The sequence below is a fragment of the Kutzneria chonburiensis genome (assembly GCF_028622115.1).
GTDB lineage: Bacteria > Actinomycetota > Actinomycetes > Mycobacteriales > Pseudonocardiaceae > Kutzneria > Kutzneria chonburiensis.
The window spans coordinates 3365371-3480713 of record NZ_CP097263.1; the positions used below are offsets into that span (position 1 = coordinate 3365371).

Sequence of the window (115343 nt, forward strand, 5' to 3'; positions counted from 1 at the left end):
GGTGATCGTGATCGGGTAGGTGCCGGCCGGCGTCGACGCCGAGGTGCTGATCGACAGGCTCGACGAGTTGCCGGCGGTAACCGAGGTCGGCGTGAACGTCGCGGTGGCGCCGGCCGGAAGTCCGGTAGCCGCCAGGGAAACGCTGCCGGCGGAGCCGGACGTCACCGTGGTGCCGACGGTCGTGCTGGCCGATGCGCCGGCCGCGACCGTGCCGGCCGTCGGGCTGGCCGAGATCGTGAAGTCGTTGCCGGTGCTGGTCGCGCAGCCGGGCAGGGTGAAGGAGGCGTTGCGCGTCTTCCACACGCGGGCGCCGGTCGTGCCCAGATACTCATGGGTGTACCAGAACGTGCAGCCGTCGGTCGGGTCCACGCTCATCGACGAGTAGTCGCCCCACCGGGAATAGGTGGTCTGCGACCCGGTGCCGGCCACGATGGTGGACTCGCCCTGCGTCATCTGCCCAGCGCTGTCGCCGGCCAGGCGGCCGGTCAGCCGGATCTGCGGGTTGATCGAGGAGCTGGAGGCGGTGTAGCCCAGGGCCATGTTGCCGGCCTTGTCCATCGCCACCGAGCCGAGCCACCGGTAGGTCGAGTCCGGCGCGTACGTGCCCTGCTGGTACACGGACGGGTTGCCACTGCTGCTCAACCGGAATTCGTACCAGCGCTCGCCGACCGAGGAGCCGACCGTGACCGAATGGCTGGTCACCAGCGACTGGTGGTCACCGAAGTTGCGGTACACGAGCCGGAACATCAGCCGGTCCGACAGCGAGTCCAGGGTCTGCGTGGTGCCCTTCTGCGGCACGCAGGTCCCGCTGCTGCCGCAGGCCGGCGTGTAGGCGGCCACGGTCAGGTTGGTCGGGCCGCTGAACGTCGTGTTGGCGGTGTTGGCCCAGTCCACATGGAACTTCCAGTACGCCAGTGTGGTGCTGGTGGTGCCCAGCGCGAACTGCACGTTGTCCGCGCCGGACGGCGGCGGAGTTGTTCCGTCCACATCGGACGCGAGGATGCCGCCGTACGAGCTGGAGGTGGTGAAGCACTGCTGCGTCGCGGTGGTGCCGGCCAGCATGCTGGCCCGGTCCATCGCGCAGCTCTCCGCGCCGACGAACGTGTTGCCGCCGCCCGAGAACATGTTGTACGTGACGTAGTAGGCGTCCGGCCACACCGACAGCTTCGGGTAGTCCGGGAAGTTGGCGTACTGGAAGGAGTACCGGTTGTACGCGCCGGTCGCGTCCGAGGTCTGCGACACCGCGATGCACTCGTAGTACGGGCCGGAAGCCGAGTTCACGTTGGCGAACTGGGTGATCACCCAGCGGTTGGCCAGGCTGTCGTAGCGGGCCACCGCGTCACCGTCGTCGGTGGACTCGCAGTAGCCGCCGAAGCCCGTGAACAGGGTGTTGGTGCTGGCCGGTCCGTACTGCGTGCTGCCGGACTTGGAGAACACGGCGAAGCCGGAGTTGACGATCTCGACCACCTGGGTGGCGCCGACCGCGGAGTTCGGGTCCGGCGGGACGCCGCCGAGGTTGAACGAGCCGGCCGGGCCGGAGAAGCCGGTGCCGAGGCCGTCGAAGTTGGCGCCGATCGTCGGCGCGAGGGTGCCCGCCGTGTGCTGGACGACGGGGTCGTGCGGCGAGGCCTTGGGGTGCGGGAGTTTGCCGACGGGTTCGCTTTCCGCGTCATCGCCCGACGGCACCTTGGCGGCGATCGTGCGCAGCGCGGGCGATGAGTCGTGGTGCTCCTCGTGGACGATTTTCGGCGCGGTGTGCGGCGCTGTCGCCGACGGCGGCGCCGTGGTGGTTCCGATGGCACTGGGCACGACCGTCGAGGTGGCGACAGCCAGCGCCACTCCGACAAATGTGGCTCTGGCCAACCAGAAACGAGATCTCATGCGTGGCTCCTCGCCGCTACCGGCTACAGGGATGTAGAAGGCCACGCGAATTCTCAAGCCCGCCCGTCAGCGGGACAACCTACGAACGATCCATTTTCGACGGTGCCGAACAGTCCGGTTTCGGCGGGTTCACGACCATCGTCGTGAACCCTTCAGCCGGTATCGGCGCTCCCGTGCCACCGGCCGCGGGCCGGTGGCACGTTTCCACGGCACGAACCGGCCGCCGGCCGGGATGACCCCCTGCCGGCGGCCAGCCGCTACCGCAGCGGTATCCCGGTCGTGTACGCGTCCTCGTCGTTGGCCACCGAGGCGTTGGGCGCCCCGCCCTCGCACACCGCCGGCGGCGTGGTCGGGGTTCCCGTGCCCGGACACAGGAACTGGTCGGTCGGCCGGGTGTCCGACCAGATCGGATAGACGGTCCGGCCGGTGACCGCGATGCCGGCGTAGTCACCGATGAACGTGCCGCTGAACTGGGTCGGCGGCGGCATGCTGCTCGACGTCGCCCGCACGTGCCGGAAGGCGCTCAGGTTCGAACTGGTGGAGGCGGTGATGTCGGAGAAGCCGAGGTTCTCGTCGGAGCCGTACTGCCGGTCGTAGTAGCTGACGGCGAGAGTTCCGTTGGGAGAGAACGCCGCCGCCTGCCAGAACTGGTCGGTCCTGGCTTGTCCCCCGGCCGTGGTGACGACGGCGAGGGCACGCGGATCGGTGCTGCCACCGGTGAAACTGGTGCCGGAGTTGGTGGAGGTGGACAGCACGATGTCGTTGTTGCAGGTGCCGGTCTTCACGCCGGTGTAGAGGTTGCCGCCAGTGGCGGCGGAAATGCCGGCAGGCGTGCAACCGGTGGCCTCGTTGGAGTTCCGGTTGATGTACGAGCCGTAGGTCACCACGACGCGGTTGGCGTGCGTGGGATCGACCGCGCCGATCGGGTAGTTGCTGGCCCGGAAGATCGAGTTGGTCGACGGGCCCTTCTCCGGCACACACGCGCGTCCGGGATCAAGGCCGTTCTGGTACGCGGCGCAGTCGGGCAGCTCGTAGAAGTAGCCGACCCGGACCGGCGCGGAGAAGCTCGCGCCGCCGTCGGTGGAGCGGGCCAGCAGCACCTGGCTGCGGTTCTCGGTGCCGGCGACCGCGTTGTTGAAGTTGTTGAAGGCGACGTAGAGCGCGCCGTCGGGGCCGGTGAACGGCTGCGAGTCCTGGTTCTCGTTGCAGGTCCCGCCCGGCGTCGGCAGGCCGAAGGTGTTGTCACACAGGGCACTTGTGGTGCTCACCAGGACCGGCGCGGAGAACGACTCACCGTAGTCGGCCGAATGCGACTCGTAGATGTAGCCGGTGCCGTCGGCGGCGAACGTGGTCCACGTCAGATAGACGCGGTCGGCGAACGGACTGCCGGCGTGGTTGTCGACCGTGATCAACTGCTTGTCCAGCAGGAAGTCCCCGGCACCGGCGGTGTCGTCGTGCTCCGCAACGGGACGGCCGGTGAAGTTGAACGACGCGCCGTTGGTTCCGGTGGAGCGGTACACGTAGAAGGCGCTGGACTGGTCGGGGTTGGCCGAGGTGCCCGCGCCACGGTTGAACACCTGGCAGGACAGGTAGGCGTTGCCCTTGGTGTCCCATGCCGTCGAGGTGTCGCCGCCGGCCTGCCAGTACTGGCGCGGGGCGCCGCCGAACGCGGTGCCGCGGGTGAAACCGTTGGGCACGGTCGAATCGGCCCAGGTGCCGCCGCCGTCCAGCGAGTACGACACGCCGCAGGTTCCGTCACCGCGGCGGTAGTCGTTGTAGCTGGCCAGCAAATGGCTGGCATTGTTCGGATCCGCGGACAGCCAGGTCTCGTTCTGCGCCTGGCCCCGGCCCTGCAGATCGGGGTCGCTGATGTTGAGGCAGTTCTGGTTGACCTTCACGTCGTCGCCGAAGCGGTTCGTGCAGGGCGCCGGCGCCGCCCGGCGCACATCACGGGGCGCCAGGCTCTGACCGTGGATCGCCGGGTCCTCACCGTTGAGGACCGTCGCGAGCAGGCCGGACACGTGGTGCTGCTGGATCGCCTTCAGGCTCGCGTAACCGAATGGGGCCGCGCCGGCCGGCGCCGCCACGACGCCCAGTCCCGCGGCGGCGAGCGCGACGGTCGCTAACAGTGACAGAGTGGGTCTGGTTCGGTACATGCGGACTCCTTGTCCGGAGGTACGCACGATTCCTCGCCGGATCGGCGGAAATCACCCGAAGCTAGATCCGCGTCCGACACCCCGGCAATCATCCATCCGGCCCACACCCTCATACTGTCAACTGTGGATTCACGCGAGCCGATGGTGGGCGGCGTCGAAGAACACCGGCGAACCGGTCGCCGCCGGAAGCCGCGAACCGGGTGGCCAGCCAGCGTTCGGCGAAGCCGATCACGTTGACACCGAACGACTCCCGGCGCGTGATGGCCGCGAGGGTCCCGCTGTGCCGCCCCAGTTCGACCACATAGGACAGATCGGCGATCGCGCCGGCCACGTCGTCCAGGTCGGCCCGGCGCTTGTCCATGTCCAGTTCGGCGTCGAGCCGCCGCACCCCCTCGTTCACCAGGGCCAGCGATCCCGGCAGGTTGCGGTGACTGCTACGAACGCCCTCGAGGGCCTCGGCCACCTGCGCGATGAAGCCGCCTTGTGGCGGGAGGCGCTGGCCGTCTACGACGACATCGGCGTACCCGAGGCCGAGCGGCTCCGAACCCTGCTCGCCACCGTCGAAGTTGACGCTTACTCGGGTCGTGACCAGCCAACTTTCCGAAGTGCCCTGCGAGGGGCGGGTCACCGGCCGCAGCACTGATACCGTGCCCTGAAACAGGAAACTTTGTTTACTGGCAGGCCGGTGACACAGGGGGGACCGCGTGTCGGACACGCCTCTGTACTTCAGGCTTCTCGGCCCGCTGCACGTCCTCGTCGGGGACGAGCCGATCATGCTGACCAGCAGCCGTGAGCGCAAGCTGCTGGCCCTGCTGCTGTTCTCCCGCGGGCAGGTGGTGCCGGTCGAGCGGATCATCGAGGCGCTGTGGGACGACGAGCCGCCGGCCACGGCCAAAGGCCAGATTCAGACCTGCGTGTTCACGCTGCGCCAGCAGTTCCGCGAACGCGGCAGCGGTGAGCTGCTGCGGACCCAGGCGGCCGGCTACGCCATCGAAGTGCCGGGCGAGTGCTTCGACGTCGCCGAGTTCGAGCGGCTGCTCGGCGAGGCGGCCACCAACAGCGCCGACGGCCGTCCCGAACAGGCCATCGAGCACTACCGGGCCGCGCTGGGCCTGTGGCGCGGGCCGACCGCGGCCACTGTGGACGGCCGGCTGCTCCAGGCGATCGCCGGCCGTCTCAACGAGGATCGGATCCGCGCCCAGGAGGAGTGCATCGACCTGGAGCTGTCGCTGGGCCGGCACAGCCGGCTGGTCGGCGAGCTCAGCGAGCTGGTCGAGTACCACCCGCTGCGGGAACACCTGCGGGCCCAGCACATGCTGGCGCTCTACCGCTCGGCCCGGCAGGCCGAGGCGCTGGAGTCGTTCCACGAAGTCCGTCGCATCCTCCAGGACGACCTGGGCATCCAGCCCGGCGACGAGCTCACCGCTTTACACCAGGCGATCCTGGCCCAGGACCCGGCCCTGGACACGCCACGTGAGCCGCGTGGTTCGACCCGCCAGACAGCTGCGCCCCGGCAGCTGCCGGCGGCCATCTCCGACTTCACCGGGCGGCAGGACCTGCTCGAGGAGCTCACCACGCTGCTGACCGTGCCGCCGGCCGACGACGCCGGCCGGCCGCTGCCCATCGCCTGCCTCACCGGCGGCGGCGGAGTCGGCAAGACGGTGCTGGCCGTGCAGGCCGCGCACGCGGTGCGGCACGCCTACCCCGACGGCCAGCTGTTCGTGCAGAGCCAGGGCCCGGACGGGCGACCGGCCGACCCGATGGACCTGCTGGCCCGGCTGATCAGCTCGCTCGGCGGCCCGGCCAAGTCGCTGCCGGAGAACCTGACCGACCGGACCGCGGTCTACCGCAGCTGGCTGAGCGACCGGCGGATGATCATCGTGCTGGACGACCTTGCCGGCGTCCGGCACGCCACCGCGCTGCTGCCCGGCACCCCGGCCTGCGCCGTGATCATCACCAGCCGCCGTCCGCTGACCAGCCTGCCCGGCGCCCGGCACATCAAGGTCGGCAGCCTGGACGAGGACGCCTGCGTCGACCTGCTGACCAAGGTCGTCGGGGCGGACCGGGTGGCCGCCGAGCCGGACGCGGTGCGGGACCTGGTCCGGCTCTGCGCCCACCTGCCGCTGGCCGTGCGCATCGCTGCGGCCAAGCTGGCCACCCGGCCGTACTGGATGATCGGGCAGCTGGTGCACCGCATGCGGGACGAGATGCGCCGGCTCGACGAGCTGGCCATCGACGGCCTCGGCATCCGGGCGACGCTGACCGAGTCGTTCACCGGCCTCGGCGCGTGTGCGCAGCAGCTGTTGGTGCGGCTGAGCCTGCTGGGGACCGCCGACTTCGGCTGCTGGGTGAGCGCGCCGCTGCTGGACGTGGACTTCGACGAGGCCAGCGACGCGCTGGACGAACTGGTCGGGGCCAGCCTGGTCGAGGTGCGGGTCGACGACACCGGCCCGCCCCGGTTCCGGCTGCACGACCTGGTCCGGATATACGCGCAGGAGCGTTTGGCCAGCACGGAGGGCACGCTCGGCCGCACCAGCACGCTGCGGCGGCTGCTGTCCTGTTGGCTGTCCCTGACCGTCGAGGCCCACCGCCGGGCCTGTGGCGCCGACTACGGCGTGCATGGCACGACGGAGTCGTGGGATCTGCCGGAGTACGCCCGCGATCTGATGCTGGGCCAGCCGATGGACTGGCTGCGTCAGGAGCGGGCGGGGTTGTTGCGGGCGGTCGGTCTGGCGGCCCGGATCGGGCTGGACGAGCTGTGCTGGGACCTGGCGGTGACGCTGGTGCCCCTGTTCGAGGCGGACTACCTGGTCGAGGACTGGCGCAAGACGCACCGGACCGCGCTGTTGGCCACCCGTCAGGCCGGCAACGCCCGTGGCGAGGCCGCTGTGCTGTGCTCCCTCGGCAATCTGGCGCTGGTTGAACGACATCAGGACGCGCCGCAGCACTTCGAGCCGGCGCGCGACGCCTTCGCCGCCCTCGGCGACACCCACGGCCACGCCCTGGCGTTGAGCGGCCTGGCCTTCTGCGACCTGGTCGAAGGCCGCTACGAGCAGTCACTACGCCGATTCGACGAAGCACTGGCCGGGTTCCGTGCGGTCGGCGCGGAGATCGGCGCCATCGACGCGTTGTGCAACATGGCGCAGATCAAGATGGACTGGGAGGACTACGCGCACGCCGGCCGGCTCCTCGACGATGCGCTGTCGCGGTGCGGGCAGCTGCGCAGCACCCGGATCTACGCCCAGTTGCAGTACCGGGTCGCCGACCTACGCCTGCGTACCGGCGACCTGGCCGGGGCCGAACAGACCCTCGGCGCGGTGCTGGACGTGGTCATGGACACCGGCGACCTGCTCGGGCAGGCCAGCACGCTGGCCGGCCTGGGCGCGGTCAAGGTGCGGCAGGGCCGGTACGGCTCGGCTGAGCAGGACCTGGCCACCTCGCTGGCCATCTCCCGGCGTATGGAGAGCAACCCGATCCGCGGCCGGGCGCTGCTGGCGCTGGCCGAGCTGAGCGTCGCCCAGTGCGACTGGAACCGGGCGAACGCGCTGGTCAGCGAAGGTTTGGTGGTGTTCAGCGAGACCGGGTCGGCCGGCGTGACGCGGGCCCGGTTCCTGGCCGTCAAGGCCCGTATCGACGACCAGTTCGGCAATCCCATGACCGCCGCCGCGGCGCGCCGCGAGGCGTTGCAGCTGGTCGGCGACGCCGACACCGCGCTGTCCCGCGCCTTGGCCGAGGCGATCGAAGCGCGGTAGCTGCTTCCGTGTGCGGTATCAGCCTTCTCCTGTGCCGGTATCGCCGTCGGTGGTGGTTGGGTTTTGTGCGCGTGCTGCGTAGTTTTCCGGGGTTCTTCGGTTTATGGGTCGATTTGGTGTGGAGCCTCTGCGCGATGGCCCAAGGGCTAAAAGCGGGCAGGACGAGCCTGCCCTTGGCCTGTCAATTGTACGCCATCGCGCCCCTCCACACAAAATCGACCCAATTCGGGAGTTGGCGGTGGGTGTGTGAAGGAATGGCGGTGGCTGGGTTTTGACTCCCGCTGTGCACCCTTTTGGTGATGGCTGTGGGAAGTCCTTTTCCCGGTTAGTGCTGCAGGGGGTGGGTGGTGTGGTGGCGGCCGGCTGGTGTGATCCAGTGGGTGGTGCCGTCTGAATCCTGGGTCACTGTGTAGTTGTCGTGTTTGCGGTGGTGGTGCCAGGTGCAGAGCCCCTGGAGGTTGGTCGCTTGGGTGCGGCCTGTGGGCCAGGGAGTGATGTGGTCGTGTTCCTGGATGGGCAGGGTGCAGCCGGGGGCGGTGCAGGTCCCACCGGCCCGAGCAACGGACGTCTCTTTCATCAGGGCCGTGGGCCGGTAGGTGTCGGTGCTGATTGCGGAGATCTGCTGGTACTCATCCAGCAGCAGCCCTCGGAACGGGCCGTGCATCGCCAACTCCCGCGCCGCCTCGGCCGCGATCGGCCCATAACCGGCAAGCTGGCCGGGGTCATTGGTCAGGCCCAGCAGGGTCTCCATCGAGATGGTGACGAAGGTCCGCACGTTCCAGTTGGTGTGCTTACCCCGCAGGCGGTCCCAGAGCACGTCCGAGCGTTTCTGGTCGGTGGTGCGCTCGTCCTTGGGTAGGGACTTGGCGTCGGCGCAGATCTGCTGGAACAGCTGGTGGGCCTCGGTCGCGGGGAGGATCCAGGTCAGTTTGGCCATACCGTCGGGCAAGGCAGAGAGCCCGACCTGCCGGTCGTCCTTAGCCTTGTGGCAGCGCTGCTCATAACCATCCGGATCGGCCTTCGCGACCAGCGCGGTGGCCTTGCGACACACCTGAGTCCGGGTCATACCGGCGGCCTGCTCGGCCAAGGCCTGGTCGACTTCGGCGACCTGCGCAGGATCGGACAGGTGGCGGGTCCGCTCGTGGACCGCCGCGAACCGGGCGAGGTCGATCTCGCCCCGGCGGAACCGCTCCGCCAGCGCGGGATGGGTCTCCAGGGCGGCGGCGATCTCTTGTGAGCGGGCCAGGGCCGGCTCCGAGACCTTCGTGGCCATTGCCAGTTCGGTGAGGTCGTCGATGTGGTTGAGGGCCTCATGTTCGGCCCATTCACACACCGCCCGCACCTTCCGGGCCGCCCCCACAAAATTGACCAACTGTTCTTGCGTCAGGCTCGCGGGATCCACACCCAGCACCAGATCGAACAGGGCCCCGGTGGGTTCCCTGTTCTCGATGTCGCGGGTGAGTTCCATACTTCTGAGAATACTCGAACACAAGATCGAACACGAATCCCTAACGGGTGAATCCCGCCCGACAGAAAGGCTTTTCTTTCTTCCCCGCCACACCACAACACGGCAACTCGTACCAGTCGCGTGGATTTTGTGTGGAGGGGCGCGATGGCGTACAATTGACAGGCCAAGGGCAGGCTCGTCCTGCCCGCTTTTAGCCCTTGGGCCATCGCGCAGAGGCTCCACACCAAATCCATGCGACCACACCGAATTAATCCCCCCGACCGTACCGAACACATCCCCATCAGCCGACCATCAGGCAACACCCCCGCTCTCGCATCACTCCTGCCGACAAGGGACCGCCCCGAAAGCACCAGAGAAGCCTCTAGCCCCAGCCTGATGACCGTGGAGACATCCGACCCGACAGCCCCGCACGTGACCGCCAGCAACAGCAGCGTCGCCGTCGTCCGCAAGGAGATCACCCGACTGCCGGCCAAGGGCTGCCATCCCGACTGGTTCCGGCTCCCCGCCCATTTCACCGTTGCCGCCCGCTGAGAAGGAGGCGATTCCCTTGCGGATACTGGCGATCTCGCCGCATCTGGACGACGCCGTGCTGTCGGCCGGCGCGCGGCTGCACGACCTGGCTGCGGCCGGGCACGAGGTGGTGGTGCTGACCTTGTTCGCCGGCTTCCCGCCGCCGCCGTACTCGCCGCTGGCCCTTGAGCTGCACGCACTCTGGGGCCTCGGTGAGGATCCGATCGGCGCGCGGCGGCGTGAGGACGAAGCCGCGCTGGCCCAGCTCGGCGCGACGGCGCGGCACGCCGGTTTCCTCGACGCGGTCTACCGGCCGGGCCGCAGCCGCTGGCAGGCGGCCGACGAATCCGCCGACGCCGCGTTTCGGCCGAAGTTGGCGCTCGCGATCCGCGACGCCTTGGCCCCGGCACCTGATCTCGTGCTGACGGCGGCCGGGATCGGCGGCCACATCGATCACGTGCTGACCCGGGATACGGTGCTGATCGAGTGTCGGGACGCCGCGGTGCCGGTCGAGCTCTGGCAGGACCTGCCCTACGCCGGCACGACCAGCGCGGTGCCACGGCTCGCGCCCGGGGTGCGCCTGGCCGCCGGCCGCCCGGTCGTCGCGAGCGAACCGGCCTGGCGGGCCAAAACCGCCGCCGTCCGCTGCTACACCTCGCAGCTGGGGATGCTGTGGCCGGAGCACCCGGACATCGCGCGGCCGCTCGCCGCCCACGCGCGGGCGGCCGGCGGGGTCGGCCGCCCAGCGGAACTGTTCTGGTCGGCGCACTGGGTGGCGGCCGCCAGCTACTCCTGAGGTTCTCCACGCCGCCCTCGGGCCGATCCTCCGGATGGTCGATGCCGCCGCGCCGGCGTACCGTCGGCCCGTGACCAGCGAGCACGACGTCTGGGCCGTCGGCGACGCGTACGAGGCATACATCGGCCGGTGGAGCCGGCCGGTCGCGGCGGAGTTCGTCCGCTGGCTGGCCGCGCCGGCAGGCGGCCGCTGGGTCGATGTCGGCTGCGGCACGGGCGCGCTCACGGCAACCGTGTTGGCCGCGGCCGATCCCGCCCACCTCCTCGGCGTCGACCCGTCCGCCGGGTTCCTGGCCGGGGCCCGGTCTCGCGTCACGGACCCTCGTGTGTCATTCCAGGTCGGCGACGCCAGGGCATTGCCGCTGCCGGACCGGAGCGTCGATGTCGTGGTCAGCGGCTTGGCGCTGAACTTCGTCCCCGATCCGGTCCTGGCCGCGACCGAGATCGCCCGGATCCTCACACCGGGCGGCGTGGCCGGCGCGTACGTGTGGGACTACGCCGACGGCATGGGGATGCTGCGCCACTTCTGGGACGCCGCGGCAGCGCTCGATCCCGCCGCGGTCGAGTTGGACGAGGGCAATCGCTTTCCGTTGTGCCGCAACGACGCGTTGGGGCGGTTGTGGTCGGACGCCGGTCTCGGCGACGTGCGGGTTCAGGCCGTCGAGGTGCCGACCGTCTTCGCCGACTTCGACGACTACTGGGGCCCGTTCCTCGGCGGTCAGGGCCTGCCCCCGGGTATGCGATGTCGTTGTCCGACAAGCAACGCGGTGCGTTGCGGGACCTGCTGCACGACCGGCTGCCGATCGCCGCCGACGGCACCATCCCGTTGACCGCCCGGGCCTGGGCGGTGCGCGGAACGGCCGTGGCCTAAGCTCGTAGGGCCATGGACTACGTCCCCCACTTCCGCCGCGAGATCGCGGCCTTCGAGGACGCGGTCCGCCGGTCCGCCGACGCCGCTCCCCGGTCCCGTCCTGCCCCGGCTGGTCGATGTCGGACCTGGTGGCGCACCTGGGCAACGTGCACCGGTACCTGATCCACCTCGTGGAACACCGGCTGGCCGCCCCGCCGGACCGCGTCGACCTCAACGTGCCGACGGACACGCGCGGCTGGCCCGTGGCGGGACGAACACCGACTCACGGGCCGGTGCCGACCAGTCTGATCGACTGGTTCGTCGACGGAGCCGCGAGGCTGGCCGAGCTGTTCGACAGCCGCGACCCCGCCGAGCCCGTATGGACGTGGTCGCAGGACCAAACGGTCGGGTTCTGGGCACGGATGCAGACGATCGAAGCGGCGGTGCACCGCTGGGACGCCGAAAACGCGATCGACGCCCCCCAACCGGTCGACAGCGACCTGGCAGCGGACGCCATAGAGCAGAACTTCACCGTCATGGCCCCGTTTCGGCGCGCCCGGACCCAAGCGCCACCCGGACTCGGTGAGCGGATCCGGTTGCGCCGTACCGACGGCGACGATGTCTGGACGGTGGCCTTCGACGGCGACACGATCGAGCTCATCGATCCCACCGAGCCTCGGCACGTCGAACTGAGGGGCACGGCCTCGGACCTGATGTTGTTCCTGTGGCACCGGATTCCCGCGGACGAACTGCTCGGCGTGGTGGGGCCCCGCGCCGTGCTCGACCGCTACTTCACCCTCGTGCCCCCGATGTGACCGCCTCGCACGGCCGCTGAGCGCTACCGTTGACGTCATGGGGGGACCATTGACGGATCAGCAGGGCTCGACGCTCAGACAGTTCCGGCTCCGGGCGCGCCTGACCCAGGAGGCGCTGGCCGAGGCGTCGGGGGTGTCGGTACGGACCATCCGGGGGCTGGAGTCCGGCGCCCGGCGCAATCCACAGCGCTCATCGCTGCAACAACTGGCCGACGCGATGGGCCTGTCCCCGGGCGATCGAGAGTTGCTCATGGCCGCGGTTCTCGGGACCCCGGCCGCTCCTGGTCCGAGGCAGCTGCCCGCGCCGCCGACGCTGTTCGCCGGACGGCGGCCGGACGTCGCCGAACTCACCGAGATGCTGGACCAGACCTCCACGGTGGTGATCTCCGGCACCGGCGGCGTCGGCAAGACGTGGTTGGCGTTGCACTGGGCCAACCAGGAGTCCGATCGCTTTCCCGACGGCCAGCTCTACGTCAACCTGCGCGGCTTCGACCCGTCCGGCCGGCCGATGAACGTGGAGGCGGCGCTGCGCGGCTTCCTCGAAGGCATCGGGGTGCCACCCTCGGAGCAACCGACCGACCTGCACGCACAGTCGGCGCTGTACCGGAGTCTGCTGGCCGACCGCCGGATGCTGGTGCTCATCGACAACGCCGTCGACTCCGCCCAGGTCGTGCCGCTGCTGCCGGGTAGCGGCAGCACGGTCATCGTGACCAGCCGAAACCAGCTGACCGGTCTCGTCACGTCGCGCGGCGCCCGCCGGCTGACGCTCGACGCACTGCCGGACGAAGACTCCACGGCGCTGCTGGCCGCTCGTCTCGGCGCGGACCGCCTTGCCGCCGAGCCGGACGCCGCCGCGCAGCTCGTACGCAGCTGCGCTGGCATGCCGCTGGCCCTGGGTATCGTCGCCGGCCGTGCGCAGGCCCACCCCGAGTTCCCGCTGGCCGAACTGGCCGACGAGCTGCGGGAGATGCGGCTCAACGCCCTCGACGAGGACGACGAGCTGGCCAGTGTGCGCGCCGTGCTGTCGTGGTCGACCACGCCGTTGAAGCCACCGATGTCCCGCTTGTTCACGCTGCTCGGGATCGTGCCGGGACCGGACATCGGGGTTCAGGCGGCGGCCGCCCTCAATGGACAGTCTGTTATGGACACACGACGACTGCTGCGGGCGTTGGAACAGGTTTCACTTGTGCAGCACCATGTTCCCGGCCGCTATCGGATGCACGACCTGGTTCGCCTGTACGCCGCCGAGCAGACGTTGCCGCAGGCCGAACGCGAAGCGGCCCTGCACGGCCTCGTCACCTACTACACCGCCGGCGCCCGGGCGGTGAACCAGTCGCTCTTTCCGCACCGAGCCCCATCCGTGGTCGTCCACGATGCGGCGGTGTCGCACGAATTCGTGCCGTCGGACGCCGACGCCGCATGGGCGTGGTTCCACGCGGAGAACGCCTGTCTGGTGGCCAGCGCCCGGCTGGCGATGACCATGGGTTGGTACGCCCCTGTCTGGGAACAGGCCTATTGCCTCGCCCCGATGCGTACCCGCCAGGGGTATCTGCACGACGATCACGAGACGTGGCGAATGGCGCTCGCCGCCGCCGAGCACCTCGGCGACACCGTCGCCCGTGGGCTTGCTCTCTGCGGCCTGGGCTTCGCGGACCACCATCTCAACGACAACGAGAACGCCGCGCTGCACCAGCAGGAGGCCGTGGATCTGTTGGCCACCACCGATCGCACCATGGAGCAGGCCATCGCCCACAGCGCCCTGTCCAACGCGCTGCGGCCGCTCGACCGCGTCCAGGAGGGGCTGCGGCACGCCCGTCGGTCCCTGGAGTTGTTGGAGCCGCTCGGTCACCCGGTGCTCACCGCCCAGGCGTTGAGTCAGGTCGGTGAGCACCAGCTCGACTTGGGCGACTACGCCGTCGGGCGGGCGACACTGGAGCGGGCGCTGGCCGTGTTCCGCGAGCACGGCGACACCGACAGCGCGGCCATCACGCTGAGCAACATCGCGCGGAGCTTGCGCCGGGAAGGCGAGTTCGCCGCGGCATTGCCGCTGTACCACGAGGTTCTCGCCCTGTACACCGCCGTCGGCAACCTCGCCAATATCGGCGCCGTCCACGCCTCGATCGGCGACATCCAGCTGGCGCAGGGCGATCGCGACGGGGCCGCCCAGAGCTGGCGGACGGCCCTCGAGGTGCACATCGCCCACCACCAGCTCAGCCTGGCCGAGGAGACCGAGCGCAAACTGGCCAAGCTCACCCCGCGAGTCCCGCCTAGCGTCACACCGAATGTTTGAATCCGTTTCACACATTCGGTGTGACGCTGAGCGGGACTCGCGGGGGTTTGGGGAGGTCAGGTGTGCAGGCCGGGCAGCGCCTGGGTGTGTTCGATCCGCACGGCTTGCAGCGCATTCGGGTTGAGCCGCAGCAGCGTCAGTATGCTCGGCGCGATCTGGACGGTCGACACCGGCGCGTCCACGACCCGATGACCGTGCACGCCCGCGCCGGCGACAACCAGCGCCACGTCGCGGTCGTCAGGGGCGGCTCCGCCGTGCTCGGCGATCTTGGACTTCTTGCCGGTGTAGACCACGCCGTACTGGGCGACGCCCACCACGTCGGGCACACGGGGATCGGCAGCCGAAGTGTGGAAATAGGACGGTCCACTGTAGACGGCCTGGAGACCGGAAGCGGTGAACTGCTTGGGCGCGCCGGCGATGTCGTTGCCGGTGCCGTTCTGGGCCAGCAGGTAGTGCCGGGCGAAGTCGACGGCCGCGGCGGAACGGTCGTTGAGCCACAACAACATCGCGTCGTCATCAGTGGACGCCGCCACGAGGTCGCCGCTGCCCGGGTGGACTGCCCGCCACGCCGCGTTGAGGCCGTCCAGCAGCGGTCCGTCGGCGATGCGGGTCAACGCGGCCGGGTCGGTCGGCGACTGGCCGTGCTTGGCCGACAGCACAATCGTCGTCCGATCGGCCAGATGCTGCTTGCCCAGCTCGGCGGTCAGCGCGCCGATCTCGCCGTCGACCGAATCGAGGGCGCTGGCCAGCAGCGGTCCCGGCGTGCCGTTGGCCAGGTAGCCGCCGGCCGGCAGTTTCTGCGCGGTCGACACGGTCTGGAAGTTGAGACCGAAGACCGCCGGCGTGCCGACCCGGGTGGTGCCGGCGTGGTCGTAGCCGTCGATCTCGTTGCGCACGGCCAGAACCTTGTAGTGGTCGTACTGGCGGGTGGCGGTGTTGTCGGTGGTCCAGTCGCCGGCGCCGACGCTGCTGTTGATCTCCGGCGTGAACAGGTCCTGCACGCCGGTGCCGGACGGCCCGTTCAGGATCGAGTAGGCCGGGTGCTTGTCCGACCAGGCCGTGCGCAGGCCGGCGGCGCGGGCGACCTCGAAGACCGTGTTGACCTTGAGGTACTGGTTGGGCTGAACCGGCTTGCAGGTCCTGGGGTCGACCGGCAGCCCGGACGGCTGGATGAGCGTCTGCGGCGCGCCGGTCATGCCGAGGATCGAGTTCGGCAGGCCGGCCAGGCCCTGGCCGGCGTCCAGCGCAGCCGGGTTCTTGTCCAGGTCCTCGGTGAGATCCACGACCGCCCCGGCTTCGCGCCGGCGCAGTCGGTGGTGCCGGCGGGCAGCAGGGCGTGGTTGTACGTGGCGTCGTAGTAGATGCCCGTGGTGGCCGGATTGCCGCCGGTGAGCTGCCCGACCAGGCCCGGGAAGGAGTCGGACGGGACCGGGGTCTTCGCGTGCGCGTAGTCGATGCCCTCGCGGGTAAGGCCGGCCAGCGCCGAATGCGGGTGCTGCCGCACGTACCAGGCCAGATCGGCGGCGTGCAGGCCGTCGATGGAGATCAGCAGCACGTGCCGGTCCGGCGCGGCCGCGGCCACCGGTGCCGCGGTGGTCGCGACCAGGCCGACCGCGACCGCGGCCACCAGGGTTGTTCTGCGCATGCCGGTGCTCCTCGCTGACTCCTACAGTGGTGTAGGAGTTCTAGGCGACGAGGGTGTACTCGACCTGAACGCGGCGTGAACCGCCCTCATCAGTCTGTGGGCTGGACATCCCGTCGAGACACGGCCAGGTGGCCGACGACCGCCACGATCAGCGCCAGCAGCACCAGGCTCACCGGCCCGCCGCCGAGGCCGAGACCGCCGACATCGGTCGGCTTGCCCAGCCAGTCGGCCACCGAGGCGCCCAGCGGGCGGGTGACGACGTAGGCGAACCAGAAGCTGAAGATGGGATTCCAGTGCAGCCAACGGTATCCGGCGGCCGGGATACAGATCATCAGTGCGAACAGGACGATCGACCACAGATAGCCCAGGTGCAGGGTCATCGCGGTCAGGTCGCCGAGCGCGGTGCCCAGCGCGAAGGTGGCGACCACGGCGGCCCAGTAGAAGGCCTCGCGGCGCGGCGTGTCGATGCTGTGCACGGACATCGTCTTCTCGACCCGGAACCACAGGATGTACACCGCGGCGAGGGCGATTCCGTACAGCAGCGCGGAAAACGTGTACGGCACACCGAAACCGACATGGAGGACATCGGCCGCCATCGTGCCGAACACGCCGACCATCACCACCGCGAACCAGTACGCCCAGGCCCGGTAGCGGCGCATCGCGAACTGGACGACCAGCGACACCACGAAGGCGGCGAACCCGGCCAGCACCGCCGGGATCGGCGACAGCGCGCCGACCAGGTAGTCCGAAGCGGACTCACCGAGCGCCGTCGACAAACCCTTGGCCAGCCAGAAGAAGACGGTGATCTCCGGCACCCTCAGGGCACGGGCCGACACCACTGAATTGCGCAGACTGCTTGTCACTCGGGGATTCTCCCATCGGCCGCCGCACCGGCCACGCCCCCACAACCGATCGACAGGTAGTTGACAGGAACTGGTTTTCCCTTTGCTGAGAACGCTTTCAGGAAAGCAGCGCGCTGGCGTAGTGGTCCGCGTTGTCCCGCACGCCGGGCAGCACGTAGAAGTAGCCGCCGCCGAACGGCGTGACGTAGTCGGTCAGCGGCTCGCCGTTCAGCCGGTTCTGCACGGCTTCGAACTGCTTGGCGATGTCCTGTTGGTAGCAGCAGAACAGCAGTCCGGCGTCGATCGTGCCGTTGGGCTGGAAACCGCGGTCGTAGTTGAACGGCCGGCGCAGGATGCGCGCGGTGTTCGGCGTGCGGGGGTTGGCCAGCCGGATGTGCGAGTCCAGCGGGATGACCTTGCCGTCCGGATCCTTGCCGTAGTCCGGAATATCGGTCTCGACGCTGCCGTCCAGCGGCGCGCCGCTGTCCCGCCGCCGGCCGAACATCCGTTCCTGCTCGGAGATCGACACCCGGTCCCAGAACTCGACCTGCATGCGGATGAACCGCACCACCTGGAAGCTGCTGCCGTCTCCCCGCCAGGCCACGTCCGCGCCCGGCTGGGAGATGCCGTCCTTGAATCCCAACAGGTTCCGCGGCGTGCCGGCCGGTCGCGGCGGCGAGCCGAAGCCGTCAAGGCGGTAGCGGGGCTGCATGCCGTCGCGGGTGTGCCGGGTCAGGTCCCGCAGCGCGTGGTGCACGGTGTCGATGTTGTTGGCGCAGATCTGGAGCATCAGATCGCCGTGGCACCACGCGGTTTCCAGCACGTCGTCCGGGAAGGTGGGCATCGCCGTCAGGCCGTCGGGCTTGCGCAGGCCGTAGCGGGAGTCGAACAGCGATGCGCCGACCGACACCGTCACGGTCAGGCCGTCGGCCGGCACGGTCGGCCCGAGCACGGCGCTGTCCGAAGGCGGCGCGCCGACGCCCAGATCCGGCGGCGTGCCACCGGCAGTGAGGAACCGGGCTCGATCGGTCAACGCCTTGAACATGGCCGTCAACCCGGCCCGATCGGCGGCTGTGACGTCAAAGGCCGCGAAGGTTGCGAAGCGTTGGCCTGGTGTGTCCACACCGGACTGACGTGGACCGTGGAACGGGTACGCCTGCGGAACCTCCGGCGTGGCAACGGTGTCCGCCTGCGCCCCGGCGGCGGCGAGGCCGCCGATCAGTGCGGTGCCGGCGACACCGGCACCGGTGCCCTGGAGGAAGCGGCGACGGCTCAGCGACATGGCAGGGGCTCCTTCAGCTCGCGCGCACTTCGAGCAGGGTGGGAATGGCGGACAGGGTCTCGACGGCAGCGCCGACACGGGCGTCCACCACCGTCCGGTTGCCGGTCCCGCAGGCGGCCGTCACCGCGGCGAGCTGCGTGCGGGCGGCGGCGACCAGGCCGGGCTTGCGGGCGTCGAGCAGCGGCTGGAGCCGGTCCAACACCGCGTTCGTGGCCTCGACATCGGCCGCCACCAAAGAAAATGTCGTGTTGGAGCCCTGGTCGGTCTGGCCGTTGAGGGTGCGCCGCAACGCGTCTTCCAGGATCTCGTGGGCCCTGAGCGGCAGATCGGTCGGGTCGAACGTCAGTTTCTGGTGCAGCGTCTGGACGTCCTGTCGCAGCTTGTCGGCCACTGGCGCCAGGGCGGTCGTTTGCCCGTGCCACAGGCCGTATTCGATGCGGTGCAGGCCGGTGAAACCGGGATCGGCCACGCCCTGCGGCAAGCCCTGTGGCAGACCGTCGATCGCCACGCCCAGGTCCTCGAACTGCCCGTACGCGGCCCCGAGCCGCTCCCAGGTCAGCTGCGCCGCCAGCCACGCCGCCTTCGCGCCGTCGACATCACCGGCCTGGATCTTGGCCGCCAGGTCGCCGGCCTGAGCGTCCAATGTGGACATTTTGTCCGAGAGATAGGACGTGAACGAGTCGGCCGGTCCCTTGAGGTCCTTGTCCGACACCGGCTTCACCGCCGGCACGGCCGGTCCGCCGGAGCCACCGGTGACGGCCGCGACGGGCGACACCTGGTCCAGCTCGCCCGGCACCAGGCAGCGCCAGCCGTACTGGCCGGGCGGCAGGTCGACGGTGATGGACCGGCGGGTGCCGGGGCCGAGGCCCTCGATCTCGCCGATCACCCCGCCGTCGGTGGCCCGGATCAGGTAGATCTCGCCGCCGTGCCCGGACTTGTTGATCACGGAGATGGTCGACGAGCCGGCAGCGGTGCCGGTCCAATCCTGGGCACAGCCCTCGGCCGTGACAGTGACCTGCGTCGACGAGCCGCCGCCGGACGGCGACGTGACCAGCGCGAACACACCGACCGCCAACAGCGGCAGGACGACCGCCGCGGCCGCGTACACCCACCGCGGCACCCGCCGCACCGGCGGCGATGCCGGGGCCGCCGCCGCAGAAGGCTTACGTAGGAACACAACGAGCACCGTGACCAGGTACGCCAGGTAGACCGCGACCTGGAGCACGGTCATCCGCGGCGCGAGGTTGGTGATGCCGGAGATCAGCGACACCCACCAGCTGTCCGTGGACACCACCGTGCTCAGGTCGAACGCGATCCAGCCCCGACCGGGCACGATGCCGGCGGTCTGGAGCTCGCCGACGCCGTAGGCCAGGACGCCGGCGGCGATCACGATCAGCAGCACTGCCGTGCGGGAGAAGAAGACGCCGAGGTTCACCCGCACGCTGGCCCGCACGATCAGCCAGCACAGCAGGAACGACGCCGTCAGGCCGACCGCCGCCCCGACCAGCGGCGTGATCGTGTCGCCGGACGCCTGCACCGTCGTCCAGAGGAACAGCGCCGTCTCCAGGCCTTCACGGGCCACGGCGAGGAACGCTGTCGTCGCCAGCGCGCCGGCCCCGATCTCGGCCGCGTGGCCGATCTTCTCCCGCAGCTCACCCGACAGACCACGGGCCGCACGACGCATCCAGAAGATCATCCACGTCACGAGCACGATCGCCACCAGGCTCAGCAGCCCGCCGAACACCGCCTGCGCCGTGATCGTCAGCTCGGCCCGGGAGAACACCAGCACCGCGCCGAATCCCAGCGACAGCAGGCCCGCCGCCAGCACCCCGAGCCAGATCGGCGCGACCCCTTTGCCGGTGCGGCGCACCGCGGCCAGCAGGATGCCGACCACCAGCCCGATCTCCAGCCCTTCGCGCAGGCCGATGACCAGGTTGGGCAGCCCGTCGACCCACACCGCGCCACGCCCCTTCGGTTAGGCTCACTTAACCCCGGGGCGGATACTACACACTTGTAGAAGGGTGCCCTTAGTACCCGTGAGTGAAGACACCGCCCACAGCGGTGGCGAGCACCGGGATGGCGTGAATGTCCGACACGGCGACCTCGGTCGGATGCGCCTCCAGGAAGACCATGTCCGCCAACTGCCCGGGCACCAAACGACCCTTGTGCGCGTCCTGACCGGTCACCTGACTGGAGCCGAGGGTCGCGGCGCGGACGGCCTCCGACGGGGTCAAACGCTCCTCAGGTGCATACAGAATCCCGTCTTCGGTGAGGCGTTCTACGAAAGCCTGGATACCGCCGAGCGGAGCGCCGGGGGCGACGGGGCGATCGGAGCTGAGGGCGACGGGGAGGCCGACGTCGAGGAAGCTGCGGGCACGGTGTGACCAGCGGCTGCGGTCGGGACCGATGGCCCGGCGCATGCCCTCGCCGAAGGCGGGCAAGAAATTCGGCTGCACGACGCAGGCGACGCCGAGGGACGCGAGCCGAGCGACCTGGTCGGGCCGAACGACGGTGCCGTGCTCGACCCGGTTGGGCACCAGACGGCGGCCATGAAGCGTCATCGCCTCCTCGATCACGTCGAGGGCGACATCGAGCGCGGCGTCGCCGACGGCGTGCAGGGCGACGGACCAACCTGCGGCATAGGCCGCCAAGACGCGACGGCGCAGCGTCGAGGCGTCTTCCTGGAGGTAGCCGTGGTTGTCGGGACAGCCCTCGTAATGCTCGGACAGCTGGGCTGTGCGGCCGAGGATCGACCCGTCGGTGAAGACCTTGACCGGCCCGAGCTGAAGGACGTCGTCGCCCCAGCCGGTGCGAATGCCGGTGCCGAGCCCCAGAAAGGCGGGCTCTTCAGCGTGCCCACCGACGTCGACCAAGGCGTCGATCACCGGCATGACCTGCATCCGGGTCCGCAGAACGCCGTGCTCACGGGCGTTCTGGTACGCGGCCAACTCCCCCGGCGCGTGCCCGATCCAACCCCCGGCAACGCCGCAGTCGGTGACGCTGGTGAGCCCCTCACGGGCGTACTGCGCGGTGGCCAGGTCCAACGCCCGTTCGATCACGTCCAGTGGATACGGCAGCAGTACGTCCTGCACGAACGCCATGGCCCGTTCCTCCAGGACGCCGGTAGGCCGACCGGTCTCGTCCCGCACGACCCGCCCGCCGTCGATCTCCCGGTCACCGACGGCGGTGCGCCGCAGTCCCTCGCCGTTGAGCTGGCAGGAATGCCCGGAAGCGTGCTTGATCCAGACCGGCCGGCCGCCGCTGACCCGGTCGAGCACGTCACGGTCCGGGACCGCGCCGTGCAGCAGCACGGGATTGAAGCCGGAAGCGATGATCCAGTCCTCCGGCCCGCCGTCGCCGGCCCGCTCCCCGATCGCCCGGTACACGTCGTCCAGGGACGTCACGCCGGACAGGTCGGTCTCCAGCAACGTCATCCCGAACCAGACGCTGTGGGCATGCGCGTCGTTGAACCCCGGCAGCACGACGCCGCCGCGAGCGTCCACACGCTCACGTGCCTCGAGACCCTCGACGTCCTTGCCAATAGCCAAGATCCGGCCACCGGCGACCGCAAGGGAGTCCACAATGGACTCGTCAGGGTCGCCGGTGTGGATCCGCCCGTTCTCGACGATCAGATCGACCTTCACCCGCCGGTTATACGCCCTGATACCCCGAGCAGACGATGCGAATGGTGTCGATCCGGTCGTCCCGCGCGGTGTAGTACGCCTGCTGCTCCACCATGCGGTCGGTCTCGGCGTTGCGCACGCGGAACCGGTAGCCGACCTCCTGGCAGTCGCCGACCTGGCCGTTGCTGACCGAGCACAGCTCGATCTCGCCCTGGTGCGTGCCGAACCACGGCCCGAGGATGATCTTGTCGACGACCTCGTCGGCGTCGGTCGACGCCCAGTGCCGGCCCGGGGTGAGCGCCTCGAAGGCCACCGAGTCGGCCAGCACGGCGCGCAGCGCCTGGTGGTCCCGGGCGGCAATGGCTCGGGCGAACACTTCGCCTTGAGTGGTCATTGGAGTCCCCTTCCGTCGCCTACGAGCCTGGCGGCGACGGGGCTCGGAACGCATGGGGCACTCGCCCCATCTTCACCCGGAGAACGCTCCGGTCAGCCCGTGTTCCAGGGCGAACAACCCGGCCCCGGTGCGGTTGGAGACGCCGATCTTGGCGTAGATGTGCTCGACGTGGTTGCGGACGGTCTTCTCGCTGATCACCAACAGGCCGGCGATCTCCCGGTTGGGCCGGCCGGCGGCGACCAGGCGCAGCACCTCGACCTCGCGGCCGGTCAACCCGGCGGGAAAGGCCCTGCGCTGCCGCACGGGATGCCCGGCGGCCTGGAGCACCGCCTCAACGGCCTGCGCGTCCAACCGGGACTCCCGGGCCTGCTGCCGCAGGATCTCGGCCGCCTGGTCAGGCTCGTACGGTCCTCGATGCGGACGCATCTCCGTCAGCGCGTGATACGTGTCCGCTGCCCCGAGCAGCCGGGACAGCGGGGCCAGCGCGGCGCCGGCCGCCCCCAGCGGATAGCCCGAGCCGTCCAGGCGCTCGTGGTGGGCGGCGGCGATGGTGGCCACCTGCTCCAGGCCCGGGACGCGGCGCAGAATCCGCCCCGTCAGGTACGGGTGCAGCCGCACCCGCTCCCATTCCGCCTCGGTCAGCGGACCGGGCTTCTCCCACAGCGAGTTGGGCACGCCCATGCGGCCCAGGTCGTGCACGTGTGCGGCCCGCCGGACCAGGCGCACGTCCGCGTCGGGCAGGCCGCAGGCTCGGGCGGCGTGCGCCGCCAGCTCCGCCACACCGCGGGAGTGCCCGATGGTGAACGGGCACTTGAGGTCGGCGAAGTCGCCGATCGCCAGCAGCAGGTCGTCCAGCTCCGCCTCGCTCAGCGTGCTGGCGTTGTCCGGGGCCTGGCGCAGCGCGGCCGTCCACACGTCGTCGTCGAGCAGGCCCTCGAGGTCGGTGGATTCGAACGCCTCGACCACGGCCGGGTCGAACTGGCTGCCGCTGCGGGCCTTGGCCATCGCCACGGCGGCGTCCATGCCGTCCTGCCGCAGGAACACCTCCGCCACCTCGGCCAGGTGCACGACCCGCATCTCGATCGGGATGTCCTCGCCGCTACGACCGCCGGGCAGCCCCGAGCCGTCGTACCGCTCGAACGTGCAGGCCAGGGCATCGCGCACAGGGTCGCCCAGCCCCAGCCGGTCGGACAGCCGGCCGGCGGAGGCGCAGTGCGAGTGGATCAGGTCGGACAGCCGGCCCTTGATGTTGACGAAGAAGGCCGCCGCGGTCAGGCCCCGGCCGACCGGCCCCTGGTCCTGCCCGACGTGCGTGGCCAGCAGCCTCAGGAACGGCAGGCCCTGCCAGTTGACCTGGTAGGAGTCGGCGCGGTAGGCGATGTCGTCACCGAACCAGCGCGACAATTCGTGCGAATCGGCGTGACAGCCGATCCAGGCCACCAGGTTGGCGTAGAAGGCGGTGCCCCGCCGGGTCTCGTCGAGGCCGAGCCGGTCGGCCAGCCGGGTGGCGATCAGCGCGGACCGCAGCATGTGCTCCATCGGCTGGCCCAGGCCCAGGTCGATGGCCAGCGACAGGGCAGCCAGCATTTCGGCACGGCGCGGACCGGGCATCACCACCTCCTGACCAGCACCAACACATCGTCACGACACGGTGACGCGTTTCACCGGGGCCGGATGTGGATATCTCTCGGGTTACGCCCTGCCCGCACTCCACCACTGGGGAACCACCATGAGCGACGCCTTCGACGTCCGCCGGGAGACCGTCGGGCCGGCCACCGTCCTGCACGTCACCGGCGAGATCGACACCGACACCGCTCCCCTGCTACGCGGGTACCTCGCCGTGGCGCGCAAGGACACCACCGACGCGGCGCCGCTGGTCGTCGACCTCAGCGGCGTCACGTACATGGCCTCGCCCGGACTGTCGGTCCTCATCGAGGCCCACAACGAGCACCGCCGCGGGCACACCCGGCTCCTGGTGGTGGCCGGGTCCCGCGCGACCCGGGTCCCGATCATGACGACCGGCCTGCACGCTCAGCTGGACGTGGTCATCACCCTGGACCAGGCTCTGCCGTCATGAGCTCCCCGATCAGGCTCCGGACCTCGTCCGCCTGGTCCGTGGCCGCGGTCTGCACGAACGCGGCGAGCGCTTGTCGTTGGCACGTCAGGGCTTCTTCACGGCGGCCCTGTAGGGCGTGAATCCGGCCGAGCTGGGTCAACGTCAGCCCCTCGCCGTGCCGATCGCCGATCTTTCGGCGTAGCGCCAGCGCACGCTGATGGCACTCGGACGCCTCGTCCCATTGCTCGAGTCCCTGGTACACCAACGCCATGTTGTGCAGGGCGCGGCCGGTGCGCAGCCGATCCCCGCTGTAGGGCGACAAGTCGAGGGCCTGCCGTAGGTACTCGACGGCCTCGGCCGGCCGGCCCATGTGCTGCAGCACCCCGCCGAGATTGGTCAACACGCCGCCTTCGGCCTGCGGATCGCCCAGTTCCCGCGCGCAGGCCAGGGCCTGCCGGTAACGCGACTCCGCGACCTCGTAGCGGCAATGCTCGGCCGCGAGGAAGCCGAGATTGTTCAGCGTACGAGCCATCATGTAGCTGTCCTGCTGCTCGGACGCGATGGCCAGGGCCTGCTCCCACGCGGTCTCGGCGTCGTCGAACCGGCCGCGCTGGTAGCTGGTCCCGCCGATGTTGATCAGCGCCCGGGCCTGTCCGAGCACGTCAGCGGTCTCTTCGCACACGGCCAGCACCCGCCCGTGGAAGTCGCCGGCCTCGGCGTACCACTGGAGTTCCTGGTGGGCGATGCCCAGGGCGGTAAGGCTCTGTGCCTCAGCCGCCCGGTCGCCACGCCGCAACGCCGCCGCGAGACCGAACTTGGCCACGGTGATCCACTCGTCCGGATGGTTGCGCAGCTCGAAGAACGGGTGCAGCGCCGCCACGAGCTCGCCGGTCAGCTCGTCGAGTCCGCACCGGGCCGACAGGCTCACCACCGGGATCAGGTTCGGGCGCTCGTCCTCCAGCCACGCCACCGCCTCGCCGCGGCCGCCGAAGAGCCACGACCTTTCCGCCGCGGGCGTACGGGAATCGAGGTGCGTGAACGCGGCCTTGGTGGCATCCCGGTAGTTCGCCAGCAGCCGCGTCACGGCGGCCGCGCGATCAGCCGGAGACTCGTCCGTTTCGCAGCACTGGCCGGCGTAGAGCCGGACCAGGTCGTGGAACCGGTAGCAGTCGGGCACGATCGACGGGCCGAGCAGATGGGCCCGGCACAGGCCGTCGGCCAGCCGCTGGGCAACGTTCGCCGGCACGTCGGCCAGCGCCGCGATCGCGCCGAGGCCGACGTGCGGGCCGGGATGCAGGGACAGCAGCCGGAACAGCCGGGCCAGGCTGGGCGGCAGGCGTCGGTAGGACGTGTCGAAGGCGACCCGGACCGCGACCGATTCGTCGTAGGAGAGCTCATCGAGCCGATCGGTGGCCGCGCCGACGGTACGGACCAGGCGGCCGATGCCCTGACCAGGCCGGTCGGCCAGCAGTTCGGCGACGATCCGCAGGGCCAGCGGCAGGCCTTCGCACAGCTGGGCCAGCCTGGTGGCCTGCCGCGGTTCGTCGGCGACTCGCGTGTCACCGGGGATCGCTGTTTGGAGCGCCTGCACCAGCACCTCGACGGCGTCGGCGTCGCGCAGCACGCCCAGCTCGACGCGGCGCGCCCCGGGCAGCGGGAGGTTTTCCCGGCTGGTGATCAGCATCCGATGCAGCGGGCTGCCCGGGCGCAATGCGTTGGCCTGCGCCACGTTTGAGACGTTGTCGGCCAGCACGAGCACGCGTTGGCCCGCCTCGGCCAGTTCGGCCAGCCTTGAGCGGTAACGGTTCTCGCGCTCCCCCTGCGTGGCCGGGACGTGTTCCGCGCCGAGCGCACCCAACAGCGCCAGCAGCGCCGCGCTCGGCGCCACCCTGCCGGCCGGGTCGTAGCCGTGCAGGTCGATGAACAGCACACCGCCGGGAAACCAGCCGGCCGCAACGGCTTCGTGCGCTGCCCGCACGGCCAGCGCCGTCTTGCCGATGCCGGCCAGTCCGGTGATCGTCGCGACAGTCGGGCCGGTCGCCGCGGGGTCGAGCAGTGCGGCCAGCCCGGCCTGTTCACCGACACGGTCGGTGAAACCCACCTCGGCCGGCAGTCCGGCCACCGCGACCGGCACCGGTGCCGCGAAGTTCACCACGTCGATGTGCCCGGCCTGCACCACGTTGCCGGTGACCGCGCCGGAGATGACGTTGTTCGTCTCCGACGTCATCGCGATCACCTCGCACCGAGTGGAAGCCGTTGCGGTACCCACTCTTCGCGGCCGGTGGTGATCTCATTACCCGGCTCACTCGTTCGGCCGTCAGACGCGGATGCTGTCCAGCACGAGATCGAGCAGCCGGTTGGCCTGCTTCTGCCCGGCCCGGTTGGCCGGGGTCCGCCACACGCAGCTCATCATCATCAGCACGTCGTCGGGGTCGAGGCCGGGCCGGATACTGCCGTCCAGTTGCCCGGCCCGCAGCATCAGGTCGATCGCGCCGATCACCGGGCCGTAGGTCTCATTGGTGACGGAGTCCTTGGCGGCGGCGCTCAGCGCGTCACCGAGGCCGTGCTTGAGCCGGATCTGCGCGGCCAGCCGCTCGAACCAGCGCCGCAGCGCGGCCGGCGGCGGCTCCTTGGCCAGCAGGTCCGGCGCCGAGTCGACCAGCCGCTGCACCTCGGCCCGGTAGAGGGCCAGCACCAGCGCCTCCCGGTTGGGGAAGTGCCGGTAGAGCGTGCCCGGGCCGACCCCGGCCGCCTTGGCGATCGAGTTCAGCGAGGCCTCGCCGTCCTCGGTCAGCAGATCGCGCGCGACCTCGAGAATCCGGGCGTGGTTGGCCTGGGCGTCGCTGCGCGGGGACATCCGTGCCCCTTCCGTGAGCCGAGAATGCGGAGAACTCTCCGATCTTACTCCTCAGGCCGCGGCGGGTAGGGCGAGCAGGCTCTCCGCGGTCTCGACGACCGTCTGCTCGATCGGCCGCGGCCGCCAGCCCAGCACCCGCCGCGCCTTCTCCGAGGTGGCGTCGAAGTTCTTGCCCAGCTGCGGGACGATCAGCCGCAGCTGCGGATTGACCCGGCCCATGGCGCGGGCGACCCAGTTCGGCAGCTCGCGGGTCGGCACCTTGCCGGCCCGCTCGCCCAGGCGGTCCCGCAGGATCTTGGCGATGTCCCGCACCCACAGGCTGGACCCGGACTGGGCGATGAACCGCTCGCCCACCGCCGCCGGGTCGGTCATCGCGCGCAGGTGCAGGTCGGCGACATCCCGCACGTCGACATAGCCGCAGGCGAACTTCAGGCTGGCCGGGACCTCGCCGTCGAGCATGCGGCGGATGAGCCCCAGCGAGGGCGAGTAGTCGGCGCTCAGCACCGGTCCGAGCACGCCGACCGGGTTGACCGCCGCGAGCTCGAGGCCGTTGCCCTCGGTGGCGATGAAGTCCCAGGCCGCGCGTTCGGCCAGCGTCTTGGACTTCTGGTACGGCGGGATGCCGGCGTCGACGTCGGACCAGTCCGCTTCGGTGAACGGCTGCTCGCGATCGGGGTGGCCGTAGGCGACGGCGCCGATAGCCGAGGTCAGGACCACCCTTCGCACCCCGCTGTCGCGCGCGGCCCGCAGGACCCGCAGCACGCCGTCACGGGCCGGCACGATCATCTCGTCTTCGTGGCGGGGCACGCTGGTCAGCGTGGGTGAGGCGACGTGCAGCACGTAGTCGCACCCGTCGACCGCCTCGCGCCAGCCCAGGTCGCTCTTCAGGTCGGCTGCCAGCACCTTCAGTTCGCCGTCGGCCCCGCCCTGCGCCAGCTGGGCGCGCAGGCCGGGCTCTTTGGCCAGGTCGCGGACGGTGGTGCGGACCGAGTGGCCGGCGGCCAGCAGCTCGAGCACGCACCAGCTGCCGATGTAGCCGGACCCGCCGGTCACCAGGACTTCGGCCATGATCATCCACTCCGTTCGGTGTGCGGTCGCCCCTGCCCACCGAAGGTAACGGAGAGCTCTCCGCTTCGTCAACGGGTTATCGGAGAGCTCTCCGTTACACTCTCCACAGTGGATCAGCAGTACAGGTTGTTGCCCGCCGGCACGCCCAGCACGCCGACGATCCGGTTGTAGTTGTCCACCCGGCTCTGCACCTGGGCCGGGTTGCGGCCGTCGCACTCGAGGCTGCCGTTGATGCTGCGGATGGTCTGGCCGAAGCCGGCCCCGTTGACCATCGCGTTGTGGCCGGTCATGGTGCCCGGGCCGGTTTGCGTCATCCAGTACCAGAGGCCGGTCTTCCAGGAGATCGCCGCGTCCTGCTCGACCAGCCAGGGGTTGTCCAGCAGGTCGACGCCGAACGAGTCGCCGGCCGCCTTGTAGTTGAAGTTCCAGCTCAGCTGGATCGGGCCGCGGCCGTAGTAGCTGAACGTGCCGGCCGGGCAGCCGTAGGGGCGGCTGGTGTCGCAGTAGTTGCCGGACTTGTCGATCTCCGTGACATAGACCAGGTTCCCGGTCTCGTGGGCCACGTTGGCCAGGAACGCCGCCGCTTCCTGCTTCTTCACCGTGTCACTGCCGGTGGTGGCGAACGCCGGGAAGGAGCTCATCGCCGCGACCAGGCCGCTGTACGTGTAGAAGCCGTTCCGGCCGGGGAACAGCGAGTTGAACTGCGCCTCACTGACCACGAACCCGCCGCCACCACCGCCACCGGACCCCGGGGCGTTCCACTTCTGGTTGGCCGTGCCGGCGCAGTCCCAGATCTGCAGCCGGGTGCCGTTGGCCGAGCTGTTGTTGCTGGCATCCAGGCACTTGTTCGCCGCGACGTTCACGATGTCGTGAGCCGCCGACACCGTCCAGTTCTGCGCGCCGGTCCCGTTGCAGTCGTAGAGCTGCACCACCGTGCCATTCGCCGTGCCGCCACCCGACACGTCCAGACACTTGCCCAGCGCTTGGATCTGGCCGTTGCCCACCACGTTCCACTGCTGCGCACCCGTACCGTTGCAGTCGTACAGCTGGACCGCCGTGCCGTTGGCACTGTTCGCGCCGGCCACGTCCACGCATTTGCCGCCGATGCCCGTGATCGCGCCGGTGGCCGCCTGCGCCGGCAGGGCGGGCAGGGTCAGCATCGCCGCGACCGTGGCCAGGCCCGCGAGCAGGGCCGAGATTCTTCGTGACATGGTTCTCCTTCAGTGCAGGGCTGAGGGAGACACCGGGCGGAGCCCCGGTGTCTTGAATTCAGGCGCTAGGCGCAGGTCATCGAGCAGGAGGCCGCTGGCCGCCATGGGCGTGCGGCGGTAGCCGAATCGACATCGCTGTCACCTCTCGGGCGGGGGCGAGAGTGGCCGGTACCGGTTCCGGTCGAGACTGAGCAGCAGTATGCCTGGTCTAGACCAGTTTCGGCAATGGCCTTGCCGCGCGGGGCAACCACCGCCTCCAGACACCCGTTTGGCCGGGACGGGGGCGCAGCTGTGAACGCCGGCGGTCATCACCGCCACGCCATCACGCCCCCGCGGACATCCCACCCATGGACAGCCGCGAAACCGCGTCCCGATGGTGAGCAGGGAACCGGCAAGAGCGCGGCGCGGGCACCAAACCGGACCACCTCACCGGCGAAACACGAGTCGGCTGCTGAGGAAGGCAAACGTCGCCGAGTCACGTTGCCGTACGCGAAAACCGGTGCCGACCGGCCGAGACGTCGCCGGTCGGGCGACTACCGGAGCACGATGGTGCGGATCTCCCACGGGCCGAGGGCGACCTCCAACGCGCCACCGGCCGGGATCGTCGACAACGGCCGACCGAGCAGGTCGACGGTGCTCGCCTCGGTGAACGAACCGGTGACGCGGGCGGTGGAACCGGCGTCGGTCATGGCGACGAGGCGCACCTCGATGCCGGCGGGAACGCGACGGACGCTCGACACGGAGATGTCCGTGCCATCGACGGCGATGCCGGAGGCGTCGGCGGGGAGCGGCTGGCCGGCGGGGGCGGTGCCGCGAGTGACGAGTGCATCGTTACGGAAGGCAGCGGCCTGGGCGACGGCGTCGGCGGCCTGCCAACCGGCGGCGGACGGCAGGATGGCGAAACGGTTGTCGATGCGGACGCCGAGTTCCTGCGCGCCGGGCGCGGGGATCTCGGACGCGGCGGGCTCGTCCCGCAGCGGATGGATGTTGACGCTGATCGAACCGATGGCCCGCAGCAACGTGATCGCCAACTCGTCGCCGACGACCTCGTACTCGGTGGCATGGTCGAGCAAGACGGTCGCGGCACCGGCGGTCACGAACTCGCTGGCCGGGAAGGTCGGGATGGGGAACTCGCCCCACCCGCCCTCGGCGGTCAGCCCACGCTCGGTGACGGCGAACTGGCCGGCCGACGCGGAGCCGGCGACCGGTGCGGGCAGCGGCACGTGCCAACGGAGTCGGTGGTCGGCCGACCGGTTGAGGAAAGAGGTCGAAACGCGCACGAAAGGCTCGCCGGCCCGGACCTCGACGAGCGTCTCCACCGGGGTCGACGCGATCTCGGCCCCTCGCACGTCCCGATCGGACGACAGCGCGGTCGGCCACGGATAGGTCCGGGTGATCAACGCCCGCGACCGCAGCGGACCGGTCTCGAGGACCTCGACGACGACGTCCGTCGGCTTGTCGACGAGCACATCCTGGGCCGGCGGACCGTAGTTGTAGCTGTCGCCACGGTCGCCGCCGTCGACCAGCCGCCCGACGCCGCGCAACACGGTGCCGTCGGTTCCGGTGACGTCGAAGGTGCCATCGGTATTGATGTCGACGTCGACGAGACCGTTCGCCAGTCGGTGCGCGGTCGCGGTCGCCGGGGCGAAATTCTGGGCAGCGGTGCCCGGTTCGACGCGGAAGCCGGCCAAGCCGGACGCGGGGACGTCGACCGGCACCAGCACCGTCGCGCGGGCCTCGGCCAGCGTGAGGACGGTCCACTCCCCCGGGTGCGCGGCGGCCGCCTCGGCGACCTCGCGGCGCAAGATCATCAGGTCGAACGGCCCGCTGGTGGGGACTTCGGCGAGATGGAAGACGAGCGAACCCGGGGTGAGCTCGTAGCGGTCGATCTGACGGCCGAACAGCTCGCGGCGGTGAATCCGGCGCAGCACGCGTTCGAGCTGCGAGGCGTCCACGCGCTCGTCGCCGAGGACCGTCGGGGCCAACGAAGTCAGCTGCACCGGCCGCGTCGAGCCGCCGGCGGCGGTCACGACCAGAGCGTCAGTGTCTTGCGGTGTAAGGACATCCACCTCGACGAGCGTCGTCCTGGCGCTGGGCAACGGGTTGGCCACCAGGTAACCGTCGCTGGGCACCAGCGCGGCACGCTCGGCCAAGGCCGCGTCCCGTACTGCCCGAGCGATGTGCGCAGCCTCGGCCAGCCGGCCTTCGACCTGGTCCGCGGTCTCGTCCGTGCCGGAACCGACCACCGAGTCATGGGCCGTCGATTCGATAATCTTGTGCCACGCCAAGGAAAGGAACTGCGACTCGTCCCGCGCCGACCACTGCGCGTTCATCCGCTCGGCGTGGTCGACCGTGCGCTCGGCGACGGCCATCCGCTGCTTGAGCGGACGCCGAACGGACAGCACACCGGGCAGAATGTTACCGCGAACGTGGCTGCGCAGCTCGCCGGTGACGACGGCGGTCACCTCGTCACGGGCTTGCTGCTGAACGTATTCGGCCAACGTGGCAATGGTGATCGGACGCTCCACAGTGGAGTCACGCCGCAGCCAGCTGGCCAGTCGCGGATCGGGCGCGACGTGGTCGGTGCCGGCCATGGCCAGCACCGGATCCGTGCCCCACCGGTGCGCGGTCATCTCCGCGTACTCGTCGAGCGCGCGGCCGATCACGTCCGGCACCAGCAGCACGTCAAGGCCGTTGTCGTAGCCGTCGAACAGGAATTCGGTCCGCACCTCGGAGCCGTCCGGGCCGCGCCAGCGGAAAGCGTGGCCCTGCACCGAACTCGGCACTCCACGCCACAGCGCAGCGTGCTCGATGCCGGCACGGGCCAGGATCTGCGGGATCTGCGCCACGTGCCCGAACATGTCCGGCAGATAGCCGATCGGCATCGCCCCACCGAGTTTGGCCGCCGCGGCCCACCCCATCTGGAGGTTGCGCACGATGGTCTCACCGGAGCACAGGAACTCGTCGAGCAGGATCAGCCACGGCCCGATGGCCAGCTGGCCCCGCTCGACCAGGGCGACGACGCGGTCCCGGTTCTCCGGCCGCATCTCAAGGTAGTCCTCGATCGCGGCCAGCTGACCGTCCACAGTGAACCGGAAGTCGGGATCGGCCTCGGCCGTGTCCAGCACCGTGTCCAGCGCGCGGACCAGCCGGTGGCGGAACACCTGGAAGGGCTCGTACCACTCCCGGTCCCAGTGGAAGTGGGGCACGAACACAGCGTTTTTCGGCATGGCAGAGACCTTCTCCCCAGAGGAACAGCTACTTGACCGACCCGGCGGCCAGCCCCGACCGCCAGAACCGTTGCAGCAGCACGAACACGATGATCACCGGGACGACCGAGACCAGCGCCCCGGTGATCACCGACTCCTGTAGGTCCGGAATGTGCACGGTCTGGCCGTTCCACTCGTACAGGCCGAGTGTGATCGGGAACAGCGACTCCTTCTGCAGCATCACCATGGGCAGGAAGAAGTTGTTCCAGATGGCCACGAACTGGAACAGGAAGATCGTCACCAGCGACGGCGTCATCAGCCGCACCGACACCGAGAAGAACGTGCGCAGCTCGCCGGCGCCGTCCAGCCGGGCCGACTCGAGGATCTCGTCCGGCACCGCGGCGCTGGCGAAGATCCGGGCCAGGTACACGCCGAACGGACTGACGATACTCGGCAGGAACACGGCCAGATAGGTGTTGACCAGGCCGGCCGCCGAGAACAGCAGGAACAGCGGCAGCGCCAGCGCGGTGGTCGGCACCAGCACGCCGCCGAGGATCACCGAGAACAGGAATTCCCGGCCACGGAAGCGAAACTTGGCCAGCGCGTAGCCGCACAACGCGGAGATCAGGGTGCCGACACCGGCGCCGAGCACCGCGTAGATCACGCTGTTCAGCGCCCACTGGACGAAGATCCCGTTGCTCCGGCCGAACAGGTCGCCGAGGTTCTCGAACAGGCGGAAGTGCGAGAACGCCAACCCGAACGTGGAGACCAGGTCGCCCTGCGGCTTGGTCGCCGCGACGAACAGGAAGTAGATCGGCAGCAGGAAGTAGATGGCCAGCACGAACATGATGGCCATCGCCGCGGTGCGGCTGACCGGATTCTGCTTGTTCACAGGCCAACCCTCCTCGACGTGAGTCGCATGAACCCGACGCTGAGCACGAACGTGATCACCGCGAGCAGCACCGAGATGGCCGCCGCCTGCTGGTAGTTGTTGCCCGATGCCACCGCGTAGGCCAGCATGTTCGGCGTGAACGTGCTGGAGATGTTGGACGAGATCTGGCGCAGCACGGCCGGTTCGGCGTAGAGCTGGAGCGTGCCGATGATCGAGAACACCGTGGTCAGCACGATCGACGGGGCGATGATCGGCACCTTGATCCGCCACGCGATGGCCCAGTCGCTGGCCCCGTCGAGCCTGGCCGCCTCGTACAGGTCCGGCGGGATCGCCTGCAACGCCGAGAACATGATCAGCATGTTGTAGCCGGTCCACAGCCAGGTCGAGACGTTGGCCGCGGACCACAGCACGGCCCCTGGCCCGAGGAAATCCGGTTGCAGGCCAATGCCTTTGAACAGCTCGACGACCGGGCTCAGCTGCGGCGAGTACAGGAACGCCCACATGATCGCGGCGATCACGCCGGGCACCGCGTACGGCATGAACGCGGCGATCCGGAAGAACGACTTGAGCTTGAGCATCGGCGCGTCCAGCAGCAGGGCCATGGCCAGCGCCAGGAACAGCATCACCGGCACCTGAACGATGCCGAACAGCGCGATACGGCCGATGCTGCCCCAGAACTCGGAGTTCTGCAGCGCCTGCGCGTACTGGGTGAAGCCGCCGAACGTGGTGTAGAGCGTGCCGTACTCGCCGCCGGTGCGGCGCACCACGAGGAAGCTCTGCCACACCGCGTAGGCCACGGGCACCAGGTAGAACAGCACGAACGGCAGGATGAACGGCAGCACGAACGCGAGGATGGTGACCGCGCGCGGGCGGCCGACGCCACGACGGCGACGGCCTCCCGCTGCTGTGACGGCAAGGTCGGTCATGCCGAGGTCAGTTCCCCGCCACGGCCGGGATCGCCTGCGCCTTCATCGACGACAGGGCCGTCGACTGCGCGGTGGCCAGCGCGTCGGTGAGCGTGCCGTTGCCGGCCGTCGCCTTGGCCATCGCGTCCTGGAGCGCGACGTTCACCGCCTTCTGCGTCGGCCCCCAGGTGAAGCTGGTGTCGACCTGCTTGGAGGAGTCGGCGAAGACGTCGAAGATCTTCTGGTTGTTGTAGTACGGAACCCCTTGCGACAGCTGGGGAAGCTGAAGGCCGGCGGTCGCCGCCGGGTAGAGGCCGCCGACCTTGTTGGACAGCGCGAGCGCCTCCGGGTCGCTGTTGAGCCACAGGTTGAACTTGACCGCCTCGTAGAGGTGCTGGCCGCCCTTCATGAAGGCCACCGTCGAGCCGCCCCAGTCGCCCGACGCGGCGCTGCCGTTCCACGTCGGCATCGGCACGACCGTCCACTTGCCCGCCTGGTCCGGCAGGTTGTCCCGGAAGTTGCCGTAGCCCCAGGCCGCGCCGACATAGGTGGCGATCTGGTTCTTCTCGTACGCCGCGTACATCGGGGTGGAGGTGTTGGCCAGGTCGGTGCGCACCAGCTTGGCACTGATCAGCTTCTGCCAGTAGTCCGCGACCTGCTTGCTCTGCGCGGAATTCACCGTGACGTGCCAGGTGTCGCCGCTGTAGTCGTACATCTTCGCCTTGGCCTGCCAGAGAAGTCCGTTGAACCACTCGGCGTTGTTGGGGTCGAAGAACGTGATCGTCAGGTTCGGGTCGGCGGCGTGCAGCTTCTGCGCGTCGTCCGCGTACTCGTCCCAGGTCTTGGGGATCGACAGGCCGTGCTGGCTGAAGATGTCGCTGCGCACGTAGAGGGCCATCGGGCCGGTGTCCTGCGGGATCGCGAACACGCCCGTGCCGCCGAAGCTGCTCTGGGCCCACGTCCACGGCACGAACTTCGACTTGGCCGCCACCGCGTCGGCGCAGGCCGAGGCGTCCACGAACGCGCCCTGGGTGCGCTGGTCCGGCAGCTCGTCGTAACCCACCTGGGCCAGGTCCGGCGCCGTGCCCGCCTTCAGTGCGTTGCCGATGGCCCCGTACTGGTCGTTGGCGATGTTCTTGGTCTGCACCTGGATGTTGGGGTTTTCCTTGTTCCACAAGGCAACCACCTGGTCCATGCCGGACACGGTGTTCCAGTACTGGAGCGTCACCTTGCCCGGCGATGGCGTGCAGGAGGCGGCGGCCGAACTGTCCGATGCGGACGGTGGCGACGAGCAGGCGGCGAGCGCCGTGACAGTGGCGGCCACTGCGGCAACCACGCCTGCCAAACGGTTCTTGCTCATGTTGTTCCTCACGGAGAACGGCAGGCGAACGACGCCGCCGGGTCGACGTTGACGCTTCTCAGTCAAGGGTTCGCGACACCTCGGGCAGGACACGGAAGTCCGGTGCGGTTCACGCACCGAACCCCGCGACCCGAGTTACTAAACCATATATCGTAATTCGCAGCAACGGTTGCTATAGCAAACTCGCACAGGGTAATCGCTTGAGAGCAAAGGGAAAGCGCACCGCCTTGACGCCACATGCGCTTCCTATGTGGCACCTGGCGCCACATAGGAAGCGCATGTGGCGCTACTCCGCGGTGAGCAGCAGCGCTGAAGGCCGGGGCGAGAAGGTGTTGTCCAGCATGAGGGTCGCGGCGCCGACGGCGGCGACGTCGACGGGGATCGCCGACTCGAGGATCCGCACGGGGTGCGGCGACACCAGCGCCGGGTCCTGCCCGACGGCATCGGGGAGGGCGGGCAGAACGACCGGGGAGATGCTGGCCCAGAAGGGACCGCCGAACACGACCTCGTCGATGTCCAGCAGGTTGACGATGACCACGATGGCCCGCGCCAGCGCCCGGGCCACATCGGACAGGATGGCGACGGCGGCGGGCCGGCCGGACTGGGCGAGGCCGGCCAGGCGGCGGAGGGCGGTGTCGACATCGGACAGGTCGTCGGTGGACAGCAGACCGTCGCGGACGGCGCGCTCGACGACAACACGCGGCACGGTGACGTAACCGACGCAGCCGCGCCGGCCGCACGTGCACACCTCACCCTCGGGATCGACGGTGATGTGCCCGGCGTCGCCGGCATTGCCACTCACGCCGCGGACAACGTCGCCGGACAGCGAAAGACCGGTGCCGAGACCGGTGCCGTAGTACATGAAAGCGAAGTCGCGGCGGGTGCCGGGACTGGCGTACCAGAGTTCGGCGATGACGGTGGCGGTCGTGTCCTTCTCCAGCAACACCGGCAGACCGGTCGCCTCGGACAGCGAGCTCCGCAGCGCAACCTGGTGCCAGTTCGGCATCATCGGCGGGTTCAGGATCACGCCGTCGTCCACGGTGACCGGACCGGGCGACGCGATGCCGATGCCGAGCACCCGGGACCGGTCGACGGCGGAACCCTCGATGAGGGCGTCGATCGCGGCGGCCATCTCCTCGATGACGGCGCTGGCGTCGCCGGCAGTCGGCGTTCCGGTGCGCGAGTGGTCCCGGATCGCGCCGGACAGATCGACGAGCACGTAGCTCACGGCAGCGGGGTCGATGTGCACGCCGACGGCGAACCCGCCGCTGGGATTGAGTTTGACGACGGCGGCGGGCTTGCCCGGCCCGCCGGTGCGCATCCCGTCCTCCTCGATGAGACCGGCGTCGAGCAGCCGCCGGCACACCTTCGTCACGGTCATGACGCTGAGCGCGGTCAGGGCAGCTATCTCCGAGCGGGTGCTGCCCTCGGGACGGCGGCGGATGGCGTCGAGAACGACCGTCTGGTTGTACTCGCCGACGGCGGGCAGGTTCGTTCCCCGGTGATCCAACGCCAACCTCCCCACACCCGACGGCCTGCCGAAAGCCTAGCGTCACGGCCCGCACACGGTTCGTCCCGACACCGCCGCCCGATTTTCAAGGCCGCTCGACAACCGCTGTGGCGGTGTACCGGCAACGGAAGTCGGTCGGGCCTGACCGGCGTCACCGTTGCAGGAACCAGCGGGCGAGTTCGGTGCGGGTGGTCAGGCCGGTCTTGGCCAGGATGCGCCGGACGTGGCTCTCCACGGTGCGTTCGGACAGCACGAGCCGGTCGGCGATGGCCCGGTTCGAAAGCGCCTGGGCCACGAGGTCGACGATCTCGTGCTCACGCGGCGTGAGCGGATCCTCGGCCGCCAGGAACGTGTCGACCGCCCGGGAGAGCCCCGGCATGTCCAGCCGGCGGGCGTCATCGGCGGCGGACTGGGCCAGCTGCGTGGCGCGGCGGTGATCGCCGGTCAGCGCCAGGGCACGGGCCAGCCCAAGGCGCCCCTTCGCGACGTACGGACGAGCACCGAGCAGCGAGTCGATCCGCAGGCCCTGTTCGAAATGTGCGACGGCGGCAGCGGGTTCGTCGCAAGCGAGGTCCAGTTCGCCGAGCGTGCGGGCGATCGATCCCTCATACGACACCGTGCCGGCACCGGTCGCCAACGACTCGTCGAACCGCTCATTCAGCACGGTGCGAACCGCGAGACGGTCGGCCCGGTCACCGAGCTCGATCACCAGGTCGGGCAGGTAGGACAGGGTCGCCAGCGCGAGGCCACGCCGCAGGTCGGCGACGGAACGAATGATCGGCAGCGCGACGGCCGCGGCGTCGTCCCGGCGGCCGGCCAGCAGCAGGGCGATGGCCAGCCCGGCCTGGGCGACGGGCGGATAGCCCCGGATGGCCGGCAGCTGGCCCTCCCACTCGGGCATCAGGTCGGACGGATCGCCGCGCAGCATGGCGAGGCCGATGGACTGGGCGACCTCGGAGAACGTCACCGAGCTGTCGTGCCAGTTCGCGGCGATCTCGGCGGCCTGCGCCCGCAGCCGGCGGTTGGCGGCGAAGTCGCCGGTCAGCGCGGCCAGCGTCGCCTGCCGACGGAGCAGGTGCCAGCGCACGAGAGGCAGGCCGGTGCGGTCGGCCAGCGCCTGCATCGCGGCGATCTCCCGCATCGCCGTCGCCATGTCGGCCCGGTGCACGGCGGCGTCGGACAGCGAGATGTGCGCCCACAACCGGTCCAGCGGGCGACCGGCCGGCTCGGCGAGCTCGATCGCGCGCCGGGCCAGCGCCACCATCTCGTCGTTGAGCTGCGGCGCCCACGCCACGCCGGCCCGGGCCCGGATCGCGTCCAGTTCGGAGTGCGGATCGGTGGCCAGCTCGATGGCACGGTGCGAGTGCGCGTCGGCCTCGTCGTTCCGGGAGAACTCGACCAGCACGCAGGCCAGCTGCGCCTCCACCCGGGCACACAGGGCGGACTCGCCGAGCTGGCGGATCGCCCGTCGGCACAGGTCTTCGAGCCGGCTGTTGGCCTCGGGATGGCCGACGCCCTGCACGATGATCGCGGCGCGGCCGATGACGTCAGGGCGACCGGTCCGCTCCCCTCGTCCGCCGCCCGCTCGCAGGTCTCGGCGCTCTGGCTGATGTGCCCGGCGAGGTACTGCACCCGGGCCAGGTCGAGCAGCAACTCGGCCTGATCGGACCCGCCTGCGTCGAGGGCCATCCCCACGTACGACGCCGATTCCTCGTACGCGCCGGCCATCCGCGCGGCCTCGGCGGCGCGAATCGCCCACGGCCCGGCGTTGCCGGGTTCGCCGGCCTGCTGCCAGTGCCGGGCCACCGCAGCGGCCCGGTCGTCACGGCCAATCGCCAACGGTTCCAGCAGCTCGGCCGCCGCTCGGTGCAGGGCGGCTCGCCGCGACGGGGACAAAGCGGCGTAGGCGGCGTCGCGGACCAGCACGTGCGCGAACCTGACGCCTGCCGGCCCGATCTCCACCAATCCGGCCGGCACCGCCGGCAGGAAACGTTCCAGAGTCTCAACCGGATCCGCGTCGAGCAGCTGGGCCAAGACGTGGGGCTCGGGGCCGAGCACGCTCAGCGCCTCGACCGCCGCCGCGGCCTCTGGACCAGCGGCACGCATGGCCGCCGTGACCAGGTGACGGAACGCCGGCGCGGATCCGGCCGTGTCCGCCGCGTTGCCGCGCAAGGTATCCGCGGCGGCCTTGGCCAACGTCCGGAGGTACAGCGGGCTGCCGCCGGACTGCTCGACCGCCCGCCGCACGGCAGCGGCGTCAGCGCCGTCGACGGCGGTGGACAGCAGGCAGGCCGACTCGCTCTGGGACAGCGGCCCGAGGCTGACGACCTCGGCGGCCCGGTGGGCCCGCAGGTCGGGGCCGTCCCGGTGCACGCCGACGACGAGCAACGGCAACCGGCGGATCTCCGCCGCAACCCGGTCCAGCAGGCGCAGCGTCGCCTCATCGGCCCATTGGAGGTCGTCCAGGACCAGCACCGACCCGCTTGCCGAGGCCAGCGCGTCGAGCACGGCAGTGTCGGCGGCGAAGATCGCCGCCGCCGACTCCTCGGCCGAACTGTGTTCACGCTGCGCGGTCCCGGCGACCAGGGCGTTGACCGCGTCGCGTGGCCCGGGCAGGTCCCGCACCGCCCGGACCCACGGCCACAGCGCCGGCATCCCGACGTCGGTCACGGCCGCGCCCCAGCCGACCGGCGTTCCGTCGGCGACCAGCTCCTCGACCAGGCGGGTCTTGCCGATCCCGGCCGGCCCGGTGACCAGCACCAGATGGCCGGCCCCGGCCCGGGCGTCGGCCAGCCGCCGACGCAGCAGGCCCAGCTCGGCCCGGCGCCCGATGAGCGAATCCGCCGAGGTCACGCCGGCAGTATCACCGATGCAGTGGCCGCTTGCGTACCAGCACTGATGTGCGCGGCGCGGCGCCGGAGGGATCTTCGACGGCATGGACATCAGCACTGCGGTATCCCGAGCCTTCGCCCCGGCCCGGCAGCCAGGGCGGATCGGCGTGGAGATCGAGCTGATCCCGGTGACCTACACCGACCCGACCGTGCTGGCCGACGGCTTCGACCCGGACTTCGTCGCCGCGGCCCGGCCGAGCTTCGAACCCGGCGGTCAGCTGGAGCTCAGTCCGGCCCCACGGTCCAGTGTGGACGCTTTGATGGGCGATGTCCGGGCGTTGCTTCGACGCGCCAACGACATCGCCTCCGCTCGCGGTGTCCGGCTGGAGGCCGTCGGCGTCAACAATTCGGACGTTCCACTGCGGAGGCCGACGCCGCGCTACCTCGCGATGCAGGCCGTGTTCGACGAGATCGGGCCGTGTGGTCGGTGGATGATGCGCCGTACCGCGTCACTTCAGATCGCCGTCGACCTGCTGCTCGGTGCGGCCGGGCGGGAGCAGTGGCTGGTCGCCAACCTCGCCGGGCCGGCGCTGGCCGCCGCCTTCGACAACTCGGGCGGCGAGCGGACCCGGATCTGGCAGGGCGTCGATCTTCGTCGTACCGGCTACGACGGCCGGCACCTCTCGTTGAGCGATCCGGTTGGTGCTTATCTCGCCTTCGCCGCCGCCGCGCCTCGGCTGCCCATCCCCGAGGCGGTTGATCCCCGGTACCACCTGTCGACGTTGTTCCCGCCGGTCCGGCCGCGCGGCGGCTATCTGGAGATCCGCTATCTCGACGCCCAGCCGCTGTCCCGCATCCGCGAGGCTCTCGTCACTGTCACCACGCTGCTGTGCAACGCGGAGGCCCGCCGCGCGGCGCTCGATCTGCTGCTCCCCCGGGCCGCCGACCTCGACCGCGCCTGGCACGAGTCGGCCGCCGGCTGTTCACCGGAAACCCAACCCCTGCTGGAAATCGCCGGTTCGGCGGCGCTCGCCGGAGGTGTGTCGTGAAGATCGTGTTCGTCGCCGACCAGCTCGAGTCGTTGGATCCGTCCATCGACACCACGATCGGCCTGATGCACGCGGCGCAACTGCGCGGCGCGGAGGTCTGGATCACCGAGGCCCGGCAGCTGGAGGCGGTGAACGGCCGGGCCCGGGCATTGGCCCGACAGGTACGGCTGGCACCGTCGCAGCCGCTGGACGGCCACCGGTGGTCGGTGCCGAATCCGTGGTTCACGGATCGCGAGCCTCGGCACCTCCGCCTCGACGACGCCGCGGCGGTGTTCATCCGCACGGAGCCGCCGGTCGACGAGACTTACACGAATGCCTTGCTGGTACTGGATTTGGTCAATCCTCATCGCACGGCGATGGTCAACGACCCGCGCGGCATCCGGGTGTGCAGCGAACACGTGCTGCCGCTGGCCTTCCCCGACCTCATCCCGCCGACGGTGCTCACCGCCGACCAGGCCACCATCCGGTCTTTCCTCGCCGAGCACGGCGAAGCGATCGTCAAGCCGGTGGACGGCTTCGCCGGCCACGGCGTGCTGCGGCTGAGCCGTCACGACCCGAATCTGGCTTCGCTGCTGGAGATCGCCACCAGCAACGGGACCCGCGCGGTCCTCGTGCAGCGGTACCTGCGCGAGGTCGTCGCCGGCAACAAGAGGATCTTCGTGGTCGGCGGCGAGCCGGTCGGCGCGGTCCACCGCTTCCCGGCGGCCGGCGACTTCCGGATCGGCAACCCGACCGCGGAAGCGCCGATCACCGTGCGGGACAAGGAGATCTGCGCCCGACTGGCGCCGGTGTTGGCCCGCAACGGCATCCACCTGGCCGGCCTGGACGTGATCGGGCCGCACCTCATCGAAGTCAACGTCACCAGCGTGGGCGCGCTGCGCAAGGCCGACGCCCTGCTCGGCTGGACGCTCTGCGCCGACCTGCTCGACAGCGTGCTCGACACGCGTGAACAAGGGAGAACAGCATGACCACCGCCCTCATCTGCACCGCCGTCCTGGCCGCGACGGTGTTCCTGCTCGGCTTCAACGTGTCCCGGCTGCGCGGCATCACCGGCAAGGCCGGCGGCTCACAGATGCCGACCGACCCGGCCAACCCGCTGCTGATCGCCGTCCGCGCGCACGGCAACGCGGCCGAGTACGTGCCGACGTTGATCGTGTTGTTCCTGGTCGTCGGCCTGCGCAGCCCGGAGTGGATCGCCATTCCGCTGATCGTCGGGGCCACGCTGGCCCGCCTGGTGCACGCCGTCGGCATGCTGACCGCGCCGACCCTGGCCGCCCCGACGCCGGGCCGCCTGGCCGGCGCGATGGGCACGTACGTGTTCGGCCTCCTGCTGGCCGTCGCCGCGGCGTTCACCTTGTGATGACCGGACATCCGACGCTGGCGGCCCTGCGCGTGCCGGGCCTGCGCCGCTACCTCGCCGGCCAGCTGCCTTCGGTCACGTGCTCGTGGGCGCAGGTCGTGGCCCTGTCGTGGGTGGTGGTCGAGCGGGACCCGGACGCGCTGGGCTGGCTGGTGGCGTGCCAGTTCGCGCCCAGCCTCCTGCTCGGGCCGTGGTTCGGGGCCGTGGCCGACCGGCACGACCGCAAACGTCTGCTGATGCTCGCCGAAGCCGGTCTCGGCGTGGTCGCGGGCTGTTACGCCGTCGCGTCGGCGGCCGGAATCCTTGACCTGCCACTGATTTTCGTGTTGGCCGTGACCTGGGGCGTGATCAACGCTGTGGACACCCCGGCTCGCCGCTCGTTGGTGCCGATGCTGGTGCCTTCGAGCGCCGCGGCCGGAGCGTCGGCGTTGAGCGGGACCGTTTTGCTGGTCGGCATGGCCGCCGGCTCGGCGGTCGGCGCGACCCTGACCGCCACCGTCGGCGTGACGATCACCTTTGCCGCCAACGCTTTCTCGTTCTTCGCCGATGTCGTGCTGCTGGCCACGATCCGGGTCGGTCCGTCGCCCCGGGTGCGCCGGGCCGCCGGGCAGATCCGGGACGGGCTCCGTCACGTAGGGCGCACACCGGAATTGCGGGCCCCACTGTTCGCCTTGGCCGTGACCGCCACCCTCGGGTTCACGGTCCAGGTGTCGGTGCCGATCTTCGTTCGGGTGTCGCTGCACGGCGGTCCCGGCCTGGTCGGCGTCGGTTTGACCGCCGTGACGGCCGGCGGGCTGGTCGGGGCGCTGGCCGCCGCCGCTCGAGGCGAGCCGGGACCGCAAGCCCTTCCCCGTGCTGCCTTGGTGATGGCCACCGGTCTCGCCGTCACCGCATCTGCGCCGACGACCGCGGTCGCGCTCACCGGTTTGGTCGTGGTCGGCGCGGCGTGGTCGGCGTTCATCGCCTTTGTGCTGGCCATCTTGCAACGCGGCGATCCCGCGATGACCGGCCGGGTGATGTCCCTGTTCGCCGTGATCCTGCTCGGCGGCAGCGCCGCCGGCGCGCCGCTGACCGCCGCGATGATCAGCCTGGCCGGGCCGCGCGCCGCCTTGGCCGTCAGCGCGCTGGCGACTCTTGCGGCGATCGCCGGTCGGCGGGCGCTGCTGAGCCGCCCGAACGTCGGCGGAGCCTCGACATCATCTTCATGCCACGAAAGAAGACCCGGCCCATCCGACGCGACACCACGTTCGGGGTGATCGCGCGGCGGGTGTTCGTCACCGATTCGCGGAGCGCGGCGTAGCCGTGATCGCGCATCCGCTTCTCGTACGCGGCGACGGCGGCGACCGGATCGCTGCCGCGGAGCAGTTCCTCGGCCAGCGCGGCGGCGTCGAGCAGGGCCGCGTTGGCGCCGAGCCCGCCGACCGGCGGCATGTTGTGCACCGCGTCGCCCAGCACCGTGACGGTGGTGCTCGGCCACGGCTTGAGCAGCGTGGAGTGCTTGAGCCGTAACATCTCCACATTTTCCGGATGGCTCTCCGCAATCATTCGGGCCAGCACGGGATCCCAGCCGCGGGCCATCTCCGTGCACACGGCCCGACGCTCGACACCGTCCATTTCGGACAGGCCGGCCGGGAAGTCCTCGTGGTGGGCGATCATGCCCCAGAGCACGTAGTCCTCGAGCCCGTCGAGCAGCAGATCGGTGTCGATGTCGACGCCCGCCGCGGCGAGTTCCCCGTCCTGCACCGCCTTGGCCATCTGCTCGCGACCGGCGAACGCCGACGTGAACAGGGTCCGCCGGCCCGACGGCGGCATCAGCATCATCATCCCGGCGGTGAGGGCCTCGGGCAGCCAGGCCCGGGTGGCCGGCGTCAGCGGCAGCCGGCCGGCGACCGCCGCGGCCTCGGTGTCGACGCGGGCCGCGCCCGGCAGGTACTGCGCGCAGACCCGCGAGTTCGCGCCGTCCGCGCCGACGAGGATGTCCCCGGTGGCGGTGGTGCCGTCGGTGAAGTGGGCGGTGACCCCGTCGTCGCCGACCGTGTAGTGGTCGAACACCGAGCCGTAATGGATGACGTGGTCCAGACCCGTTAGCAACAGCCGGCGCAGCACGATCCGGCTCACGCCGTACTGGCCGTCCGCCGGGTCGTCGGACCCGCCGGTCATGGCGTCGCGATCGATCGTCATCAGCTCGCGCAACCGTTCCGTACGGAACGAGATGCCGCCCGGCGGCGTGACCGAGGTGGCCAGGAAGGCCTGCCACAGCGGCGTCGGCAGGCAGTCGTGCAGCGCCCGCGCGCCGTGCGGGTGGATGTTGATGCGGTAGCCCTGGAGCCAGTCGTCGGCCGACTGGTTGCGCTCGTGGATCTGCACGTCGACACCGCCGGCGAGCAGGGCCTGCCCGAGGGCGAGGCCGCCGATCCCGCCGCCGATGATCAGCACGCGTAAGGGTTTCATGTCATGTCCTCGGTCGACTTCGACAGCTCGGCGAGCACCTGGTCGTGCCAGGTCAGCTCGGCCTCGAGCCGGATTCGGGTGTGTTCGGTGCACAGCCATTCGGTGCCCTGGAGGTACTTGGCCGCCTGTTCCTGGAGCAGCAGCCAGCCGTCGAGCTCGGCGCTGATCGCCGCCCGACGCTGGGTGAAGGTGGCGATGAGCTTGTCGCGGCCGAGGCCGTCGCTGTACTGCACCGCGAGGTCGACCGGATCCGGCTTGAGCCGCACCTCGCGCAACGTCGCCCAGCGCAAGGCATCCAGCTCCTGCCGGCCGCTGTCGGTGATCGCGTAGATCGTCCGGTCCGGCAGGTTGCCGGCCTTCTCCGTGCGGACGGCCTCGATGATCCCCTCGGACGCCATCCGGCCGAGCGCGCTGTACAGCGACCCGACCTTGATGTCCGTCCACAGCTCGGCCCGGTTCGTCTGCGCCTCGCGCCGGATCTGGTGCCCGTGCATGGGCCCGATCCGGTCCAGGGCGCCGAGGATGTACAGCCGCACACTGCTCATACTCGGGTACTCAAACACAAGTACTCGTTCACGTCAATGGGTGAGTACTCGCGTTTGAGTATCAGTTCACCGGCGGCCAGACCGGGATGGGCTGACGGCCGGACGGGAACCGGACGTTCTTGGCCCGCACGAACTCGTGCAGCGTCTCGGCCCAGTTCTCCCGGCCGAAGCCGCTGCCCTTGGCGCCGCCGAAGGGCGAGCCGAGGAAAGAGCGCCGCAGGTAGTTGTTGACGAAGATCATGCCGGCTTCCAGGCGGGCGGCCAGCCGGCTGGCCCGGAAGTGGTCGGTGGTGACGATGGCGGCGGTGAGGCCGTAGCTGGTGCCGTTGGCAATGGCCACCGCCTCGTCGTCGGTGTCGAACACCATGATCGACGCGACCGGCCCGAAGATCTCCTCCTGAGCCACGGTGTGGTGCGGCAGCACATCGACCAGCACGGTCGGCGGCGCCCAGAAACCGTTACGCAGCCGGTCATCCGTCGGCGCCGAACCCTGGTAGGCGATCTTCGCGCCCTCGTCGACGGCGGTGTCGACGTAGCCGAGGACCTTCTGCTGCTGCTTGGCGTCGACCATGGCGCCGATGTCGCTGTCGGGGTCGAGCCCGTCGCCGATCTTGAGCGTGGAGGTCTTGGCGACGAAGCGGTCGAGGAACTCGTCGTAGCGGGAGCGGTGCACGAGGATCCGCGAGGTGGAGGTGCACGCCTCGCCCTGGTTGTAGAACATGCCCTCGATCGCGACGTCCACGGCCACCGCCAGGTCGGCGTCGTCCAGCACCAGCAGGGCATTCTTGCCGCCGAGCTCCAGGGTCGCGTACGTCAGGTTCTCGGCCGCCGACCGCAGCACGTGCCGACCGGTGGCGGTCGCGCCCGTGAACGTGATCCGCTCGACCACGGGATGGCCGGCCAGCGCGGGCCCGGCGGGCAGGCCGGCGACGGCGTTGACGACCCCGGGCGGCAGCACCTGGTTGACGATCTCCACCAGCCGCAGCACGGCCAGCGGTGCCTGCTCCCCCGGCTTGATCACGACCGTGTTGCCGGCGGCCAGCGCGGGCGCGGCCTTCTTGGTGAAGTGCAGCGGCGGCCAGTTGAACGGCAGGATCGCCGCGACCACGCCGTACGGCTCGTAGTGCACGCGTGCCTCGATCGCACCCTGGTCGAGGAGGGTGCCGTGCAGCGTGTCGGCGAGCCCGCCGAAGTACTCGAAACCAGCCGAGCTGAACGAGACATCGAAGCGCGCGGCGTCGCGACGCGGCTTGCCGACCTCGCGGGCCTCCAGTTCGGCCAGCTCGTCGGCGTGGGCCCGGATCGCCGCGGCCACCTTGTGCAGCAACGCACCCCGGTCGCGAGGCGTCAGCCGGCCCCACTCGCCCTCGTACGCACGGCGGGAGTCCCGCACAGCCCGGTCCACCAGGGCTTCGTCGGCGACAAGCACCTCGGCGAGATGCCCGCCGGTCGCCGGTTCGAGCACGGAGAACCAGGACGGGTCGTCGGGCAGCACCCACTCGCCGCCGATGAACGCGCCCCAACGACCGTCAGGCATGATCACTCCTCGTAGCTGCAAACGATTGCACGGGATGTGGTGGGTCAGGGTTTGGGGGAAGCGGTGGAACCGCGGGTGATGAGCTCGACCGGGAGCACGATGCGCTTGGCCGGCGCGGCCGGGTTGGCGATGCGGGCCAGCAGGAGCCGGGCCGACTCCAGGCCGATGTCGTAGTGCGGAATACGAATGGTGGTGAGCCCCGGCCGCTGTCGGTCGGCGAACGGGATGTCGTTGAAGCCGGTCACCGAGACGTCCTCGGGCACGCTCAGGCCCCGTGACGCCAGCGCCGCGTAGCAGCCGAGGGCGATCAGGTCGTTGCCGGCGACGATCGCGGTCAGCCCCTCGTACGCGTCGAGCAGCCGCAGGGTCGCCTCGAAGCCGGCTTCCTCGGTGAAGGCCGCCGCGAAGGTCACCGACTCCGCGCCGGTGGCGTCCACAAAGGCCCGATAGCGTTCCCAGCCGGTCGACAAGTGCCGCGGGCCGGCGACATGCCCGATCCGCGAGTGTCCGAGTTCGACCAGTGAGCGGACCACCATCCGCACACCGGCGTCGTTGTCCGCGGTCACCGACGGCACCGCGCCGGTGTCGGTGCGGCGGTTGACCAACACCGTCGGCACCGTGGCCGGCAGCTCGTCGTCACGGCGGCTGGTGGCCAGGATGAAACCGTCGGTCTGCCGGCCGCGCATGGCGTCGAACAGCTCGCGCTCGCGGTCGATGTCGCCATCGGTGTTGCCCAGCAGCGCCATGTAGCCGGCCTCGCGCAGCCCGTCCTCGATGCCGCGCACGATCGGCGGGAACACCGGGTTGCGCAGGTCGGGGATGATCACGCCGGCGACCGACGAGGTCCGCGTGCGCAGGCTGCGCGCGGCCGAGTTCGGGGCGTAGCCGAGTGCCTTGGCCGCTTCCAGGACGCGCGTCACCGTGCGCGTGTTGACCATGCCGCGGGTCGCCGTGTTCAGCGCCCGGCTGGCGGTGGCCGCATGCACGCCGGCCCGGTCGGCGACGTCCTTGATCGTCGGCACCTTGTCCACTCCGTCAGCATAGAGACGCGCGGATCACCACGTGACCGCGACGTACTTGGATTCCGTGTACTCCAGCAGCCCCTCGTGCCCGCCTTCCCGGCCGAGGCCGCTCTGCTTGACCCCGCCGAACGGGGCCGCCGGCTCGGACACCAGGCCGCGGTTGAGCCCGACCATGCCCGATTCCAGCGCCTCGGCCAGCCGCAGGCCGCGAGCCAGGTCGCCGGTGTACACATAGGACACCAGCCCGTGCTCGCTGTTGTTGGCATGGCGCACGGCATCGGCCTCGCCGTCGAAGATCACGATCGGCGCGACCGGGCCGAAGATCTCCTCGCCGAGGATGTCCGCATCGGCCGGAACGTCGGCGAGAACCGTTGCCGGGTAATGAAAACCCGGGCCGTCGGGACGTTTGCCGCCGGTCAGCACGCGAGCGCCGGCCGCCACCGTCTCGTCGACCAGCTCGCTGACTTTGGCCACGGCAGCGGCGTTCACCAACGGGCCCAGCTCCACGGTCGGGTCGATGCCGGGGCCGGTGCGCAGCGCGCTCATGCGCTCGGCCAGCCGCCGGCCGAACTCCTCGGCCACGCCGCGCTGCACGAAGAACCGGTTGGCCGCCGTGCAGGCCTGGCCGCCGTTGCGCATCTTGGCGATCATCGCACCGTCCAGCGCCGCGTCCAGGTCGGCGTCGTCGAACACCAGGAACGGGGCGTTGCCGCCCAGCTCCATCGACGTGCTGACAACGCTTTCGGCGGCGGTGGCGAGCAACGTGCGCCCGACCTCGGTGGAGCCGGTGAAGGACAGCTTGCGCACCCGGGGGTCGTTGAGCATGGCCGATACCATGGGGCCGGACCTGGTGGAGGGCACCACGTTCACCGTGCCGGCGGGCGCGCCGGCCTCGGCCAGGATCTCGGCGATGGCCAGCGCCGTCAGCGGCGTCTCCGAGGCCGGTTTGAGCACGACCGTGCAGCCGGCGGCCAGCGCCGGACCGATCTTGCGGGTGGCCATGGCCGCTGGGAAGTTCCACGGCGTCACCAGCACGCTGACGCCGATCGGTTGCCGTAGCACGAGAATCCGGTTGGCGCCGCCGGGCGCGGTCTGCACGGTGCCGGCGACGCGCACGGCTTCCTCGGCGTACCAACGGAAGAACTCGGCCGCGTAGTTGAGTTCGGCACGGGCGTCGGGCAGCGCCTTGCCGTTCTCACGGACGATCAGCGTGGCCAGCTCGTCGGCTCGTTCGTGCATGAGAGTGAAGGCCCGCAACAGAATGTCGGCTCGCGCGCGGGCGCGGTGGCCGCCCAGCCGGGCAGTGCGGCGGCGGCCGCGTCGACGGCGGCCAGACCGTCCTCGACCGTCCCGTTGGCCACGGTGGTCAGGGTTTCGGCGGTGGCCGGGTCGAGCACGGTGATCCGCGCGCCGTCCGACGCCGGCCGCCACCGCCCGCCGATGAACAGTTCTTCCTGCACGCCTGTCTCCTCAGTAAGGATTGGCAACAAAGAGTTCCTGCGCCGGGAACCGGGTCAGCACCTGAGCGCCGGCTTCGGTCACCACGACCTCCTCCTCGATGCGCGCGGCCGAGAAGCCGTCGCTGGCCGGGCAGTACGTCTCCAGCGCGAAGACCATGCCGGGCCGGATCTCCACCGGGTGCGCGATGCTGTTGAGCCGGGAGATGATCGGCCGCTCGTGCAGGCCGAGCCCGAGGCCGTGGCCGAACTGGAGCCCGAAGGCGGCCATCTCGTCGGCGAAGCCGAATTCCGTTGCCGCCGGCCAGACCCGGGCGATGTCGTCGGTGCCGACGCCGGGGCATACGGCCTCGATCGCGCCATCCATCCACTGCCGGGCCCGGGTGTAGGCGTCCCGCTGCGAGGCGGTGGCGCTGCCGACGCCGAACGTCCGGTAGTAGCACGTGCGATATCCGTTGTAGGACTGGATGATGTCGAAGAAGGCCTGGTCGCCCGGCCGGATGATGCGGTCGGAGAAGTTGTGCGGGTGCGGGTTGCAGCGCTCCCCCGACACCGCGTTGATCGCCTCGACCTGGTCGGAGCCCATCTCGTAGAGGCGTTTGTTGGCCAGCGCGACGATCTCGTTCTCCCGGATGCCGGGCTTGAGCGCCTCGACGATGTCCTGGTAGACGCCGTCGACCATGGCCGCGGCCTGGGACAGCAGGGTGATCTCGTCCACCGACTTGATCTCACGGGCATCCAGCATGAGCTGTTGGGCGTCAACGACTTTCAGGCCCTGGCGCTGCATCTCGAACAGGAACGGCGGCTCCACGATGTCCACGCCTATCGGCGCGTCGGCCACGCCGGCCTGGGTGAGCAGGTCCTTGATCTGCGTGACGGCGTCGCGCATCAGGCCGGCGTCGGGGGCGATCGCGCCGCGCAACCCGAGCATGCCGGCGCGGCAGTTTTCCTTGGCCAGCCAGGGAGAATAGAGCTGGTGGTGCTTCGCGGCGGAGCCGAAGTCCCACAGCATCGGCTCGCCGTCGCGCGTGAGCAGGGCGTACCGGGTCATCTTGTCACCCAGCGCGCCGCCGATCCAGGTCTGCGTGGTGTAGCGGATGTTGTAGAAGTCGAACAGCAGGAACGCGCCGCATTCGCTGCCCCGTAAGGACTCCTTGGCGCGGGCCAGGCGGTGCTTGCGCAGCCGGTCGAAATCCACACGTTGCTCGAAGTCGACGGCACCGTGTCCGGGCGCGGGAATCGGCCGCTCACTCATCGGCGGCCAGCCCGTCGTCCACGGCCGCGTGCTCGGGCTCCAGCATGATCCCGGCGCGGCGGGCCTGCTCCAGCAGCAGCGTCGCGAAATCCTCGTCGGTGTGGCCGGCCCCGATGGCCGACGCGACCAGCTGGGCGGTGGCCGAGGCCAGCGGCATCGGCGCCTCCAGACTGCGGGCGGCGGCCAGGCCGAGGTCGAAGTCCTTGCGCAGCAACGGCATCGTGAACGTTGGCGTGAAGTCCAGGTTGACCAGCGCCGGCGACTTGTAGCGGCTGAAGGTGGAGCCCATCACCGAGTCGTTGATGAACTCCAGGAAGGCGGCGCGGCTGACGCCGCCCTTCTCGGCCAGCACGGTGATCTCGGCCAGGGACTGCATGACCACGCCGAGGAAGACGTTGTGGGCGATCTTCACCAGGCGCGCGACCTCGTCCTCGCCGACGTAGGTGACGCCCCGGCCCAGCGCCCGCAGCACCGGCTCGACCTCGTCGAACACCGGCCGTGGGCCGGAAACGGCCAGCGTCAGCCTGCCGGCCGCGACCACCTTCGGGTTGCCGCTGACCGGCGCGGCCAGCAGCTCCGCGCCGCGTTTTCGGGCCGCCACCCGGACCGCCGCCGACGCCTCCTGCGACACCGTGGACGAGTCGATCAGGATCCGGGGCACGGTATCGGTGTCGGTGAGCAGGCCGCCCGGGCCGGTGGTCACGTCCTCCAGGTCGGCCGAGGCGGCGACCATGGTGAACACGATGTCCCGGTCGGCCAGGTCCACCGGCCGATCGACGACGGTCGCGCCGTGCGGGGTCAGCGCCTCCGCCTTGGCCCGGGTCCGGTTGTACACCGCGACGTCGTAGCCGGCCGCGCACAGTCGCCGGACCAGTTCGGCGCCCATTCGACCGGCGCCGATCCAGCCGATCCTGTTGCTGCCCATCGTGCGCACCTCCGGATGCAATCGATTGCATCCACCTTGCCTCGCGCAGTAGGGTCACGTCAAGGCTCATCAGCGGAGAAGCTGCTGCGAACGATGCGCAGCCCATGGAGGCCAGGTGCGTACCATCCGGCTCGGCACGTTCAGCCCGTCCGTCCTGCTCGATGTCGCCGCCGAGGCGCTGGCGGCCGCCGGGCTCACCGTCGTCGAATCCCCGGCCACCTCGTCGGCGCAGCAGTTCACCGACCTGTTCACCGGCCGGCTCGACGCCGCGTTCACCAATCCCGACAACGTGCTGGCCTACCGCCTCGTGCCGGACAATCCACTCGGCCGCACCGGCGACGTCCGCATCCTCGGCGCGATCGACCGTGGTCTCGGATTGGGGTTGTTCACCGGCCCCGCCGGCCTCCGCCGCTCCCTCGGCGTCGATGTCGCCGGCTCCGGCTTCGCTTTCATCGGCTACGAGCTGCTCGCCCGGACCGGCCTGCTCCGCGACGTCGACTACCAGGTCTCCCCGTTGGGCTCCACCCCGCGCCGGGCCCGGGCGCTCATTGCCGGCGAGATCGACTGCACCGTGCTCAACGCCGGCAACGACCTCGTCGCCGAGGAGCAGGGCGCCGTGCGGGTCGCTTCCGTCACCGAGATCGGTCCTTACGTCGGCACCGTGCTCGCCGCCACCGCCGACTCCTTGGCCCGCAACGGCGACGCGTTGTCCACCTTGCTCGACGTCATCGCCGCCACGGTCGAGACGATCCGCTCACACCCCGCCGTCGCCACCGCCGCCATCACCCAGCGCCTCGGCCTCACCGGCCCTACCGCCGCCCGCCACCTCGCCGTCCTCACCGATCCGTTGCAGGGCCTCATTTCCGGCGGCACCCTCGACCAGGACGACCTGCGCACCATCGTCTCCCTGCGCAACCGCCACGCCCGCAGCACCACTACCCTCACCGTTGCCGACACCCTCGCCAGCGGCCTGCTCAATCCGGGTTGACTCCGTGGTCGCCGATGAAGATCACGTACACCTCGCGGGCCGCGTAGGCCAGCAGCACGTACCCCGCGACCGGGTCGGCCCACCACAGCCCGGCCGCCGCGTTGAGGACCAGTCCGGCCAGCACCGCCACCGCCAGCAGCCCGTCGACCAGCGTCACCCGGCCTTCCGTGCGCAGCACCGGGTTCCCCAGCGCCGCACCGGTACGGGCTTTGCCCGCCGCCAGCCCGAACATCACCACCGCCGTGACCGCCGTCCAGATGATCCCGCCGGTGCTCGGCTCCGGGCGATAGCCGCCGACCAGCACCACCGTCGACTGCACCGCCAGATAGCCGGCCAGCAGCGCAAACGCGCCCCCGATGAGCCGCAGCGCCCGCCTCTGCCGGGCTTCGCCCGTGCCCGACAGCTCCCAGATCACCACCGTCGAGGCCCCGATCTCGATCAGCGAGTCCAGCCCGAACCCCGCCAGCGCCACCGACCTCGCACCGATCGCCGCAATGGCCAGCACCACGATCCCGACCACGTTCCAGGCCAGGGTCGCGTACTCCAGCGCAAACCCGCGGCGCAGCAGCCGCCGACGGGTGTCGTGTTCGAGGTTCGGCACGCCCCGCAGTCTGCCCGACGACGGCGACAACGGCGTCTCCCATCTGCAATCGATTGCGGAGAGCGACCGCCGCGACCGCCTAAAGTATTCGTTGACCTGCTGTCTACCTGCGGCTTAGCCTCTGCAATCGTCCGCATTCGGACGTCGCCCGGAGGAGGCCCTCATGAGCAGCACTCCCGACACGGCGGCCTTACGCAGGCCACTTTCCCGGCCGGTCGCCACCTGGGGCCTGGTGCTGATGGCGGTGTCGTTCCTGATCAACGCGATGGACCGGCAGGTGTTCTATCCGCTGCTGCCGGAGATCAGCGGCACCTACCATTTCTCGCTGTCCCAAGGAGGTCTGCTGGCCACGGGCTTCACACTGGGGGTGGCGGTGGGCGGGCTGCCGGCCGGACACCTGGTGGATCGGGTGCCCCGCAAGACCATCCTGGTGGTCAGCATCCTGATCTACTCGCTGGGCACGGTTCTCACGCCACTGGCCGCCGGATTCGCCGACCTGGCGCTGTATCGGCTGCTGTCGGGCCTCGGCGAAGGCATGCAGGCGGCGGCCCTGTACGCGGCGTTCGGCGCGTACTTCCACCAACGCCGGTCGCTGGCCTTCGGCGTGCTGGGCGTGGCGTTCGGCGTCGGCGTGCTGATCGGACCGATCATCGGCACGGGCCTCGATCAAGGCCTGTCCACCTGGCGAGCGCCGTTCTACCTGTTCGGCGCGCTCGGTGTGCTGGTGGCGCTGCTCATCCTCGCTACTGTCCACAAGGGACTGACGGAGTCCTCGGCGGCGGCCGAGCATGCCACGTCGGCGGATCTCTCCGAGCTGCCAACCGGTCCGTACAACCGGAACACGATGCTGCTGGCGCTGGCAGCGGTCGGCGGCGGCCTGGCCTTCTACGGCTTCATCGGCCTCTACCCGACCTACCTGCGCACGGTGCTGCACTTCAGCCCCGGGCAGACGGCCATTGCCACCAGCCTGATCGGGGCCGGCGCGGCCATGTCGCTGCCCACGGGCTGGCTGGGCGACCGGATCGATCCCCGCAAGCTGCTGCTCGTGACCTACGCGGGCGTGGCGGTGTCGGCGTACCTGCTGTTCAACGGTCCGGACACGGCGGCATGGCACTACGTCTTCGCCTTCGTGCTGGCCGGTTTCCTGGCCGGCTCGATGTTCACCAACGTCAACAGCACCATGAACCGATCGGTCCGCCCGGCCCAGTCCGGCCGGGCCGCCGGCCTGTTCGTCGCGACCTACTACGCCGCCGCCGCAGTCTCCGGCTTCGTCTTCGCGCAGCTGGTCGCCCGGGTCAGCTGGCACGGCGCCGCGTTGTGGCAGCTCACCGTGCTGCCGGCGGTGATGCTGGTGCCGCTGTGGTTCCTGGATTCGCGCCGGATACTCGGCGCACCGCGCAATCGGAAGGAAATGGCATGAGGACGTTGCTCACCGGCGGAAGCGTCGTCGCCAAGGGGCGTCCCGAGCTGCGTGACGGCGGTGACGTCCTGGTCGACGGCACCGACATCGCGGCGCTCGGCCCGGCCGGCTCGCTCGCCACCGAGCTGGTCGACCGGGTCGTCGACACCGCCGGCGGCATCGTCGTGCCCGGGCTGGTCAACACCCACCAGCACGACTGGTACCTGTACGGCAAGGGCCTCGGCGGCGACATGCTGCTGGAGCGGTGGATCACCGACTGCCTGTTCCCGCTCAAGGCCCGGCTCGACACCGACGACCTGCGGGTGGCCAGCGAACTGGCCGCGCTGGACATGCTGCGCGGCGGCACCACCAGCTCGGTCAACCACCTGGTCACCGAGACCACGCCCGAGCAGGACAAGGCCATTCTCGGGCCGGTCGCCGACGTCGGCGTGCGGCAGTTCTTCGCCAAGGTCATCCGCCCCGCCGACCACGCCCGCCGCTACGAAGGCGCGCGCGAGGCCTTCGAGACGTGGGACGGGGCGGCCGGCGGCCGGATTCGGGTCGGCTTCGTGCTGGAGGCCACCGCGCACTGGGTGGCGATGGGCACCTGCTCCGAGGAGATGGTGCTCGGCGGACACGCGTTGGCCGTGGAGAAGGACACGTTCGTCACGTCGCACATCGCCGGCGGCACCATGTCGCGGGAGAGCGGTTACCTGAAGTTCGTGCTGGAGACCGGCCGGACCGATCCCCAGTTCCTGCACCGCCTCGGCGTCCTCGACCACCGCTGGATCCTGGCCCACACCATCAATCCCCGGGACAACGACCTCGACCTCATCGCCGCCGCCGGCGCCACCGTCGCCCACACGCCCAGCTCCGAGTCCGCCCGCGGCGCCGGCATCACGCCGGTGAAACGCATGCTGGACAACGGGATCCGGGTCAGCATCGGCACCGACGGGCCGATGGTCGACCTCACCAACGACATGGTCGAGCAGCTCAAGTGGACCCGGCTGCTGCAGAACCAGCTGCACCACACGCCGTCGTCCATCGACCTGGACAAGCTGATCACCATGGCCACCGAGGACGGCGCCCGTGCCGTCGGGGCGGCCGACCGCATCGGCACGATCGAGGTCGGCAAGGCCGCCGACATCGCCGTTTTCGACCTCACCACACTCCACAGTGGACCTGCCGTGCACCGTCCACTGTCGACTTTCGTGCACGCCGCCCGCGGCACCGATGCTCGGCACGTCATGGTCGACGGCGAGCTTCTCTTGGAAGACGGCCACTTCACCCGGGCCACCGAGCTCCACGTCGCCGCCCTCATGCGCGAGGCCGGCGAACGCGGCCGCGCCCTGGCTCGCCGCGCCGGACTGCTCCCCGCCTGAGCACGATGCCGCATGGCTACCCGCGGCTCGGCAGCGAGCGGGGCAGCCCGAACCACGGCAGCACGGAGTTCTCGAACCGGCTCATGGCGCTGATGCGGTCGCCGGCCAGGGTGAGGACATAGACGCCGGTGCCGTGGCTGATGCCGTTGGGCCCGCGCAGATACGCCCCGAACGCGGGCTGGCCGTTGGCCCGGGTGGCCACGAGCTCGAACCGGCGGCCGGCCTGGAAAATGGCCGCGCAGAACTGACGGACGAGGTCACGACCCTCGTATTCGAACGGCACGGGCGGCATCGACACGAACACGTCGTCGGTCAGCAGGTCCACCAACGCGTCGATGTCGAGCGACTCCCAGGCCTGCACGAATCGTGCGACAACGGCGTTCTCGACGGCGGAATCGGTCGTCGGCAACGGATCGGACCGACGGCGGTGCAGTGCGGCGCGGGCCCGCTTGAGGGCGCTGTTGACGGAGTCGAGGCTCGAATCGAGCATCTCGGCCACCTCAGCGGCGCGGAACCCGAGCACGTCCCGCAGCACGAGCACGGCGACCTGCCGCGGCGGCAAGGTCTGCAAGGCGGTGACGAAGGCCAGCGAGATCGACTCCCGCTGCTCGTAACTGGCCTCGGGACCGAGCAGCACATCCGGATACGGCTGGAGCCAGACGATCTCGCCCAGCCGGGACGGCTCCGGCGCGGTGACGTGCGGGATGTTCCACTCGCGCCGTGCGACGGAGCGGCTGGCGTTCAGGCAGCGGTTGGTGGCGATCCGGTACAGCCAGGTACGGATCGACGCCCGCGCCTCGAACCCGCCGATCCCCTGCCACGCGGCCAGCAGCGACTCCTGCAAGGCGTCCTCGGCGTCCTGGAGCGAGCCGAGCATCCGGTAGCAGTGCACGCGCAGCTCGGCCCGGTACGGCTGGATCACCGCCGCGAACGCCTCCGCGTCGCCGGCCTGCGCCTGCGCAATCAGATCTGCCGCCATTGCCCACCTCGTTCGAGTAGCCCGTCACCTTTCCTGAACGTATGGACACCGCCGACGCCCGGAAGTGGGCGCCCAGTTCCGCACTCTCGCGGTGTCTATCCCGGTGCCAAACCCTACGGACTTCAGGAGCACCGACATGGGCTCGATCGTGGTATTCGAGAACGTCTCGCTGGACGGCGTCACGCAGGACCCGACCGGCGAGGACGGCTTCACCGCCGTCGACTGGCGTGACCAGCTCTCCCCCGCCGACCGCGAGGTCTGGGCCGGCCTCGTGCTGGATGACGTGCTGGGCGCGTCCGCGCTCCTCATCGGCCGCCGCAGCTACGAGTACTTCGCCGGCCGATACCCGGCCCGGACCGGCCCGATGGCCGACCGGATGAACAGCCTGCCCAAGCACGTCGTGTCCACCACGCTCACCGACCCGACCTGGCACAACTCGACCGTGCTGGCCGGTGACATCGTGCCGGCCGTCACCAAGCTGAAGGAGACCGTCGACGGCGAACTCCGCGTCTATGCCAGCTCGCGACTGGTGCCGCTGCTGCTGGCCCACGATCTCGTGGACGAGATCCGGCTGGTCGTCTTCCCGCTCGCGATGGGCGCGGGCTACAGCATCTTCGACCAGGCCGACGCCCGACCGCTGCACCCGAGGCTGCTCAGCCTGGTCGAGGCACGGACCGTCGGTGAGAACCTGCTCCACCTCACCTACCGGCGCCCCTGACCGCGTCGGCCACCGGATGCCCGTCCCCGGTGCCCGCGTCGAGGCCGGCCAGCAGGCGCAGGCCGTCCTCGGCGGGGCTGCCGGGGACGGCCGACTGGATGATCAGCTCCATCCCGGACGCGTCCGGCAGGTCGAAGTTCTCCTGGTGCAGCTCCAACAGCCCGACCAGCGGATGCCGGTAGATCTTGGGGCCGTGGGACCGGGTGCTGACCTCGGCCCGGGCCCACAACCGGCGGAAACGCTCGCTGCCCATGGCCAGTTCGCCGATCAACGAGGCCAGGCGGGGATCGTCGGGGAACTTGCCGGCGGCCAGGCGCAGATGCCCGACGGCGTCCAGGGTGCAGTGTTCCCACGTGGCATACAGGCCACGATCGGCTTCCTCGAGGAACAGGTGCCGGGCGGTGTTCAGGCCGGGCAGCGGACGCCCGTAGAGCAGCCGGGCCAGGCGGTTGCCGGCCAGCACGTCCAGCCGGTGGTCCATGATCAGCGCCGGTGCGTCGACGACGAGGTCGAGCACGCGGAGCAGCTCGGGACGGACCCGCCCGCTCGGCGTCTTGGCCCGCCGCTGGCGTTGCCGGGCGAGCCGGCAGAGGTGGTCGCGCTCGGTGTCGTCGAGGCCGAGCACGCGGGCCAGCGCGTCGAGGACCTGCTCGGACGGCTGCGTCGCCCGGCCCTGCTCCAGCCGCACGTAGTAGTCGACGCTGACCCCGGACAGGTGCGCGACCTCCTCGCGGCGCAGCCCCTTGACCCGACGGCGCCGGTCGACGGAAATGCCGACGGCGGCCGGGTCGACCCGGGAGCGCCGGGTCCGCAGGAAGCTGGCGAGATCATCCATGCCTCCAGTATGGCCTCGGCGGCGGTCGCGAAGGTGGTACTGCCGTTACCAGGAAGTCCCGTCCCTGAACGACGGCCGCCGCCGCGGCCATGATCGACGGCATGAAGACACTGATCGTGCACGCCCACCCGGAACCGACTTCGCTCAACGGCTCGCTGACCAGCCTCGCTGTGTCCACTTTGGAGGGTGCGGGGCATGAGGTGCGGGTGAGCGACCTGCACGCCATGAACTGGAAAGCGGTCGTCGGCGCCGAGGACTACGGCCCGCACGCCTCGACGCCGCTGGACGTCGTCCGCGACTCGGGCCGGGCCTTCGACGCCGGGACGCTGACCGCGGATGTGCTGGCAGAGCAGGAAAAACTGCTTTGGGCCGACACCGTGATCTTCCAGTTCCCGTTGTGGTGGTACGCGATGCCGGCCATCCTCAAGGGCTGGTTCGACCGCGTGTTCACCTACCGCTTCGCCTACGGCGTCGGCGAGCACAACGCCACGCAGTACGGCGAGCGTTTCGGCGAGGGCACGCTGGCCGGGCGCCGGGCGCTGCTGTCGGTGACCACCGGCGGACCGGAGGCGCACTACGCGGCCCGCGGCATCAACGGCCCGATCGACGACCTGCTTTTCCCAATCCAGCACGGGATCCTCTACTACCCCGGTCTCGAGGTGCTGCCGCCGTTCGTGGTGTTCGGCGCCGACCGGATGCCGCGCGAGGACTACCCGGACGTCGCCAAGGCGTGGGAGCAGCGGCTCCGCACCCTGGCGACGACCGAGCCGATCCCGTTCCGCCGACAGAACTTCGGCGACTACGAGATCCCGTCGCTAGCGCTGAAGGAAGGACTGGAGCCCTTGGGCCGCAGCGGTTTCGGCCTGCACGTCAGGTCCGCGTGAGGGTGAACGACTGGGTGGCGGCGCCGGTGCAGGTGGCCAGGGTCAGCGGCCCCGCGCCGGCGGTCAGGCACTTCTGCCCGACCTTGCTCACGATGTGCCACGCCCCACCGGCTTCGAAGACGGCCTGCCACTTCTGGTTGTCGGCGCCGGTGAACCGGGCCAGGCCGCCGTCCGTGCCGAGCGACCGGTCGCCGTTGTCGATCCGCAGATAGGGGCCGTCCAGCCAGCGGAACCGGAACCTTTGCGCCGCAGCGCTTTCACACGTGGCTGTCCGAGCGACGGCGGTGGATCCGTCCAGGCACGAGCCCTGGTTCGTCACGCGCATCCGGGCGTTCGGGTCGATCTGGTCGGCCGAGGCGTTGGTCGGCGCGGCGCCGCCGAGCCAGAGCAGGCCGTCGATGATGAACTTGTCCTGCACCGGATCGGCGAAGGTCGACGACAGCGGCGTGTTGGCCGAGTAGTTCATGGCGTTGTGCCCGAAGTTGGCGTACAGCATCTTGTAGCGCTTGTTCGTCCACAGGATCGGGTAGTAGCCGCTGTACCAGGACTGTGCCGGGTCGGTGCCGACCGGGAAGCTGGAGGCGTCGACCGAGGCCAGCACCTCGATGTCCGGGTTCTTGCGCAGGTCGAACTCCCAGCTGTACCACTCGCTCACGGCCGCGGTCCACGTCGTCGGCAGGCGGCGGGTGGCCGGATGGCGGGCGTCGGTGTGCAGCACCGCGGTGGTCGGCGACCAGGTGTTGTCGGCGTACTTCCCGGCGCCCATGAAGGTGTTGTTGAACCAGGGCCAGGTGACGTCCTCGTCGTTGTACCCCGAGTAGTGGAAGCCGAAGTACGCGCCGCCGTGCTCCACGTAGTGCTGGAATCCGGCGCGCTGGGCGGGATCGGTGGGGATGTCGTCGAGGAACATCACCACATCGGCGCGCGCCTTGGTCAGGTCGACCAGCTGCGTCCAGTCGTTGGTCTGCCGGTACGAGAAGCCGTACCGGCTGGCGGCCTGCGGAAACCAGATCGCCGCCTCGTTGTCGAACGCGATGTGCGCGGCATCGGGCCGCCCGGTGTAGAAGGCGAGCACGGTGAACGGATGCGGCTGCGGCGCGATCACGATTCCCGGTAACAGGGCGAGCAGCGCCAGGATGGCCCGCAACAGCTGTGTCATCGATCTCCCCAGGTCAGACCGTCGGACTGGGAGCATGATCGCGAGTCGGCCGCGGCCGGCGCATCGGCCGAACGACTGATCCCGGAACCGGTTCCGGGACTGGTTTGGTCACTGTGCGCGTCGGGGCTGCAGTCAAACTGCAGCGTCCTTGCAGCCCCGGGGCGCAGCGTGGCATCAGGTCAGGGAATCGGGGAGGTTCCGAGAATGCTCAAGGCGAACCGGACATCGGATCGGCTCGGACGACCACCGGCACACGTCCTGGGACCAGGGGGATGAGCGGGAGGGGCCAGCCCCCAGCGGCCCCTCCCGCGCTCGGTCACGTCGGCTGCGCCACCACGCCGATGGTCAGCCGGCGCAGGGTGACGATCACCCGGCCGGTCGCCTGCACGTCGCCGATCGCCCGCCACAGCCGCAAAGCCCGAGCGAGGTAGTCCCGGGCGGAGTCGCTGGTGCCGACGGCGGCGTCGAGGTCGCCGAGCAGCTGCCAGCACTGGGCTTCGTCCTGGCGGTCGCCGTGCCGGTGGAACACGGCCGCCGCCCGTTCCAGCGCCGTCCGCGCCGGCTGCTGCTCATGCTGGCCGGCGTGCACCCGGCCGATCTCCATCAGCGTGTAGGCCGCGCAGCGCTCGTCCTCCAGCTCCTCGAACGTGTCCAGCGCCTGCCGCAGGGACTTCAGCGCCGCCCGCGGGTTGCCGAGCCGGTCGTGCAGGCGGTTGACCCGCCGCCGCATGACGGCGAGCCGGTGCGGATCGTCGAGCGCCTCGGCCCGCCGCAACGCGGTGTCGAACCAGACCGCGGCCTGGTTCAGGTCGCCCTGGGCCAGCCGCATCGTGGCCATCGCCCCGCACAACTGGGCTTCGAGGTGCCGATCCTCCTCGGCCGACGCAATGGCGAGTGCCAGCTCGATGTACGTGACGGCCTCGCCGTAGTTGCCCAGCATGTGGTTCACGGTGCCGAGCATGGACACCGACTGCGCCTTCCCCAGCCGGTCCTGGACACGTTCGCACAGCTCGTCCGACGCCTCGAGGGCCGCGGTCGCCTCGTCGAACTCGTCCCGGTAGATGTGCAGCTGGGCCAGCCCGCGCAGCAGCGCCGCCTCGCCACGGAAGTTCCCGGCCGCCCGCACGGCGTCCAGGGCGATCCGATGGCCGTGCTGCCAGTCCTGATACAGGCAGCGGTGATCCTGGTAGGTCACGGCGCCGACGGCCAGCTCCCACGCGGTCTCGGCCAGCTGCCAGTTCGCGGCCAGGCTGATCGCGCCGACCAGGTTCTCCCGTTCCGCGTCGAACCAGCCGAACGCGTCGGCGACCAGCCGGGCCGCGACGTCGTCGGGCAGCGGCCAGCGCGGCGCGGTCCCCGGCTTGGGCCGCAGCAGGCCGGCCGGCAGCCGGTCCGAGGCCCGTTCCACCAGGTCGAGCCACGCCCCCAGCACCCGGCCGATCGCCTCCCGCTGCTCGGCCACCGGAATCCGGGCGGCGACGTCGACCGCGCAGGTGCGGATCAGGTCGTGCAGCCGGTAGCGCGGCTGGCCGATGGCGTCCGTGCTGATCAGCCGGACCAGGCTGGCGTCGACCAGGGTGTCGAGCACGTCATCGGCGTCCGGCCGGCCCAGCAGCGGGCCCAGCACCCAGCCCGGCACCGTGTGCGCGCCGAGCAGGCCCAGCAGGGCGAACGCCCGTACGGCTTCGGCCGGCAGCAGCCGCAGGCTCAGCTCGACGCTGGCCCGGACGCCCAGGTCGCCGATGCGCAGCTCGGCCGGCCGCCGGGACTCGTCCTCCAGCCGTTCCCGCAGCACCCGCAGCGACCAGCCGGGACGGCCGGCCAGCTTGGCGCCGGCGATCCGGATGGCCAGCGGCAGGTTGCCGCAGCAGTCCAGGATCGCCCGCGCCTCGGCCGGCTCGGCGGCCACCCGGTCCGCGCCGACGATGCCGGTGAACAGCTCCCACGCCTCCGCCGGGCCGAGCACATCCAGGTCGATGTGCCGGGCACCGGGCAGGTGGGTGTGCCGGGCCCGGCTGGTGACCAGCACGGCGCAGCCGCCGGCCGCCGGCAGCAGCGGGCGGATCTGGTCGGCGTGGCCGGCGTCGTCCAGCACGACCAGCATCCGGCGGTCGGCCAGCAGCGAGCGGTAGAGCGCGGCCCGCTCGGGCAGGCCGTCCGGGATGGCGCGGCCGATCACCGACAGCGCGCGCAGCGCCTCGGCCAGCAGCTGGGCCGGCTCCTGGGACCGCTCCGAGGTCGCGGCCAGGTCGAAGTAGAGCTGGCCGTCCGGGAAGGCGTCGCTGACGTGGTGCGCGGCGCGCAGCACGAGGCTCGACTTGCCGACGCCGGGGCCGCCGACCACGACCACCACCTTGGGGCCGCTGCCCGATGACGCGGTGAGCAGGCGGCCGACCTCGTCCAACGGCTCGGCCCGGCCGACGAAGTCGGCCACGTCCAGAGGAAGCTGGCGTACCGGCAGCGCCGGCTCGGGCTTGACGCCGTTGCCGGGCTCCAGGGCCGGGTCGTCGCGCAGGATCTGCTCGTAGCGGCGACGCAGACCGGGGCCGGGATCGATGCCCAGCTCGTCGGCCAGCTGCGCGCGGATCGACGTGAACACCGCCAATGCGTCCGCCCGGCGGCCCTGCCGGTACAAGGCCAGCATCTGGAGCTCGCGCAGCCGCTCCCGCAGCGGTTCGGCGGACGTGAGCATGGCCAGCTCGGCCGCCGCCGTGTCGTGGTCGCCGCGGTCCAGCACCGCCTCGACCAGGTCTTCCCGGGCCGTGTGGCGCAATTCGGTCAGCCGGGCCCGCTCGGTCCTGATCGGCTCGGCGTCGATCCCGTCGTAGGCCGGACCCCGCCACAGCGCCAGGGCGTCCCTCAGCCGCTGTTCCGCCTGTTGGCCGGCGTCGGCCTGGTTGATCAGGCCGCCGAACACCGCGCTGTCCAGGTCGTGCGGCGGCAGGTCCAGGCGGTAGCCGGTGCCGATCGACCGCAGCTGCGGGCCGGTCGCGCCGAACGCCCGGCGCAGGTCGCCCACGTACTTCTGCACCAGGTTCACCGCGCTGCGCGGCGGCTCGCCCTCCCACACCGTGTCGATGATCTTCTGACGCTCCACCCGTTCGTTCACGTGCAGCAGCAGCGCCGCCAGCAGCCGCTGGTGCTTGGCCGAGCCGAACCGGACCTCGGTCGTCCCCCGCCACATCACCACCGGCCCCAGCACGCCGAACCGGAACCCCTCTGTCATCCCCGGCCCTCCCCCTCGTGCCCCCTCGGGGCAAGCTACTCGTCGGCGCGGGCCGGAATGCCTTTATTCGCAACGATGCGACCGTTCAGGAGCGAGGAGTCACAGGGGTCACGTGATCACACAACGTCACGTTCAAGGCAGCATGACCAGCTTTCCGGTGGCCTGGTCGGCTTCCATGCGCCGGTGGGCGGCGGCGATGTCGTCGAGCCGGAGGACCCGGTCGACGGTTGGCCGGTAGGCGCCGGCCTCGACCTGGTCGACGATCCGTTGCAGCATCGCGGTATCGCCCTTCACGGTGTCGCTGTGGAAGGCCGTGAGCTTGGTGCCGGTGGGGATCATGGCGATCGGCTCGAGGTCGGGGATCACCCACCCGCTGAGCGAGCCGGCCACGCACACGGTGCCGCCGCGGCGGACCAGCCGCAGCGAGTCCAGCGCCGTGGCCGCGCCGACGAGATCGAGCACGAAATCCGGGCCGTCGGGCCAGATGTCCCACGATCCGTCCACCAGCGGATGATCGACACCGGCCGCCGCCAAGACGTCCAGTTTGTCCGGACTACGGGTCGTGGCAGCGGTTTCGAGGCCAAGGCCGGCGGCGATGGTGGCGGCGGCCAGCCCCACCGAGGACGTCCCGCCACGGATCAACAACCGGCCTGCCGTGGCCCCCAACGCATCCAGTGCGCCCTGCGCGGTCAGGTACGTCTCGGGCAAAGCGGCCAAAACCTCCCACGGCAGCGTGGTGGCGACCGGCATCAGCAACTCGTTGGGCAGCAACGCATACTCGGCGTAGCCGCCGTCGAACGCCCGCCCCATCTCCCCCATCACGGCCGCGACGGTCGTGCCATCCGGCAGCGTCGGCGAGGTCGAAACCGCCACCGTGCCAACGCATTCGATGCCCAGCACCCGGGGAAACACCACGCTGGGCGAATGGCCCTGACGGGTCCGCAGCTCCGACCGGTTCAGGCCCGCACCCCGCACCCGCACCAGGCTCCAGCCCGGCCGCACGGCCGGCACCGGCAACTCGCGGATCTCCAGCACCTCCGGGCCACCGGCCTTCGTGCAGACTGCCGCGCGCATCGTTGTCATGACGCCAACTGTCGTCGCAAGGGCGTCTGGCGGGCTACCGGTAGAATGCCAACTTATGCCCGAAGCCCGCCAACCGGCGACGTCACGGCTGTGGCCGTCCGGCGGGGTGCATCTGTGGCCATCTGGTGGCACCAGCCAGCAGCAGATCCACGCACGTGGACACCTGGTCTACGCGGCGCAGGGCGTCCTGTCGGTGCACACCGAGCGCGGCACGTCGATCGTGCCGGCCAATCGGGTCGCCTGGACGCCGGCCGGCTTCCCGCACCAGCACGCCGCCCACGGCCACACCGACATGCGGATCGTGTTCCTGCCGGCGTCGCTGGCCCGGCTCGTGCCCGACCACCCCGTGGTCTTCCTGGCCTCCGACCTCGCTCGCGAAATCCTGCTCGCCCTCACCGGCCCGCAGCCCCGCGACACCGCAGCGCAGGCCCGGCTGCGTCGAGTGCTGGTCGACGAACTCCACGAAGCCCACGAGCAGCCTTTGCAGCTGCCGACGCCCCGTGACGACCGGCTGCGGTCGATTGCCCAGCTGCTGCAAGACAATCCGGCCGACAACGCCTCGCTGACCGAGCTCGGTCGGACGATCGGCGCCAGCGCCCGCACCCTGAGCCGGCTGTTCCACGACGAGCTCGGCATGACCTTCTACGAATGGCGAACCCAGCTCCGGGTCTTCCACGCGCTGGTGCTGCTGGCCGACGGCCACGACACGACGCACGTCGCCCATGCCTGCGGCTGGGCCAATCCCAGCCACTTCATCGCCGCCTTCACCAAGCTCGTCGGCACCACGCCGGGCCGTCATCGCTCGTAGCCGGCAAGCCGCTCCTGCAACCGGGCGTGCCGGAACTGGTACACCGCGCCGACCTGCCGCAATACGCCACGCCGATGGGCGTCGTCGAGGAAAGCCATGAACCGCAACGGAATCTGGCCCCGGGCGGCCAGCCACAGCCGAGTGCAGCCGAACGCGCCCCACGCCCGGGACAGGCAGACGCTGAGCCCGACGCCCACCCCGAACAGGCCGCCGGCCGCCACCGCGTAGACCACGCTCGGCGCGTCCGGGATCAGCTGGCCGCTGATCAGCGCCCCGGCGATGCCGTAGAAGATGGTGCCCGGCTTCGGCGCGAAGTACCGGCCGAGCAGCGCGGCGGCGATCCCACCGGCCACGCTCAGCACCACGTCGAACCGGCCGTCGAGGATCTCCACGGTCGGCTCATCCTGAGTGAGGGTCAGCGCGAGGCCGTAGAACAGGCCGAGCGACACCGTGAACGACAACGTGAACGACAACGCGGCGGCGCGATCCTGACGCAGCACGCTGTCGGGGCTGGATACCCGGTTGGCGTCGAGCGGCGTGCCGAGCCAGACGTGCACGCCGACGGCCAGCCCGAACACCACCGCGACCAGGCCGATCACCCCGATCGGCAGCGACCAGCCGAACCCGAGGCACGCCCCGGCCACCGCGCCGACCGTGAACCGTCGCGCGAACCGACCGGCGATGCCGGTGAAGGTCGCCTCGACACGCTGCGGCCCGGGCCGGCGGCCGATGGTGTGCGTGACGACGCCGGCGGCGGCGAAGGAGACGCCGTAGATCGCCGCGGTCAGCGGGTCCGCGGCCAGCAACCCGGTGAGCACGAACATCAGCGCCGGCGGCAGGCCGAGGTAGAGGCCGACGACGAACCGCGGCACCGCGTGATCCAGCCGCCACCAGGCAAGGTCACGGGTCCGTTCCCGTTCGAGCCGCCGGGCCAGGAAGGTCAGCCAGCGCTCGACGTGCGCCGGGTCGTAATCACGCGGCTGGTCCACCCGGGCCGGCGACGACGGCCGCCGCGCGTACACCGACGGCAGGTACGCGTCGAGCAGGTGCCGTTCGATCGCCGCGCGGTCCGGAAACCGTTCCGTGTCACAGAGTTCGCCCGGGTCGGTGGCCGGGTTGGCATACGCGGTCCGGGCCAGGTCGACCATCAGCGGCGTGCGCAATGCCTGGGCCAGCGTCCCGGTCGGTTCCCGTCTCAGCCGCTCCACCAACGGCCCCCACCGGGTCTCGCCCGGACGTCGCCGCGCGGTCAGGAAGTCGACGGCGTCCTCGATCTCCACCGGTTCGATCTCCACCACCGCGGCCCTGGTCAGGAACGAGCCAGCCGCCCGGACGGCGAGCTCGTACTCGGCGCCACGACAGGTCACCACCAGCGGGCGACCGGCCCCGACGGCCTGGTCGAGCGCGTCGATCGCCGCCGTGTGCAGGCCCGGCGGCGTCTCGTCGAGGCCGTCCAGGACGGGGATGACCCGGCCTTCCAGCACCAGGCGCAGCCCGGCGTCCGGGCCGTAGGTCGCGGTGTTGGCCAAGCCCGGATACTCCTCGACCAGCCGCCGCGCCAGCCAGGCGTCCAGGTGCTCGTGATGCGGATTCCACGAGGCCAGCGGCAGCAGCACCGGCACCGGCTCGCCCGGCGGCGGGTCCGCGAGCAGGCCCAGCGTGAGCAGGATGGCCAGCACCGACTTGCCGGCGCCGGGCTCGCCCAGCACCACCAGCTGCCGCGACGGGACCTGCCGGAACTTGGCCACCACGTCGGTCAGGTCGCCGCTGAGCACCAGCCGCTCCGGGCCGTCGCCGGGCCGGTCGCCCAGCACCGCCGAGGCGGCCGCCGCCACCTCGCGTTCGGTGCTCGACCAGCGCAGCGGCACCGGCTTCGGGCGGTGCAGCGACCGCATCTCGGCCTCGGCCGTCCACTGCCGGGCGATCGCCGTGGCCAGCTCCTTGGCCGCCCGGTCCAGGTCGTCGGCCGGCGCCGGCTTCGGCCGGGGACGGTCGTCGCCGCGGAGGATGCGTTCGTGCAGCTCACGGACGTCTTTACCGGGGTCGATGCCCAGCTCCTCGGCCAGGCCGACCCGCAGCTGCTGGAACACCTTGAGCGCGTCGGCCTGACGCCCGGCCCGGTCGAGGGCCAGCATGAGCTGGGCGTGTGGCCGTTCCCGCAGCGGATTCTCGGCCACGACCTCGGCCAGTTCGTCGATCACCTCGCGGTGCTGCCCCAGCGCCAGCTGCCAGTCCACGCACGACTCGAACGCGTCCAGCCGCTGCTCGTCCAGCCGCGCCGCGCGCCCGGCCAGCATGCCGCCGAGCCCGTCCAGCGCCGGGCCGCGCCACAGCTTCAGCGCCGTCCGGATCTCCCGCACGCCCTCGCGCAGCGCGCCCTTCTCGGCCTGCCGGCGCGCCTCGGCGACGTGCTTGGTGAACCGCAGCAGGTCGAGCTGCTCATCCGTGACGACGAGGCGGTAGCCGGGGCCGTCGGTGACGATCAGCCGCTGCTCGGTGTCGCCCAGCCGGTCCCGCAGCGCCGACACGCAGTTCTGCACCTGCTTGGTCGCGGTGGCCGGTGGCTCGTCGTCCCACGTCGCCTCGACCAGCCGGGCCATCGGCACCACCGCGCCCGGCGTCAGCAGCAACGTCGCCAGCACCCGCTGGTGCCGCGTCCCCGGCAGCGTCAGCCGGCCCTCCGCCGTCCAGATCTCCAGTGCCCCCAGCACACAGAAGTCCATCCGCTCCCCTCCCGGATTCACGGATACTAGCCCGTTTGACCTGCGGAAGGACGACGTGATGACAGTCCGGGGACGACGCCCGGCACGGTGGTGCTCGTTCGGTCACCCGCTCCGGTGGTGATCGAACCGAGGGAGAACTCCACATGTCGAAGATCCGCTCCGCGGTGGCGCTGGCCGCCGCCGTGGCCGGTGTCGCCGCCGGCGCCGTGCTCACCGCCGCGCCGGCGTCGGCCGCCACGGCGCCCTGCCCGGCCAACTACTACTGCTTCTACCAGGACCGCAACTACAACCACGGCACCCACGGCTGGCACCTCAACTACAACACCACCTCGCAGGGCAGCTTCGACCACCCGCCGTCGGGCCCGGCGGCCGACTACCGCAGCGAGCTGTCGTCGATCATCAACAACGGCGACCGCACGATCTGCGTCTACAACCACCGCGGGATCCTCGGCGACAAGCTGATCGTCAAGGTCGCCCCGTACCACGACTTCATCGACCTGGCCGACGTCCCCGGAGCCAACGACAAGGCCGACTCCTGGCGGATCGGCGGCTGCTGAGCCTATGCGGCGCGGCCGTCGCCGGGCGACGGCCCCGCCAGCAGCTCGACCATCTCCGCCCAGCTCGGCACGTCGGTCGTGGGGTGATCGAGCACCGGCATCGGGCAGGTGACCGTGGTCCAGCGTTCGAGGAACTCGACGGTCAGGCCGAAGTCGTCGCACTGCCGCCGGACGCCGGCGGCCAGCCGCGACGCCGTCGCCCGGTCGCCGAGGTGGGCGAACGCGGCGGTGGCCGAGTTCAGCGCGGCCAGCGTCGTGATCCGGTCCTCCAGGTGAACCAGCCAGTACACCGAGGTACGCAGGTGGTCGAGGGCCCGCCGGCCCAGCGCCACCGGATCGGCGGCGGCCCGCCGCAGCAGCGACTGGCCGAGGGCCATCTTCGCGTAGGCCAGCATCCAGAACGTGCCGTCGCGCTCGGCGAACTCGGCCGCCTCGACCAGCGCCGCCTCGCCCTCCTCGACCCGGTCCAGCACCACGAGCGTGGCGCCGACGTTGGCCAAGCCGCTCGCGACAAGCCAGCCCACCTCGACCTCGCGGCCGATCTCCACCGTGCGACGCGACGCGTCCAGCGCCTGGTCGAGCCGGCCGAACGCGCGCAGGCCGAACGCCGACATGAACAACGCCCGGCCGTGGTTCACCCGGTACTCGAGCTCGTCCGAGGCGCTGGCCAACGCGATCGCCTCGGCGTAGCGCGCGAGCGCGTCGGCCGGGTCGCCGTCCATCCCCAACAGCATGTCGGCCCGGGCGGTCAGGGCCAGCACGCGGTCGAGCGAGGGCTCCTTGTCGGCCGCCAGCGCGGCGTCGAGCAGCCGGCTCGCCTCGGCGAAGTGGCCGCTGCGGATCCAGAACCAGTCGAGCCGCCCGACGGTGTGCAACGCCGCCGGCGGCGCGTGCTCGAGGTCGTGCGCGACGCCGCTGCGGATGTTCGGCAGTTCCCGGTTCAGCACCCGCATGGCGTGACCGCCGAGCGCGAAAGGCAGGGAGGACCAGTGTTGATCGACCAGCGCCCGACACCAGCGGGCATGGGCGTCGAGCGTGGCCGCGGGCTCGGGATCGTGCTCCTGGCAGTAGGCGCGAATCGTCTCCAGCAGGCGGTAGCGGGTCGGCGTGACCGTGGTGTCGGCAGTGACCACGGAGCGCGAGACCAGCGTGGACAGCGACTCGATCGTCCCACTGTGCCCCACGGCTTCGGCCGCCTCCAAGGAGAAACCGCCCTCGAACGGCCACAGCCGGGTCAGCAGCGCACGGTCGTCGGCCGACAGCTGCTCGACGCTCCAGGCGATCGCCGCTTGCAGGTTGGCGTGCGACGTCAGCGAACCGCGCGGTGTCGAACCCAGCACGGTGAACCGGTGGTCCAGGCGGGCCACGATCTCCCCCAGACCGAGCACGGTCGCCGGGGCCGCGGCGAGTTCCAGGGCCAGCGGCAGCCCGTCGAGCGCGGCGCAGAGCTGTCGCATGTGGACGGTGTCGGCCTCGGACGGCGCCCAACCGGTACGGGCAGCGCTGATCCGGTCCAGCAGCAGCCGCACCGCCGGGCCGTCGGTGCCGTCGTCCTCGTACACCGGGAGCGGCAGCACCGGCACGACGGCTTCGCCGTCGATGCCCAGCGGTTCACGCGAGGTCGCGAGAATGCGCAGGTTGGGGCAGTGGTCGAGCAGCTCGACGGCCAGTTCCGCGACGGCGTCGACCAGGTGCTCGCAGTTGTCCAGCACCAGCAGGCCGTCGCGCGCCGCCAGCGCACGGATGACGCTGGTCCGCGTGCTGGTCGACACGTCAGTCGCGCCGACGGCGTCCGCGACCGCGTTGGCCACCACCTCGGCCTGCCGGGCGTCGGCCAGCCGTACGAACCACGGGCCGTTGGCGTCGTCGCGCTCGGCCGTGTGTTCCACGGCCAGCCGTGTCTTGCCGACGCCGCCCGGGCCGACCATGGTCACCAGCCGTCGGGCGCGCAGCGTCTCGGCCAACGTCCGCAGGTCACCGTCGCGGCCGAGGAAGGCGGACAGCGGCCGGGCCGGTCGAAGCCGGGTCGGCCCTGCGGCCAGCCGGGGATCCTGGCTGAGGACACGGCTTTCCAGCAGACGCAGCTCATCGCCGGGGTCGATGCCGAGTTCGGTGGCCAGGTGCGCCCGCACCTGGCGTAGCGCCGCCAGCGCGTCACTCTGGCGGTGACAGCGGTACAGGGCGAGAACCAGATGGTGCCACGCGCTTTCCCGGGTCGGATGCGCCTCGGCGAACGCCCGCAGCTCGCCGAGCAGGTCCTGGTGGTGGCCCAGCCGGAGCAGGCAGCCGAACCGGTCCTCCACCGCGGTGAGGCGAGCCTCCTCGAACCGGCCGAACAGCCGGGCCCGCACGTCCTCGTCGGCCGTGTCGGCCAGGGCCGGCCCGGTCCAGAGGGCCAGGGCCTGCTCCAGCTGGTGCGCCCGGCGGCGGTCGTCGGCGATGTCCCGCGCCTCGTCGACCAGGTGCTGGAAGCGGTGCACGTCGATCCGCATCGGATCGGCGTGCAGCACGTATCCGGGCCCCTGGGTCGCTATCGTCACGTCGTCGCCCAGCCGGGCCCGCAGGCGGGACACGCCGACCCGGATCGCGTGCGCCGCCGTGCCCGGCGGGTCCGCCGGCCAGACCCAGTTCACCAGCCGGTCGACCGACACGAGCCGATTGACCTCGACGGCCAGCACCGCGAGCACCAGCCGGTTCTGCCGTGGCCCCGGGCTCACCACGGTGTCGCCCACCCGGGCCGTCACCGGCCCCAGCAGCCGCAACTCCACACCGACGACCTTCCCCAGCCCCCACTCCCGACCAGGACTCTAGCGTCCTTTCAGAACGGGAAGTGGTTGTGCTCGCCGGCGACCGTCACCCAGCGGACGTCGGTGAACGCCTCGACGCCCCAGCGGCCGCCGAAACGCCCGTAGCCGGAGGACTTCACGCCGCCGAAGGGGGCCTGGGCCTCGTCGTCGATGGTCTGGTTGCCGACGTGCACGATGCCGGTGCGCAGGCGGCGGGCCAGGGCGAGGCCGCGGCGCGTGTCCTCGGTGATGATGCCGGCCGACAGCCCGTACGGGGTGTCGTTGGCGATGGCCACGGCCTCGTCGTCGCTGTCCACCGTGATCACCGTGACCGCGGGGCCGAAGATCTCCTCGTGGTAGATGCGCATCTGCGGGGTGACTTTGTCGAGCACGGTGGCGGTGTAGCTCGTGCCATCCGGCTTCTGGCCCCCGGTGCGGACGCGCGCGCCGTCCGCGACGGCGTCGGCGACGAGCTCGGCGACGTGGGTCGCGCCTCGTGGGTTGATCAGCGGGCCGATGACCGTGGATGGGTCGCCCGGGTCGCCGTGCGGCAGCGACTCGATCTTGTTCGCGAGCTTGGCCACGAACTCCTCGGCGATCGAACGGTGCACCAGCACGCGATCGGTGGACATGCAGACCTGGCCGGCGTTGTGGACCGAGCCGAAGGCCGCCGCGTCGACGGCGTAGTCCACATCGGCGTCGTCCAGCACCAGCAGCGAGTTCTTGCCGCCCAGCTCCAGAACCGCCGGCTTGAGGTGCTGGGCCGCGGTGGTGCCGATGATCCGGCCGACCTCGGTGGACCCGGTGAAGTTGACCACCCGCACGCGGTCGTCGGCGATCAGCGCCTGCGCGATCGCGGCGGCGTCGGCCCGGTCGTTGGTGATGACGTTGAGCACCCCGGCCGGCAGTCCGGCGTCGCGGAAGATGTCGGCCAGGAACAGGCCGCCGGCGATCGGAGCGTCCTCACTGGGCTTGAGCACGGCGGTGTTGCCGACGGCCATCGGCACTGCCACTGAGCGGATGCCGAGGATGAGCGGCGCGTTCCACGGCGCGAACGCCGCGACCACGCCCATCGGCTCCCGCACGGCGTAGGACAGTTGCCCGGGAGTGTCGGTGGCCAGCACCTCGCCGAGCGGCTGGGTGATCACCGCCGCCGCCTCGCGGAGAATGTTGGCCGCCAGCACGGCATTGAACCGTGCCCACGGCGCGGCCCCGCCGACCTCGGCCGCCATGATCGCCACGGCTTCGTCCACACGGGACTCGAACAGCTCGGCCGCCCTGAGGAAGATCGCCCGTCGAGTGCTCGGCGGCGTGGCCGCCCAGGCGGTCATGGCACGGTCGGCGGCGTCCACCGCACGGGTCACGTCGTCGGGGGCGGCCGCGGCGACTCGGGCGAAAACCTTGCCGGTGAAGGGATCGACGTCGTCGGTGGTGCGGCCGTCGGTGGCCGGCACGTCCTTGCCGTCGATGATCAGATCGCGGGTGATGGTCATCGGATGCTCCTCTTCGGTCGGACGGCCTTGGCGGTCACCGCGACCAGTGCCGGTACCACCACGGGCACGAGCAGGTAGATCCACAGATAGGAGGTCTGGCCGGACAGCAGTGCCGGGCCGAGCTGCCGGGCCGGGCTCAGCGATGCGCCGCTGGTGCCGGCCAGCACCGCGATCGTCAGGCCGACGCCGACGCCGATGACGACCGGAATCCACTTCCGGCGTTGCGGCGTCGACAGGAACGGCGTGACCACCGTGAAGATCAGCACCAGCGGGATCGCTTCCGCCAGAACCAATCCGATCGCGCCGAGGGTCGGCGCCGGCTGCACCGCCGCGTAGCCGATCCGCGCGACCGCGCTCCCCCACACCAGACGGGCCAGGCTCGCGCCGGCGATCGACCCGGCGAGCTGCGCGACGATGTAGGGCAGCACGGCCGCGCCGGGTAAGCCGCCGCTGAGCCAGACGAAAAGGCTGACCCCGGCATGCATGTGGCCGCCCGAGCGGCGGCCGGGCGGGCTGGCCATCAGCCCGGCGATCAGGATCGCCACCAGCGCTCCCGCCACCGCGAACAGCACCCCCGGCGTGCCGATGGACAGCGGCGATCCCGGTCCGGCCAGCCAGCGGACGATCGTCACCACGGTGAAGATCAGCGCCGTCGTCAACACGAACTCGCGGCCGGCGTTGGCCGCGATCTCGGCACGGGTCATCACGGGTCTGCTCATGCGAGGGCTCCTCAACTTCACGGCTTTCCGAGGTCCCGACAGCGTGTGCATGGCGGCCGGCGACGTCAACCACCGACTGCCACTGAGTGGCTTTCGCTCGTTGGCCCACGGTCCGCGGACCGCTATCTTCTCGCTTGTTCCAATTCGAACTTGTTGGAGGAAACCCATGCGTAGTACGGACATCGGCCTGCTCATGGTCCGCGTGGTGGCCGGTCTGACGATGGCCGCGCACGGGACCCAGTACCTGTTCGGCTGGTTCGGCGGCGGCGGATTGACCGGCGCCGCCACGTTCTTCAGCCAGAGCGGCTACCGTCAGGCCGACCTGATCGCGTCATCGCCGGCCTGTCCGAGACCCTCGGCGGTCTCGCCCTCGCCGTCGGCCTGGTAGCCCCGTTGGCTGCCGCGGCAATCGTCGGCACCATGGTCAATGCCATGGCCGTCAAGTGGTCCGGCGGCTTCTTCGCGCCCCGCGGCGTGGAGTACGAGCTCCTGATGGCCGTCGCCGTGGCCGCTGTCGCCATTGCCGGCCCCGGTCGGTTCGCCGTTGATCGTTTCGTGCCGGTCCTGCGCGACCATCGCGTTCGCCACGGCGTCGGCGCTGTGGCGTTCGGCGTCGTGATCGCCGCTTTGACGCTGGTGTTGTTCCGTTAGACGGCGTTACTCGGCAAAGCGCGCAATCGTCCGGGCCGCCGTCCGCACCGCCGCCGCCAGCGTGTCGACGCGGGTCGTCGACCGCACGACGATGCCGACCGCGCCGAGCAGAACGCCGCCGTTGCCCAGGATCGGCGCGGCCACCGACGCCGCGCCGATCGTCATCTCCTCGTGCGAGTAGGCCACCCCGTCCTGCCTTGCCCTCTTCAGCTCTTCGATGAGCCGCGCCGGCTGTTGGATCGAGTACGGCGTCAATCTCGCCAGGCCGCCCGTGATCACTTCGTCCACCAGGCTGCGCGGGGAGTGCGCCATGATGCACTTCCCCACCGCCGTCGTGTGCAGTGGCAGCCGCCCGCCCACCTCCGTCGCCGTCGGCGCCGAGTTCGGGCCGAACACCTTCTCCACGCACAGCGCTTCGTGTCCTTGCGGCACCACGAGTTGCACCGTCTCGTCCGTCGCCGCGTAGAGATCGGACAGCATCGGCATCGCCGCGTCCCGCAGCCCCCGCTGCCTCGGCGCCAGAATTCCTATGTGCCACAGTCGCATTCCCACGCGGTACCGGTTGTCCACCATGCGCTCCAGCGCTCCCCAGTCCGCCAGTTGCGCCAGCAGCCTTCGGGTCGTCGACAGCGGCAGTTCCGACTGGCGGGCGATCTCGGTGAGGGTGAGTTCAGTGCGAGACAGGTCGAAGCAGGCCAGGATGGCCAGCACGCGTTCGACCACGCTGGCCCCCGGAGTGCTGGTGTTGCCGGCCATCACCGCTCCCGTCTGCTGCTGAGCGGCACCAGATCGCCCAGGATTGCGCGACTATATCCGCAGTACCGTGCCGGAGCCGGTCGAGCACTGCCGCTCAGTGGCACTCACGGCTAGGGCTGGTGGCCCGTTGGCTCATAACCTCGCCGCATGACCACCCTCGCTTCCCGTGACCACGCCCAGGAGATCCGCACCGTGGTCGAGAACTGGGCCCTTTGGCGCGACGCCGGTGACTGGGAGCGGTTCGCCACCGTGTGGCACACCTCCGGCCAGATGTGGGCCACCTGGTTCCAGGGCAGCGCCACCGACTTCATCACCCTGTCGCGCAAGGGCTTCGACGACGGCGTGCGCATCCTGCACTTCCTCGGCGGCACCTCGGTGGACGTCGTCGGCGACCGCGCCGTCGCCCAGACCAAGATGACCATCACCCAGCGGGCCGAGGTGCACGGAGTCCTGGCCGACGTGGTCTGCACCGGCCGGTTCTACGACTTCTTCGCCTTGGAGGACGGCCAGTGGCGCATCGCGCTGCGCCGGCTGATCTACGAGACCGACCGCCTCACCCCGGTCGACCCCGCCGTGCGCGTCCAGCTCGACCCAGCCCGGCTGGCCCGGTTCCCCGAGGGCTACCGGCACCTGGCCTACGTCCAACTGGCGGCCGGGTTCGACGTCAAGGCCGGCCTCCCCGGCCTCACCGGCGACGCCGTGCAGGCCCTCTACCGGGACGGCGCCGCTTGGTTGGCTCAGGCCTCCGGCCTGTAATCGGCTTCAGCGCTTTCGCCCGTTCCCGACTCGCGGCCCCCGCGGTCGCGCACAACGCCCGCGCCGGCCGACACCGCCCCGCCGGGCGGCGGGGCGGTGTCGCGAGCGATCAGCCCTGGGCGATGGCGAACAGGTGCATCGTCGCCCGGTACTGCTTGGCGGTGTCGCCGAGATCGGGCAGCGTCACGTAGCGGACGGTCTTGCCGGGTTGGAGCGCGACCGGGCTGTAGTAGACGCTGAAGCCCGGCTGGCTGTTGAGTGGCTTGTGGATGTACGCCGTGCTGGCCACGACGTCACCGCCGGGTGGCGGGGTGACGCCGTACCAGTCCGACATGGACAGTGTGAACGGCTGGGTGCTGCCGTCGTCGTAGGTGACCGTGCCGACGCCGGATGTCAGTCCGTACGAGGCGGAGCCGACGAACCCGAGCTTGGTGGCGTTGACCTTGATGGTCTGCCCGCCGGAGACGACGTTGTCGACCTGGCCCGACTTCGTGTTGGGCCACGTGAAGGTCGCGCCGTCGTGGGTGACGGCCGCGCCGGCGGTGAGTCCGACGGCGGCCAGCGCCTGAGTGGAGAAGCTGGCCCCGCCGCCGTCGAAGTCGGCGTCGTCAGGGGTGGCGTCGTCGCTGATCGCCCGGGCGTCGAAGGTGGCGTCGAGATCCGGATAGGGCACCGCCAGTTGGACAACAGATGTTGTCGCGGGTGCGCCGGCGACGAGATTCACGGTGCCCGGCTTGGCATCGGCCGGCACCTTCACCTGCCACGTCGTCTGCACCGACGCACCCGGCGCCACGGTGTCGAAGCTGGCCGGCGAGGTGGCGGTCGCGGGCAGACCGGACAGCGTGAGGGTGACGGCATTCGCTGCTGTGGCACCGGTATTCGTGTACTTAGTGGTGACCGTCCTGGTCGATCCGGGGTCGGCGATCGACGGCGCGGTCACGGCCAGCGAGTCGTTCTTGGCGGCGATGGCGAAGATGTGCATCGACGGCCAGCCGCTGCTCGTCCCGTGGCTGATGTCGGGCAGCGTGACGTACTGCAGCGTCTTGCCGACGGCCAGCGGCACCGACGCGAAGTACAGGCTGAAGGCGCCGGTGTTGGTGCCGCCATTGGTGTTGAGGTACGGCAAGGTCGTCACGACATCGCCGCCCGCAGCCGGCTGGTTGCCGTACCAGTCGGCAAAAGACAGCGTCTGCTGCTCGGTCGTGCCGTCGGTGTAGGTCAGCGTCACCTTGCCGGTCTGCGTGCCGTACGTCGACGCGCCGATGAAGCCCAGCGAGGATCCGCCGGCCGGGAGATCGATCGTCTGCCCACCGGCGGCAACGTTGTTCGGGCCGCCGTCCGGCCAGGCGAAGGTGTAGCCGTCGTGGGTGATCTTCGTGCCGGCGTTGATGCCGTTGGCGGCCAAGGTTTCCGTGGAGAAGCTTGATCCGTTGCCGTCGAAGTTGCCGACGCCGTGGTTGCCGTCCGGGCTGGTGCCGGCGTTGTCGAAGGCGGCAGCCAGCCGGGAGAAGGCGACGTCGACATCGATGGTGGCGGTGCTGTCGTGCGCCCCACCGACCGTGGCATCGGCGATGAGAGTCTGCACTCCCCCACCGACACCGGGCTGCACGGTCCAGGTCGTGCTGACAGTGGCCTTGGCGTCGACCGTGGCGAAGGTGGCCGGCGTGCTGGGGGTTGCGGTCCAACCGGCGGGCAAACCCAGTGACAGCGCGACATTGCGCACCGTCGCGCCGGGGTTGGTGAACGTCGTGGTGACCTTGGCCGGCTTGGTCGGGTCGACGATGGCCGGCGCTTGGACCTTCAGGCCGTGCCCGACGACGATCGGCACGGTCCCGGTGACGCCGCCGACCGTGGCGGAAATGGTCGCCACCCCGGTTCCGACCATCGTGACGACGCCGCGTGGGCTGACGCGGGCCACCGATTCGTTGCTGCTGCCGTACTTCACATCGGCCTTGGTCAGGTCCACAAAGGATCCGTCGTTGTTCACCGCCTCCACCACGTGATCCGCGGTGACGGACAGGTCCCGCTGCTCACGGCTGGGGATGGTGTCGTCGGCGAGCCACTGGTTGCGGCTCGTGAGATCGAGCGTCTGGCCGACCTGGTAGCTGCTGGCCTCGGGCTGGACCGTCACCACGGAGACCTTCGGCGTGATCTTCCCGGTGACCGAGACCCGTTGCGTGGCAACGATGTGTGACGCGTCGGCGCCGACCCGGAACTCGTAGTCGCCGGGGTACACCGTCGACTTCATCGCCTTGGCATCCCAGAGCGCCAGATCAGCGATCTTGACGGACAGCGTGAGCCGCTGCGACTTTCCGGGCGCCAGCACGGTTGTCTTGCCGAACGCGGCCAGCCGCTCCTTGGGCAGCTCCACGCCGGGCACGGTGAACGGCGTCGCCGCGTACAGCTGCGCGACGGTGGAGCCAGCGGTCTTGCCGTTGTTGGTGACGGTCAGTGCGACCTTGACCGTGCCGTCGGCCGACACGTGCCGAGTGTCGGCTTTCACGTCGCTGTAAGCGAAAGAGGAGTAGCTCAGGCCGTAGCCGAACGGATAGGTCGGCGTCGTGGTGGCGTACTGGTAGGTGCGGCCGAGACCGCCGGTCTGCGACGGCGTGAGGCCGTAGTTGGACATCGCCGGCAGCTGGCTGTCGTCGGCGTACCAGGTGAAGTTCAGGTGCCCGTCCGGATTCTGCCTGCCGAACAGCACGTCGGCCAGCGCCGTGCCCTGGCTCTCGCCGTTGTAGCCGCTGAACAGCACGGCCGGGAACTTGGCCTGCGCGGCGGCGATGTTCACCGGGCCGGCGGACTGGATCACCAGCGCGGTGCGCTTGTTGCCCACCGCGGTCACCTGGTCGATCAGCGAGTTGTAGTTGCCGGGCATGGCAATGCCCGGCCGGTCCGTGCCCTCGGAGGAGATGTCCGTGTCCGTGCCGACAAAAACCACGACCAGGTCGGCCGAGGCGATGTCCGCCTTGGTCTGCGCGCTCAACGTCGCCGCGTCAGACGCCCTGGTGGACGTGCCGGCGGCGTCGAACACCACGGAAGCGCCGGGGTTGGCCGCTTTCACCTGCTCCGTGATGCCGGCGACCGGGCTGACCTGAAGCGTCGGGTTGCCGGAGTAGCCGCCGAGGGTGACCTTGCCGGCCAGGTCACCGACGATGACCACCTTGTTGAGCGCCTTGGGCTGCACCGGCAGCAGAGCGTCGTTCTTCAGCAGCACCAACGAGTTGTCCGCGACCTTGCGGGCCAGGTCCTGGTGAGCCGGGCTCTGGATGGCCGCCTTGGTGATCGACGTGTACGGATTGTGTGCCTGCGGGCCGTCGAACTCGCCGGTCCGCATCCGGATGGTGAACGACCGGATCAGGTCGTTGTCGATCACGCCCACGCTGAGGATGCCGGCGTTGATCGCCGCCATCACGTTGGCCACCGTGTTCTCCAGGCCGCCGCAGTCCAGGCCGGTGCCGGCCCGCAGCGCGTACGCCAGGCCGCCCGCCGACGCGGGCACCTTCGCGCCGGTCGCGGTGTTCGTCCAGGTGGCGGAGTCGCCCTTGCCGTCGGTGGTCCAGCCCGGCGGCGCCCAGTTGTGGCCGTCCGGGAAGGTCTTGTAGGTGGTGCCGATCGCGCCGCAGTCGGAGGTGATGTAGCCGTCGAAGCCGTCGGAGCGCTGGGCCAGCTGGTTGGTGGTGTACGTGTCGGCGACCGACGGCGTGCCGTTGATGGCGTTGTACGAGGTCATCAGGCCGGCGACGTGCGCATCCTGCACGAGGCTCTTGAACTGCGCGGTGTAGTAGTCGCGAAGGTTGACGTCGGTGACGTCGGAGGTGACACCCGTGCGGTCCTGCTCGACGTTGTTGAGGGCGTAGTGCTTGGCGGTCGCGGCGACCTTCAGGTACTTCGACTGCGGCGTGCCCTGCATCGTCTGGCCCTGGAAGCCGTTCACGAAGGCGCCGGCCATGGTCGAGACCAGGTAGGGGTCCTCGCCGAAGGCCTCGTCCGTACGGCCCCAGCGCGGGTCGCGGTCGAGGTTGACCGTCGGCGCCCAGTACGTGAGGTGACCGTAGTTGTCACGGGAGTCGCCCAGGTTGTTCTGGTCAACGCCGAACAATGACTTGTCCAGGAAGCCGCGCGCCTCGTCGGAGATCGCGGTCGTCTCGTCGTAGATCAGCTTCGGGTCCCACGACATGGTGGCCGCGAAGTTGGTCGGGAAGCTGGTGGCCACCGGCGAGCCCGAGTGCCCGCCGTTGTTCAGGTTGTCGTACAGCGCGTTGACGCCGTGCTGGCCCTCGCTCCAGTAGTTGTACTCCTGTACGCCGAGCCGCGGGATGCCAGGCGCGGTCGTCTCCAGCTGCGCGGCCTTCTCCGGCAGCGTCATCCGGGACACCAGGTCGGCCGCCCGCTCGGCGAACGAGTAGTGCGTGTCCAGGTAGACCGGCACCCGCGGCGCGGCGGCCACGGCCGGCGCCACCGGCGCCATCATCGGCAGGGTGGCCGCCACCGCGACCACCCCGCGCCTGAGCCAGGTCGAACGGGCCATCATGCCTCCGTCTTCCAGCCTTAGACCTAAAGTCGAACAAACATCGGCGGTACGGCGAGTGTCGTCATGGTCTCGACGACGGTCAATGCCTTGTCCACCGGTTTGTCTCGTCCAGGGTTCAGCGCACTGGCGGAGAAACGTGGGGCTGCCCGTCGAGGACTCGAACCTCGGTCTCCGCGATCAGAGCGCGGCGTCCTTGCCAGCTGGACCAACGGGCATCGTGGTAGCGCGTACGGGAGTCGAACCCGTGCCTCCGGGGTGAGAGCCCGGTGTCCGTTCCGCTGGACCAACGCGCTGTGATCTTGTGGTGCAGTCGGGCGCCCGCGAGTCGAACGCGGTGTCTCCTGAATCCAAATCAGGTGGGTTGCCGTCTCCCTCGCGCCCGAGGGATTTCATGACGCACCGGCGGAGGGAGTCGAACCCCCGGGAATCGGTTTTGGAGGCCGTTCCGCTCTCCGGAAGCTCGCCGGCAGAGAATGCATGAAAAAAGCCGCCCCTGTCGGTTTCCCGATGGGCGGCTCTCCGGTCGTGACCAGGTCACATGGGAGAACCGCTGCCGGGCGGGCGCTCGCGTTCGTCCGACGGTCGCGCGTCGGCGAACACGGCGCTCAGGCGCTGCGCGTCTCGCTGTCGCATGTCCGTCATGACCTCTCCTTGTTGCGGTGTGGGTGAATCATTGCCCAGCCACCTGGTCGCGTCAATCCTAATTCGACTGGCGGTGGTGGACGGCCGGGCGCCGCATTACGTTCGAAGCCATGGCCAGCCCTGACACGCCGACCGTGACCGACCTGCTGCTGGCCCGGGCCGCCGATGACGGGCCGGGGCTGCGGTTCGAGGACGCCTCGTGGTCCTGGGCCGAGCACCTCCGGCGCGCGGCCGCGTACGCCGCCGGATTCACCGCGCTGCGGCGGCCCGGGATTCCCTTCCACATCGGCATTCTGGCCGACAACCTGCCCGAGTTCTCCTTCGCGCTGGCCGGCGCCGCCCTGTCCGGCGCGGTGCTCGTCGGCCTGAACCCGACCCGGCGTGGACCCGCGCTGGCGCGGGACATTCGGCTGGCCGACTGCCAGCTCGTGCTCACCGAGTCCCGGCACGCCGACCTGTTGACCGGGCTGGACGTCGACGTATTCGACCTGCACTCCCCGGCGTGGCAGGAGATCGTGTCCGCCGACGCCCCACTGTCGCCGGTGGCCGCAACCCCGGATGACCTGTTGATGCTGATCTTCACCTCCGGCACCAGCGGCGACCCCAAAGCCGTCCGCTGCACTCACGGCAAGATCGCCTTCCCCGGCCGCATGCTGGCCGACCGCTTCGGACTGTCCACTTCGGACACGGTGTATCTGTCGATGCCCATGTTCCACTCCAACGCCATCATGGCCGGCTGGTCCGTCGGGCTCGCCGCCGGCGCCACTCTCGCGCTGCGCCGGCGTTTCTCCGCTTCCGGCTTCCTGCCCGACGTCCGCCGCTTCGGCGCCACCTACGCCAACTACGTCGGCCGGCCGTTGTCGTACGTACTCGCCACTCCCGTTCGCTGTGACGACGCCGACAACCCCCTTGTCCTCGTGTACGGCAACGAGGGCAACGAGTCCGATCTCGCCCGCTTCTCGTCCCGCTTCGACTGCCTCGTGGTCGACGGTTTCGGCTCCACCGAAGGCGGTGTGGCCATCGCCCGCACCCCCGACACCCCACCCGGCGCACTGGGCAAGCTCACCGATGGCACTGTGATCCTCGACGTCGACACCGGAACCCCTTGTCCGCCAGCACAGTTCGCCCCCGACGGCCGTCTGCTCAACCCGTCCGAGGCCATCGGCGAGATCGTCAACACCGCCGGCGCCGGCTGGTTCGCCGGCTACTACGGCGATCCCGCTGCCGATTCTTCCCGGCTGCGCAACGGCTCCTACCACAGCGGCGATCTCGGCTACGTCGACTCCGCCGGCTTCTGCTACTTCGCCGGCCGTACCGGCGACTGGCTTCGCGTCGACGGCGAGAACCTCGGCACCGCCCCCATCGAGCGCATCCTCGCCCGGCACCCAACCGTGGCCGAGGTTGCCGTCTACGGCATTCCCGACCCCACCGTCGGCGACCAGGTCATGGCCGCCCTCGTCCTTCGCCCCGGCGCCGACTTCGATCCCCCCGGCTTCGCCGCTTTCCTCGCCGCCCAGCCCGACCTCGGTCCCAAGCAGGTTCCCCGGTATGTCCGCATCGCCGCCACCTTGCCCCGGACCGCCACGTACAAGGTCGTCAAACGCATGTTGGCCGCCGAAGGTCTGTCCTGCCCCGACCCCGTCTGGCAGCGTTCCGGCGCGGAGTTCCAGCCTCTCGAGTCTTCGGACGTTCAGGCCCCGAGCTCTTGACGCCGCCGCGCTTTACGCGGCGTGAAGACGAACTCCTCCAGGGTTTCGGTCATCGCCCGATAGGTTGCGAGCATGGCCGGGCAGCTAGGTGATGATCGCACGGGGGTCGCTCGTGCTTGCTTTCGCGCCCCACCCGCCCACCCTCTGGGGTCCGGCGGGCTACTCCCCGGCCAACTCCAGCACATACGAATCCCCGGCCTTGGAAAAGCCGATCCGACCGTAATACGGCTCGACCTGACCGGGCGGGGTGAGCACCCGACGGAAGCCACGCGACGTGAACAGGTGACTGGAGCGGTAGACGAACTCGCCCGGCGTGAAATCACGATACGGCTTGGTGACGTAGTCGAGCTCGACCTGGGCGGTGGCGGCGTCGACCGCGCGGAGGAGGACGACGCCGACGACGCTGTCGCCGGACAGTACGACGTAAGCGGACCGGGAAGGGCTGGGTGACCAGCGGAAATCGGGGTTGAAGCGTGCGATGTCATCAGCGTGGACGCGGAGCAGGTGGGCCAGGAAGTCGTCATCGGTACTGACCTGGACCACCTGATAGGTCCGCTGGTCGTGACGGGTGGTGACGAGCCGGTACAAGAAGTACAGGTTGATCCCGGCCAACACGACGTTCATGGCGGCCTGGGGCCACACACCCAACGCGGCGTTGAAGGCGACGAGCACGAGGCACGCGACGAGGTTGAGGGCCCGAAGCCGCAGCTGCCGGGACTGCAACAGCGACCAGACGAGCAGCGCGGAGCCGACCCACCCCAGAGCGTCGAGCCATCCCATGCCGAAATCCGTTCCCTCGAGACCATCTGCGCCCGAAGAGAGTAACCGGATTACGCCGAGCCGGCTGTCACGGAACGAAAAGCGGGCCGCTGGTCTCGAAGTCGGCCGAGGTGACGAACTGCCGGACCGACAGCGGGGCACGGCCGGTGATCTTCTCGACCACATCGTTGGTGCCGGCGAAAATGCCGTGCTGGTAGTCGACGGCGACGTTGCTCAGGTGCTGGATGCGATGCGCCGGCATCGACCGGTCGGCCATGGCGGAAGCGAACTCCTCGACGCTGATCGGCTCGTAGTGCACGGGAAATCCCAGTGCCTCAGCCATTTCGGCGGCGATCTCGTAGTGGTTGAGCTCGACCGGACCGTGCAACGAGTAGGCAGCACGATTGTGCGGCGAGGGATCCAGCAGCAATGCGGCGATCACCCGCGACTGGTCCGCGGCGGCGATGGGCGCGTGCCGGCCGTCGCCGAACGGCAGCCGCAGGTAGCCCTCGCCGTCCCGCTTCTCCCACCACAACGGCAGCCACTCGGCGAAGAAGGTCGGCCGGATGTGCGTCGTGAGCAGGTCGGTCCGGTCGAGCAGCCGCTCGCACAGCCAGTGCTGCCGGGCGGCGTTGCTCGTCGCCTCACGACGCGCGGAGATCTGCGACATGTTGACCACCGACCGGACACCGGCCTCGGTCGCCGCCTGGGCGAAGATGACCGTCGCCTCGACCAGGCCCGGCAAGATCGGATGGCAGAAGTACGCACCGCTGACGCCCTCCACCGCCGCCGTAACGTCGTCCAGGCTGTGCAGGTCGCCGACAACGACCTCGGCCCCGGCGTCAGCCAGCGCACGGGACCGCTCGTCCTCGCGGTGAGCCAGCACCCGCACCCGATGGCCGCCGTCCAGCAGCACCTTGGCCGTGCCGCCGCCGGTCCGGCCGGTCGCCGCCGTGATCAGGAACATGACAGGCCTCTCGACTGGTGGGCGACCGACGAGCCACCCGGTTCGTTCACTGAACCAACCGTAGCACGGGTCGGTTCAGTGAACGAACTATCCAGGTCAGAGGGTAGGCGTGGGGTTCACGGCGGACTGAGGAAGGCCGGAGCCGGCCACGCCCCACTTGCCGAGGATCCGGGCGTAGTCGCCGTCCTTGATCAGCTTGTTCACGGCGTCGCTGACCGCCTTGACCACCGGCGAGCCCTTGGCGGTGACGAAACCGACGGGCGTGGAACTGAACTGCCCGAGGAACTTCGTGTTGGGCACATGGGTCTCGTCGTACTTGAGGCTGAGCGTCGGTCCGAAGTAGACATCGACCTTGCCGTTGGCCAGCCCGAGCCAGATGGGCGCGGCGTCGGAGAACAGCTGCACGGTGTACGGCTTCTTACCGGCGGCGGCGCACTTGTCGGCGCCGGTGGTGAGGATCTGCTGGAACGTGGAGCCGGGGCTGGTGGCGACGGTCAGCCCGCACAGGTCCTGGAGCGTCTTGACGCTGCCCGGCCCGTGATCGGCGGGCCCGAGGAAGGACTGGCCGTCGGTGAGGTACGTGGCGAAGTCGACCACCTTCTCCCGCGCCGCGGTGACACCGAAGTTGTCCTGGCCCACGTCGTACTTGCCGTTCTGGACGCCGGGGATGATCGTCTCGAAGGTGCCGTTCTGCACGGTCCAGGTGATGCCGAGCACCTTGGCCACGGCATCCCGCAGATCCACGTCCACGCCGACGTTCTTGCCGTCGACGGTGCCGCCGTGCGGCAGGCCGGCCGTCCCGGGCGACAGGGTGGTGCCGAGCGTGAGCGACGTGGTCGACGGCGGCAGCTCGGCGTGCAGGGCGGGATCGGCCTTGACGGCCGACACGACGTCCTGCGTCGGAATCGACGGCGCGGTGGTGGCGGCCGGGTCCTCGGCGGTGGCCGACCCGCACGCGGTCAGCACAAAGGCCAGTGACACCAGGAGAAAACCCGATCTGCGCACGGTGGAGAGTCCTTCCGACATCAGGAGATGCCCGGCAGTTGCCGGAACAGCGGGAGATTGACCCGGGTGATCGTCCACAAGCGACGGTGGCCGCGCCGGCCGCGGGAGTAGAAGCGCTCGACGTAGTACTGCCCGATCGACAGCACGGTGGTGAGCAGGATGTACCAGATCGTCGCCACCAGCAGCAGCGGGATGATCAGGAAGTTCTGGTTGTAGATCAGCTGCACCGAGTACAGCAGGTCCTGCACGGCGATCACGCTGACAATGGACGTGGCCTTGAGCATGGCGATCAGCATGTTGCCGGTGGCCGGCACGATCGCCGGCATGGCCTGCGGCAACACGATCCGCCGGAAGATGCGCAGCGGCCCGATGCCCAGCGCCTGGGCGGCCTCGAGCTGACCGCGCTCGACCGACAGGATGCCGCCACGGATGATCTCCGACGAGAACGCCGCCACGTCAAGGGTGAGGCCGACAAAGGCGGCGAGCAGACCGGTGAACAGGTGCGCCGTCTTGACCGTCACGAAGGTCGGCCCGAACGGAATGCCCAGCGACAGCTCGGGATACAGCGACGCGAGCTCGTACCAGAACAGCAGCTGCACGAGCGGCGGCACGGACCGGATCAGCCACACGTAGCCGAAACTCACCAGCCGCAGCACGGGATTGCGCGACAGCCGCATCACGGCGAGCACGGCGCCGAGCACGTAACCGCAGATCATCACCGCCGCGGTCAGCCACAGCGTCAGCACGAGCCCGTTCAGGACCGGCGCGGTGGTGAAGTACCGCCACACGACGGGCCACTGGAAGCGCGGGTTGGTGAACAGGGTCCGCACGGCCAGCGCGAGCAGCACGAGGACCACGGCGGCCGACACCCACTGGCCCGGCCGCCGCAGCGGCACCACCCGGTCCGACGAAATTCTGTCGGACTCCGATTCTTCTTGCCGTGCAAGGGCAATCGGCGCATCGTCGGCACGCGTCACGAGGCCATCATGAGCGGCCACCGCGGTCAACCGTCAATGACCGGTCACCGCGTCCCACGCAGTGGACGCGCCCCGCACACGACGTACGGTCGGATCATGCCGAACCCCGGACTGCACCTCGCCGTGGAGATCGACGGCGATGGCGCCCATCCCGCGGCGTCGCGACGCGCCGATCCGTTGGCCGTGTCGCGGCGGGTACGCGCAGTTGCCGCCATAGCCGAGAACGCCGGCTTCACACTGGCCACTGTGGACGATGAGCCGAGCAACAGCGGCATCGGCGCGGTGGAACGGGCCGCATTCATCGCCGCGGCGACCAGCACGCTGGGCATCGTGCCCACGGTGTCGACCACGTACACCGAGCCGTTCCACGTGTCGTCGCAGCTGGCCTCGATCGACCACATCTCGGTCGGCCGCGCGGGCTGGCTGGTCAGCGAGAGCACGGCCGCGGAAACGGCGCGGGCGTGGGGTCGGCCGCTGGTCGACGACACCCGCCGCGAGGCGCGCGACGCCACGCGGGTCGTCCGTGACCTCTGGGACTCGTGGGAGGACGACGCCGTCGTTCGCGACGTCGCCACGAGCCGCTATCTCGACCGAGATCGCCTGCACTACATCGACTTCGTCGGCGAGACGTTCTCCGTGAAGGGGCCGGCGATCGTGCCCCGGTCACCACAGGGCCAGCTCGTGGTTTTCGCGCCGGCCGACCTGCTGCCGCCCGAGCTCGTCGACGTCACGCTGACCTCGGAGACCACACGCGCGGCCACACCGCTGACGTTCACCGAGATCGAGGTCGCCCTGTCCACGCCGCAGGCCACGGCCGGCGAGCGGATCGCTGAGCTCGGTCCGTGGCCGGAACGCGGCCGCCTGCGCTACGCCGGCTCGGCCGACGGGCTGGTCGCGTTGCTCACCGACCTGGCCGGGGCGGTGGACGGCGTGCGGCTGCATCCGTTGGTACTGAACGAGGATCTGGCCGTGCTGTCGCAGCTGGTCGTGCCGGCCCTCATCCGCGGCGGTGTCGCGGCGCGGCCGATACCCGGCGCCTCGCTGCGTACCACCCTCGGACTGCCCCGCCCGGTCAGCCGTTTCCAGGAGAGTGCCCGATGACCGACGTGCCCTACCCCGACGCCACCCTGCACTTCGGCGTGTTCTTCCAGGGCGTGAACCACTGGACGATCTGGTCCGCGCCGGAAAGCGGTTCCCAGCTCGACCCCGCTTCGTTCCGGCGGGTCGCGCAGACCGCGGAGCGGGGCCTGTTCGATGCGTTCTTCCTGGGTGAGGGCCTGCGGCTGCGCGAGGTCGACGGCCGCATCCACGACCTGGACGTGGCCGGCCGGCCCGACGCGATCACCCAGCTGTCCGCGCTGGCCGCCGTGACCGACCGGATCGGCCTGGTCAGCACGTCCAACACCACCTTCAACGAGCCGGCCGACCTGGCCCGGCGGCTGTCCGGGCTGGACCTGCTGTCCGACGGGCGGGCCGGTTGGAACGTCGTGACCACCGACAACGCCTGGACCGGCGAGAACTTCCGGCGCGGCGGCTTCCTCGACCACGCCGACCGGTACCGCCGGGCCGAGGAGTTCGTCGTCGCCGCACGGGCGATCTGGGACGGCTGGACCGCCGACGGGCCCCAACGCGTACAGGTGCGCAGCAGCCAGTTCGACCTCGACCTGCTACCGCCGCTCCCCCGCAGCGCCCAGGGCCATCCGGTGATCTTCCGGGCCGGCGACTCGGCCGAGGGCCGGGACTTCGCCGCCCGTCACGCCGACGTCATCTTCTCCGCGCACGGCAACGACTTCGACGACGCGCTGGCCTTCGCCCAGGACATCCGCCGCCGGCTGCGCGCCGCCGGCCGGCCCGAGGACGACCTGCGCATCCTGCCCGGCACCGAGATCATCATCGGCGCCACCGAGGAGGAGGCTCGGGAGAAGGCCCGGTGGGTGCGGCTCCAGCAGGTCACCCCGGCCACCGCCCTCAACATCGCCGGTCTCGTCTGGGGTTTCGACCTCTCCGACCGCGACGCCGACGGCCCACTGCCCACCGAGGACCCCGTCATCGCCGAGAACACCGGCGCCTTCGGCGCCCGCCGCGTCGCCGACCCACGCGCCGTCGTCGACCGTTGGCGCGCCGAATCCGCCGCCCACAACTGGTCCCTTCGCGAGACCGCCATCGCCCTCGGCCCCCAGCGCGGTCACGTCGGCACCCCCGCCTCCCTCGCCGACAAGTTCACCCGCTTCGCCCGTTTCGGCGCCGTGCACGGCTTCAACATCACCCCGTACCTCATCCCCGACGGCCTCGACGACATCGTCACCCTGCTCGTGCCCGAGCTCCAGGAACGCGGCGTGTACCGCACCTCCTACACCGGCACCACCCTCCGCGACCACCTCGGCCTACGAGCCCCGCTGACCCGCCGCGATCCGGTGGAACAGGCGTCATGAAGCGCTCATTCGGTCAGCTGCTCGAACGTGGTGAGGACCTCGGGGATCGGGACACGGCCGCGGATCGCCTCGCCGGCCGGCGTGAATTCGATCGGCCAGGCGGTCATCATCCGCCGGGCGCCGAGGAAGGTGACATCGATGGAATAGGTCGCGACCCACTCGACCCGATTGTCGACGTACCTCATGATCAGGTAGTCCTGGTGCGCGAACCGCTGCGAGAACTGACGAGGGCGATTCGGCGTCACGACACGGAATATCTCGCCCTCGGCCGCGGTGGCGTTCAGCTCGCGCAGGTACAACTCGATGCCGGAGTTCTGCAGCCGTTGGTTGATGAACGGGTGTCCCCGCAGGATGCTGTACGGACTCTCGAACCCGGTCCCCTGTCCCAATGCGTGCAACCGCTGGTCGGTTGCCTCGTTCGGCAGACGGCCGTGCTCACGGGCCGAGAACTGCGCCCGCTCGTAGCCGGCCCGGCCGATGCCCCCGCCCAGCGTGGACTCGTGCCAGATCTCGCCGCCGACCTTCTCCCGCCACACGCGGCTGCCGTCCTCGAACTCCAGCACGGTGCCGGGCTGTGGAACCACGGACGCGACCACCTCCCAGTAGTTCGGGGCGTTGCGATCCTTGGACACCTCCAGCAGCCGGGCCTGCCGCGGCGCCACGCTGATCTCGTCGTACAGCCGCAGTCGGGTCAGCCTGGCCTGGAGCTCGGCGCGGCGGGCGACCGAGGCCGGATCCGTGGCTGACGCCAGAGCGGCCAGTTCACGCGCGAGCACCGGACGCCGGCTCAGAGCCTGCGCCTCGGTGACTGTTCCGGTCGGCTGTCGCAGCGGCGGAAGGTCGACGCGTGGTCTTGGCGTCGTTGGGGTAACGGTCGCGGGCACGGTGTTGACCGGCGTGCTGGCGGGCGTGGCTGCTGGAGTGGGTGCGGCTGCTGGAGTCGGTGTGGCGGCCGGGGTCGGACCTGCCTGGGCCGGCGAGGTCGGTGCTTCGGCCGGCGTAGGCACCGGGGTGGTCACTGACGGAGCCGGCGCTTCGCTGACCACCTCTGGAGCCACCGTCGCGACCGGGGCCTCGGCGGTGGGCGAATCCGGCGTCGGCGCCTGTGCCTCGCTCTCCGGTGCCGCGCTCGGCCGTGCGTAGTCGACGGTCGGCGCTCTGGTCGATGACAGCAGGATCTGCAGACCCACCGGGGTCTCCGTGCTGAGATCGCCGGGAACGGTGGCCCGCAAGCCCTCGACGTTGCTGAGGCCGATGGTGACGGCGGTGAGGCCCGCGACACCGGTGCGGCCGGTCCAGACCAGCGACCGTCGCGCCCCCTGACCGAGCTGGAAGGAACTCTCCAGTGTCTCCGGACTGATGCCCGGCGCACGGTTCAGGGTCAACGAGTTCTGAAGCAGCACGGCGCTGCCGGCCACAAAGGTGTGGACGCCGCTGCCGGTCTGCAGGTAGGTCACGCCACTGGTGACCGCGGCGGGCGCGGCGGCATTGACGCCCCACCGGGCCAACGGAGAAGTGAGGCCGGGAGCCAATGAGCTGACTCCGCCACCGAAGAAGCCCACGGTAAGTCCACCGACTCCGCCCCGAAGGGCAGCGTCGCCGCGGTCGAGCCCGGCCGGTGGGGCGAGCAGGCCGCCGGCGATGCCGCTCACCGCGTTGCCGCCGCCCTGGGCGATGCCGTTGCGGAGGAATGTCGTGCCCACGCTCAAGCCGACGGAGTCGGCGCCGAGCACAGTGGTGAGCCCCTTGGCCGTGCCACCACCGAGACCGGCGAGGAAGCCGGCCGAGCCGAGCCGATACGCCTCGGCGCCGCCCAACCGCGCGGAGTCCGACACGCTGCGGCCGGAAAGCAGGCCGGTGCCGGTGCCTTCGACGAAACCGGCCGCGACTCCGCCGGTACCAACCAGAGTGCCCGTTCCGAGAGCGGTGACCACGACGCTTGACGCACCTGTGATCCCGGCACCGGCAACCCAGCCGGCCACCACCGGGGCGGCCAGCACCGCCGCCACCGACACGGCGACGGCGGTACTCACATCGCGGACGATCTCCGTCCCGGTCAGCAACGAGTTCAGCGCGGCATTGGACCGGTCGACGCCGGCCTGCACGATCCGTTGCGCCTCATCGGCCTTCTCCACGGCGGCGAACACAGCCTCGGCCATGTCCACCATGGACCCTGCCCTGTCGAACCGGGCCAGCGCACCGGTCGACTCGGCGAGGGGGCCGGACATCTTTGCCTGCAACTGCTGGGGGGACTCTCCGGAAACCAGCCGCACCAGCCCGCCGACGAACCACTGGTCGTTGACGAAGGTCTGGATCTGGCCGTTGACCAGGTTCGTCGACGCGGTGTTCATACCGCGGGCCCGTCGGGCGGCGTCGGTCAGGCCCCGCAGCGCGTTGGCCCGCGCCCAGTCGGCGAGCTCCTGGGAGAACACCAGCAGCTCGCCGTGGTGCACAACGCATGCCTTGCCCGGAATCGGCGGGTAAGGACTGATCGATTCCAGGATCCGCAGGTTGGCCAGCACGCTGGCCTTGCTGGTCGGGTCGGCCGGCGTCAAGGCCTGCCGCAGCCGGGCGGTCTGCCGGTTCACGCGTGCCTCGGTCAGCGCGGTGGACAGTTGAGGTTGGAGGTCGCGCAGCTCCTGCTGGAGCAGCACGCGGTCGGCCGGGCTGACATCAGAACGCTGCAACCACGCGGCGACCCGGTCGGCCTCGGCCCGGGCCTCAGCCAGGTCCTTGATCGGCGCTCTCCGGCCGTTCTCCAGCACGTGCGGCTTGTCGATCTCCGGCTCCGGTCCCAGCGGCGTGGGCCGGTACGCGCTGCGCCTGGCGTTGACGCCCCGACGGCGGCGATCGACCTCGGCCTGGATCAGAACCCGAGCGGCCAGCACCCGGTTCATCGCCTCGGTGCCGTTGGCCAGCTGCCGGTCCATCCAGTCATCGATGGCGGTCAGCTCGTCCAGCAGGTCGGACAGGCTGTACTGGCTGACCTCCGGCGTCGCCCCGCGGGCCCAGTCCTCCGGCGCCCAGGCAACGTAGGGTGCACTGGCGCTGGCCAACACCCCGAGTGCACCGATGCCTTGCCGCGCCTGGCTTTCCGCGTCGGCGGCGCTGGCGCTGCCGACGCCGCTCTGCTGCGCGGCGTGGACGAGTTCGTGCTCCAGCAACGCTTGCGGGATGTCCTGGCCCGGCGCGGTGGCAATGCCGATGTCGCGACCGATCGTGAACCCCGCCGCACTCGCGGCCACGGCCGCCACCCGAACCCGCGGGCCAGTGTGCAGGCGCACGTCGCTGAGATCCTGGCCGGTGGCGCGCTCGACGCCGGCCCGCAGGCTGGCCGCGATCGGCGTTCCCGGGCCGTCCAAGGCATCCAACGCACCGGCGGCCAGCGCGTTGTTGCCGACCGCCCGCCGCACGTCCCGTTCCGGCCGACGCGCCGGCGGGGCACCGCCGGCCTGCTGCGCCTGGTTCGCCGCCGGCGCCTTGGCCTGCACCTGCTGTCCCAACACCCGAGCCTCCACTGTGGTCACTTCGTCGGCGCGGCGGTGCGCTCCTTGAGGAACCTCTCGAACGCCGCATACGGCAGCCCGCGCAGGATGTGGATCTCCGCGTACCCGATCGCCCTGCGGTGGTCGAACTTCCGGAAGTCCAGCTGCTCCACGCCCAGTGCCTTGATCGCCCACTGGAAGGACGGCCGGGACGGGCTGAGATACACCTTGATCGATGACGGGTCGAGCAGACCGTTGATCTGGTCCCTGACCTCGGCGGTGAACCGCTGTGGATCGCGGGCGAGGAAGCGCTGCACCGTGCTCTGCTCGTTCTCGACCATCTGCGCGTCGAACTCGAGCGAGTCGACCCTGCCGCCACCGGCGACGGGCGCGCGCGGCTCGTGCCACTCGAACAGCAGGTTGTGGATCACCCGCATGTTCAGCTCGAACAGCTCCGTGTTGATGTCGAACATGACCTCGCGGGTCTCCGGCCGCAGCACCAGGTGGCCGAGTCCGGTCTCGATCGAGCCGATGCCCGGCGCGCCCGTGACCGCCGCGGTGGCCTCGAAGAACCGGATGTCGCGCAGCGCGGCCGGCGCGTACTTCCCGGACTGCAACGCGTAGCTGATGATGTCGTAGTAGTCGTGCCGCTCACGCACCGTCCGATACTGGCCGAAGGCCAGGTTCCTGGTGTTGGCGAACGCCGCGCGAAGGAACGTGTTCGTGGGCGACAGCCCGCGTTCCAGCCCCTGCTCGCGCCGGATCTCCCATTCCAGGCGATCGCCAACGGTCCAGTCCGACTCCGGCAACGAACTCGGGTTGTCCCGGTCCCGTTGTTCGCCCAGCCACTGGTTGCCCAGCGCCCGCTGCACCGGATCGACCGCCGGCGCGGCCGGCGCGGTCACCGCCGGCGCCGCCGGCACCGCCGGCCGCACCGGCTCCACGCCCATCACCCGCTCCACTGCCGCCCCCTCCACCCCAGCGGGACGGGGGCCGAATCCCCCGTCCCGCACCGAACTCAGTCGTCGTCGTGATCTCCGTCGAACCAGTCCCGGATGTCGATCCGCGGCAGCAGCACATCCGCCGCCCGCACCAGGACGATCGGGTCCTCCTTGTGGCTGAACACCACCGTGCGCTGATACGTGCCATCCGTCTGCACGGGCGGCGGCTGGTGGGTGACCACGTGCTCGAAGCGGCCCTCCTCCTCGAGCGCGAAGATGATCTCGGCGTCCTTGCCCGGGCCGAGGTGCTCGCCCCGCTTGTCCTGCGGCGTGATCACGACCAGCGCGGCCTCCTGGCCGTTCGGGTCGCCGATGACGCGGGTCACCTTCACCTTGGTGGCCTTGCGGTCCACGCTGACGGTGGCGAACACGCTGATCGTCAGGGCCCGGGTGAACGCGTTGCCGTTCACGTCGTTGCCGACGACCGACAGGTGCCAGGTGTAGAGGCCCTCCTTGAAGACCTTGTTGAACGTGTTGGTGTAGTTGCCGTCGCCGTCCGGGTCGAACAGCTGGTTGGTGCCGTCGACGAACAGACCGTCCCCTGTGGACTTCGTGCGCGGCAGCGTCTGCCACTGCTGCTCGGCCAGCAGCGCGCCGAACCGCTCCTCGATCAGGGTGGGCTGGTCCAGGTTGCCCGCGACGGACGCCACGGCCGCGGTGCTGTCCAACGTGGCCAACTGCTGGCCGAGGCCGGCGGCGGGGGCGTCCAGCGTCGCGACGACGGTCGCGCCGGTGATCACCTTGTCGTCCTGGCGGATCCGGACGGTCAGGTTCATCTTGTCGCCGGTCTGGTAGGCCGGCTTGTCCAGCACGACGTCGGCCCGCAGGTGCAGGTCCACGTAGACCAGCGCCTGGTCGACGTCGAGCTGCCCGGCGGAGCTTGGGCCGGCGCCGTGGATCAGCCGCCAGGTCACCGTCTTGCCGCCGCCGACGGCCGGCAGGTTCGTCACCGAGGTGGAGCGATCCGTCGGGGTGGACAGCACGTCGACCGGAAACGGCTGGTACCGCGTGCCGTCGAACTTGGCCAGCTGGATGGTGTCGGTGATCGAGGTGGCGCCCTTGGCCGGGGTGACGGTCACCAGCAGCCGGTCGTCGGTCGCGGTGGTCTGGAAGTAGACCGCCGGGAACGGCGCCGCCGGGTTGGGGACGGTCTGGTCCGGCTGATCCGGGTCCGCCGGGGCCGGGGGCGCCGACGGCGGCACCGGCAGTTTGCTCGGCAGTGCCGCCTTCTGCACTCCGTTCACCTGGTTGATCGCGGCCAGGATCTCGCTGATGCCGGTGGACAGCTCGCGGGCGTCATTGGCGAACTTGACGACGCCGTTGGTCTGCGACGCCACCAGCTTGAGGATGTCCAGATTGGCGGTGGGGCCGAGGCCGATGGCCGACACGGAGCACCGGTTCATGTCGAACACACCGCTCCGCGAGCCGAGGAGCTTGGCCGCCTCGTACGTGATGACCCCGCCGGTGGCGTTGTTCGGGTCCAGTGCCACCGTGCCGGCGTTCTCGAAGCCATCGGTGAGCAGGATGATGGAGAACTTCTGCTCGGTGATCGTCTGATTCGCCAACAGGTCCACCGCGTGGATGAGACCGTCGCCGATCGGTGTGTTGGAGCCGGGCGCGCCGAAGTCGAACGCCGCGTCGTCGATCGCCGTGACGGCGTCCTTCACCGGCGTCAGTGGCAACAGGGTCTTGACCTTGTCGGACGGCTGCCCACCCCGGAACCCGAGCGTGTCGTCCTGGAACGACACGAGCGCCACCTGGTCGACGGTGCCCAGGTCGCGGCGCAGGCCGTTGAACATGTTCACCAGCACCCGGCTCGCGGCCTTGGCGTTCTCGAAGCGGTTCTCCGACGCCATGCTGCCCGAGCTGTCCAGCACGAAGACGACGTCCTGGCGGCGCTGCTTGATGTTCATCGCCGCCGGCGCGGCCGTGTTGGCGAGCAGAGCGCCGTAGTGGCCCGCCGCGTCGTCCAGCTTGACGGCAAGGTGGACCTGGACCGGAACCTCCCCGTAGACGCCGGGAATTTGCACCTTCAGGGTCGGGCCGGTGGTCTGCGTCGGACTCTGGCTCGAGTTGGAGATCTCGTTGAACGTGATCCCACCGTCGTAGTTCCAGGTGTAGGTGACCTTGTCGGGCACCGGCAGCAAGGCGATCGGCGCGATGACCGGGTTGACGTAGGTCGTGTTGCCCGGGGCGATGCCGTCGGCCGCGGTGAAGTCGAACGGCGTGAGCTCGTACTGCGCGTCCGGCACGGTGAGCCGGGCCACCGGGTTCACCGCGGCCCAGCGGATCTTCACCTGGCCGCTGTTCGGGGTGACCGTCCAATTGGTCGGGCTGTCGGCGCTGACCCGCAGCTCCCAGTGCTCGCCGGTGGTCGCCGAGCCGAGGCCGGTGTCCCCTATCGTCACGAGCAGGTTGCCGGCGCTGGCGTCGACCTGGATGTTGTCTCTCGTGCTGTCCGGCGGCGGCGGGAACGGACCGCCCGGCGGCAGCGGGATCTCCGCGCTACGCACCGCGGTGCTGCCCGTGGTGTCGATGTGCACGAGCGAGGCCCGCACGTTCTGGACGCTGTCGGGATAGGTCAGCGAGAAGCTCTGGCTCTTCCCACCGTCGATGTACACGTCGAACACGACCACGAACGCGCTGGTGTCCGAGAACGTACGGCCGAGGCCGGTGCTCGACGGGGCATTGGACGGATCTGCCATGGTGGTTCCCCTCAAATCACGGTGATGAGCTGCTTGGCGAAGATGTCGAAGTCGGTGGCGGCGCGATTGCTCTCGAAGAGCAGCCACAGGCCCTGGTTCGGTACGGTCAGCGGGTACGGCCGGCGGGTGACGATCTTGGGACCGACCGGCGCGGCCACACGCTGCGGCGCGGACCAGGTCCCGGTCAGCGGATCACGCCTGCGCACCAGGAGTTCGGCGGTGTCGATGGCGTAGTTGCGCGTGCTGATCAGGCAAATCGTGCCGGCGGCGTCGCGCAGCAGGGCCGGTGGTGTGCTGATCTCCTGGGTCGTCGAGTCCACCCGGACCGGGCCGGACCAGACGCCGTTGGTGCACTGGGCCACCAGGATCCCGGTGCCATCGATGTAACTGAGAAACGCGTCGGTGTCGCTGAGCGGCAGCACGAACGGGCTCTTGTCGGCGGTGCCGTTGGAGTTGAACGGGAACTCGCTGGCCACCGTCAGCGGATTGAACCGCTGGGCCTGCACCTTGCTGCCGTCCGAGAACGCCACCCAGGCGAAGCCGCCGGCCGTCGCGACCGTGTGCAACTCCTGCGCGGCGACCGCGGCCCCGGCCAGCGCCACCGGCGCACTGTCCACGAACGCACCGAGATTGTTGTTCTGGGCCGGCTTGTACCGCCGGTAGAACCAGCCCTTCGCGGCGCCCTGGTTGACGAAGAACACCACCTGGTCGCCGACGAGCACCGCCCGCACCATCTGGTCGGGCCCGCCGCTGGTGGCGGAGACCGCCTGCTCCGTGGCCGAGGCCACGGAGGCCAGCGGGCCGCGCTTCATCATCACGTCGGTGGTCGTCGCGTCGGAGTTCCCGTTCTGGTACGTGATGATCACCTCGCCGGTCGGCAGCGCCACGGCGGCCGGATCCAGGTTCGGCGTGGCGCCGCTGGTGATCGGGAACGCGGTCTGGAAGTCCAGCTCGGGGTGGTTCGGGTCGTACCGGGCGGCGATGATCTGGTTGACGCCGCTGGTCCCACGGGCCGTCTGCCAGACGGCCACCACGCCGCCGTCGGCGTCCACCACGCTGGCCTTGTTGAGCAGGTCCAGCCCCTTGGCCGCGGCGACCGAGATGTCACGCGTCGGCGGGAGGAAACCGGCGAGCAGGGCGTTGATGCTGTCCCGGAGGTTGACCTGGGGCCGGTTGCGACCGAGGCGGTAGTCGGCGGCGGTGCCGCCGAGCATGTCCTCCACCAACGTGCTCGGCGGCATGAGCAGGCTGCGGGGCCGCAGGTCGGACAGGGCCGACGGCGGGACGGCCGGCACGCCGAACTGGCGGACCAGCTGGGACAGCGCGAGATACGAGTGCCCGGCGAAGAAGTCGCTGTCCCCCTTGACCGGGACCGTGCTGCTGCCCACCCTGACCCGCACGGCCCACTCGCGGCGCAGCCGGACGCTGGTCTCGACGCCGATGACCGGGTTGATCAGGGAGCCGTCCTCGGCCGAGTTGACCTCCCGGTCCCAGACGTCGAGGTACACCAGGTCGGTCCGGCTGCCGGCGCCGGGCGGGGCGATGGCCGGCACGACCGGCACCTTCCACGCCTGGGCGAGGGAGTCGTTGGCGTACAAGGACTGCGAGGTGTAGGCCAACCGTCCCTCGTGGACGGCGTCGCGGCCGTCGGCCAGACAGCGGCCGGCCCGCTCGGGGGTGCCGTCCCCGCCGGTGATGACGAAGTCGTTGCCGGTGCCCGCTGTGGCGACGTAGTTGTGCGGCGACTTGTTGATCGCGGTGACGACCTCGGCCGCGGTGGCCGCGGCGATGTTGGCGAAGTCCGTGCCCTGAAAGGTGACAGTGGATGCGACGCCGTCGGCGACCACGGTCAGCGTCATGCCGTGCGCCAGAGCGAAAGGCGCGGCATTCTCACCCACCAGGGTGGCCGGGGCGAGGCGGCGGCTGGAGCGGCCGGCGACGGTGAAGCCGAGCGCTGCGGCGGCCGTGGAGTTGGGGACGTCGATGCTCAGCGTGGAATTGGCCGGGACGACGGCCCTCGAGGTGATGACGATCGTGTTGACGCCGCCACCGCCGGCGGCGGTGATGCGGAAGCCGTCGTTGCCGGCGGGGACGCCGTCGCCGACGAACCACTTGAGGAAGGCCTGGACCTCGAAGCGGCGGATGTCCTCCAGCTCGTTCCAGTCGGCATCGACCAGCGGCACGCCCTGTTGCAGGCGAACACCGACGTAGTGCTTGACACGGTCGAAGGTGCTGCGGGAAAAGTCACCCACGGTGACCTCCTTTGCATTGGTAGGGCGGCTACTGCTGCCTGAGGAACACGGACCGGGTGGTGACCGGCAGGACCTCGGCGAGCATGCCGGCGAGGCGGTCGATGCCGGCCTGGATCTGGGCCGGATCGGTCACGGTGGGGAAGACGAGGTGCCCGAGGGTGTCCCGGGCGATGCGGTCGTCGTTGGTGCGCAGACCGCCGCTGCCGGTGTCGTAGGTGTAGGTCATGACGTCGTCGAAGCTGCCGCGCCGGGACAGCTTGGTGCTGGTGGAAGTGTCCACAGTGGTCGTACCGGCGTAGCGGCTGTCGAACGGGCCGAGGTTGGAACGGAAGGCCAACACGGCCCCGCCGCCGGTGTCGACGGCCAGCGGTGCGCGCTGGGACTGGCTGCCATTGGGGAACAACTGGGCATTCGCGCCCCAGGTGAGGTCGGCGACCTTGAGCGTGTTGTGGCTGAGCTTCCAGCCGTCGAACTGGGTTGAGGCGAAGAACAGTTCGATGTCGCCGGCCGCGGTGAGCAGTGGCGCGGGCTGACGATCATGGTAACCGGCGGTGGCCTTGGGCAGGGCCCGCACGGGCGACCAGTCGGGCAGTGTCGGATCGAGGCTTTGCTTGGAGCGGAAGAAGATGCTCCACCGGGACTGCCCATCGGGACCACCGGGCTGGCGGTTGGCCCAGAACAGGAAGAGCCGCTGGGTTGCGGGATGGAACAGGACGCAGAGATCGTCCTCGACGTTGCCGTCCGCCGGCAGGCTGGCCGGGGTGGCGAGCTGCCACGCGGTGCCGTTGTGCCGGTTGTACCGAACCTGCCAACCGCCGGCGACGAACTCCTGCCAGAAAAGCCATACCCCGCCGGTATTGTCGGCGACGGCGACCGGCTGGCGCCGTTGCGTGGCGGCGTCGGAGAAGACGGCCGGGGTGGACCAGGAACCGCCGCTGCGGACGGAGAACATCAGGGTGTGACGCCCGGCGTCATAGGTCTGCCAGAACACCCACAGCTTGTCGCCCTGGAGCGCGGCGGCGGGATTCTTGTCCACACCGGACTGATCGGTGAACGGAAGGCTCTCCTGCCAGGCGCCGTTGGCGTAGCGCTTGGACCAGATGTCCCAGCCGTGCGGACGCTTGGTGTGGTACAGGAACAGCGTGGAACCGTCGGTGTCCCGGACCGCCGCCGGCCGGCCGTCGTAGGCGAAGTTCAGCGACGCTAGCTGCGGCGGAGTCCAGGCGCCGGTGGAGTCCCTGGTCGCCGACCAGAGGTTGAGCCGCTCGGGCTGGTTGGTCCGGGCGACGTTGTGCACGAACTCCTTGGTGAGCGTGAGCCACCCCGTGGCCCGCGCCGCCGTCGCGGCGACGATCGGCTTGGCGCCGGCGCGCTGGTAGAGATGGGGAGCGCGCCGGATCGCGTTGCGCTGGTCGCCGACCGGCCGGCCGAAGTCGGTCTGCCAGCCGATCCACTGGGCCAGCAACGGGAGCAGCTTGCCGTCGACGTGCTCGACGTCCAGCAAACCGAGCGCCGCTCGGTTGAGGCTGTAGAGCCGGTCCAGTTCGGCGCCGGGCAGGTCGAGGAAGCCCCGAAGCTGGCCGAGTACGGCGTCGAGCCGCTTCGCCGGTGGGCGTTCGGCGTCGTAGCGGCGGTAGATCGCCGGCAGCAGGTCGTACAGCTGCCCGGCGAAGTCGTACTTCGACGTGGCCATCACGTCGGCCACGTTGTGCGGGTCCGGGTCGTAGACGGCCGGGCTTCCCGTGTACGGGAACAGCGTGTAGTAGTACACCCGCTCGCCGAACAGGTTCAGGTCGCTGGCCGTGGTGCCGGGACCGTCGGCCACCACGACGCCGTCGGTCGGCGACGTGGGATGGCTGCGCTCGGCCCGAACCACCCGGACCGAGGGCGGGTTGGCCGGGTCGGGGAACGTCCAGCTCAGGTCGATGCGGTTGCCGTCGGTGTGCGCGACGGCCGTGATGTCGAGCAGGCGCATCGTCACCGCCCTCCTGGCTGACCAGCACGACCTTCAGCCCCAGCACGTAGTTCTGGTCGGTCGGCACGATCGGCACCTCGTTGGGACCCAACACGATCCGGCCGTGCGGCTCCACCACGGGCGTGGGCTGGTCGCCGCGCCGGAACTCGGTGATGTTCACGAACTGCACGCCGGGCACGCTCTGGCTCTCCTCGTAGAACTTGCTGAGGTACACCGTCTGGTTGAAGTCGACCTTGTCGAAGGCCAACAGGTCGGCCGCGGCCCGCTGGACCAGTGCCACCACATCGCCCGGCACGGCGAAACTCTGCACCGCGATCTCGGCCGTCACGAAGATCGGCACATAGTCCACATCGGACACCTCGACGATCTGGCCCAGCATGCGCTTGTCCTCGAAATAGCCGATGAGACCGGCCTCGAGCACGTCGCTGACCTTGCCGCCACCGACCGGCGCGACGTAGAGCGTCACCGTGTTCCACGCGGTGCCGACGGCCCGCACCTTGCCGACGCCCTTGTAGCTGCGGGCCAGCGCCTCGTAGTCAGCGGCCGTCACGGCGCGGCGCAGCGACCGGAACACCGCCGGAGCCTGTTGGACGGCGTGCGCCAGGTCCTCCCGTTCGCCGCCGCCGGTCGCGGGCCCGGGGTTGGTCACGCTGACAGTGCCGAGCAGAGTCAGCGCGGGCGCGTCGACGATGGTGGTGATGCTGCCGGCCGGCACGTTGCCTGCGAGGCCGCCGCCGGTACGGTAGGTGGCGACGATCTGCGCCCCCTGCGGCGGAATCGTGCCGAACACACCGTCGCCGAAGATGACCGTGGCCCGATTGCTCTCGTCCACGTCGACCACGAAGTCGGCGGTGGCCTGGCTGAACGCCAGACTTTCCTTGCGGGTCCACGGAATGAGCGCGCCGGGCAGCCCGGCCCGCACGATCACGTCCGCCGCCGGCTGCGTGCTGTCGAGGCGGGTCAGGATGACGCCCGCGCGCGTGAGCGCAAAGCGCTGGTTGGGCGTGCCGTCGGAGACGCCGAGCACCTCGGAATCGATCAGCCGGCCCTCCTCCACCGGCAGCCCGGTGAAGGTCTTCCGGCCGCCGACCGCCGGGATGGCGCCGAAGTCGATCACCAGCGGCGAGTCCCTCGTGTACTCGAAGCGCACCGCCGGCCGGTCCTTGGCGCTCTTGGTCGCGAACGCGTCGCCCTTGGTGATGGTCACCGTCCCGGTGCTGGCCGGCACCGTCACGTTCAGGCTGGCGGCGGCCGGCGCGGCGGTGCCGAGCTCGTACCCGATCAGCCGCAGGTGCTCGATCACGCTGCGCCTGGTCCGCGCGGTGCCGAGGAAGCTCTCGTTGGCCACCCGGTCCTGGTAGTAGCTGAGGATGTCGCCGAGGTGCGCGAACAGCTCGAGCAGCACGTTGCCGAAGTCGGCCTCGTTCTCGAAGTCGGTCCACTGCCCCAGCCTGCTCGGGATCTGCGCCCGCATGGCCTGCAGCAGGCTCTCGTAGTCGCGCGCCATGTAGTCGATGACCGGCTGCCCGTTCACCTGCACGACGTCCACCATCACGCTTCCCCTATCTGAAGTGGACCCGGAGGGCCTGCGGCGCGCGATCGCTGCGCCGCACGTAGGACACCTCGACGGTCACGCTTTCCTCGGCCGCGCCGACGTCGACGCCGACCACCGCGAGCTCGTCGCCCAGCCATCGGGTCAGCGCCTGGCCGACGGTGAACTCCACGGCGGCGGCCATGATCGTGTTGTTCGGGTCGAACACCAGGTTGAACAGACCGCAGCCGAACTCGGGCTGGTTGACCCGCTCCCCCGGCGCGGTGAACAGCACCTGGAGCACCTTGCCGCGCAGCCGCGCGGCGTCGTCGTCCACCGGCCGGATCGAGCCGTGCGGGTCGACGCCGAACGGGAACGGGAAGCCGCTCACGACCCGCACCGCACGAAGTCCTGCCCCTGCGCGGCAACGGATGAGTTCGCGCTCTGGTGCTTGCTGCCGCACGTGTCGAGTTTGTCGGCGTCCAGCAGCACCTTGACCCCGCCGATGGTGAGCAGTTGGCTGCCGGCACCGCTGTTCGGCACACCGGGGTCGAGGCCGTCCTTGATCTCCAGCCGGGCGTCCTTCGTCGGCTCGAGCGCCGGGCTCGCCGGGTCGGCCTTGTAGTTGTCGCCGGCCGGGCCGTAGTGCTTGCCGCCCATGACTGTCTCGCCGGCGTTGAGCGAGCTCTGGCTGGTCACCAGCGCGACCGGCGTGCCGTTGATGCTCACGAAGTCGCTCAGCCGCGCCGAGATCGTGCCGATGTAGGCGAAGTCGGCGGTGCCGGCATACTTCAGCTCCTGCGGCGGCGGGCTCGGGTTCGGGCCGAAGCCCGCCACCGCGTGCTTGTCCTTGCCGGTGACCGGATCGCCTTTCACTATCACGAGTTTCGCCATGGCTCAGCCCTTCTCCAGGTCGATGCTGTCGGCGACGATCCGCACCGGCTGCCCGGCGGCGTCGATGGTGAACGGGACCTTGGCGGTCAGCTTCATCGCCGAGTCGGACATCTCGACCGAGTTCTCGTTGGCGTCGACAAACTTCAGGCCGGATTCGGTCGTCTCCACGGTGTTGCCGGCGGCATCGGTGATCCTGATGCCCTTCTGGTCCAGCACCACCCGGTGCCCTTTGACACCCTCCTGGACGAGGACCGCCTCCTCGCCGTCCTTGTCCTCCAGCTGGATCGTGTGCCCCTTGCCGGTCCTGAGGATCTTGCGAGTGGGTGGGCTCTGCACCTCGGTGGCCTCGGTGCCGTCCTCCTGCTGCGGCTTGGGGGTCTGGCCGCCGGAGTCGGGCTCGGACCAGTAGGTCCCCACCCAGATCGGGCATTCCAGGTCGCCGCCCTCGAACTCCACCCACACCCCGGCCTTCGGCTCCGGGATGAACAGGAAGCCCTGGTCGGCGGCGCCGCCGTAGGGCACGCACGGCGTGGCCCAGCCGGTGACGACGTTCTCGCCCAACAGGCTCGGCACCTGGAGGGTGAGCCGGCCGAGCCGGTCCGGGTCGTCGTTGTCGACCACGATGCCGCGGTACTTGCCGTAGTAGCGCCGGTCGACCCGGTCGGCCAGGTCGGCGACGATGCGTTCCAGGCTCATAGCAGGCCCGACAATCCGCCGCCGCCGGACACCAGCGCGTTGCGCTTGACCCGGAACCGCTGCACGTAACCGTCATCGCTGAAGCGATGCGTGACGTGGGTGACGTAGTACGAGCCGCTGTGGGTTTCGCCGATGCCGTTGATCGTGACGGTCCGGCGCGGCAGCAGGATCGCGTTGTACTGGTTCGCGGCCACCTCGCCCTCGCCGGTGACGAACCACTCGTGCTGGTCGAAAACGGCCTGGCAGAACGCGGCCAGCTCCGGCGCCCCGGTGGCGACCGGCTGCCCGACCACGATCTGGCCCGGATCGATGCCGGCCGGCAACAGGTCGGCCGGGCGCTTGGCCCCCAACGCGGCCAGGTGGCCGGCTTCGGCGGTGGCGGTGAGCACCGCGCCGGTGAGACGGTCCACATCGGACATCGCGACCTCGGCCGGCGTCAGGGCGTTGACCTCGAGGCTGAACCGATTGACGTTGGTCTGGTCGCCGGCGTGCACGTTCAGCACGGCCTGGCCGGCGTCGCCGAGGTCCGGCGGCTGGAAGTACCCGGTGTCGCCGTCGACGAAGCACTCGTAGCCGTTGCGCAGCGCGAGCCGCTTGAGCAGGCGCATGTCGGTCTCCCGCTGCATGATCGTGGCGATCTTGTCGTCGTGCACCACGTCGGTGTCGGTGACCTTCGGGGTGAGGCCGGCCTGCTGGAACAGCTCGGTGGCGATGTCGCTGTCCCGCATGTTCGGCCAGGCCTTGACCACGTCGACCCGATCCATCAGCACGCCGGCGTCCATGCCCCAGACCACCAGCCGGCACTGCTCGAGCCCGGGGCCGAACTCGGGGCGGACATGCGTGATGTAGCCGCTGATCAGCTGCTGGGAGTCGTCCTGGGTGCCGGCGGTGATGGACACCGTGGACCAGACCGCGAAACGGTCGTCGTCGAGGTACGGCCACGAGCCGTCGGCCTTCAGCAGCAGCGCGATGCTCAGCCGGAACATGCCGGTCAGCTGGTCGTCCAGCTCGACCTCGAGGCTGATCAGGTCGTGCGCGAGGTCGGGCACCTCGGCGCCGCCGATCTCGATGACCAGCTTGTCGGCCGCCACGTCAGCTCACCGCCGGCGGGATGGTGATCGGCCGGCCGAGCTGGCCGCTCTCGGCCGGCAGGCCGGCGGTGAAGCCGGCCGCCCTGATCACGTCGAGCAGGTCGGCCAGGTGGGGCAGCCGGGTCCGGTTGTACGCCACGATCACCGCGGCGTCGTCGTCGGACACCGCGGCCGACTCCACGCCGACCTTCTTGGCCAGCGCCGCCAGCAACGCCGCCCACGGCGGCGTGCCGGGGCGGACACCGGAAACCGGACCGTCACGACCGGGTCCTTGGCCAGCAACGACAGCGGCGACAGGAACTCCGGGTTCGCGTCGCACACGTGCCAGTACTGCAACGGCTGGCCGTAGTAGGTGAACGCCAGCTGGTCGAGGCGGTCGCCACTGTCCACGGTGTGCGTGAACGTGCCGGTCACCTCGGGCAGCGGCCGGAAGTCCTTGGCCGCCACCACCCGGCCGCGCGCGTCGGCCACGGCGATGTCGGGAACCCGACGGTAGCGGGACAGCTTGCCGAACATGGTTCACCTCACCCCGGAAGCACGACGTTGGCGGCATCGGCGGCGTTGGACAGGTTGAGCACGGACATCGCCTCGACCATCGCCTTCGAGTACCGGTACGGCACGTTCTTGCCCTCGATCACGGTGAGGTTCACCGACACGATGGCGCGCAACGGATTCAGGTCGGCGCTGAACTCGGTCTCCTTGATGCTCATCGAGTTGATGTTCACCGGGAGCACGCGCTTGCGGCCGAACACGAACAGAATCATCGGCGGATTGGAGTTGCGGGCGAAGCTGAATCCCTTGGAAGCGCCCAAAAGTGCGGCGATCTCGCCGCCGAGCAGGCTCTCGTCCTTCGGCAGCACCATCTGCTCGAGAGTGGAGATCTGCGGCGCGACGCCGAACTGCTGGGCGATGCCGTCGCGCGCGTCGAGCTTGTCGGTGGCGTCCAGTCGGATGTCGAACGCGATCGTCTGATCCTGCACCGCGACCAGCTGCTCCCGCTGGAGCGTGAGCAGGTCGTCGTACTGGGCACGGGCCTGGCGCAGGCTCTGCTCCTGCACCGCGGCCGAGGCCTCCCCGGCTTCGTCGGCGCCGGGATGCCGGGGAACGCGAAGGTCAGCGCGCGACTGCGGACCAGCTGTTCCGGGTTGAACTGGAACACCACGACCAGCGGCGGCACGCTCAGTCCGAACTCGACGAACGCGCCGCGCAGGATCTTCGGCTTGTTCGGGAAACCGTCGGTCATCAGCTGGCCTCCGCCCAGAGTTTGCCGATCTTGGTGAACTCCTGGCGCATGCCGCGCAGGAGGTGGCCGCGGTCGATGACGCCGCCGTCGGCCGCGGCCAGGAACGCCGCGTTCAGCACGATGTTGCGGATGTTCGCGCCGGTCACGGCGAATTCCCGGGCCAGCCGGTCGAAGTCGACGTCGGCCGCGAGCGGCGCGTTCGGCGGGACCAGCGTGCGCCAGATCCGGGCCCGGTCCTCGGCGTCGGGAAACGGGAACTCCACCACGAAGCGGATCCGGCGGGTGAACGCCTCGTCGATGTTCTGCCGCAGGTTGGTGGCCAGCACGACCACGCCCTCGTGCTCTTCGATCTGCTGGAGCAGGTAGCTGGTCTCGATGTTGGCGTACCGGTCGTGCGCGTCGCTGACCTCGGTGCGCTTGCCGAACAGCGCGTCGGCCTCGTCGAAGAACAGGACGGCGTCGGCCGTGCGGGCCTCGGCGAAGATCCGGGCCAGGTTGCGCTCGGTCTCGCCGACGTACTTGCTGACCACGCCGGACAGGTCCACCTTGTACAGATCGACCGAGAGCTCGCCGGCCAGCACCTCGGCGGCCATCGTCTTGCCGGTGCCGGGCGGCCCGCTGAACAGCACGCTCAACCCCTTGCCGTGGCTGAGTTTGCGGCCGAACCCCCAGCGGTTGAGCACCTGCTCGCGGTGCCGCACCTGGTCCCGGATCTCGCGCAGCGTGTCGACGCGGTCGGCCGGCAGCACGAGGTCGTCCCAACCGGCGCGGCAGTCGACCTTGACCGCGGCGTCGCCCAGCGTCCGGCTGGACTGCCGGCGGCACGCCGCCGACACATCGCCGAGCGTCAGCTCCCCCGGCTCGGTGGCTCGCATCCGGGTGGCCAGCCGAACCGCCGATCGAATCCGGGCCGGCGGCAGCTGGTACCGATTCGCCAGCTCCGCGGCCCAGACCGCCGCGTCACGAGTGTGCGGGGCCAGGTGCTCACGCCAGACGGCTGTCGCACGGTCGGCGTCGGGCAGTGTCACGGCGACCTGGTGCACGTCCATGCCGCCGGTCCACGGCTCCTCGCCGGTGACGAAGACCAGCCGGTGGTACTCGGCCAGCCCGCGAAGGTCCCGCTGGCCGGCGATGTGCACCGCCGCACCCTGCAATACGGCTTCCCGGAACACCCGGCGGAGCACCGAGGAAGGGATGTCGTCGGTGTCCACGCTGATCAGCGGCACCCCGAGCCGGTCGCACGCCTGCACGGCCAGGTCGCGCTTGCCGACACCGACCGGGCCGTGCAGGTAGCAGACCAGGTTCGGCTCGTGTTCGGCCAGGCGGGCCAGCTGGTCGGCCTCGGCCGTGATCTCCGCACCCGCCGGCCGGATGAGCTGGGTGTGGCCGGCCAGCATGGCGTCCAACTCGGTGGAGCCAATGAGAAACTGGCGGATCCGCTGGTCCAGTGCCAGGAACTGGGCCAGGCCCGACGAGCCCGACGGGCTGCCCGGATCATCGACCAGGTGCAGGATGCCGTGCCGCAGCAGCGGCGCCGCCGGTGTGAACAGGGCGGACGCGGACCAGCGCTGGGGTTCGTTGTCGCACAGCAGTTCCAGCACCAGGTCCACGCTCGGGCGCTTGCGGGTGATGTCGTCCTGCGCGTACGCGTAGATCCGGTCGTACTTGCGGCGCAGTTCCGGCGCCAGGCAGATCAGCACCGCGCCGAGCTCGATCCGGTTCAGGCCGAACAACTGGCCCAGCGTGATCAGCGGCAGCTCGCCGCTGGCCTGCACCCGGTCCTCGATCTCCACCGAAAGCTGTTTGAGGGCAACGCCTTCCGCGATCGGCTGGGCCTCGCCGCCGGCGGTCAGCAGCCGGTCGACCTCGGCGCGGCCGATGTAGACGGCCCGTGAGGTCTGACTGGCCTCATCGTGCAATGCCGCGGCGGCCAGGCGCAGGCCGATCAGCAGATCGAGCCGGCGCAGCTCATCGGCCAGGTGCTCGTACGGCGTGCGGTAGCCGATCACGGCGTCACCTCGAAGAGGAAAGTGCGCCGATACAGCTGGGCGACATCGACCCGCAGCTCGTAGAAGCCGGGCTGGAGGTTGGCCGGAATCGTGGCCTGGAACGTGTCCGCGGTCAGCGCCTGGCCGGGCAGCACGGTCTGGCCGTCCAGCGACACGATCGCCCGCCAGCCGGCGAGGTGTGTGCCGGTGAACGTGACGACGGACCCGGCCCGGCCGCTGCCCGGCGTCATGCCGGTGAGCAGCGGCAGGCCTGGCGGCGTCCGGACGTCCGGTACGCCGACGGTGCGGACCCGTGGGGCCAGCGGCTGCGGCGCGGCCTGCTTGGCCAGCTGGACGGTGGACACCTGGTACATCACGGACAGCCGGAACGGTTGCGAGAACGTGGTCCAGATGCCACGCAGCTCCTCGGGGTCGAGGGTGCTGCTGGCGATCTGGAGATCTTCACGGGCGTCGGCCAGGCCGGGGTCGAGGTAGACCGCCGGCACGATCGGGTTCTCGTACAGCACGCGCATCGCCTCGCCCAGGATCTGGTGGGCGGTGGCGTTGCCCTCCTGCGGGTCGTTCGGCGCGTACGGCGTGAGCAGGTAGAACAGGTTCAGCGACAGCGGCGCCGGCACCAGCTGGTTCGGGTTGCCGGCCCGCACGGTGAAGTCCTGGTTCTTCAGGAACTGGTTCTCGGCCAGCTTGTACAGGAACAGGTTGACCCGGCGGGCGCTGCTGGCCTCGTCCGGCGCGAGGATGGTCACGTCCGGCGGCGGGGTCAGGCGCATCTCGCCCACCAGCAGGTTGCGCAGCGAGGCGCTGACCATGCCGATCGCGGTCCCGGCGCTCATCGCGAGATCCGGTTCAGCAGGCGGCCGAGCTGCCGGCGTTCCCAGAACGCCGGCTCTTCCTCGACCGGGGCCGGCGCGCGCACGACCACCAGCCGCGGCGGCGGGGCTACGGCCGGGGCAGGAGGTGGTGGTTCGACCGGAGTCGGCTCGGGCGTCACGGGTGCGGCCGCGGCCGGCCGTACGTAGGGGGCGTCGAAGACCGGGACGTCCACCGGGCGGCGGACGGGTCGGTGCGGCGGCGTGTTCGGCGCGTCGACCGACCGCACGACAACCGGCTGCACGGTCGATCGCTTTCGCACCGGCACGGCCCGAGCGCGCTCCGGCACCACACGAACAGGTTCCTGGAGAGCATGAATCGGCTCCTGGAGAGCACGAGCAGGCTCCGGCGCGGAGGGCGTAGTCTCCAACCAGTCCACAGTGGATGGTACGGTCCATTGTGGAGCAGTGTCGACAATCGCGGCCGGCGAGCGCTTGACCGCCGACGGAGTCTCCACCGGCATCGCAACGGTCACGACTTCCGGCTCGACGGCGGCGCCGGGCTGTGCCACCGGCTGTGCCACCACAGGCGCCGGAACAGTCTGCGGCGCTTGGCTTTCCATCGCGCGCAGCACCGACGCGGCCTGGGGTGCTCGAACTTCCTCCGAAGGAGGAAAGACTGCCGGCGGACGAGCTACTTCGGGTCGCCGGACAGTGGGCTCCGGCGGCAGCACGACCTCGGTCACCAGCGAGCTCGGCACGGCCGTGACCAGAGGCTCGTCCAGGAACACCGGCTCGGGCGCTGCTGCCCGAACGGGCGCGGGGGCCGCGACGACATCGACGTCGTCGACTTCGAAGTTGTCGGTCTCGGCCAACCAGCCCGGCATGTCGGCGAAACCCTGCGGCCGCGGGGCGGCCGCCCGCACGTACCGAAAGCCACCGCGTGGCAGCGTCGACGGAAAGCTGATCCGCACGCCGTTGTCCTCCGGCGCGCCCAGCAGCTCGCGTACCCCGGCGCGGTAGTGGAAAGGCCGTGCGCCGTCGGCCAGGACGCCGCGCAGGAAACCGTCAGGCGCCATGGTTGAGCACCTCGATCGCATCGGCGAGCACGTCGATGTACGTCTGCCGCTTGTCGCGCGTCATCGCCATGATCTCGCTCTCGCTCCAGTGGTAGTGGTAGGCCAGGTAGTGCACTTCCTGGTACAGCAGGGTGTTGTCGGTGCGGAGCTCGCCGAACACGAAGCGGTGGATGTCGAACGGCGCGACGAACGTCCGTCCGCACTCGGCGCAGGCCGCGGCGAGGGTCTGCTCGACCTTCGGCGCGGCCCGCCGCATCCGCTCCTCGATCTCCAGCCGGGTGATCGCCGGCAGGGCGGCGATCCGCTCCGCATCCGGTCGCGCCCCACCGAGATCGAGCACGCACCGCGCCAGCAGCGCGGTCAACGCCTCGGCCTCGTTGACCGCGAGCCGCCCGGACAGCTCCTCCTGGTCGGCCCCGGTCGGCAGCCGGAAGGTGATCTCCTGGCCGTCCTTGAGGGTCTCCGTGTAGTGCGGCGCGCGGTGCGGCGGCGGCTCCACCGGCACGGCGTCGATGGAGAAGTCCACCGACATCCGCTCGCCGCACTCCGTCCACGGGCAGGTCAGGGTGGCCCGGACCTGGTCCCCGAAGGTCGCCCGCCGCAGCTGGAGCAGCAGGTGGTTGCGGTCGGCGACGAGCAGCTGCCGGGTCACCGCCGGGGGCACCGGGCTGATGTCGCCCAGCCGGGAAACGCAACGGCTGAGCACCTCGGTCACCAGGGCCGCCGGCCGGGCGGCGGCCCGCGCGGCCAGCAGCTCCTCCTCCCGACCGGTCAGCGGGGCCAGGTCGAACTCGCGGTGCAGACCGCCGTGCTCGTCCCAGAAGCCACCCGGCAGCAGGCCCATCAGCTCTCCTTGAGCTCGATCACCGACGTGTCGCGCACCCAGCCCTCGTTCTCCAGCTTGATGGTGCTGATCATCACCGCGTTGCCGCCGGCGTCGAGCTGCGGCAGCGCCTGGTACTCCGACACCCAGCAGCGGTAGACGTTGTAGCCCAACACCTTCTGCCCGCCGAGGTTGTAGACCTCGATGGAGATGTCCTTGCGGAATCCGGCCAGCGACATGGCCGCGTCGCCCTGGAAGTTGTTGACCTTGCCGGCCCAGTCCTCGAAGGTGGTGTCGTGGGTGACACCGGCCTCAAGGGTGATCGGGTCGTACTTGGTCTTGCCGGGGATCTGGTGCGGTCCGGCGGCGTCGCCGCCCTCGTACCAGGAGGTGACCTCGGTGGACTTCTTCAGCGCGCTGCACTTGTTCAGGCCGGCCACGTACAGGCCGTCCACCTTGATCTTGAACCGGAACCCCAGGTAGGGGTCGAACCGGGTGGTGTTGACTGAGAACTTCGCCATCTGGCCGTGCTCCTTTCGAATCGTTACGACGCGAGTCCGGCCTGCTGGCTGATCTTGACCACGACGAACTCGGCCGGCTTCAGCGGCGCGAAGCCGACCTGCACGTTGACCACGCCGTTGTCGATGTCGGCCTGGGTGGTGGTCTCCGCGTCGCACTTGACGAAGAACGCCTGCGACGGCGTGGCGCCCTGGAACGCGCCCTGACGGAACAGCGTGGTCATGAACGACCCGATGCTCAGCCGCAGCTGCGCCCACAGCGACTCGTCGTTGGGCTCGAACACCGCCCACTGGATGCCGTTGTAGATGCTGACCCGCAGCATGATGGCGGTGCGGCGGACCGGGACGTAGCGCCACAGCGGGTCGGACGAGATGGTGCGTGCGCCGAAGGACACGATGCCGGAGCCGGCGAAGCGCCGGACCACGTTGATGCCCTTGGGGTTCAGGTTGCCGTGGTCGACATCGGACAGTTCGGCGGTCAGGCCGACCACGCCGTTGAGGCTGGCCTCGGTGCCGGCCGGGGCCTTCCACACGCCGCGGGCCGAGTCGGTGCGGGCGTAGAGCCCGGCGACGTAGCCGGACGGCGGCAACAGGATCGGGTCCCGGGACCGGCCCGTCGGGTCGGTCGCCTTGACCCACGGGAAGTACACGGCCCCATAGGAATTCGCCGTGGTCAGCTTGTTGCGGAAGGTGGTCGCGTCGGACACCTCGTCGTCGAGCTGACCGGTCTCGCCGATGTAGAACATGTCCTGCAGCGGCCGGTTGGCGCAGTAGCCCATGCCCTTGTCGGCCATGGCCGGGGTGGCTTCGCCCGGCACCGCGAGCAGGCTGACGTCGGTGAGGTGGTCGAGCTTGGCGAACCCGTCGGCGAACAGCTGCTCGGTGAAGGTCGCGACGCCGTCCGCGCCGGCGTGCGCCGCGGACACCGGCGCGGCCACGGCCGAATCGCCGACCTGGATCACGGGGGCGTTGACCGGGCGGCGCACCGCGATGCCGTTCTCCGAGCGGCCACCGCCGGCGAGGCCCAGCTTGAGCTGGAACGACGCGTCGTTCGTGGTCGCGGCCTGCACCAGCACCGAGGACGCCGGGTTGGCCGCCGTGCCCGACTGCAGCAGCAGGTTCGGGCCGGCCGGGTCGACCGTGCAGGTGAAGCCGGTGAACGCGGTCGCGTCGGTGGACGTCTTCTTCTTGACCAGTGCCTTGACCGCGGTCTGGATCGCCGCCGCGACGTCGGCCAGCGCCGTCGCGGTGCCGGTCGCCGGCGGCAGCGCCACCTGCTGGTAGCCGTCACCATCCACATTGATCTGGAAGTTGAGGTTGCTGTTGAGCGGCAGCGTCGGGCCGGCGGCGCCGCGGTGCAGGCCGCGCTGGATGCTGGTGTTGGCGGCCAACAGCTGCGCGTTGACCAACGTGGAGCGAGAGCCGAGCACGCTCACCGCGTAGTCGGGCGAAGTCGGGTCGACGCTGAGGTTGTCGAACACCTCCAGCGGAGGCAGGTCCTGCGGGCTGGCCGGCACCACGGCCGGGTCGTCCTGCCGGCGGATGCTCAGCTTGAACGTGTTGCCGGGGTCCAGCGTGCCGTCCTCGACCTGGAGCAGCAACGTGTTGCCCCACAGGCCCTTGTTCTTGGCGCTGAAGGTGAATCCGTTGACGCCGACGCGGTTGTTGAGCGACACGTCGGCGGCCACGGCGTCGCCGCGGGTGACCCGCACGATGTAGCACTGGCGGCCGCCGTTGTTGAAGTACTGGAACACGCTCTGCGCGAGATAGCCGTCGTCGGTGAAGGAACCGTAGCGGCGCTGGAAGTCCGTCCAGCTGGTCACGAGGGTGGCCTCGGTGTCCGGCCCCATCTCGGCCAGCCCGACAAACGCGGCCGTCGACGTGCTGGCGGTGTCCAGCGGTCGCACGCCGCCGGACACCTCCTGGACGTAGACACCCGGATAGCTCACGGTCGCCATGATCGTCTCCTATCGCGATCGAACCTGGTCATTCGCCGGCGTCCTGGCGCTTTCGTGACGGCGCGCGGCCGGGTGCGGCCTCGGCGGCGACCGCCGTCACGTCGATGAGGCCGCGCCGGCGCAGCTTGTCCACCGCGGCGTTGCCGGCCACCTCGGTGTCGGGCAGCTCGTCGGAGTCCTGCCCCGGCGACAGGCGCACGGTCCGTCCGCTGTTCAGCGGCACCAAGATCGGGCCAGCCGTGCGCAGGCTCCTGATCCGCAAGGCCATGTTGCTTCTCCTCATGACGTCACCAGCCGTGAATATGTCCACAAAGGACTATGAGGCGGGCCAGGCCCGGGATCGGGACGAACGGGAGTTCACCGACATGCTCCGCCTGGCGACCAGTCTGCCGTGACCCGGACGGACCGGCATGAATCCCCGAGATCGGGATTGGATCTAGAACCGACCGGATCCCGCGACCAGGTGCAGGGCCGGACCGTCCGACCAGTAGTGCCGGCGGACCGCGGCCACCGCCTCGTCCCGGCCGCGCACGCCCAGCTTCTCCAGGATGTTGTGCACGTGGTTCTTCACCGTGGTCAGCTGGATGTGCAGCAGCCGCGCGATTTCCTTGTTCGAGCAGCCGGATTCGATCAGCGCCACGATCTCCAGCTCACGGCTGGTCAGGCTCGGCCCGGCGGTGGGCCGCCGTTCTCGGGCCAGCGCCGCCAGCCGGCTCACCAGCCCGGCCGCGACGCCGGCCTGGCAGGCGAATTCACCCCGGGTCGCCGACCGCAGGATTTCCACCAGGTCGGCGAAATCGTGGTTGTTGGTGACGTAGCCGGCGATGCCGGCTTCCGCGCAGGCCACCACTTCCGCCGGCCGGTCCGGGATGCCCAGCACCACGCGCGGCACCGCGGTCAGGTCGGTCAGCCGGTGCAGCGCGGCCAGGCCCCGCTCCCCCGCCATGTCACCGGTCATGTCCAGCAGGATCACGTCGGCCCGCGCCCGCTCCAGCAGGTCCGCCGCGTCGTCGACGCCGCTTGCCGTACCGGCCAGTGTCACGTCCGGCGCGGGCGCCATCAGGTGCGCCAACCCCTGGACGTAGACGCGGACCGGCGAGATGACAGCGACACGGATCGGCTGTCTGTCTTCTTCCACCAGGACCCCCAGTCATGTCACGCCACGATGACATGAATGACGCGCCGGTCCGGCGCTGGAATGCCCCGCACCGCCCGTTTCCGCCCGAAAGGGCCGCCGGTCGGTCCCGGTGACGGACCGGTGATGGTCGTGCGGTTGACTGATCGATCCGTTGCAGGACAACAAAAACCGAGCCCTGCTCGCCGATGGCGGGCAGGGCTCGGGTGGGACGGTTGATCAGCTGGAGACGGTCTCCGGTTCGCGTTCGACGACGGGGGCGGTGCCGGGGAGCGGGTGGCTGCGCTCCAGGGCGGCGCCTTCGATGTCGACGTTGGGGAGGATGCGGTCGAGCCAGCGGGGCAGCCACCAGACCGACTTGCCGAACAGGTGCATCAGGGCCGGCACCAACAGCATGCGGACGACGAAGGCGTCGAACAGGACGCCGACGGCCAGGCCGAGGCCGAGGGGGCGGACCATGGTGAGCTCGGAGAAGACGAAGCCGCCGAAGACGGCCACCATGATGATCGCGGCGGCGGTGACGACGGCCCGGCCGTTGCGGAGGCCGGCGGTGACGGCGGCGCGGGCGGGGACGCCGTGGACGAACGCCTCACGCATGCCGGAGACGAGGAACAGCTGGTAGTCCATGGCGAGACCGAACAAGACGCCCATGAGGATGATCGGCGCGAAGTCGAGCACGGGCCCGGGATCGTGCACGCCGAACACGGAGGACAGCCAACCCCACTGGTACACGGCGACGACGGCGCCGAAGGCGGCGAACAGCGAGAGCACGTAGCCGGCGGTGGCGATGAGCGGCACGAGCAGCGAC

91 protein-coding genes, 2 tRNA genes and 2 pseudogenes (2 of these 95 only partly in view) are annotated in these 115343 nt (G+C 70.2%); 26 read left to right on the forward strand and 69 right to left on the reverse strand.

Annotation, left to right across the window (positions count from 1 at the left end; translation table 11 throughout):
- The 3 genes from M3Q35_RS15075 to M3Q35_RS15085 all read right to left on the reverse strand — a co-directional run.
- Positions 1–1881 carry the 5' portion of a hypothetical protein gene (locus tag M3Q35_RS15075; RefSeq protein ID WP_273942384.1) on the reverse strand. 543 nt of this gene lie to the left of the window's left edge, so the window shows 1881 of its 2424 coding nt (coding positions 1–1881); the start codon lies at positions 1879–1881; its stop codon lies beyond the left edge, outside the window.
- 257 nt (positions 1882–2138) lie between these two features.
- Entirely contained in the window at positions 2139–4037 is a 1899-nt protein-coding gene (locus M3Q35_RS15080) for a sialidase family protein (protein WP_273942385.1), read from the reverse strand.
- A gap of 109 nt (positions 4038–4146) precedes the next feature.
- Positions 4147–4665, reverse strand: a complete 519-nt coding sequence (locus M3Q35_RS15085) for a hypothetical protein (RefSeq protein WP_273942386.1) — start codon at positions 4663–4665, stop codon at positions 4147–4149.
- A gap of 76 nt (positions 4666–4741) precedes the next feature.
- Here M3Q35_RS15085 and M3Q35_RS15090 point away from each other — a divergent pair, with 76 nt between their 5' ends.
- Positions 4742–7789 (forward strand): AfsR/SARP family transcriptional regulator, encoded by a 3048-nt coding sequence (locus tag M3Q35_RS15090; protein WP_273942387.1) that lies wholly within the window; start codon positions 4742–4744, stop codon positions 7787–7789.
- Positions 7790–8114: 325 nt separating this feature from the next.
- On the opposite strand, the gene M3Q35_RS15095 is transcribed toward M3Q35_RS15090, so the two are convergent.
- On the reverse strand, positions 8115–9257 hold the full coding sequence (locus M3Q35_RS15095) for an HNH endonuclease signature motif containing protein (RefSeq protein ID WP_273942388.1): 1143 nt from the start codon (positions 9255–9257) through the stop codon (positions 8115–8117).
- A 375-nt stretch (positions 9258–9632) separates the two neighbouring features.
- On the opposite strand from M3Q35_RS15095, the gene M3Q35_RS15100 reads away from it, so the two are divergent.
- From M3Q35_RS15100 to M3Q35_RS15120, 5 genes are all read left to right on the forward strand, one after another.
- Positions 9633–9788: a hypothetical protein gene (locus tag M3Q35_RS15100; protein ID WP_273942389.1), complete on the forward strand. Its 156-nt coding sequence runs from the start codon at positions 9633–9635 to the stop codon at positions 9786–9788.
- A 16-nt stretch (positions 9789–9804) separates the two neighbouring features.
- Positions 9805–10563 carry a PIG-L deacetylase family protein gene (locus tag M3Q35_RS15105; RefSeq protein ID WP_273942390.1) on the forward strand — a complete coding sequence of 253 codons (759 nt, stop codon included), beginning with the start codon at positions 9805–9807 and terminating at the stop codon, positions 10561–10563.
- 70 nt (positions 10564–10633) lie between these two features.
- Positions 10634–11392 carry a class I SAM-dependent methyltransferase gene (locus M3Q35_RS15110; protein WP_273942391.1) on the forward strand — a complete coding sequence of 253 codons (759 nt, stop codon included), beginning with the start codon at positions 10634–10636 and terminating at the stop codon, positions 11390–11392.
- A 157-nt stretch (positions 11393–11549) separates the two neighbouring features.
- The gene (locus M3Q35_RS15115; RefSeq protein ID WP_273942393.1) at positions 11550–12227 is read left to right on the forward strand and encodes a maleylpyruvate isomerase family mycothiol-dependent enzyme; all 678 of its coding nucleotides are present in this window, start codon (positions 11550–11552) and stop codon (positions 12225–12227) included.
- Positions 12228–12264: 37 nt separating this feature from the next.
- Positions 12265–14517 carry an ATP-binding protein gene (locus tag M3Q35_RS15120; RefSeq protein WP_273942394.1) on the forward strand — a complete coding sequence of 751 codons (2253 nt, stop codon included), beginning with the start codon at positions 12265–12267 and terminating at the stop codon, positions 14515–14517.
- Between the two features lie 56 nt (positions 14518–14573).
- Here M3Q35_RS15120 and M3Q35_RS15125 read toward each other — a convergent pair whose 3' ends face one another.
- The 8 genes from M3Q35_RS15125 to M3Q35_RS15160 all read right to left on the reverse strand — a co-directional run bounded on the left by M3Q35_RS15125 (position 14574) and on the right by M3Q35_RS15160 (position 23914).
- Positions 14574–15800 (reverse strand): alkaline phosphatase family protein, encoded by a 1227-nt coding sequence (locus tag M3Q35_RS15125; RefSeq protein ID WP_273942396.1) that lies wholly within the window; start codon positions 15798–15800, stop codon positions 14574–14576.
- Positions 15710–16162 (reverse strand): alkaline phosphatase family protein, encoded by a 453-nt coding sequence (locus M3Q35_RS15130; RefSeq protein WP_273942397.1) that lies wholly within the window; start codon positions 16160–16162, stop codon positions 15710–15712. Before M3Q35_RS15130 ends, M3Q35_RS15125 begins: the two co-directional genes overlap by 91 nt.
- A gap of 89 nt (positions 16163–16251) precedes the next feature.
- Positions 16252–17025, reverse strand: a complete 774-nt coding sequence (locus M3Q35_RS15135) for a COG4705 family protein (RefSeq protein WP_273942398.1) — start codon at positions 17023–17025, stop codon at positions 16252–16254.
- 97 nt (positions 17026–17122) lie between these two features.
- On the reverse strand, positions 17123–18286 hold the full coding sequence (locus tag M3Q35_RS15140; RefSeq protein ID WP_273942399.1) for a Dyp-type peroxidase: 1164 nt from the start codon (positions 18284–18286) through the stop codon (positions 17123–17125).
- 13 nt (positions 18287–18299) lie between these two features.
- Positions 18300–20243 carry an iron uptake transporter permease EfeU gene (efeU, locus tag M3Q35_RS15145; protein ID WP_273942400.1) on the reverse strand — a complete coding sequence of 648 codons (1944 nt, stop codon included), beginning with the start codon at positions 20241–20243 and terminating at the stop codon, positions 18300–18302.
- Positions 20244–20313: 70 nt separating this feature from the next.
- Positions 20314–21930 carry an amidohydrolase gene (locus M3Q35_RS15150; protein WP_273942401.1) on the reverse strand — a complete coding sequence of 539 codons (1617 nt, stop codon included), beginning with the start codon at positions 21928–21930 and terminating at the stop codon, positions 20314–20316.
- 7 nt (positions 21931–21937) lie between these two features.
- Positions 21938–22303: a hypothetical protein gene (locus M3Q35_RS15155; RefSeq protein WP_273942402.1), complete on the reverse strand. Its 366-nt coding sequence runs from the start codon at positions 22301–22303 to the stop codon at positions 21938–21940.
- A 72-nt stretch (positions 22304–22375) separates the two neighbouring features.
- The gene (locus tag M3Q35_RS15160) at positions 22376–23914 is read right to left on the reverse strand and encodes an HD domain-containing phosphohydrolase (protein WP_273942403.1); all 1539 of its coding nucleotides are present in this window, start codon (positions 23912–23914) and stop codon (positions 22376–22378) included.
- A 118-nt stretch (positions 23915–24032) separates the two neighbouring features.
- Between M3Q35_RS15160 and M3Q35_RS15165 the strand changes: the two genes are divergently transcribed.
- Positions 24033–24380 (forward strand): STAS domain-containing protein, encoded by a 348-nt coding sequence (locus M3Q35_RS15165; protein WP_273942404.1) that lies wholly within the window; start codon positions 24033–24035, stop codon positions 24378–24380.
- Here the strand turns inward: M3Q35_RS15165 and M3Q35_RS15170 are convergent.
- From M3Q35_RS15170 to M3Q35_RS15205, 8 genes are all read right to left on the reverse strand, one after another.
- Positions 24352–26586 carry an ATP-binding protein gene (locus tag M3Q35_RS15170; RefSeq protein WP_273942405.1) on the reverse strand — a complete coding sequence of 745 codons (2235 nt, stop codon included), beginning with the start codon at positions 26584–26586 and terminating at the stop codon, positions 24352–24354. The genes M3Q35_RS15165 and M3Q35_RS15170 overlap by 29 nt on opposite strands.
- Before the next feature lie 90 nt (positions 26587–26676).
- Positions 26677–27216 carry a TetR/AcrR family transcriptional regulator gene (locus tag M3Q35_RS15175; protein ID WP_273942406.1) on the reverse strand — a complete coding sequence of 180 codons (540 nt, stop codon included), beginning with the start codon at positions 27214–27216 and terminating at the stop codon, positions 26677–26679.
- A gap of 51 nt (positions 27217–27267) precedes the next feature.
- On the reverse strand, positions 27268–28284 hold the full coding sequence (locus M3Q35_RS15180) for an SDR family oxidoreductase (RefSeq protein WP_273942407.1): 1017 nt from the start codon (positions 28282–28284) through the stop codon (positions 27268–27270).
- Positions 28285–28397: 113 nt separating this feature from the next.
- Positions 28398–29495, reverse strand: a complete 1098-nt coding sequence (locus M3Q35_RS15185; protein ID WP_273942408.1) for a glycoside hydrolase family 19 protein — start codon at positions 29493–29495, stop codon at positions 28398–28400.
- Positions 29496–30028: 533 nt separating this feature from the next.
- Complete coding sequence (locus tag M3Q35_RS15190) at positions 30029–32725, reverse strand: glycoside hydrolase family 38 N-terminal domain-containing protein (protein WP_273942409.1); 2697 nt, start codon at positions 32723–32725, stop codon at positions 30029–30031.
- 28 nt (positions 32726–32753) lie between these two features.
- The gene (locus M3Q35_RS15195; protein WP_273944357.1) at positions 32754–33560 is read right to left on the reverse strand and encodes a carbohydrate ABC transporter permease; all 807 of its coding nucleotides are present in this window, start codon (positions 33558–33560) and stop codon (positions 32754–32756) included.
- A gap of 32 nt (positions 33561–33592) precedes the next feature.
- Entirely contained in the window at positions 33593–34522 is a 930-nt protein-coding gene (locus M3Q35_RS15200) for a carbohydrate ABC transporter permease (RefSeq protein WP_273942410.1), read from the reverse strand.
- A 7-nt stretch (positions 34523–34529) separates the two neighbouring features.
- The gene (locus M3Q35_RS15205) at positions 34530–35696 is read right to left on the reverse strand and encodes an ABC transporter substrate-binding protein (protein WP_273942411.1); all 1167 of its coding nucleotides are present in this window, start codon (positions 35694–35696) and stop codon (positions 34530–34532) included.
- Here M3Q35_RS15205 and M3Q35_RS15210 point away from each other — a divergent pair.
- Positions 35695–35913, forward strand: coding sequence for a hypothetical protein (locus tag M3Q35_RS15210; RefSeq protein WP_273942412.1), 219 nt, complete (start codon positions 35695–35697; stop codon positions 35911–35913). The genes M3Q35_RS15205 and M3Q35_RS15210 overlap by 2 nt on opposite strands.
- Before the next feature lie 234 nt (positions 35914–36147).
- On the opposite strand, the gene M3Q35_RS15215 is transcribed toward M3Q35_RS15210, so the two are convergent.
- From M3Q35_RS15215 to M3Q35_RS15225, 3 genes are all read right to left on the reverse strand, one after another.
- Positions 36148–37371, reverse strand: a complete 1224-nt coding sequence (locus M3Q35_RS15215; RefSeq protein ID WP_273942413.1) for an ROK family transcriptional regulator — start codon at positions 37369–37371, stop codon at positions 36148–36150.
- A gap of 151 nt (positions 37372–37522) precedes the next feature.
- The gene (locus M3Q35_RS15220) at positions 37523–38512 is read right to left on the reverse strand and encodes a response regulator transcription factor (RefSeq protein WP_273942414.1); all 990 of its coding nucleotides are present in this window, start codon (positions 38510–38512) and stop codon (positions 37523–37525) included.
- Entirely contained in the window at positions 38413–40224 is a 1812-nt protein-coding gene (locus M3Q35_RS15225) for an ATP-binding protein (RefSeq protein WP_273942415.1), read from the reverse strand. Before M3Q35_RS15225 ends, M3Q35_RS15220 begins: the two co-directional genes overlap by 100 nt.
- 82 nt (positions 40225–40306) lie before the next feature.
- Here M3Q35_RS15225 and M3Q35_RS48890 point away from each other — a divergent pair, with 82 nt between their 5' ends.
- Genes M3Q35_RS48890 through M3Q35_RS15245 form a run of 4 tightly spaced genes read left to right on the forward strand, consistent with a single transcriptional unit; the run spans position 40307 to position 43867 of the window.
- Positions 40307–41251, forward strand: a complete 945-nt coding sequence (locus M3Q35_RS48890) for a glutamate-cysteine ligase family protein (RefSeq protein WP_273942416.1) — start codon at positions 40307–40309, stop codon at positions 41249–41251.
- A complete protein-coding gene (gene gshB / locus M3Q35_RS15235; protein WP_273942417.1) occupies positions 41248–42219 on the forward strand; it encodes a glutathione synthase in 972 nt (323 codons plus the stop codon). Before M3Q35_RS48890 ends, gshB begins: the two co-directional genes overlap by 4 nt.
- Positions 42216–42611: an MAPEG family protein gene (locus tag M3Q35_RS15240; RefSeq protein ID WP_273942418.1), complete on the forward strand. Its 396-nt coding sequence runs from the start codon at positions 42216–42218 to the stop codon at positions 42609–42611. The genes gshB and M3Q35_RS15240 overlap by 4 nt, the downstream gene beginning before the upstream one ends.
- On the forward strand, positions 42611–43867 hold the full coding sequence (locus M3Q35_RS15245; protein ID WP_273942419.1) for an MFS transporter: 1257 nt from the start codon (positions 42611–42613) through the stop codon (positions 43865–43867). Before M3Q35_RS15240 ends, M3Q35_RS15245 begins: the two co-directional genes overlap by 1 nt.
- A 37-nt stretch (positions 43868–43904) precedes the next feature.
- Here M3Q35_RS15245 and M3Q35_RS15250 read toward each other — a convergent pair.
- The 7 genes and pseudogenes from M3Q35_RS15250 to M3Q35_RS15280 form a co-directional block, all read right to left on the reverse strand.
- Positions 43905–45161 (reverse strand): annotated as a pseudogene (locus M3Q35_RS15250) (FAD-dependent oxidoreductase); the annotation flags it as partial.
- Positions 45059–45607 carry a PadR family transcriptional regulator gene (locus M3Q35_RS15255; protein WP_273942420.1) on the reverse strand — a complete coding sequence of 183 codons (549 nt, stop codon included), beginning with the start codon at positions 45605–45607 and terminating at the stop codon, positions 45059–45061. The gene M3Q35_RS15255 and the pseudogene M3Q35_RS15250, both read right to left, overlap by 103 nt.
- 61 nt (positions 45608–45668) lie before the next feature.
- Positions 45669–47144 (reverse strand): aldehyde dehydrogenase family protein, encoded by a 1476-nt coding sequence (locus M3Q35_RS15260; protein WP_273942422.1) that lies wholly within the window; start codon positions 47142–47144, stop codon positions 45669–45671.
- A gap of 44 nt (positions 47145–47188) precedes the next feature.
- On the reverse strand, positions 47189–48175 hold the full coding sequence (locus M3Q35_RS15265) for a LacI family DNA-binding transcriptional regulator (RefSeq protein ID WP_273942423.1): 987 nt from the start codon (positions 48173–48175) through the stop codon (positions 47189–47191).
- 24 nt (positions 48176–48199) lie between these two features.
- Positions 48200–49656: pseudogene (locus tag M3Q35_RS15270) on the reverse strand (NAD-dependent succinate-semialdehyde dehydrogenase).
- Positions 49637–50878, reverse strand: a complete 1242-nt coding sequence (locus M3Q35_RS15275; protein WP_273942424.1) for a M24 family metallopeptidase — start codon at positions 50876–50878, stop codon at positions 49637–49639. The pseudogene M3Q35_RS15270 and the gene M3Q35_RS15275 overlap by 20 nt, the downstream one beginning before the upstream one ends.
- Complete coding sequence (locus M3Q35_RS15280) at positions 50871–51824, reverse strand: NAD(P)-dependent oxidoreductase (RefSeq protein ID WP_337960586.1); 954 nt, start codon at positions 51822–51824, stop codon at positions 50871–50873. Before M3Q35_RS15280 ends, M3Q35_RS15275 begins: the two co-directional genes overlap by 8 nt.
- Positions 51825–51918: 94 nt before the next feature.
- Here M3Q35_RS15280 and M3Q35_RS15285 point away from each other — a divergent pair, with 94 nt between their 5' ends.
- Entirely contained in the window at positions 51919–52791 is an 873-nt protein-coding gene (locus M3Q35_RS15285) for an ABC transporter substrate-binding protein (protein ID WP_273942426.1), read from the forward strand.
- On the opposite strand, the gene M3Q35_RS15290 is transcribed toward M3Q35_RS15285, so the two are convergent.
- Positions 52778–53392: a cation diffusion facilitator family transporter gene (locus tag M3Q35_RS15290; protein ID WP_273942428.1), complete on the reverse strand. Its 615-nt coding sequence runs from the start codon at positions 53390–53392 to the stop codon at positions 52778–52780. The genes M3Q35_RS15285 and M3Q35_RS15290 overlap by 14 nt on opposite strands.
- 163 nt (positions 53393–53555) lie before the next feature.
- Between M3Q35_RS15290 and M3Q35_RS15295 the strand changes: the two genes are divergently transcribed.
- Together M3Q35_RS15295 and M3Q35_RS15300 are read left to right on the forward strand one after the other, a co-directional pair.
- Positions 53556–54812 carry an MFS transporter gene (locus tag M3Q35_RS15295; protein ID WP_273942429.1) on the forward strand — a complete coding sequence of 419 codons (1257 nt, stop codon included), beginning with the start codon at positions 53556–53558 and terminating at the stop codon, positions 54810–54812.
- The gene (locus tag M3Q35_RS15300) at positions 54809–56173 is read left to right on the forward strand and encodes an amidohydrolase family protein (RefSeq protein WP_273942430.1); all 1365 of its coding nucleotides are present in this window, start codon (positions 54809–54811) and stop codon (positions 56171–56173) included. The genes M3Q35_RS15295 and M3Q35_RS15300 overlap by 4 nt, the downstream gene beginning before the upstream one ends.
- A gap of 16 nt (positions 56174–56189) precedes the next feature.
- Here the strand turns inward: M3Q35_RS15300 and M3Q35_RS15305 are convergent, their stop codons facing one another.
- Positions 56190–57152: an RNA polymerase subunit sigma-70 gene (locus M3Q35_RS15305; RefSeq protein WP_273942431.1), complete on the reverse strand. Its 963-nt coding sequence runs from the start codon at positions 57150–57152 to the stop codon at positions 56190–56192.
- 136 nt (positions 57153–57288) lie between these two features.
- Between M3Q35_RS15305 and M3Q35_RS15310 the strand changes: the two genes are divergently transcribed.
- On the forward strand, positions 57289–57870 hold the full coding sequence (locus M3Q35_RS15310) for a dihydrofolate reductase family protein (RefSeq protein WP_273942433.1): 582 nt from the start codon (positions 57289–57291) through the stop codon (positions 57868–57870).
- Here M3Q35_RS15310 and M3Q35_RS15315 read toward each other — a convergent pair.
- Positions 57851–58705 carry a helix-turn-helix transcriptional regulator gene (locus M3Q35_RS15315; RefSeq protein ID WP_273942434.1) on the reverse strand — a complete coding sequence of 285 codons (855 nt, stop codon included), beginning with the start codon at positions 58703–58705 and terminating at the stop codon, positions 57851–57853. The two genes, M3Q35_RS15310 and M3Q35_RS15315, sit on opposite strands and share 20 nt — an antisense overlap.
- 101 nt (positions 58706–58806) lie before the next feature.
- Here M3Q35_RS15315 and M3Q35_RS15320 point away from each other — a divergent pair, with 101 nt between their 5' ends.
- On the forward strand, positions 58807–59589 hold the full coding sequence (locus M3Q35_RS15320; protein ID WP_273942435.1) for an NAD(P)H-dependent oxidoreductase: 783 nt from the start codon (positions 58807–58809) through the stop codon (positions 59587–59589).
- Here M3Q35_RS15320 and M3Q35_RS15325 read toward each other — a convergent pair.
- The 3 genes from M3Q35_RS15325 to M3Q35_RS15335 form a co-directional block, all read right to left on the reverse strand.
- On the reverse strand, positions 59576–60748 hold the full coding sequence (locus tag M3Q35_RS15325) for a ThuA domain-containing protein (RefSeq protein ID WP_273942436.1): 1173 nt from the start codon (positions 60746–60748) through the stop codon (positions 59576–59578). The two genes, M3Q35_RS15320 and M3Q35_RS15325, sit on opposite strands and share 14 nt — an antisense overlap.
- Positions 60749–61064: 316 nt before the next feature.
- Positions 61065–63974, reverse strand: coding sequence for an AfsR/SARP family transcriptional regulator (locus M3Q35_RS15330; protein ID WP_273942437.1), 2910 nt, complete (start codon positions 63972–63974; stop codon positions 61065–61067).
- A gap of 132 nt (positions 63975–64106) precedes the next feature.
- Positions 64107–65057, reverse strand: coding sequence for a zinc-binding dehydrogenase (locus M3Q35_RS15335; protein WP_273942439.1), 951 nt, complete (start codon positions 65055–65057; stop codon positions 64107–64109).
- Between the two features lie 55 nt (positions 65058–65112).
- On the opposite strand from M3Q35_RS15335, the gene M3Q35_RS15340 reads away from it, so the two are divergent.
- Complete coding sequence (locus M3Q35_RS15340; RefSeq protein ID WP_273942440.1) at positions 65113–65865, forward strand: helix-turn-helix transcriptional regulator; 753 nt, start codon at positions 65113–65115, stop codon at positions 65863–65865.
- Here the strand turns inward: M3Q35_RS15340 and M3Q35_RS15345 are convergent.
- Entirely contained in the window at positions 65853–68588 is a 2736-nt protein-coding gene (locus tag M3Q35_RS15345) for a BTAD domain-containing putative transcriptional regulator (protein WP_273942441.1), read from the reverse strand. The genes M3Q35_RS15340 and M3Q35_RS15345 overlap by 13 nt on opposite strands.
- Positions 68589–68731: 143 nt before the next feature.
- Here M3Q35_RS15345 and M3Q35_RS15350 point away from each other — a divergent pair, with 143 nt between their 5' ends.
- On the forward strand, positions 68732–69145 hold the full coding sequence (locus tag M3Q35_RS15350) for a peptidase inhibitor family I36 protein (protein WP_273942442.1): 414 nt from the start codon (positions 68732–68734) through the stop codon (positions 69143–69145).
- Between the two features lie 2 nt (positions 69146–69147).
- Here the strand turns inward: M3Q35_RS15350 and M3Q35_RS15355 are convergent, their stop codons facing one another.
- The 3 genes from M3Q35_RS15355 to M3Q35_RS15365 are packed head-to-tail and all read right to left on the reverse strand — an operon-like array spanning position 69148 to position 74143.
- Positions 69148–71913 carry an AfsR/SARP family transcriptional regulator gene (locus tag M3Q35_RS15355; RefSeq protein ID WP_273942443.1) on the reverse strand — a complete coding sequence of 922 codons (2766 nt, stop codon included), beginning with the start codon at positions 71911–71913 and terminating at the stop codon, positions 69148–69150.
- 50 nt (positions 71914–71963) lie between these two features.
- Positions 71964–73424 (reverse strand): aldehyde dehydrogenase family protein, encoded by a 1461-nt coding sequence (locus M3Q35_RS15360; RefSeq protein WP_273942445.1) that lies wholly within the window; start codon positions 73422–73424, stop codon positions 71964–71966.
- A complete protein-coding gene (locus M3Q35_RS15365; RefSeq protein WP_273942446.1) occupies positions 73421–74143 on the reverse strand; it encodes an aquaporin in 723 nt (240 codons plus the stop codon). Before M3Q35_RS15365 ends, M3Q35_RS15360 begins: the two co-directional genes overlap by 4 nt.
- Positions 74144–74309: 166 nt before the next feature.
- Between M3Q35_RS15365 and M3Q35_RS15370 the strand changes: the two genes are divergently transcribed.
- Complete coding sequence (locus tag M3Q35_RS15370; RefSeq protein ID WP_273942447.1) at positions 74310–74531, forward strand: DoxX family membrane protein; 222 nt, start codon at positions 74310–74312, stop codon at positions 74529–74531.
- 5 nt (positions 74532–74536) lie between these two features.
- Positions 74537–74794 (forward strand): hypothetical protein, encoded by a 258-nt coding sequence (locus M3Q35_RS15375; RefSeq protein WP_273942449.1) that lies wholly within the window; start codon positions 74537–74539, stop codon positions 74792–74794.
- A gap of 6 nt (positions 74795–74800) precedes the next feature.
- Here the strand turns inward: M3Q35_RS15375 and M3Q35_RS15380 are convergent, their stop codons facing one another.
- On the reverse strand, positions 74801–75550 hold the full coding sequence (locus tag M3Q35_RS15380; RefSeq protein ID WP_273942450.1) for an IclR family transcriptional regulator: 750 nt from the start codon (positions 75548–75550) through the stop codon (positions 74801–74803).
- A gap of 147 nt (positions 75551–75697) precedes the next feature.
- Between M3Q35_RS15380 and M3Q35_RS15385 the strand changes: the two genes are divergently transcribed.
- Positions 75698–76306, forward strand: a complete 609-nt coding sequence (locus tag M3Q35_RS15385; protein WP_273942451.1) for a nuclear transport factor 2 family protein — start codon at positions 75698–75700, stop codon at positions 76304–76306.
- Between the two features lie 109 nt (positions 76307–76415).
- Here the strand turns inward: M3Q35_RS15385 and M3Q35_RS15390 are convergent, their stop codons facing one another.
- The 3 genes from M3Q35_RS15390 to M3Q35_RS15400 all read right to left on the reverse strand — a co-directional run bounded on the left by M3Q35_RS15390 (position 76416) and on the right by M3Q35_RS15400 (position 81133).
- Complete coding sequence (locus M3Q35_RS15390) at positions 76416–80840, reverse strand: glycoside hydrolase family 3 C-terminal domain-containing protein (protein ID WP_273942452.1); 4425 nt, start codon at positions 80838–80840, stop codon at positions 76416–76418.
- Positions 80841–80982: 142 nt separating this feature from the next.
- Positions 80983–81055, reverse strand: a tRNA-Gln gene (locus M3Q35_RS15395).
- A gap of 3 nt (positions 81056–81058) precedes the next feature.
- Positions 81059–81133 (reverse strand) — tRNA-Glu (locus M3Q35_RS15400).
- Between the two features lie 459 nt (positions 81134–81592).
- Between M3Q35_RS15400 and M3Q35_RS15405 the strand changes: the two genes are divergently transcribed.
- Positions 81593–83191 (forward strand): long-chain-fatty-acid--CoA ligase, encoded by a 1599-nt coding sequence (locus M3Q35_RS15405; RefSeq protein ID WP_273942453.1) that lies wholly within the window; start codon positions 81593–81595, stop codon positions 83189–83191.
- Positions 83192–83350: 159 nt separating this feature from the next.
- On the opposite strand, the gene M3Q35_RS15410 is transcribed toward M3Q35_RS15405, so the two are convergent.
- From M3Q35_RS15410 to M3Q35_RS15425, 4 genes are all read right to left on the reverse strand, one after another.
- Positions 83351–83971, reverse strand: a complete 621-nt coding sequence (locus M3Q35_RS15410; RefSeq protein WP_273942454.1) for a YgjV family protein — start codon at positions 83969–83971, stop codon at positions 83351–83353.
- Positions 83972–84038: 67 nt separating this feature from the next.
- Positions 84039–84917: an NmrA family NAD(P)-binding protein gene (locus M3Q35_RS15415; RefSeq protein WP_273942456.1), complete on the reverse strand. Its 879-nt coding sequence runs from the start codon at positions 84915–84917 to the stop codon at positions 84039–84041.
- 96 nt (positions 84918–85013) lie between these two features.
- Complete coding sequence (locus tag M3Q35_RS15420; RefSeq protein ID WP_273942457.1) at positions 85014–85943, reverse strand: transporter substrate-binding domain-containing protein; 930 nt, start codon at positions 85941–85943, stop codon at positions 85014–85016.
- Complete coding sequence (locus M3Q35_RS15425) at positions 85943–86821, reverse strand: amino acid ABC transporter permease (RefSeq protein ID WP_273942458.1); 879 nt, start codon at positions 86819–86821, stop codon at positions 85943–85945. Before M3Q35_RS15425 ends, M3Q35_RS15420 begins: the two co-directional genes overlap by 1 nt.
- Before the next feature lie 174 nt (positions 86822–86995).
- On the opposite strand from M3Q35_RS15425, the gene M3Q35_RS15430 reads away from it, so the two are divergent.
- Entirely contained in the window at positions 86996–88000 is a 1005-nt protein-coding gene (locus M3Q35_RS15430) for an LLM class flavin-dependent oxidoreductase (protein WP_273942460.1), read from the forward strand.
- Positions 87997–89331 carry an NtaA/DmoA family FMN-dependent monooxygenase gene (locus M3Q35_RS15435; RefSeq protein ID WP_273942461.1) on the forward strand — a complete coding sequence of 445 codons (1335 nt, stop codon included), beginning with the start codon at positions 87997–87999 and terminating at the stop codon, positions 89329–89331. The genes M3Q35_RS15430 and M3Q35_RS15435 overlap by 4 nt, the downstream gene beginning before the upstream one ends.
- 5 nt (positions 89332–89336) lie before the next feature.
- Here M3Q35_RS15435 and M3Q35_RS15440 read toward each other — a convergent pair whose 3' ends face one another.
- The 5 genes from M3Q35_RS15440 to M3Q35_RS15460 all read right to left on the reverse strand — a co-directional run bounded on the left by M3Q35_RS15440 (position 89337) and on the right by M3Q35_RS15460 (position 100749).
- Positions 89337–92837: an eCIS core domain-containing protein gene (locus M3Q35_RS15440; RefSeq protein ID WP_273942462.1), complete on the reverse strand. Its 3501-nt coding sequence runs from the start codon at positions 92835–92837 to the stop codon at positions 89337–89339.
- A 17-nt stretch (positions 92838–92854) separates the two neighbouring features.
- Positions 92855–93766, reverse strand: coding sequence for a hypothetical protein (locus M3Q35_RS15445; RefSeq protein WP_273942463.1), 912 nt, complete (start codon positions 93764–93766; stop codon positions 92855–92857).
- 68 nt (positions 93767–93834) lie between these two features.
- Positions 93835–96522, reverse strand: coding sequence for a vWA domain-containing protein (locus M3Q35_RS15450; protein WP_273942465.1), 2688 nt, complete (start codon positions 96520–96522; stop codon positions 93835–93837).
- An 11-nt stretch (positions 96523–96533) separates the two neighbouring features.
- Positions 96534–98774, reverse strand: coding sequence for a DUF6519 domain-containing protein (locus M3Q35_RS15455; protein ID WP_273942466.1), 2241 nt, complete (start codon positions 98772–98774; stop codon positions 96534–96536).
- 28 nt (positions 98775–98802) lie between these two features.
- Positions 98803–100749 carry a hypothetical protein gene (locus tag M3Q35_RS15460; protein ID WP_273942467.1) on the reverse strand — a complete coding sequence of 649 codons (1947 nt, stop codon included), beginning with the start codon at positions 100747–100749 and terminating at the stop codon, positions 98803–98805.
- Positions 100750–101552: 803 nt separating this feature from the next.
- On the opposite strand from M3Q35_RS15460, the gene M3Q35_RS15465 reads away from it, so the two are divergent.
- Entirely contained in the window at positions 101553–102110 is a 558-nt protein-coding gene (locus tag M3Q35_RS15465; RefSeq protein WP_273942468.1) for a hypothetical protein, read from the forward strand.
- 201 nt (positions 102111–102311) lie between these two features.
- Here M3Q35_RS15465 and M3Q35_RS15470 read toward each other — a convergent pair whose 3' ends face one another.
- The 16 genes from M3Q35_RS15470 to M3Q35_RS15545 form a co-directional block, all read right to left on the reverse strand.
- Positions 102312–102671 carry a GPW/gp25 family protein gene (locus M3Q35_RS15470; protein ID WP_273942470.1) on the reverse strand — a complete coding sequence of 120 codons (360 nt, stop codon included), beginning with the start codon at positions 102669–102671 and terminating at the stop codon, positions 102312–102314.
- On the reverse strand, positions 102668–103174 hold the full coding sequence (locus M3Q35_RS15475; protein WP_273942471.1) for a hypothetical protein: 507 nt from the start codon (positions 103172–103174) through the stop codon (positions 102668–102670). The genes M3Q35_RS15470 and M3Q35_RS15475 overlap by 4 nt, the downstream gene beginning before the upstream one ends.
- Before the next feature lie 3 nt (positions 103175–103177).
- Entirely contained in the window at positions 103178–103870 is a 693-nt protein-coding gene (locus tag M3Q35_RS15480; RefSeq protein WP_273942472.1) for a phage baseplate assembly protein V, read from the reverse strand.
- Positions 103867–104961, reverse strand: coding sequence for a phage late control D family protein (locus M3Q35_RS15485; RefSeq protein WP_273942473.1), 1095 nt, complete (start codon positions 104959–104961; stop codon positions 103867–103869). The genes M3Q35_RS15480 and M3Q35_RS15485 overlap by 4 nt, the downstream gene beginning before the upstream one ends.
- A gap of 1 nt (position 104962) precedes the next feature.
- The gene (locus tag M3Q35_RS15490; RefSeq protein WP_273942474.1) at positions 104963–105127 is read right to left on the reverse strand and encodes a hypothetical protein; all 165 of its coding nucleotides are present in this window, start codon (positions 105125–105127) and stop codon (positions 104963–104965) included.
- The gene (locus M3Q35_RS15495; RefSeq protein ID WP_273942475.1) at positions 105103–105477 is read right to left on the reverse strand and encodes a LysM peptidoglycan-binding domain-containing protein; all 375 of its coding nucleotides are present in this window, start codon (positions 105475–105477) and stop codon (positions 105103–105105) included. The genes M3Q35_RS15490 and M3Q35_RS15495 overlap by 25 nt, the downstream gene beginning before the upstream one ends.
- Before the next feature lie 8 nt (positions 105478–105485).
- Positions 105486–106019, reverse strand: coding sequence for a hypothetical protein (locus M3Q35_RS15500; protein ID WP_273942476.1), 534 nt, complete (start codon positions 106017–106019; stop codon positions 105486–105488).
- Positions 106020–106203: 184 nt separating this feature from the next.
- On the reverse strand, positions 106204–108213 hold the full coding sequence (locus M3Q35_RS15505) for an ATP-binding protein (RefSeq protein WP_273942477.1): 2010 nt from the start codon (positions 108211–108213) through the stop codon (positions 106204–106206).
- Positions 108210–109046, reverse strand: a complete 837-nt coding sequence (locus tag M3Q35_RS15510; RefSeq protein WP_273942478.1) for a Pvc16 family protein — start codon at positions 109044–109046, stop codon at positions 108210–108212. Before M3Q35_RS15510 ends, M3Q35_RS15505 begins: the two co-directional genes overlap by 4 nt.
- A complete protein-coding gene (locus M3Q35_RS15515) occupies positions 109043–110101 on the reverse strand; it encodes a hypothetical protein (RefSeq protein WP_273942479.1) in 1059 nt (352 codons plus the stop codon). The genes M3Q35_RS15510 and M3Q35_RS15515 overlap by 4 nt, the downstream gene beginning before the upstream one ends.
- On the reverse strand, positions 110091–110945 hold the full coding sequence (locus M3Q35_RS15520) for a T4 family baseplate hub assembly chaperone (protein WP_273942480.1): 855 nt from the start codon (positions 110943–110945) through the stop codon (positions 110091–110093). Before M3Q35_RS15520 ends, M3Q35_RS15515 begins: the two co-directional genes overlap by 11 nt.
- The gene (locus M3Q35_RS15525) at positions 110945–111445 is read right to left on the reverse strand and encodes a phage tail protein (protein WP_273942481.1); all 501 of its coding nucleotides are present in this window, start codon (positions 111443–111445) and stop codon (positions 110945–110947) included. Before M3Q35_RS15525 ends, M3Q35_RS15520 begins: the two co-directional genes overlap by 1 nt.
- A gap of 23 nt (positions 111446–111468) precedes the next feature.
- The gene (locus M3Q35_RS15530) at positions 111469–113400 is read right to left on the reverse strand and encodes a phage tail sheath family protein (protein WP_273942482.1); all 1932 of its coding nucleotides are present in this window, start codon (positions 113398–113400) and stop codon (positions 111469–111471) included.
- A 28-nt stretch (positions 113401–113428) separates the two neighbouring features.
- The gene (locus tag M3Q35_RS15535) at positions 113429–113683 is read right to left on the reverse strand and encodes a hypothetical protein (protein ID WP_273942483.1); all 255 of its coding nucleotides are present in this window, start codon (positions 113681–113683) and stop codon (positions 113429–113431) included.
- 153 nt (positions 113684–113836) lie between these two features.
- Entirely contained in the window at positions 113837–114538 is a 702-nt protein-coding gene (locus tag M3Q35_RS15540; RefSeq protein WP_273942484.1) for a LuxR C-terminal-related transcriptional regulator, read from the reverse strand.
- Between the two features lie 216 nt (positions 114539–114754).
- On the reverse strand, positions 114755–115343 hold the end of the coding sequence (locus tag M3Q35_RS15545; protein WP_273942485.1) for an MMPL family transporter. 1889 nt of this gene lie beyond the right edge of the window; 589 of the gene's 2478 nt are visible here — the last part of the coding sequence; its start codon lies beyond the right edge, outside the window; the stop codon is at positions 114755–114757.

Excerpts from the sequence above, each read along its gene's own strand:
- M3Q35_RS15080 (WP_273942385.1), bottom strand. The coding sequence starts at position 4,037 with ATGTACCGAACCAGACCCACTCTGTCACTGTTAGCGACCGTCGCGCTC.
- M3Q35_RS15095 (WP_273942388.1), bottom strand. The coding sequence starts at position 9,257 with ATGGAACTCACCCGCGACATCGAGAACAGGGAACCCACCGGGGCCCTG.
- M3Q35_RS15100 (WP_273942389.1), top strand. The coding sequence starts at position 9,633 with ATGACCGTGGAGACATCCGACCCGACAGCCCCGCACGTGACCGCCAGC.
- M3Q35_RS15115 (WP_273942393.1), top strand. The coding sequence starts at position 11,550 with ATGTCGGACCTGGTGGCGCACCTGGGCAACGTGCACCGGTACCTGATC.
- M3Q35_RS15120 (WP_273942394.1), top strand. The coding sequence starts at position 12,265 with ATGGGGGGACCATTGACGGATCAGCAGGGCTCGACGCTCAGACAGTTC.
- M3Q35_RS15130 (WP_273942397.1), bottom strand. The coding sequence starts at position 16,162 with ATGCGCAGAACAACCCTGGTGGCCGCGGTCGCGGTCGGCCTGGTCGCG.
- M3Q35_RS15140 (WP_273942399.1), bottom strand. The coding sequence starts at position 18,286 with ATGTCGCTGAGCCGTCGCCGCTTCCTCCAGGGCACCGGTGCCGGTGTC.
- M3Q35_RS15155 (WP_273942402.1), bottom strand. The coding sequence starts at position 22,303 with ATGACCACTCAAGGCGAAGTGTTCGCCCGAGCCATTGCCGCCCGGGAC.
- M3Q35_RS15160 (WP_273942403.1), bottom strand. The coding sequence starts at position 23,914 with ATGCCCGGTCCGCGCCGTGCCGAAATGCTGGCTGCCCTGTCGCTGGCC.
- M3Q35_RS15165 (WP_273942404.1), top strand. The coding sequence starts at position 24,033 with ATGAGCGACGCCTTCGACGTCCGCCGGGAGACCGTCGGGCCGGCCACC.
- M3Q35_RS15170 (WP_273942405.1), bottom strand. The coding sequence starts at position 26,586 with ATGACGTCGGAGACGAACAACGTCATCTCCGGCGCGGTCACCGGCAAC.
- M3Q35_RS15175 (WP_273942406.1), bottom strand. The coding sequence starts at position 27,216 with ATGTCCCCGCGCAGCGACGCCCAGGCCAACCACGCCCGGATTCTCGAG.
- M3Q35_RS15180 (WP_273942407.1), bottom strand. The coding sequence starts at position 28,284 with ATGGCCGAAGTCCTGGTGACCGGCGGGTCCGGCTACATCGGCAGCTGG.
- M3Q35_RS15185 (WP_273942408.1), bottom strand. The coding sequence starts at position 29,495 with ATGTCACGAAGAATCTCGGCCCTGCTCGCGGGCCTGGCCACGGTCGCG.
- M3Q35_RS15190 (WP_273942409.1), bottom strand. The coding sequence starts at position 32,725 with ATGCCGAAAAACGCTGTGTTCGTGCCCCACTTCCACTGGGACCGGGAG.
- M3Q35_RS15195 (WP_273944357.1), bottom strand. The coding sequence starts at position 33,560 with ATGGCCATCATGTTCGTGCTGGCCATCTACTTCCTGCTGCCGATCTAC.
- M3Q35_RS15200 (WP_273942410.1), bottom strand. The coding sequence starts at position 34,522 with ATGACCGACCTTGCCGTCACAGCAGCGGGAGGCCGTCGCCGTCGTGGC.
- M3Q35_RS15210 (WP_273942412.1), top strand. The coding sequence starts at position 35,695 with ATGCCGGACACGGTGTTCCAGTACTGGAGCGTCACCTTGCCCGGCGAT.
- M3Q35_RS15205 (WP_273942411.1), bottom strand. The coding sequence starts at position 35,696 with ATGGACCAGGTGGTTGCCTTGTGGAACAAGGAAAACCCCAACATCCAG.
- M3Q35_RS15220 (WP_273942414.1), bottom strand. The coding sequence starts at position 38,512 with ATGCGGGAGATCGCCGCGATGCAGGCGCTGGCCGACCGCACCGGCCTG.
- M3Q35_RS48890 (WP_273942416.1), top strand. The coding sequence starts at position 40,307 with ATGGACATCAGCACTGCGGTATCCCGAGCCTTCGCCCCGGCCCGGCAG.
- M3Q35_RS15240 (WP_273942418.1), top strand. The coding sequence starts at position 42,216 with ATGACCACCGCCCTCATCTGCACCGCCGTCCTGGCCGCGACGGTGTTC.
- M3Q35_RS15245 (WP_273942419.1), top strand. The coding sequence starts at position 42,611 with ATGACCGGACATCCGACGCTGGCGGCCCTGCGCGTGCCGGGCCTGCGC.
- M3Q35_RS15255 (WP_273942420.1), bottom strand. The coding sequence starts at position 45,607 with ATGAGCAGTGTGCGGCTGTACATCCTCGGCGCCCTGGACCGGATCGGG.
- M3Q35_RS15260 (WP_273942422.1), bottom strand. The coding sequence starts at position 47,144 with ATGCCTGACGGTCGTTGGGGCGCGTTCATCGGCGGCGAGTGGGTGCTG.
- M3Q35_RS15275 (WP_273942424.1), bottom strand. The coding sequence starts at position 50,878 with ATGAGTGAGCGGCCGATTCCCGCGCCCGGACACGGTGCCGTCGACTTC.
- M3Q35_RS15295 (WP_273942429.1), top strand. The coding sequence starts at position 53,556 with ATGAGCAGCACTCCCGACACGGCGGCCTTACGCAGGCCACTTTCCCGG.
- M3Q35_RS15300 (WP_273942430.1), top strand. The coding sequence starts at position 54,809 with ATGAGGACGTTGCTCACCGGCGGAAGCGTCGTCGCCAAGGGGCGTCCC.
- M3Q35_RS15305 (WP_273942431.1), bottom strand. The coding sequence starts at position 57,152 with ATGGCGGCAGATCTGATTGCGCAGGCGCAGGCCGGCGACGCGGAGGCG.
- M3Q35_RS15310 (WP_273942433.1), top strand. The coding sequence starts at position 57,289 with ATGGGCTCGATCGTGGTATTCGAGAACGTCTCGCTGGACGGCGTCACG.
- M3Q35_RS15315 (WP_273942434.1), bottom strand. The coding sequence starts at position 58,705 with ATGGATGATCTCGCCAGCTTCCTGCGGACCCGGCGCTCCCGGGTCGAC.
- M3Q35_RS15320 (WP_273942435.1), top strand. The coding sequence starts at position 58,807 with ATGAAGACACTGATCGTGCACGCCCACCCGGAACCGACTTCGCTCAAC.
- M3Q35_RS15325 (WP_273942436.1), bottom strand. The coding sequence starts at position 60,748 with ATGACACAGCTGTTGCGGGCCATCCTGGCGCTGCTCGCCCTGTTACCG.
- M3Q35_RS15330 (WP_273942437.1), bottom strand. The coding sequence starts at position 63,974 with ATGACAGAGGGGTTCCGGTTCGGCGTGCTGGGGCCGGTGGTGATGTGG.
- M3Q35_RS15335 (WP_273942439.1), bottom strand. The coding sequence starts at position 65,057 with ATGACAACGATGCGCGCGGCAGTCTGCACGAAGGCCGGTGGCCCGGAG.
- M3Q35_RS15340 (WP_273942440.1), top strand. The coding sequence starts at position 65,113 with ATGCCCGAAGCCCGCCAACCGGCGACGTCACGGCTGTGGCCGTCCGGC.
- M3Q35_RS15345 (WP_273942441.1), bottom strand. The coding sequence starts at position 68,588 with ATGGACTTCTGTGTGCTGGGGGCACTGGAGATCTGGACGGCGGAGGGC.
- M3Q35_RS15350 (WP_273942442.1), top strand. The coding sequence starts at position 68,732 with ATGTCGAAGATCCGCTCCGCGGTGGCGCTGGCCGCCGCCGTGGCCGGT.
- M3Q35_RS15360 (WP_273942445.1), bottom strand. The coding sequence starts at position 73,424 with ATGACCATCACCCGCGATCTGATCATCGACGGCAAGGACGTGCCGGCC.
- M3Q35_RS15365 (WP_273942446.1), bottom strand. The coding sequence starts at position 74,143 with ATGAGCAGACCCGTGATGACCCGTGCCGAGATCGCGGCCAACGCCGGC.
- M3Q35_RS15370 (WP_273942447.1), top strand. The coding sequence starts at position 74,310 with ATGCGTAGTACGGACATCGGCCTGCTCATGGTCCGCGTGGTGGCCGGT.
- M3Q35_RS15380 (WP_273942450.1), bottom strand. The coding sequence starts at position 75,550 with ATGGCCGGCAACACCAGCACTCCGGGGGCCAGCGTGGTCGAACGCGTG.
- M3Q35_RS15385 (WP_273942451.1), top strand. The coding sequence starts at position 75,698 with ATGACCACCCTCGCTTCCCGTGACCACGCCCAGGAGATCCGCACCGTG.
- M3Q35_RS15390 (WP_273942452.1), bottom strand. The coding sequence starts at position 80,840 with ATGATGGCCCGTTCGACCTGGCTCAGGCGCGGGGTGGTCGCGGTGGCG.
- M3Q35_RS15405 (WP_273942453.1), top strand. The coding sequence starts at position 81,593 with ATGGCCAGCCCTGACACGCCGACCGTGACCGACCTGCTGCTGGCCCGG.
- M3Q35_RS15410 (WP_273942454.1), bottom strand. The coding sequence starts at position 83,971 with ATGGGATGGCTCGACGCTCTGGGGTGGGTCGGCTCCGCGCTGCTCGTC.
- M3Q35_RS15415 (WP_273942456.1), bottom strand. The coding sequence starts at position 84,917 with ATGTTCCTGATCACGGCGGCGACCGGCCGGACCGGCGGCGGCACGGCC.
- M3Q35_RS15420 (WP_273942457.1), bottom strand. The coding sequence starts at position 85,943 with ATGTCGGAAGGACTCTCCACCGTGCGCAGATCGGGTTTTCTCCTGGTG.
- M3Q35_RS15430 (WP_273942460.1), top strand. The coding sequence starts at position 86,996 with ATGCCGAACCCCGGACTGCACCTCGCCGTGGAGATCGACGGCGATGGC.
- M3Q35_RS15435 (WP_273942461.1), top strand. The coding sequence starts at position 87,997 with ATGACCGACGTGCCCTACCCCGACGCCACCCTGCACTTCGGCGTGTTC.
- M3Q35_RS15445 (WP_273942463.1), bottom strand. The coding sequence starts at position 93,766 with ATGGGCGTGGAGCCGGTGCGGCCGGCGGTGCCGGCGGCGCCGGCGGTG.
- M3Q35_RS15450 (WP_273942465.1), bottom strand. The coding sequence starts at position 96,522 with ATGGCAGATCCGTCCAATGCCCCGTCGAGCACCGGCCTCGGCCGTACG.
- M3Q35_RS15460 (WP_273942467.1), bottom strand. The coding sequence starts at position 100,749 with ATGCGCCTGCTCGACATCACGGCCGTCGCGCACACCGACGGCAACCGC.
- M3Q35_RS15465 (WP_273942468.1), top strand. The coding sequence starts at position 101,553 with ATGACCGTGGCCCGATTGCTCTCGTCCACGTCGACCACGAAGTCGGCG.
- M3Q35_RS15475 (WP_273942471.1), bottom strand. The coding sequence starts at position 103,174 with ATGGCGAAACTCGTGATAGTGAAAGGCGATCCGGTCACCGGCAAGGAC.
- M3Q35_RS15480 (WP_273942472.1), bottom strand. The coding sequence starts at position 103,870 with ATGAGCCTGGAACGCATCGTCGCCGACCTGGCCGACCGGGTCGACCGG.
- M3Q35_RS15495 (WP_273942475.1), bottom strand. The coding sequence starts at position 105,477 with ATGTTCGGCAAGCTGTCCCGCTACCGTCGGGTTCCCGACATCGCCGTG.
- M3Q35_RS15510 (WP_273942478.1), bottom strand. The coding sequence starts at position 109,046 with ATGAGCGCCGGGACCGCGATCGGCATGGTCAGCGCCTCGCTGCGCAAC.
- M3Q35_RS15515 (WP_273942479.1), bottom strand. The coding sequence starts at position 110,101 with ATGGCGCCTGACGGTTTCCTGCGCGGCGTCCTGGCCGACGGCGCACGG.
- M3Q35_RS15520 (WP_273942480.1), bottom strand. The coding sequence starts at position 110,945 with ATGGGCCTGCTGCCGGGTGGCTTCTGGGACGAGCACGGCGGTCTGCAC.
- M3Q35_RS15525 (WP_273942481.1), bottom strand. The coding sequence starts at position 111,445 with ATGGCGAAGTTCTCAGTCAACACCACCCGGTTCGACCCCTACCTGGGG.
- M3Q35_RS15530 (WP_273942482.1), bottom strand. The coding sequence starts at position 113,400 with ATGGCGACCGTGAGCTATCCGGGTGTCTACGTCCAGGAGGTGTCCGGC.
- M3Q35_RS15535 (WP_273942483.1), bottom strand. The coding sequence starts at position 113,683 with ATGAGGAGAAGCAACATGGCCTTGCGGATCAGGAGCCTGCGCACGGCT.